This window comes from Paenibacillus sp. GD4, assembly GCF_030846225.1.
GTDB classification, from domain to species: domain Bacteria; phylum Bacillota; class Bacilli; order Paenibacillales; family NBRC-103111; genus Paenibacillus_G; species Paenibacillus_G silviterrae.
The window spans coordinates 1032561-1147903 of record NZ_JAVCYK010000001.1 but is presented as its reverse complement, the minus strand read 5'-3'; the positions used below and the strand labels follow the sequence as shown (position 1 = coordinate 1147903).

Here is a 115343-nt window from a genome sequence, read left to right as displayed (position 1 = left end):
TCTTTGGATAAGACGTTGCTTCTTTGGAACCCGTCCTCCGGCTGCTCCATGCTATAATGAAAATCCTTATGCTGTAGAGGAAAGGGGCTCGATTCGGTATGTCCACCTATTGGCGGCGGCTCTTATTCTTTGGGTTTTTACTCGGTGCGATCCCCGTTTTCTTGATCGGACTTCTTTCTTACTATATTGCCGCCGGCGACATTGAAGCAAAAGTGGAAGAGGGCAATCGTCAGATTCTCCATCAGACTCAGATGCGGGTCGAACAGGTTCTGAAGACACTGGAGCTCTCGGCTATTCAATATGTGAATTCCGCCGTTGTCACGGCTTCGGTTCATCAAGAGCTTACTCCGAAGCAATTCGATACCGTCCGTGATTTGTCAAAAGGATTGTATCACTTGCAGACGTTGACGGGCATTTCGGAAGCCTACCTCATTAACCTGGAAAAGGATTGGCTGCTTAGCTATCGGCTTTTTACGAAGCTTAGCACGCACTCGGAAAAGGAGAAGCTGCTGTCTTATGCCGATGCCCCGACGAGCTTGTTCTGGGAGACGCTCCAAGACGACTCGACTGAACCGGACCGGCGAACCATCCGTATGGTGCTGAAAATACCGACCGTGCCGCTAACAGGGAGCCCGCGGGAGATGCTGATCGTCGATTTGCTGAACAGCGAAGTGAAGCAATTGATAGCTAACAGGGAGAAGCTGGGCGTTCATTATATTTTAGATAAAAACGGGGACAACATTTTATCCGAGTCCGGCAGCGACCAGCTCGAAGCGATTCAAAGCGCCATCATCGAGAGGGCCGGACAGGAGCAGGAAGGGTCATTCCGTACTACAGCCGGCGGCAAAGACATGAGTGTCACGTATCTTGTATCCCCTTACAATGACTGGACCTACGTATCGGTCGTTTCACGGGACGACATTACCTTCGAGTCGCGCAAAATCGCCGTGATTACATGGATCGTTTGCCTCCTGATTTTTGTACTCATTTGGGTTGTCGCTTTTTTCGGCAGCCGGCGAATGTATTCCCCGGTACGGAGACTTTTGGAATATTCCAAGCGGATGGAAGGAAGCGGCTTAGGTACGGTTCTTAAGGATGAATTTACCTTTATTGAGGAGCGGCTGCGCCGACTATCGGTAAGAGGCAAGGAGCTGCAGGACCAGGTAAAGGGGCAGTATGCCCAATTGAAGGAATTTTTCCTTATGAAGCTGCTGTCCGGCCAGGTGAGCGAACAGGATTTTGTTGAACGCTCTCAGGTATACGGTTTCCCTGTTCACTGGCACCGTCTGGCTGTACTTACACTCCAGATCGATACACTGCAGGACACACGCTACCGGGAGCACGACAGGGAACTGCTGCTGTTTGCGGTTAACAATATGGTCGGCGAGCTGCTCCCTCCGGCATCGCGGTTCAATCCTATCGTACTGGAGCAATCCCAAGTGACCATCATGGTAAGTAACACTACAGATGAGATTAGGCTGAAGGAAGAGCTGCACCGTGCTGCGGAGGAGATCAAGTCGAAGGTTAGTGAGTTTCTTCAATTGAAAGTGAGCATCGGCATCAGCCATCCCTATGAGAAAATAACCGGCTCAATGAAGGCGTACAGGGAGTCCCTTCAAGCGTTAAAATGCAGGCTAAGCCTAGGCGACGACATCATTATTCACTTTCAAGACATTATTGCCCAGCAGGACGTCAATGCAGCGACCTTTAACCAAATGAAGCTCCATGAGGATCAGCTTGTCGAGTCGCTAAAGACAGGAGAACCCGTTCGCGTGAAGATGGGCTTTGAGCAGTATATCGCTCTAATCGTATCCAAGGAAATCAGCTTTGCCGACTATTCTCCCCTGATGGTGCAGCTCATCGCAAAGGTATACCAGCTTGTTCAGGAGCAGGGAGGGTCCATTCCAAAGGTGCTGGGTCCCAAGGCGTCATTGGAATCTTTCATGAAGCTGACGACGCTGCACGAGATTACCGTTTGGTTTGAGCAGGACCTGCTGGGACCGGTCGCTCGTTACTTAAACGAGCAGTCCGAAACGCAATATCATGATATTGCCAATCGAATGGTGAAGCTCATCCACGAGAAATATGCCGAGGATTTCTCGTTGGAAGCCTGCGCGGCTCAACTGAATTTTCACCCGGTGTATCTTAGCCGAGTGTTTAAGAAAGAAACCGGGGTAAACTTCAGCGATTACTTGGCCGAGCATCGGATGAGCATAGCAAAGCAGTGGCTTGAAAAAACGAACGATAAAATCGCCGATATTGCCGATAGGCTGCGATATACGAATACAAGCGCCTTTATCCGGACGTTTCGCCGGATTGTCGGAATGACCCCGGGCCAGTACCGGGAGCAGTTCCGACGTGGTTAACTGCGGCATATCAACAGGTTATCTCAGGACTATTCGGTGCATAAAGGCGTATAGATCAGGGGATTGGCGCGCTGCTGGCAATTGGTTAAGAAAGATGTATAGCCTGCTACGGACATGCCGCTCTATAATCAGGAGGAAGTTGGTATGAGGATAAATTTATTGGGCAATCAACGGAGATGGTGCTCATCTCCTTCCTCCGGTTGACGGCTTCAGCGTGATTCGACAGGCACCGGTCCTCAACGGACAACGGCAGTTTTACGCTGTACTCAACCAAGAGGGAGGTCAACCCAACGTATGAATAGCAAAAGTTGGCTTGCAGCCATCTGCGCAGTGCTCGTCACCCTTACTGTTGGCTGCGGTGCAGATCGGGAATCGGATGCCGGTACCGAACCGTTCAAAATCACCTTGACCACCGCCCAGGTAGGCGATGTGCCTGCCGCGGACAATGAAGTCGAGACCGCCATCGAGAAGTATACCAACACGCAGCTCGAGATCCAATGGATTCCGAACGCCGCGTACGACGATAAGATCAATGTCATGCTGGCGGCCAATGAAATGCCGATGATGCTGCGTGTGAAGTATGTGCCGATGACCATCAGTGCGATCCAGTCGGATTTGTTCTGGGAAGTCGGGCCTCTTCTCAAGGATTATAAGAACTTGTCGGCACAAAGCCGGAAGTATTACGACAATATTGCTGTGGACGGAAAAATTTACGGCATTCCACTGTTTCGGGATATGGCAAGATCAGCAATCATTTATCGGAAGGATTGGCTTGATTCGCTTGGTTTGCAGCCCCCGACTACGCTGGAAGAGTGGTATATCGTCTTGAAGGCCATGGCCTTGAACGACCCGGATGGGAACGGCAAGAAGGATACGTATGGCATGGTGCTGGATAAAAAGTACAATGACGGCTCCGCGGCGTCGACTACCCGGCTGGCGGTCAGCATGGGTGCTCCCAACAAATGGGGCGTTGACGCTAACGGTAGATTTACGCCCGAATTCGTATCTCCGCAATACGTCGATGTGTTGAAGCTTCTTCGCAGACTTTACGAGGAGAAGCTCATCAATGACGACTTTGCGGTGCTGGACGAATCCGAAGCGGAGAAGCTGTATGACTCCGGACGTGTCGGGATGCGGATCGCGGTGGCGCAGAATGCCAAGAGCATGCAGGACCGACTGATCAAATCAGTCCCGACGGGCCGGTTCGATGTCATGCCCCCGACCGGGCCGCAGGGTCCCAGAGCTGCAGGAGAGCTCGGCAACAACGGCTTCTTCGTCTTCTCCAAATCGGCTGTGCGGAGCGAAGCGGAACTGAGAAGGATTCTTGCGTTCATCGACAGCATGCTGGATGAGCCGATGTCGACTTTACAGATGCGCGGTTTGGAGGGAAAGCATTACGCTAGTCTGGGCGACGGAACATTGGAGATCCAAAACTTTAATTTGTTCCAGCGCGAGGTGAAACCGTATCGGGACAGTCTGTTCAACATCGAAGGCTACCACGTGGCGCCGCTGAAGGATACGCCCCTTGGGGAGAAGGGCAGGCAAATTCCGAAGGATAATTTGACGAACATGGTGTCGAACCCGGCACTGACGCTCACCTCGCAAACCAACACAGAACGGGGCAAAGAGCTGGAGCAGATGATTGCGGATGCACAGACCCGTTACATCATGGGCATTATTGATGACGCAGGCTGGGAAGCCGAGGTGGACAAGTGGCGCATGGCCGGAGGCGATCGGATGAGTAAGGAATACGAAGAAGCTTATAAGAGCATGACCAAGCGGGGAGAGTGAAGCGATGCAGCAATAGAAATGGAAAACAGCAAGCGATCGCGAAGTAGGGAAAACACAACATGAATAAGGGAGAAGAAGCCGAATGAAGAAAAAATATGCGATTTGCGGAGTAAGTAACCGAGCAATCTCGATGTTTATCGGGCCTATGCTGAAAACATTCTCGTCCACTGCCGAGGTGGTTGGTTTGCTTGACGTTGACCCAAGAAGACATGAGGTATGCAAAAGCAAGTTCCCGGAGCTGTCCCATGTGGGAGAATACGGACCGGAAGATTTCAGCCGCATGGTATCGGAGACGAAGCCGGATGTCATCATTGTCACCGGCCGGGACGACACGCACGCAGGTTACATTGTTCAAGCGCTGGAGCACGATCTCGACGTATTGACCGAGAAGCCGATGGCAACGACAGGGAAGGATTGCCGCCGCATCATGGACGCGGAAGCGAAGAGCAAGGGCAAGGTGACGGTAACCTTTAACTACCGTTATTCTCCGATCCATACCCGAATTAAGGAAATGATCCTGGAGGGCAAGATCGGTCGCGTCACCTCAATCGATCTGAACTGGTATATCGATACGTACCACGGGGCGAGCTACTTTAAGCGTTGGAATCGTATTCGGGAAATTTCCGGCGGCCTGTCCATCCATAAGAGCTCTCACCACTTCGATCTGGTGAATTGGTGGATCGACCAAACTCCTGTTGAAGTATTCGCGTTCGGTGCTCTGAATTATTACGGACCGGAGGGCGAGCTCAATCCGAAGAAAGAAGACGGCCGATTCTGCAGCACCTGCGAGGTCAAGCGGGATTGCGACTATTACAGCCGTTGGAATACCCGCAGCCAAAGCATGAATGTTAAGGATGATCACCTCGGTACGGTGCAAACCGATAAACCGGCCTATAGCCAGTATCGCCCGGATGCCTGTATTTATGACTCGGAAATTAATATCGAGGATACTTACACAGCTACCGTCAAGTACGACCGCGGTGCCTTGTTGAGCTATTCGGTCAACTTCTCCACCCCATATGAAGGCTACCGGCTTGCCATCAACGGCACCAAGGGACGAATTGAAACCGTGGAATATCATATGCTGGATCGGGTACCGTTTCCAACGGAGGTGCAGACGATCGACTACTTCCCGCTGTTCGGCTCCAAGGAAACGATTCACGTCGTTCACCGCGAAGGCGGACACGGAGGCGGAGACCCCGTGCTGCTTGAGGACTTGTTCCTTGGCCCGGACCCTAAGCGCGGCTACAGCATCTTGTCCGGCAGCCGCGACGGCGCTTATTCCGTCGGCACAGGGGAAGCGGTTTGGCGCTCGGTGAAAGAAAATCGTCCGATTCGACTGGAAGATGTGTTACAATAACATACGACGCTTTCGCGGGGTTCATGCTAAGGCATGAACCCCGTGTCTATCGGAATCGAGAAGGCAAGTAAGCTAAACGGCGGGAGACGAGAGAGCATGCTGCAAACTATCAATAAAACTATGGAAAAGTGGATGCCTTTAGTCACACCTACAAGCGTGGTTTTGGGAATCCTGTTCTCCACATGGTTTTCCCCTTACACCGCTTGGGTGCCATGGATTTTCGGATTTATGACGTTTTCGGGCAGCTTAAGCATGAACTTCGGAGACTTGAAGCGCGTACTGACGCATCCGTTTCCGATCTTAGTCTTTCTAACCGTCATTCATATTCTTATGCCGTTACTGGCTTGGGGCATCGGCCACGTCGTATACCCGGGAGACCCGTTGACCATTACAGGTCTCATACTGCTGCTTTGTATCCCTACGGGGATCGTCAGCTTCATGTGGGTTTCCATTTACAAGGGGCATATTGCACTGACCTTATCGATGATTCTAATCGATACGATGCTGGCTCCGTTCCTTGTCCCGTCTACATTGTCTCTGCTGGTCGGTGCAAAGGTCGAGATGGATGTGTGGGGAATGATGGAGGGGCTCACCTGGATGATCGTCGTGCCGTCATTACTCGGCATGGCGCTGAACCAGTGGACCCGCGGCGAAGTGAAGAAGACGTGGGGGCCAAGGCTGTCGCCCTTCTCCAAGGTGGGCTTAGCCGTAGTCGTAATGATCAACAGCTCGGTCATCGCCGGTTATTTTACAGAGCTTACGGGGAAAGTCATCTTCCTGGCTTTCATCTGTGTCCTGATCGTAGCGATGGGTTATCTGATCGGCTGGGGAGTTGCCAAGCTGCTCGGCTGGGATCGCGGTGTAGCTGTCAGCATGATGTTTAACTGCGGCATGCGTAACATTAGCGCAGGGGCTGTCATGGCGATATCGTATTTTCCGCCTCCGGTAGCTCTTCCGGTCATCATCGGTATGGTATTCCAGCAGATGATGGCTTCGTCCTTCGCCTACCTGTTCTTCCGCCGTAATTCGCCGGAGAGCGGTGTTCCCACTTCGGGAGGAGTGCCGGGACGTTCCCAATCGGCATAACGCATCTGAATAAGCCCCCTAACCGTTAGAATCCAGCGGTCAGGGGGCTTTTTCGTAGGCTACTTGTCGGTGAAGGCAAAGGGGCAAAGGGCTAAGCTCGTCCTGCCCCTCCTATTTTTCCTCTCCCGTACCGTATTTGGTCCGGTATTGTCCTGGTGTCATATCCTCTTGCTTCCGGAAGGAGCGAATGAAGTTTTGCGGATTGTTGTATCCGAGCTTCTGTGCGATATCCTTAACGGTCATGTCCGTTTCCTTCAGCCATTTCTTCGCCATATTAAACCGGTACATCGTCAGGTATTCACTGAACGACATGTTGGTTTCCTTTTTAAATACACTGCTCAGGTAGAAGGTGTTATAGTGCAGCTTGGACGCACATTCCTCCAAGGTCAGGTCCGTATCGTAGTACCGATGAATCAAGTCGATCAGCTCTTCCGATAAATTTCGGTACTGCGATTCGCTTCGGTCACGGAAGACGCCGATCAGCGGCAGGATCAGTCGGGTGCGGAACCATTTTTCAATCTCATCCCCAACATAAATCTGCAGCAGCTCCTCATACAGCGAATCTTCGTTCTGCTGGATCTGGGCTAAGGAAATGCCCGCCTCCTGCATCACGATAAGCAGATCATTCAGCAGCCTCATTAAGGATACCTGATACTGCTGAGGGGAGCGCTCCTTCTGGAAAACCTCCTTCATCCACTGCTTTAGAAGCGATAGAGCCTTCTCTTCCTCCGCCAGCTTCACCGCGTCAATCAGGTCGTTCTCCAGCTGCTGAGGGAACGTTTGAATGATCGTGTGCTTGCCTTCATTAATGTAAGCATATCGAATGATTATGCCGGTACCAAGGGTTAATCGCTGCTTAAGCGCCTCCAGACCTTCACGGTAGCCGCGGGCTGCTTTCGAAATGTCCTGGAAAGGGAGACTAATCCCTATGCTGACATCAAGATCCAAGTAGGTGCGGATATTATGCCGGACAGCCTCGGTCCAATCGTCGACAAGCTCGCGGAACTGCCCGCTCGTAATGTCGCCGGCGCCGATTAGGGTGACCTGTGTCTGATCCAGCAGTACAGGCGAGAAGCGGTGATCGGCAGGAATCGTTTCCTCCAATATGTTATTCACGGCGAATAGCAGCAAATCCAGGTCTTTGGAGGTAAACCGGGTCGATTCCAGCATATCGATCTGAAGGGTAAGCACCTCCATTTGTTTCCAGCCGGCAATCTGCTCGTCAAAACCGTACAAGCTCAGACGCTCTTCGAGCTCAGACAGCTTGATATTGCCTGTAAAGATCTTCTGCAGGAAGCTCGTTCGAACGACCTGGGTGTTCTGCTGCAGCTCGGTCTTCAGACTGGTATTCGATTCGAACAGCTGCTCGATATGCTCGCTGATTATCTGAAACTCATCCTTGGGCTTCCCGGTCTGGGAAGGCAATCGGTCCTCAATCGCATTGATCAGGGATCCAATTGGACGGTACATGCGCCTTGTTCCGAACCAGACGGTCACCACCGAGGCGCCGATGATCAGGATACATACGAAAAAGGTAAACCACCCGATATCGCGGGCTTCCTTGGTAATCAGATCATTCTCCGTAAAGGAGATGTAGGTCCAGCCGTTAAATTGCGAACGAACGTAAGTTGCCGTAAATAGGCCCTTGGCAGTTTTCGTTTCGAATTGACCGATCTCATGATCGAGCAGGTCCTTCTGGTTTTCGCTCAGGAAGCCCGTTTCCCAGAGGGCATGTCCCACTTGATTCTCATCCGGATGGGCCACGATGTTCATATTCTGATCCAGGATCATCACGTGCTGCGAAGCATTGGAGGTCAGCATGGAGGCCAAGGTGCAGCTAGGGATATGGGCAAGAATCAGACCCTTTTTATCAAACGATTGCAGCGGCAGCTTCTTCACCAGTGTTATCGTGTTCTTGCAGCCATACGACAGCGTATCCTTTGACCCAAGCTGCCCCTTCTCATGCACAACCCACTGCGAATGGTGCGGCAGGCTCATCAGATTGGTGATTTCATCCTTTTGCTCCCATGTGTCCAAAGGATAGAGCCCGGAATTGTTCATCAGCCAATTATGCGATGTGTTGACTAGAACTACATCCGTTACTTTGCGGTCAGGAGACTGTAAAAGACTCATTTCTCTTCGAAGGGTGTTGTACAGCTGAAAATCGTAAAACGTCAGCCGGCGGTCCATCGCCTCTTGAAACGTACTGGAGCTGATGACACTGTTCAGTGTGTGGTCCAGTGTAATTAATACTCGTTCAATGTTGCCGTTGGTTTGCCTCATGATGTGAATGCTGCTGTCATTCACTTCCCGCTGGATGGCATCCGATGATTTTAAATAGGAAAAGAAGCCTATGATAATGACCGGAATAATGGACAGCAAGCATCCGAAGAGCACCATGCGCTCGAATACGGACAGTTTCTTGCTCACGGCTCGAACCTCCTTTGCTTTACATGGTAACGCCTTGGCAAATAAGGTATACGCCGAAGTGCGCTTACGTGTATGATGTCGGTGTGGATGCGGTTATCACGATAATCATTAGATTATATCGGATACTACCGGGCTGCCGTAGCGCTTACACCGTTCGACAGATGATGCTTGGATTATATACGTAACCGAGATTTCATTATAATCTGAGATCAGCAACAAGAAAAGCACCCACAGCCAAATAACTCAACATTCCTAAACTTAGGGAGGTCTACAGAAATGAACAGAAAGCAAGTAAGCATTGCTCTTGCATCAACACTCGCAGTCTCCATGCTGGCCGGCTGTGCAGGCGGAAAACAAGATTCTAAGAATGCAGCAGGTGGCGAGGCGGCGAAAGGCCCTACGAAGATCAGCATTATGGCGAATCTTCATACTCCGGAGGTTCCCGCACCAGAAATTGAGAAGCTTCTAGAAGAAAAAACAAATACAGAACTGGATATCCAGTGGGTACCGGACGGCAGCTATGATGAGAAGCTTAACGCTTCCTTCGCAACAGGCACTTTGCCTCAAGCTGTATATATGAAAAACCAAACGTCCCTTATTATGTTCCGCGACGCGATCCGGAATAATCAATTTTGGGAAATCGGTCCGCTGCTGAAGGATTACCCGAATCTGAAGAATCTCGACCCTGCGGTACTGAACAATACTTCGGTTGACGGTAAAATTTATGCCCTATACCAAGAGCGTCCGTTGTCCCGTCAAGGCGTTATTTACCGAAAAGACTGGGCTGATGCGCTCGGCATCGGAACGCCTAAGACCACTGAGGATCTGTACAACATGGCAAAAGCCTTTAAAGAAAAAGATCCTGACAAGAACGGCAAGAACGATACCATCGGTTTCACAGACCGGAACGATCTTGTATACGGTGCGTTTAAAACTGTGGCTTCCTGGTTCGGCACTCCGAACGGCTGGGGTGTGAAGGACGGAACGCTTTACCCTGAGTTTGAAGATCCGGCTTACATCGAGACGATGAAATATATCCAGCGTCTTCATAAGGAAGGTTTGATCAACCAGGACTTCCCGGTAACGAGCAAGAACGATCAGCAAAACCTGTTTACGACAGGTAAAGCAGGGATTTATGTAGGCTCCATGGCCGATGTCGTTTCCCTCCACCAGAAGATGGTGACGGTGAATCCTAACATCAATCTGGATGTTGCTAACGATATTAAAGGTCCGAACGGCAAGTTTGCCGTATGGTCGATCCCAGGCTACGGCTCCGCGGTCATCTTCCCTAAATCGTCAGTCAAAACGGAAGCTGAACTGAAGCAAGTTCTTACTTTCTACGACAAGCTGATGTCTCCGGAGCTTTCCAACCTGATCTACTACGGTTTGGAGAACAAGCATTACACCTTGAAGAACGGCAAAGCGGAAGTAACAAGCGACACCAAGCTTCAGGAACGTGAAGTAAAAGCATACCAAGCGCTGCAAATCGGTGGTATCAGCACCGTTAAAATGCTGGAGCCGCTGTTCACACTGCCGGCGAAAGAGAAGGCGGAGCAGCTGATTCTTGAGAACAACAAATCGCTGATTCACGACCCTACCGCACCGCTTGATTCCAAAGCCTTCACTGAGAAGGGCGCACGTCTTCAGGATATCATCAAGGACGCAACCTATAAGTTTATCCTGGGCAACATCGACGAAGCCGGCTTCAAGAAGGAAGTAGAGAAGTGGAAAAAAGAAGGCGGAGACCAAATCATCAAGGAATTTAACGAATCCTACAAAAAAGCAAAAAAATAAAGAGAAGAAATGGTCACGGGCTGTTGAGCTCTTCAACAGCCTTCCCATTTCTACATAGAGAAGGGAGAGCTAAGGATGAGCGATACTGCGGTTTCACGCCCTACGACTGCAAAAAAATCACAAGAATCCGGCCTACTGAAGAGAATTATTAAAAACCGAGCGATCTACCTTATGATTTTGCCCGGAATTTTGTACTTTATTATTTTTAAGTACATCCCAATGTACGGTTTGGTCATTGCTTTCCAGGATTACAAGCCTTATCTGGGAATGACAGGCAGCCCTTGGGTTGGCTTTAAGCACTTCGAGCGTCTGTTTACAGAGCCGATGTTCTGGACGATTTTCTACAACACCCTCATGCTATTCGTCATGAACCTGGTATTTTACTTCCCGGTGCCAATCATTTTGGCCGTCATGCTGAACGAGGTGCGCCGCGATTATTTCAAGCGTATCATTCAGACGTTGATCTATGTGCCTCACTTTATGTCTTGGGTTATTATCGTTTCGATTACGTTCGTTATGCTTTCCATGGACCGCGGTATAATTAACGAGCTGCTTGTGATGATGGGATTTGAGAAAATCAATTTCCTCCTGAGCAACGACTGGTTCCGCCCGATGTACATTCTTCAAACCATCTGGAGAGAAGCCGGATGGGGAACGATCATCTACCTGGCCGCAATGGCTGCGATTGACCCTGGCTTATACGAAGCTGCCCGTATGGACGGCGCAGGACGCTTCCGTCAAATTTGGCACATCACGCTGCCTTCGATCCGCAGTGTAATCATGGTACTCTTGATCCTGAAGATCGGACACGTGCTTGACCTTGGATTCGAACATATTTATCTCTTGCTGAACTCCATGAACCGTGAAGTGGCGGAGATATTCGATACGTATGTATACACGGCCGGTTTGAAGCAAGGGCAATACAGCTTCTCGACAGCTGTCGGCTTCTTCAAATCGATTGTTGGATTGATTCTCGTAATGTTCGCTAACTGGCTCTCCAAAAAGGTCGGCGAAGAAGGTATCTACTAAGAAGGAGGTTGAACACTCATGCACGATAAATCTTTCAACAGCCGCCTCTTTGATGGAGTCAACTATTTTCTCCTGACTTTGGTCGGTTTGGTTACGATTCTTCCCTTTATTCACGTCGTTGCCGGCTCCTTTACTACGGTTCAGGAGCTCGCTGAGAAGCAATTCGTTTTGATACCAACCGTGTGGACCTTGGATGCTTACCGTTATGTATTTTCAACCAACACACTTGTCATGGGCCTTGCGGTCTCCATAGGGATTACCTTGTTCGGTACCATGTTCAGTATGGCTTTGACGTCCTTCATGGCTTATGGCTTGGCGCGCCGCGACTTGGACGGCCGTAACACCATCATGTTCCTCGTCGTGTTCACTATGCTGTTCAGCGGCGGTATGATCCCTACGTTCCTGGTTGTTAAGGAAATGGGCTTGATCGATACGTATGCGTCTCAGGTCATTCCGGTTGCGATCAACGCATTCAACCTGATCATTATGCGTAACTTCTTCCAAAACCTGCCTGACGGGATTGAGGAATCGGCGAAAATCGACGGCTGCGGCGACTGGGGTATTCTTTTCAAAATCGTCATCCCGTTGTCCATGCCGGCCATTGCAACCATCTCTCTGTTCTATGCCGTAACTTACTGGAACACTTACATGTCTGCGATCCTGTACCTGAATGACACGGCGAAATGGCCTGTACAGGTCATCCTGAGACAGATCGTTATCCTGGCGAGCGGTCTTAGCGCCGATACCTCCGGTATGGACGACAGCTTCGTAACACCACCGGAGCAAACGGTGAAGATGGCGGTTATCGTAGTAGCGACGATTCCGATCCTGCTCGTATATCCGTTCCTGCAAAAGCATTTCGCGAAAGGTGCTTTGATGGGTTCGATCAAAGGCTAATTGTACTGTGTGCTTGAGAGGATCCCTCTCAAGCATTCCGTTTCTTAGGATGCCGATTACCCGATGAAATAGCATATACAAAACATGATTCCTGCGAAACTGCAGGAATTTTCTTTCGAATATGACTTATTTAGAGGAGGGACACCAACATGAACAGCAAGGGAATGTACGTTAATCCGGTTGTAGCAGGGAATTATGCAGACCCGTCGGTAATCCGGGTTGGCGAGGATTATTACATGACACATACGTCTTACAAAGCGATCCCGGGGCTAATCATTTGGCATTCCCGGGATTTGGTTCACTGGGCGCCGATCTCGGCTGCGCTCTATGAGTATGTAGGGGACGTATGGGCTCCGGAGTTCGTTCATCATGATGGAACGTATTACATCTACTTCCCCGCGAACCGGACGAATTGGGTGGTCACGGCGCCAAACCCGACGGGTCCTTGGAGCCGGCCGGTGGATCTCAAGATCAAGGGCATTGACCCCGGTCACGTGGTCGGGCCTGACGGAAAGCGTTACCTGCATATGTCGGACGGCCATATCGTAGAGCTGTCGGAGGACGGGCTTGCGATTGTCGGGGAACCGAGACATGTGTACGAAGGCTGGCGTTATCCGGATGAGTGGGTGGTCGAAGGCTACAGCATGGAAGGGCCGAAGCTGCGATACAAGGACGGCTACTACTACTTGAACGTCGCGGTTGGCGGAACGGCCGGACCGCCGACCAGCCATATGGTCGTATGTTCACGTTCACATACTCCTTGGGGACCTTGGGAGCACTCTCCGTACAACCCGGTGGTCAAGACGCAGTCCCGCAGCGAGCGATGGTGGTCCAAGGGGCACGGAACGCTGATCGATACTCCGGACGGCAAATGGTATATCGTCTATCACGGTTATCTAAACGGGTATCATTCGTTAGGACGACAAACGCTTCTGGAGCCGGTGGAGTGGACGGAGGACGGGTGGTATCGGGCGATCAAGGGCATAACGCCGGACAATCCGATCCCACTGCCTTCCGGAGAAGCGGTGAAGCAGAGCCGTACGATGGACGACCGGTTTAACGGCGAGCGCTTGGGCATTCATTGGCAGTGCAACGGCGAGCTGCCGGAGGTGCATTACCGTCAACAGAACGGGGCGCTGACGGTCCGGGGGCGCGATGAACAAAGCCAGCGCTCACCGTTGGTGTTCATGACTACAGCGCCCAGCTACGAAGCAGAGGTAGAGCTGTCCTTCACGGGAGCCGCCGAGGGAAGGCTCCTGCTTTATTACGATGATAATGCCTGGATGGGCATCGGCGTCTCCGCTAAAGGAGCAAGGCACCTGCGTTCCTTTAAGCAGTATGCCGTGAAGCCATGCTCCGGGGAACGAGTATTCTTAAGGATTCGACATGAGGAGCATCTGGTCTTTTATTATTACAGCACGGATGGAATCCATTGGAGCCGATACGATAAAGTGACCGAGGCGTCGGGCTTTAACCATAACACCTTGGGCGGCTTCCTAAGCCTGCGAATCGGTTTGGACGCCGTAGGAGAGGGGACCGTCACGTTCCACCGGTTTCAATACCGAGAACTGCACAACTAGAGCCACGAAGGGGAGAACAACGCATGTCAAACGCAAATCAGCGGCTGCAAACCATTTTTAACGACTTGGATAACCTGTTTGAAGGATATTTTGAATGGCTGGAGGGTCAATACGACCCGAAGAGCGGCGGCTTTTTCTACGCGCAGAGCTCCAAGAGCTCAGGAAAGTTCATTCCCGATATCGAGTCCACTTCGCAAGCGATCAACATTCTGGAGCGCTGCGAGTTTCTGCCGAAATGGGATCCGGCGTTTAAAACAAAAGCAACCCAGTTCTACCAGGGGAAGCAGGATCCGGCTACCGGGTACTTCTACGATGAAGATCCGAACATGAGACTCGACGAGGTGATGGTGGGCAGGGCGATCGCTTATTCGGTGAACTCCCTGCGAAAGCTGGAAGCTCAGCCGCTCTATCCGCTTCCAAGCCAGCAGCATGCGGCTCCCGCTTACATGAAGTCACCCCAGGCTTATGCGGAATGGCTTCGCAGCATTAGTCTCGCCAACAGCTGGAGAGGCTGTGACCGGCTCTGCAATTCGGCTCCTTACATCGGTCAGCTGGAGGGGGCCGAGCAGGAGGCATTCTTGAAGGAGGCCTTTTCCTACTTCGACAGCATCCAAGACAAGGAATCCGGACTATGGGGCGAAGGCTCGCGGTACGTGCAGATTTCCGGCTCGTTCAAGCTCCATACGTTCTACAACCGGTTTCAGGTAAAGCTGCCGCGTGCCGCCGAGCTGTATCAGAGCCTTCTCTATACGCTGCGCAACGATGAAGCGAAGGATATGTGTTATATTCGGAACCCGATCGACCTGCTCTCGGAAATGACGGTAACGATTACAGACGACGAGATGGCGGAAATCGCCGAAACTACGGTGCGCAATATGAAGCGGCTGAAAAGAGCGGACGGCGGCTTCTCCCGCGAGCTTGACCATTCCCCGGTTGCGCCTAACGTGGCACAGGTGAAGAAAGGGGAATATTACCCGGAAATGCCGATTGCCGTGCCGCTTGGACTGGGCCTTGTCGAAGGAGATATGAACGCGGGAACGCAGGCGATCTGGATCCGGGTGCTGCTCCATGAGCTGGCCGGCTTCAAGCAGCCGCAGCTGAAGGTGCCGGCGAAGCTGATCGACTGTTACCGGGCAGAGCTGTAGGCTATGAATCGGAAGAACTACGATCGGCGCTTCCTCAACGAGGCGCTGATTACCCAGCTGAACCACGGTATTTTTCAATTCGGGAATGCCTTGTCGTCCGTTTTTCTTACGGTGTATTTATGGCGGCTCACCAATGACCTATGGATCAATGGCGCCTTCAACCTGATCATGCTGCTCAGCGGCCCGATTGCAACGATTTACATAGGCAAGGTTGCAAAGCTGAGGGACCGGCTGCTGGCTTACCGGCTGGGCATTTTTCTGACCGCAGTATTATATCTCGGAATTCTTATCGTTCAAGAACGCATGGTGGACTATTTCGTCGTGTTCGCGCTGCTTCGCGGCGTATCGAATGCATTTTATTGGCTCGGGCATTTTACCCTAATCAGCGAAGTGACCAACAATGAGAACCGGCACCAATATTTGGGCTGGAATCAGATCATTACGAATGTGGCGACATTGGCCGGTCCGGCTGTGGCAGGGCTGCTGATCGGAAGCTTCGAGGGATTGCAAGGGTATATGTACATCTACCTGCTTGCGTTCCTGATGTTTTTCCTTGCTTCGCTCGTCAGCCTGAAGCTGAAGAAGTCCCCATCTCACCATAAAGCGTATTATTTAAAATACACAGGCCAAATGATGAGGAAGTATTCGATCTTCGGCCGTTCGCTTGCCGGCTGGTTCGTCATGGGACTGCCGCAGGGGATCATGAGCTATATGCCTACGATTATCCTGTATCAAGCCGTGCCGAAGGAGAGCTTCGTCGGCTGGATGAACATGGCGTTTACGGGCATTATGATTTTATCGGGCTATTTCTTGGCCAAAAAAGCGAAAGCGGAGCAAACCCGTCTCTTCCTGTGGCTTTCCGCCTGGGGCTTTCTCGTCTCATCGGTGCCCCTGCTGTGGGGAATTTCCTTAGTTACGGTGATTTTGTTTATGAGCGTGTATTCCTTTGTGAAGCCGCTGCAAACCAATGTCTTCACGGCGCATTATTACCGGATGAGCGGTGAGCTGCCTCTGGGGCCGCACTATCGCATCGAAGCGGTGGTCGTTCGTGAAACATCGATCAATATGGGACGGGCGATGGGCGTTGTACTGTTCATGCTCGCTTCAACCTATCTCGGTACAGCCTGGATGCCATGGATACTTGTTTTAGTAATGGCTACCCAGCTGGCGGTAAATCAACTGATTGATCTTAGGGAGGCTAATAACTAAATGGCGATTTACGATATAACGCAATATGGGGCGGTACCCGGCGGTACCTTCGATAACACGGCAGCTATTGGGGCGGCTATTGACGCGTGCGATCAGAACGGGGGAGGAACGGTGTTCATTCCCGCCGGTACATTTCTTACAGGTCCAATTGAGCTGAAGAGCCGCATGACATTGTATCTGGAATCAGGCTCCGTACTGAAATTCAAGGACGACTTCGACAGCTATCCGGCCGTTCGTACTCGCTGGTCGGGCTATGAGTGCTTCGGCTATAAGCCGTTGATTTATGGAGTGGGCCTGAAGCAGGTCGCGATTAAGGGCGAAGGCATAATCGACGGTCAAGGGCAAGCCTGGTGGCAAGCATACCGCGAACTGAGATATCAGAAGGTACTGCCTGTGTCCTCCGTACGTGAGCAGCTTCTGGAGCTGAACCATACCCTTCGAACTACCGTCAAAAGCAATATTGTGGAATGGGATTCTCAATTTTTCCGTCCGGCGCTGCTGCAGCTGCTGGATTGCGAGCAGGTCGTTCTGGAAGGCATCACCCTGCAAAACTCTCCATTCTGGAATACGCATCTAGTCTATTGCGATCAGGTCAACATGCGCGGGGTTTCGATCAAAAATCCAGCCGATACGCCGAACGGCGACGGTTTGGATGTGGACTCCTGCTCTAATGTGCGCATCTCGGATTGCCACTTTGACGTAGGAGACGATTGTCTGTGCTTGAAATCCGGTATCGATGAGGACGGGCGCCGCGTGGGCCGGCCGACCGAGAACGTCGCCGTTACGAACTGTACGATGCTGCGCGGGCATGGCGGGGTCGTATTCGGCAGCGAGACGGCCGGCGGCATTCGCCGGATCGTCATCTCCAATTGCATCTTTATCGGCACGGACCGGGGCATTCGGTTCAAAACGAACCGTCAACGCGGCGGCGGCGTAGAGGACGTTCGGATCAGCAACATCTTCATGCAGGATGTGCTGTGTCCTCTGGCAATCAATGGCTTCTACAAGCACGGTGTGGACGAATCGAACCCGTTGATGACAAGCCCTAATGCCGTTCCGATTACGGAGGCGACTCCGGTGATCAAAAATATTTATATCAGCGAAATTTTGGCGAAAAACTGCTTGGCTTCGGCCGGATTTATTTACGGCTTGCCGGAGCAGCCGATTGAGAATGTCGTGCTTCGCCACGTGACGCTAGAGACCACAACGGATCCGCAGGAGAAGGGCGGCGAACCGGATATGGTCCGGGAGGAGCGCGTGATGGCGGGGGACGGTATTCTCGTGAAGCACGTAAAAGGTCTGGAGCTGCACCAGGTACAGGTGGAAACACGTCAGGGACCGGCGTTGATGCTGGAGAACGTAAGCGATGTTGATATCGACGGGCTGCGAATGAAGAAGCGTCATGCTTCTACGCCTGTCGTACGTGTACAGGAGGTAGAAGATCTTCGCATTAGCGGGGATCGTGCAGGTGATGCCGCTTATTTGGAAACCGTGAAGCTGGGGTAGGTGATGGATCGCATGTGGCATCCTGATGAGTTTTTGAAAAAGCTGTATGCAGAGCAGGAGCTGGAGCGCAGACGTTGGCTGGACGAGCCTTGGGAAAAACGACGGATACGGCTGCGGGCGAAGCTGGGCGAACTGCTCGGAGAATTTAAAGTAAGCGGCGAGCTGGCTCCGAAGCTGCTGGAGCGGGTAGAGCTGCCGGAGCACGGATTGGTGCGCGAGCGCGTCGAGTACACGACCGCGGAAGGGCTTCGCGTCCCTGCTTATGTAGTGCTTCCGCAATCGACGGAAGGCAAGCGATTGCCAGCCGTTCTTGCTTGGCACGGGCACGGGTATGGCAGCCGCGAATCGGTAGGTTTGCTGGCGGACGGTTCAGTCCGGGAAGGAGCCCCTGGCATTCACAACGATTTTGCTCTGGAGCTGGCGAAGCGCGGCGTGGTTGTGCTTCTTCCGGAGATCGTCGGCTTCGGAGACCGGAAGCTGCAGCAGGACTTGGCGCAGGATCCCGGTGTAGGCAACTCCTGCTTCTCCATTGGGGCCGCTTTGCTCCTTGCGGGCAAGACCATTGCCGGGCTGCGGGTATACGAAGCAAGACGTGCTGTCGATTACTTGGCTGCCCGTCCGGAGGTGGATGCCGACCGTATCGGCGGCATGGGCTTCTCCGGCGGCGGTATGGTGGCTTCTTTGCATGGGGCGGTTGATGACCGGGTGAAAGCGACGGTACTATGCGGGTATCCAAATACGTATGAAAGCAGTATCCTGGCGCGGCGGCATTGTCTGGACAACTATATTCCCGGTGTGCTTCCTTTTGCCGAAATGCCGGACCTGCTGGCTTTACTGGCTCCCAGACCACTATTCATCGAGTCAGGGGATGAGGACCATTTGTTTCCTGCAGAGACGGTCAAGGATGTCATTAGCAAGCTGAGATCCTTGTATACTCAGCTTGAGTCAGGGGAGAGGTTTGCTTTTGACATTTTTGAAGGCAAGCATGAGATTAAGGGAAGGTATTCATACGACTGGCTGACTACAGTATTACGTTCGACGGATGGCAGTATACATTAGGCGGCGCGAGGTCTATGCCGAAAGTTTTTCATAGTATAAGCCGGAACGTTTTACTGAATCCTAAGGGTGTTGTTCTAAATCCTTAGGAGGTGTTCGTCCATGTCTACGACAACCAAGGAATCTCCTCAAGCCGGGCAACAAACGTGCGGGTCGAAGCAGGAGTCCGCTATGAAGCAGACGCCGACAATGACGTCCGCTGCCGCTGCAGCCCCAACCGCTAAGTCGGCCCCGGCAGCTGCTGCGCAAACAAACACGTCGGCAGCTCCGTCTGCTTCAACAACAGCAGCATTACCTGCCCCGTCTGCGACGCAAACGAAGTCGACAGCTTCCGCTTTGCCTGCCCAGCTTCAGATGGCTGAAGCCAAACAAGCGGCAACCCAGGCTGCGTCGGCGCAGCAGCTGGCTCGGCAGGCGCAGCAGCAGGCACAGCAAGCGCAGCAGCAGGCATTAGTGGCTTCGCAGGTCTCGCAGCAAGCATCCATGGCAAGCGCAGCGGCGAGTGCATCGGTTGCTAAGCAGCCCGCGGCTGTAACGAACATCAACACCGAACAGCTGGCTCAGCAAGTGCAGCAGGAAGCGGATCAAGTGCTTCAGCACGCACAGCAAATGATGCATCAAGCGCAGCAGGCGTCCCAGCTTGTACAGCAAATGCAGCAATGCGCTCAAGAAGCGAAGCAGCAGCAATATATTGCTGCACAGCAGCTTGCCCAAGCGGAGCAGGAATTGTACGGGGCGCAGCAGAAGGTGGAGGCGGCCGTGCAGGCTACCCAGCAGGCGAATCAGCTGGAGAAGTCAAGCAATGAACAGCTTTTACAGGCACAGCAGCAGCTGCAGCAGGTAGAGCAGCAATGTCATTTTTCGTAGATTATCCGAAGAAAAACCGTCGGGGCTTAGGCACCGGCGGTTTTTTTAAACAAAAGGATGGCAATCGTAAGGATGATAATCATAAGCGATGTCCCAAGATTTCTCCCGCGGCTGTTGCGCTTCCTCCCAGCGCCTGAGAACCTTTGAGTTCCATGCTCCTGTTTCTACCCTTTCCAAAAGCTCATAAACGGTGACATGCTCATCTTGGCGGATCAGCTTTTGATCCTTTAAAGGCAAGGTGGACACCAGCGTTGCAAAATATTCCAACGACATCGACCAGCATTTCATTTCCTCTACCGATCTGTCGATTCTTCCTAAGTATCCGATTTCCGATTTATGACTGGTACATAGACCGTTTTTATGAAATTCACAAGTACGACAACCCAAGTTCAGTTCCATTTACATCAAACTCCAGACCTATATTTTATATGAATCATTATACCTAGGGGACTGGAAAAAGACTGTGGAGTATTTCACAAAAACATGGATTCTGTAAAACTTTTTTTCATGCGATATCGGGAGGCGCGATACTTTGTTACGAATTGGTGACCAATGGAGCAGGATGAAAAATTCATGCTACAATAAGGATTACTAGGGAAAACCCGTAAAGAGAGGTGTCTGCTTCGTGATTCAACTGCTGTTGATTATCGTAGTGCTTGGTATTTTGTTTAGTATGGCGTTTCTTCGATTTTTCCAAGGGTACAAGGGGCAGGGGGCGCTTTGGTCCGTACTGTTTGCTGCCGGCATGGTGGCCTTTTATTGGTCCATTGCTGCGGGGATTCTAGTGATAGAGGAATAGGCGGAAATTCGACAAAAAACAAAAGGACGTGCCCGGGTGCATCGGGATCACGTCCTTTTTGCTATATTAACACTTCACTTCAGCGCCTTTTCTTGAATACCAATACCAGCATACTGCAATACTTACGGCATAATACACGATGAAAATATAGAGCGCTGTGTTCGCCGAGCCGGTCGTATCAAGGGACCAACCGAAGATTTTCGGAATAAAGTATGCCCCGTAAGCAGCCAATGCCGCGATCAAGCCCATGACGGAGCTGGCTTGCTTCCCTTCAAAGATGAAAGGCACCATGCGGAACGTAGATCCGTTGGCAATCCCCGTACCGGCGAATAAAATCAGGAACATCAGCAGGAATCCTGTAAATTGATGCGTGTTTAAGAATAGGACGACGCCGGCCGTTGCTGCAACCATTACGATGGTTGTCCAGAAGGTGACCTTCGCTCCGCTGTTGAGCTTATCGGAGATATAACCGCCTACCGGGCGAAGCGCTGCCCCGACCAGTGGCCCAAGGAAAGCGAGCTGTGCCGCATTGATCTCAGGAAATTCGGAGCGGATGAGCAGCGGAAAGGCGGCCCCGTAACCGATGAAGGACCCGAAGCACATCACATACAGCCATGTCATCACCCAGGTATGCTTGTGCTTCAGAACAGCCAGCTGTTCCTTCACGCTTTGGCCCGAGTTCGGTAAACTATCCATGCCGAAGATTGCCAAAAGGGTTGCCAAGATAATGGGAATAACCCATACGAAAGCTGCATTTTGCAGGAAAATCTCCGATCCGTTCTTCATGATCTGCGGACCGCCTGTCATCGCTCCGATGAAGCCGACGCCTATGATGAGCGGTGTTACGAATTGTACGACACTAACTCCTAGATTTCCGATGCCCACGTTGATTCCATTCGCCGTCCCTTTCTTGGCTTTAGGGAAGAACGGGTTAATGTTTGCGGTGGAGGAGGACAAGCAGCCGCCGCCCAGTCCGCATAATGCGGCAAGCAAAGCAAGCACAGAGAACGGAGTGTCAGGGTTCTGAACGGCCCAACCGATTCCGACCGCCGGTATCAGCAGCAGGGATGTACTGATAATGGTCCATTTTTTGCCGCCGAGCAATCCGGGCATAAAGGTATAGAAGAGACGGAAGGTAGCTCCCGTCAAGCCGGGAAGAGCAGCAAGGGTAAACAGCTCGTTCTTGCTGAGCTGAAAGCCTACATCATTAAGCCTTGTAGCGACAACAGACCAGATTTGCCATACGATAAACGCCAGGATCAAACAAAATACGGAGATTAGCAGGTTTCGATTAGCAACCTTCCTGCCTGTTTTCTCCCAAAATACAATGTTTTCCGGATTCCAATCAGCAATACGTGCCATACGTAATGACCTCCTCGATTTGTATGGACACATTGTATCAACGCTTACAAAACCACGATGTTAAATAAATCACAGGTCCAATGTAAAAAAAAGGATGCCCGGACTTTGTGATAAAAAGCACAGCTAACGATGGCCGGCAGAGCTACAATGAAATCAGAAACAAACGCAAAGCCAGCAAGCATAGGAGGTCGTTTGTCCATGAAAACCGCTGTCCCATGGAAGGAACCGTTGTCTGAGCCCGCTCATCCTACGGAGCTGTATCATGCCATTAAGCAGCTAATAGAAGAGCATGAGCAATTAAAGCTGTTAATTCAAGCCTTGGAAGAGAAGGCTCGTCAAGCTGCATTATCCCGCGATACGGAGGAACAGCTTAAAGCCTTGCGCGATCTAAAGGCCGATACGGTGCAATTTATGTCCCAAATGAACCGGCATTCCTCTTGGGAGGAGCAGGTATTATACCCGTTCCTTCATGAATATTTCGATCTAAGCATGGGCCCGTCTATGGTTCCTTCCTTCTGGGTATTGGAGAAAGACCACGACTTGGCGGAGGCCTATATGGATTCCTTCATCGACGCTGTGGAAGACCTGGCTTCCCCTGGAGACCGGCGGCAGCTGCAAAGTGTAGCGGAGCATCTGCTTCAGGCCTGCCGGATCTTGAGCGGACACCTCGCTATGGAGGAACAGCTGGTTTATCCTTTGTCTGACCAAGTATTGACGGACGTAGACTATTTCTTCTCTTAAGGAGCTGATTGCCATGAGTATGATCATTCACGGGAAACAATTGGAGGTAACCCCTGCCCTAAAGGAATACATCGAACGTAAGATGGGAGCGCTGCAGGAGTGGTTCGAGGAGCCAGTTGAGATTCATGTGACCCTATCGATCCTAGGTCATAGGCATCAGCAAGTTGTTGAGGTGACCATACCGTATCATGGCATGGTGTATCGAGCCGAAGAAAAGCAGCAGGACATGTACGCTTCGATCGACCTCGTGGCCGACAAGCTGGAGCGCCGTCTGCGTAAATATAAAGAAAAGGTCCAGCGAAAGCTTCGCGGTAGGGGCAGCCTCCGGACGCAGCCGGTCCAGTCCGAAACGGTACGTGCCGTTGCATTAGAGGAGGAAGAGGATTTCGAGCTGCTTCGCGTTAAAAAAATTAACCTCAAGCCTGTGGATGTGCAGGAGGCGATTCTGGAGATGAATCTGCTGGACCATAGCTTCCATCTGTTCCACAACAAAGATACGAATCGTATGGAGGTTGTTTATCGACGCAACGACGGTTCGTACGGATTGATTACAACCTAGTAAACGGCTTCACAAAGGGGGCTGTCCCAAAAGTAGCGAAAAATCTACTTAAAGGGACAGCCCCTTTTATACAACCCCGAATTTCGTGAAAAAATGGCCGGACAGGGTTCATTCTTGCCCGGCTATATGTCTTTTTTGCTCCGTGGTTACCACCTTAAGCAAATTGTGGGCAAGTGAAAGCCACCCGACCTCCAGGCTTACTTTTGGTAAGCCGCGAAGCAGGAACCTCCGGAATCCCCGGTTATTTTTCATTTGCCCAAACACACTTTCCACTTCGATCATTCGTTGAACCGAGAGCTTGCGTCCATCTTCGCTTCTTAATTTTTCTCTAGCCACTTTTTTGTAGCGAAGATACTCCATGCTGACCCTTATTTCGCGGCTGCGTTCAGACTTGGTGCATTTCTCTTTGAACGGACACCCCCCACAGTTTTCACTTCGGTAGATCCGCAATTTGACCCCGTACCCACTATCAGTCTTGTTCTTGCTCTCCTTAATAAAATGTAGTGTTCTTCCGTTTGGGCATACCCAGATGTCTTTGTCCTCGTTGTACGTCCAGTTTTCTAAGCGGGATACGTCGTTTCGCCATGCCCTTGATACTTCCTTATGAAAGGAATTGTATTTCACAAGCGCTTCCATGTTTTCTTTCTCTAGATACGCATAGTTTTCCTCACCACCGTAACCGGCATCGGCGATGACGGTTTTAGGAAGACGACCAAGCGTCTCTTTTACCTTGTTAAGATGCGGGATAAGGCAACGCGTATCTGTCGGGCGCTGGTGGAGGGAGTAACCTACGATGAATTGGTTCTCTGTGCCGACTTGTACGTTGTAGCCGGGCTTGAGTTGACCGTTGCCCATGTGGTCTTCCTTCATTCTCATAAACGTGGCATCTGGATCCGTTTTACTGAAACTGTTTCGTTCGCCAAGGATCTCAAGCTGAGTTTCGTACTTCTGCTGGCGGGGAACAAAATCCTTACGCAGTTGCCGTACCGCTTTCTTTACCGTTTTGTTCTTTGGTTCACTCTTCAGTTTGGCTTCTAGCTTCGTTAAAGCCGCCTCCATGCTCTCGCTTGTTAGGTCGGTGTCTCCGCCCAGCTCGAGCAGGTCCTTGCCGTTGTGCTCTTTATCTTCCTGAATCTCCTGCTGTTCAATCTCAATAAAAAGCTGCTTCACTTTCTCTTCCAGCCTGGCTTTCTGCTTCTTTACTGTCTTTCCCCAGACAAACGTATACCGGTTTGCATTTGCTTCGATCTTGGTACCGTCAACAAAGTAGTTCTCCAGCTTGATATATCCCTCGGCCATTAGCAGCTCCAGCATTCCTGCAAAAATCTTCTCGAGCTGCTCCTTCATCCGCTCGGAGCGAAACCGATTGATGGTCCGGAAGTCCGGCTGTTGGCGACCTGCCAGCCACATGAAAGGGATATTCTCACGCACGGCCTTGGCAATCTGTCTAGAGGAGTAGATACGTTGAGAATAAGCATACACAATGATTTTAGTAAGCATTTTAGGGTGATAGCTATCCCGACCGCCTCCGGGATACGCAGCTGTAAACAAGCTGTCGTCCAAACGATTGATGAAGCTATTAATAACTCGCGCTACGTGACGTGGTGGGATGTCCATTTCCAAATCCATTGGCAGACACAGTTGATCCATGGTATATTGAATAAACAAAGAAACCTCTCCTTTCAATGGTTGCTCGACACTTCCATTTTACCAAGGATTGGTTTCTTTTTGTTTTACAAAATTGAGAAAAAGGGGCAGTCCCTCAGTCACCTATGGTGACTTTTGGGACAGCCCCTTCTTTTTTTGTCTCCATTTGTAGGAAAATCCCGTATTCCCAAATTTGCAGTGATCTTAATCATAGTTGCTCCCTTATGGAATGTGGTCTAATAACAGCAGACAAAGGAACAAAGGAGAATGAACAATGGACCGAGCGTTCGCATCGAAATATGCAAGGATGATGTTCATGACGGTTTGCGGGCTGATTCTGCTCATGTATATTGGCTCCCGCATGTTTACTCATATTGACTTGGCCTTATACGGGTATATGGTCGGTACGGTGGTTTTTATCGGAGGGTTCTTCTACCGGTTCATCGCTTGGGCGGAGCGGCCGCCGACGAAGCTGATCCTAAAGAAAGGGATGAAGCTGCTGTTCCGCAAAAGCACACCGCAAACCTCGGTGGAGCACCTGGTGACCTACCGGTTTATTTGGAACCGGAGCTGGTATCGATGGACTCAGCACGTGCTGCTCGGCTGGGGCTGTATCCTGTCCTGCTTCGTAACGTTCCCATTGGTATTCGGCTGGATGTATTTTACCATGTCGGATAACGGCCTCTATACCGTCGTATTCTTCGGAATCGACCTGATGAAGGTAAAGGCCGACGGCATCATCGCCTTTCTCTTTTACAACGCGCTTAATATTACAGCCATGATGGTGATAGCCGGTGTAGCCATGGCGCTGTACCGCAGATTGAAACATATGCAGGCGCGTGCGGAGCAGTCGTTTGTTTATGACTTCCTGCCGCTGTATCTCCTATTATTCATTAGCATCACAGGGCTTATGCTGACCTTCAGCAACGTATTCCTGCACGGCTTCGGCCATCCGGTCATGTCTCTCATTCATCAATGGTCTGTCATTATTACATTGATCTATCTACCCTTTGGCAAGCTGGCGCACATTCCGTTCCGTCCGATGAGTGTGCTTGCGCGGAACTATCGCGAGCACTACGGCGCGCAGCAGATGAAATCCTGTAAGGTGTGCGGCAGCGGCTTCGTCTCGGGAGAGCAATCGGAGGACGTGATTTCCGTGCTGAAGCAGAATGATATCGAGTTCCAAACGCCGGAGGGACACCATCTCGCAGAGCTGTGTCTGCCTTGCCGTCGCAAGTATCGAATCGCCCGCTTCAGCGGGATTCCAACCCACGAAATCCGTCATAAGGAGGCGAATCAGAATGCCAAAGGATAAATTTTTTAAAGACATCGAGAACAAGACGCATCCAGGTGAAAAATTAATCCCGACGCATTGCTCCTATTGCGGTATGCAGTGCGGGATGAACCTGAGAGTCAATACGCATACGAATCAAATCATCGGGGTGGAGCCGAGATACGAATGGCCGGTTACCCTAGGTAAAATGTGCCCTAAGGGAGTCACCGCTTATCAGCAAACCAACCACAAGGACAGGCTGCTCAGGCCGTTAATCCGGGATAACGCGGCGTTAAAAGGGACGAAGGACGGCTTCCGTGAAGCAAGCTGGGAGGAAGCTTACGATCTGATCGCCCGACGCTTTCTGGAGCTTCAAGGAAGCTACGGCAAGGATTCGTTATCCGTATTCAGCGGCGTCTCCATGACGAATGAAAAATGCTACCTAACCGGTAAATTCGCCCGGGTCGCTCTGCAGACCCGTTATATCGATTACAACGGACGCTATTGCATGTCCAGTGCGGCGGCGGGATTCATGCGTTCTTTCGGCGTGGATCGGGGGTCGACTCTGCCATGGACCGACCTGCACGAAACGGACTGCTTATTCATCGCCGGCAGCAACACGGCGGAATGCCATCCCACCTCCATGTTCCGCATATGGGAGGTTCAAAACCGGGGCGGTTACCTGATTGTAGCGGATCCGCGGGAAACCCCCATCGCACGGCGCGCTGATGTTCATCTTGACCTTCGCCCCGGCACGGATTTGGCCCTGGCCAACTGTATGGTCCATCTCCTCATTCAGAACGGCCATATCGATGAAAGCTTCGTGAAGGAGCATACGAACGGCTTCGAGGACATGGCGGAGGTGGTTAAGGAATTCACGGCTGAATATACGAGCGAGATTACGGGTGTAGCCCCGGAGAAGCTTATAAGAGCTGCCGAAATCTACGGCAAGGCTCCAAACGCCGTTGTCATGTTTGCCCGCGGCATCGAGCAGCAGCATAAGGGCTCGGATAACGTGTCCGCTTATACGAATATGGCGCTCGTTACCGGCAAAATCGGCAGGCCGAAGTCCGGCGTAGCAACCTTCACGGGCCAAGGCAACGGCCAAGGGGGCCGTGAGCACGGACAGAAGGCGGATGCGCTCCCGGGCTACCGCAAAATTGTCAACCCGAAGCATGTGGAGGAGGTATGCAAGGTCTGGGGCATCACTCCGGAGGAAATGCCGCAGCCGGGCGTCTCTGCGCAGGAAATGTTCGGGCTGATGCTGGACAAAACGATTCGCGGCTTGTACCTGCTCTGCTCGAACCCGGCCGTATCCGCACCGAATCAGAACTTTGTCCGTTCCGCGCTGCGTCAGCTGGATTTTATGGTATGCTGCGACTTCTTCTTGTCGGAATCGGCGGAATTCGCCGATGTCGTCCTGCCGGCTACCACTTGGTCCGAGGATGAAGGGACCGTTACTAACCTGGAAGGACGCTGCATTAAAATCAATAAGGCACAAGAGCCTATCGGCGAATCGAAGCCGGATTGGCTGATCCAGGTGGAGCTCGCCGAGCGTCTTGGCCGCGGGCAGTATTTCCGCCATCTGCAAAGCGCCCGAAAGGTGAATGATGAATTCCGCCTTGCCTCCAAGGGAGGTTACGCGGATTATAGCGGGATTACATGGGAAAAGATTGAGAAGCAGAACGGCGTATTCTGGCCCTGCCGAAGCGAGGCCGAGGAAGACACGGGTACTCCGTACATGTTCCTGGACAAAAAGTTTTACCACCCCGACGGCAGAGCGAAGCTATGTGCCCTGCCTTACCGGCCGCCTGCAGAGGAGCCGTGCACGCTCTATCCGCTGCGCTTGACGACGGGCAGAGTCGTTTATCACTATTTATCGGGGAATCAAACCCGCCGCATTCCTTTCCTGAAGGATATGTGCCCCGAGCCTTTTGTTGAGGTTCATCCCGAGATGGCGGCCCGCTACAATATCGTGCATGACGAGCGTGTCCGCCTGTATACCCGCAGAGGAGAAGCCGTATATAAAGTGAAAATAACGGAAGCGATCCGTCAAGATACCGTCTTTGTTCCTTATCACTACGGCCACGAGGAGTCGGTCAATCTGTTGACCATCGATGCTCTGGATCCGATGTCGAAAATGCCGGAATTCAAAGCGTGTGCCGCCCAGATCGAGAAGCTTCACAAAGAGGAAGTGAACGGACAATGAAGCAATATTTATATATCGAAATGGACAATTGCATCGGGTGCCGAAGCTGTCTGGCCGCGTGCACGCAGTGCGGTGGTCACGACGAGCGTAACCGGAACTACGTATACGATGTCAATCCCTATGTGAACCGCCAAACGATACCTCTGATGTGCCTGCATTGTGTAAACCCGGCATGTGCCCGCAGCTGCCCTGCGCAGGCCATTCAGGTCACTCCGGAGGGAGCGGTGCTGTCCGCTCTGGTAGAGAAATGTATCGGCTGCCAGAACTGTACGATCGCCTGTCCTTACGGCATTCCAAAGTTCGATGCCGAACAGAATCTGATGTATAAATGCGACCTTTGCTATGACCGGACCAAGGAAGGGATTCCGCCGATGTGCGCTTCGGTATGCCCGACGAATACGCTGCAGTGGGTTACCGAGGAGGAGCTTCGCCGCAAGAAGGAGCAGCATCAGCTGGGCAAGTGGACGGCCAGCCGGGAGTATGATCCGCTTGAAGGGGAAACGAATGTAAAAATCAGTCTCCCGGGCATTCTACAAGGGAAGCAGAAGCTGTTCTAAGTACAAATATCCAGGAGGTGTTCTCCGGTGGAACAAGAAAAGCAGCCAAAAAATCATAAGATTCCTTTCGAGGAAGACAACTATACACACAACATCCGTAAGGAAGGCGAGCGTAAGCTGGACCGGCGCGGATTTATGAAAACGATGGTCGGAGCGGCGGGAGTCTTTGCCGTATCGACCTTGCCGTGGGGAGCCATTGCCGCCAAAGAACTAGCGGGACTTGGGAAGAAGGCCCAGCCGAAGCTCAAGCTGGCGGAGGTGAAAGCGCTGGGTATCGGAGATGCCCTGGAATTCGCTTACCCTACGGAGCACGAGAGCGCTCTATTGATCCGGCTCGGCGAATCGGAGTATAAGGCGTATCAGAACGCCTGTACCCACTTGAAGTGTCCCGTCTTTTGGAGCAAGGAGAAAACGGAGCTTGTATGCCCGTGCCATCATGGCTTCTTCGATGTCAAAACCGGTGCTCCAACGGCAGGGCCGCCGAAGCGCCCTCTGCCGGAGATTGAGCTGACTATCGAGCAGGGCGCGATTTATGCAACAGGGGTGAAGCGATATGAAACGTAGCTACCGGGGCGTGATCCTCCTGAGCATCGTGCTGCTGCTGAATATCGTTTTTACTCAGCAGGCGGTCAATGCTTATTTTTACGAAAAGTATGTGACCGTTCTCGTCTTTGCCGCGCTTAATGTGCTGACCTTTCCCTTGGCGTTATGGATTTACCGGCGGGAGCGTGATGCTGTATGAGTGCCCCGAGTGAGTTTTTCGTCGATTTATGCTTTATCCGCTCGCACGAAAGCCGGAAAGAGCCGATGAAGCGTGCTGTTGATGAGGCCATGTCGAGAATGTTTACGGAGGGACACATTTGGTCAACCTCATATCGCATGGAGGAAGGGCTCGACATCGTGACGGCGGAAGCGAACGGCTTATCCCCTTGGGGCACCGAGGAAGAAGTACTGGTTCGCCTTGAAGAGAGACTAGGCGCCGATTGCCTGGAGTGGCTTCAAGGCTACCGGGTCCATGTAATCACCAAGGAGGACGTAGGGCCATGTCAGCTGAAATGCAAGCCAAGAAAATAAGCTCTATCGCCGTGCAGCTCCGAGAATTCATCGGTCATGAGGCTGAGATTCGGATAACGGACGTGGCCGGGAAGGATCCGGTCGCGCCGGGCAAGCGGTTTACCTTGCACGATGTGAAGCTGTCTCCGGAGCACACGCACCTGATCTGCTGCTTGAACGAAGCGCAGCATATTTCCATACCGATATATGATCAGACTTCGCTGCTTTCAATAGAACAAGGACTTAGGCTGGTCTCCGAGGACCGTCTCGCGGAGCTCATTTACACTTTACAAATTACGTATGCTTAAAGGCGCTGCTCTCTCAACGAGGCGGCGTCTCTTTTTTTGCTGTGCCGTCTTCTCGTATGATATTTCGGAAGAATGACCAGAATATGACACAGGAGGTGGGACGATGGATTGCGATCAACATCAACAGAGCTGCGGGATTGACTGGGAGACGCTGCGCTCGCTGCTGCAGCAGACGATGGAGACGGAAACCGAGCTGCTTCGTACATATACCCTTGCGTCCGAACGGATTCACGACAATCGCGAGCTGAGAGAGCGTCTGCAGAATTTTGCGGAAGGCAACGCCAAGAGGTCCAAACAGCTGCAAGACGAACTTACTTTACTTGAAGGGAAGATCACAACATGACGACGCAAACTTTATTTCACAAGCTGGGCGGTCAGGACACAATCCAGAAGGTTGTAGATTCCTTCTATGAGAAGGTGCTGGCGGACGAAACCGTAAACGGCTTCTTCCGTGAAACGGACATGGAGAAGCAGCGGCGTCATCAAGCGTTGTTTATCGGCTACGCTTTAGGCAGCGGGCACGAATTCACGGGCAGGTCGATGGCTAAAGCGCATGAAGGCATGAACCTTCAGCCGCAGCATTTCGATGCGATTGTCGGCCATTTGACGGCGACCTTAAAGGAATTTGGGGTGGAAGAGGCGGACATCGGCCAAATTGTGGCCAAGCTGGGCACACTTCAAGACGATATTTTGTACAAGTAAGGGGATACTACGTCTCGTATCATATTCCTGTACATTCGGAGGCGAGACGAGATGGCGAAGACCAAAGGCAAGTCGATGAAGCAAAAAAATCAAGCGATGGCTGCGGAATCCAGCAATGCTACTGAGAATATTACAGGCAGCACCCAGCCGACGTACCATGCCGGGGCTCACGAGCAAAACAATCGATCCGTATAAGAATGCACGCAGTCCGGGAGGACGGCCCAATGGCCGTTCTCTTTTTTTTGTCGAAATGATTGTGCTTGAAATCACAAGCACATCCTCCCGTGCCGGTTATAGTGTTAATAGATAAACCAAATTCAATTTAACCGGAGGGTGTTCAATATGAAATTTCAAGCGACTGAAACGGTAGGAAGCATTGTGACGGCATTTCCGGGAGCAAGCAACGTGTTCAGGGCACACCGGATCGATTTCTGCTGCGGGGGACAGAGACCTTTGGCTGAGGTTCTTGAGCAATCCGGCTTGAGTGAGCAGACCGTTCTTCAAGAGCTGGAGGATGCCTACGAACGGGCCGCGCTGAGGGAACGGCAGCAGGACTTTCGGCGCTATACGCGTTCCGAGCTGATCTCGCATATTGTGACAGTCCATCATGACTTCCTGCGTTCCGAGCTTCCTTTATTGGGTGAATTCGTAGAGAAAATCGCCAGAGTGCACGGACCCTCGCATAAGGAGCTGATTGAGCTAAGGGCGTTGTATCAGCAGCTTCGGGAGGAGCTTGAGGAGCATTTGCTTGCGGAGGAGGAGCGGGTGTTCCCCATGGTCCGGGCGTACGAAGCAACAGGTGATGCGGGTACGAAAGAAGAAGCTCTGCGTGCTATTGACGAGCTGGAGTCAGAGCACGACAAGGCGGGCGCTTTGCTGCGGGAGATGCGAGCCGTGACCGTCGATTATACGCTGCCGGAAGGGGCATGCCGAACTTATACCGTAGCCTTTCAGAAGCTGGAGCAGCTCGAAGCCGATATGTTCCAGCATATCCACCTGGAGAACAATATTTTATTCCAAAGCTTGTAACGCTCGTGCCTTCTTTGCGGGTTCGCTGATATACCGTTTCGTCCCTCTCGTCCTTCATAGTGACGCATATCACTGCCCGGGCGTGCCAAATGTGGTGTAATAGGAATATAACCACCAGCCGGAGAGGATCAGGCAACCAAGCAGAAGAGGAGTGAACGAATATGATGTCCGGACTCATATTGGCAGGCGGCCGGAATCGGGGGACGAACGGGGAGCATAAAGCGTTTTTGGTGCTGGATAATATGACCTTCGTAGAACGGCAAATTCGTGAGATGAAGAAGATTTGCAAGGAAATCATTATTGTGACGAATGATCCTATTCCGTTCCTGCGGAAGGTGGATCGCGGCGTTCGGATTATAACCGATTATTTCCCGGGTAAAGGACCGCTAAGCGGCATGCATGCCGGCTTAACCTTAGCGCAGCATCCGAATGTATGGGTCGTCGGCTGTGATATGCCTTATATTTCAGCAAAGGCTGCGGAGCTGCTTATTGAACGCAAGCAGGACGGCTTCGAGGCCGTCATCCCTTGGGTCAACCATAGCGCTTATCCGCTCCATGGAGTGTATGACCGCTCCTGTGCGGCTGCTATCGGGCAGCTGCTCGAGAAGGACGAGGTTGCCGTATCCGCTCTGCTGAAGCAGCTGTTCTGGTGCGAGCTGCAGCAGTCGGCTTTCGAGGAGAAGGGCATTGACACCCGTTTTGTAGCCGCGATCAAGACGACGGAGGAGTATGAGAAGCTCCTTGCGTGGCATGATTCGTTGAAAATGAACTATTTGTACGGAGGGTAGAAATCATAAAGCGGCTGTGAGAAAAATCATAGAGAGAACTACGTGAAAAAGATAACATAGATCTTGTAGAGAACATTATTCGGAGGTGTGTCCCAATGGTTATGAAGGAAGCGGACGTAAAAAGAGCAGCCACGGCAGCCGATGCTTGGCGGGGGTTTGCACCGGGAGCTTGGAAAAAACGTATTGATGTCAACCAGTTTATCGAGCGGAACCTAACTCCTTACGAGGGGGATGAAGCTTTCCTGGCCGGTCCGACAGAGGCGACGACCGCCTTGTGGCTTCAAATTCGGGAGCTGCTGAAGCAGGAGCGGGAGAAGGGCGGCGTGCTGGATATCGATGTAAACACGGTATCCACGATTACCTCGCACGGTCCCGGATATATCGATCAGTCGAAGGAAAGGATCGTAGGCCTGCAAACGGATGCGCCGCTGAAGCGTTCCGTTCAGCCCTTCGGGGGTATCCGCATGGCTGCGGATGCCTGTGAAGCGTACGGCTACAAGCTTCCGGACGAAATGGAGCGGCTCTTTACCGAAATCCGCAAGACGCATAACCAGGGCGTATTCGATGCCTATACGACAGAGATGCGAGCCGCGCGGAAAGCCGGGATCATCACAGGATTGCCTGACGCTTATGGGCGCGGACGTATTATCGGCGACTATCGCAGAGTGGCGCTGTATGGGGTGAACCGGCTGATCGCGGACAAGAAGCAGGATCTCCTCCAGCTGGAAGTGGATGCCATGACAGAGGAAGTGATCCGTGCCCGCGAGGAGCTGTCCGAGCAAATCCGAAGCCTGGAAGAGCTGAAGCGCATGGCGCTCTCCTATGGCTATGATATTTCCGTTCCGGCGACGAATGCGAAGGAAGCGGTGCAGTGGCTCTATTTCGCTTATCTCGCGGCGATTAAAGAACAGAACGGGGCAGCGATGAGCCTCGGGCGTGTATCCAGCTTCCTCGATATTTATATTGAACGCGATATGCAGGAGGGCACGCTCACGGAATTGGAAGCGCAGGAAATTATCGACCATTTCGTAATGAAGCTGCGGATCGTGAAATTCCTGCGGACGCCTGATTATAACGAACTATTCAGCGGAGACCCGACTTGGGTAACCGAAGCCGTAGGCGGCATGGGGCTGAACGGCAAGACGCGGGTTACACGCAACTCGTTCCGCTTCCTGCATACCTTGTATAACCTCGGCCCGGCTCCCGAGCCGAACCTGACCATCCTGTGGTCGACGTCGCTGCCGGAAAGCTTCAAGAAATATTGCGCGAAGGTATCCATTGAAACAAGCTCTATCCAGTATGAGAATGACGATATCATGCGCCCGCACTTTGGCGATGACTACGGCATCGCCTGCTGCGTATCCGCTATGCGAATCGGAAAGCAAATGCAGTTCTTCGGAGCTCGCGCGAACATGGCGAAGGCGCTGCTCTATGCCATTAACGGCGGTATAGACGAGAAGCTGGGCATTCAAGTTGGACCGACAGTTGCTCCTATCACCTCGGATATACTTGACTATGAGGAAGTGAAAGCCCGGTTCAATGTCATGCAGGATTGGCTGGCCCGACTCTACATGAACACGCTGAATGTGATTCACTATATGCATGACAAGTATTGCTACGAGCGTGTAGAGATGGCGCTGCACGACAGAGAGATTCTGCGCACGATGGCTTGCGGTATTGCCGGTTTATCCGTAGTGGCGGACAGCTTGAGCGCGATTAAATATGCGAAAGTGTGTCCGGTCCGCAATGAAAAGGGACTCGCCGTCGACTTCGAAATCGAAGGCGACTTCCCGCAATACGGTAACAATGACGAGCGAGTGGATAACCTCGCTATTGAGCTGGTGGAAGGCTTCATGAATAAGCTTCGCAAGCACAAGCCTTATCGAAATGCTCTGCCGACAATGTCCGTACTTACCATAACCTCGAACGTCGTTTACGGCAAAAAGACCGGCAGCACGCCGGACGGGCGTCAGGCGGGGGAACCGTTCGCGCCGGGAGCGAACCCTATGCATGGACGCGACCGGAAGGGGGCGCTAGCTTCACTGGCCTCCGTGGCGAAGCTGCCGTACGAGCACAGCTTAGACGGCATATCGAATACTTTCTCTATTGTGCCGAAGGCGCTCGGGAAGGAGCCGCAGGCGAGAATCAGCAATATGGTAGCACTGCTTGACGGCTATGCAGCTTCTAGCGGTCATCACTTAAACGTGAATGTGTTTGACCGGGAGCAGCTGCTGGATGCGATGGAGCATCCGGAGAACTATCCGCAGCTCACGATTCGGGTATCCGGCTATGCCGTCAACTTTATTAAGCTGACGCGCGAGCAGCAGCTCGACGTCATTAACCGCACGTTCCACGGCTCCATCTAAGAGGACATATTTACAGCAAGGGAAAGGGGCGTGGCCCTCATGAAAGGCCGAATTCATTCCATAGAAACCTTCGGGACGGTGGACGGACCGGGCATTCGCTTCGTTCTGTTCATGCAGGGCTGCGCACTGCAATGTCAGTTTTGCCATAACCCCGACACCTGGGATACCGGCGGCGGCCGCCAGGTGACGGTTGAGGAGGTCATCCGGGAGCTGGAGCCCTACCTCGAATATTACCGCCGATCCGGCGGAGGAATTACCGTAACGGGAGGAGAGCCGACGCTGCAAGCACCGTTCGTCACCCAGCTGTTCCGTGAATGTAAACGGCGCTTCGGGCTTCATACGACCCTGGATTCTTCCGGCTTCTGCGAAACGGATCATGTGGCCGAACTCATGGAGGTTACGGATCTGGTGCTGCTCGACCTGAAGCAGATGAACAACAAGAAGCACGAGGTGCTCACCAGTCAGCCGAACGACCGGATTCTGCGTTATGCCAAGTGGCTGTCCGACCACCGGAAGCCTATCATCATTCGTCATGTGCTCATTCCGGGAGTAACGGACAGCTACGAGGACTTGTCCGCCCTGGGGCGCTTCGTAGGCACCCTGAGCAATGTCCAAAAGGTAGAGCTGCTGCCGTATCATCGGATGGGAGTCTACAAATGGCAGCAGCTGAATAAAACGTATCCTCTCGAAGGCGTTCAAACGCCGAGCGAGCGCGAAGTGGAGCGTGCACGGGGAGTCATCGAATCGGGGATCGCGGCTTCCGCAGGGGAAACTACATCATCAGACCATGTGCGCGTTACCTGATTAAAGGAGCTGAGTATCGATGAACCGAGAGCAATTTCACCCAACGCATCTTACGTATGCCTTTGAACGTCTTCGGAATGAGCATATCTTCCTGTTTGATGCCATTCAGCAGCTTGAGACGGCAGCCAAGCGACTCGGGAAGCTGGAGAATGAAGAAGAGTACTTTGCCAAACTTGTCGTACTCAAGGAGCAGACGCTAAATTTAATGGCCGAGCTGGACGGACATTCCGTTTGGGAGGACAACGAGCTCTTTCCGCTGCTAACGGAATATTTTCAGCTGCCGAATCGGCCGGACACTTCCACCTCCTTGTGGATGCTCGAGCATGAGCACGAGCTGGCCAACACCTTCTTCCGATACTTCCTGGAGGAGGCGGATAAGTGCCTGGCAGGACGCAAGCGCCCCATGCTCCCGCGGCTTACGGATCACCTCATGCAGGCGTGCCGTCTCGTGAAGGAGCATCTGCTGACAGAAGAGGAGACCGTGCTTCCGCTCGAGGAAGAGCTTGTTGCCGGCACGGATGAGGAACTGGTGGTTTGAAGTGACAAGCAGAGCTTAAAGGAGATTCTTTCCTTTAGCTCTGTTTTTTTGTGCTGAACAAAACCGCCATTCAAGCTGCCCGCCAAGGTATCGGAACAGAAACCGAATAACATACAAAGCGGAGGGAAACCTTACACAAAGGAAAAACAAACACTTGAAGGCAGGCTAAGGGGGATGAGGGCAGCGTATGTATCGGCTGTTTACACATAACGACTTGGACGGAGTAGGCTGCGGCATCGTGGCCAAATATGCCTTCGGCGAGCAGGTGGAGGTACGCTACAATTCGGTCTCCGGCTTAGACTCCCAGGTCGAACGATATTTGGAGCAGGCGAAACGAAAGGGACGCAAGGGCGATTTCCTGCTGATTACGGACCTGTCGGTCGGCGAGAAAGTCGAGGGAGCCTTAAACGAGTTCGCCGATTCCGGCGGTAAGCTTCGCATGCTGGATCATCATAAATCGGCGCTTCATTTCAACCGTCATCGCTGGGCATCCGTCGTGGTGGAATACGAGGACGGAAGACTGGCCTGCGCCACGTCCCTTTTATACGAGTATTTGCAGCAAAACGGTTTGATCAAACCGTCCCCCGGCTTGGATGAATTTGTGGAGCTTGTCCGATTGTACGATACCTGGGAATGGGACAGGACGGGGAATACCAAGGCCAAAAGGCTGAACGACTTGTTTTTCATGATGTCTCTTGATGAGTTTGAAGAGACCATGGTTCAGCGGCTGCAAGGTAACAAAGACGCGTTCTCCTTCGATGAATTCGAGGTGAAAATCCTGGACATGGAGGAGGAGAGGATCGAGCGTTATGTTCGCCGCAAGAAGCGGGAGCTTGTGCAGGTGTTCATCGACGAGCAGTGTGTGGGCATCGTTCACGCGGAATCTTATCACTCGGAGCTGGGGAACGATCTCGGCAAGGACTACCCTCACCTGGACTATATCGCCATCATGAATATGGGCAGCAAAAAAGTCAGTCTCCGAACCGTACACGACGAGGTCGACGTATCGGAGATCGCCGGTCACTACGGGGGCGGAGGCCATGCCAAGGCGGCAGGCTGCCAGCTGACGGAAGAGGTGTACCGGAGGTACGTAGCGGAAGCGTTCGATACAGAGCCGCTAAGAGAGGATGCCTTCAAGAATCGGTTTAACGTGAAAGGCCATAACGGGGGCACGCTGTATGAGAATCGGAAGGAGGAGCTGTTCTTCTTATTTCCCTCCAAGAGCAGAGGAGGCAAGTGGCAGGTGGAGAAGGACGGAGAGGCGCTGGAAAGCAGCTTCGATTCGTTTCAAGAGGCGGAACGCTTCGTGAAGCGAAACCATGCCGCCTGGCTCGTAAGGGACGAAGCGTATGTTTGCTATTTGAAAGAAAAGGTCATCGAGAATAAATAAGCAGACATCAAGCCGGTACGGTATATAGGCAGCGTACCGGTTATTTGTTATTTTCGCGATTGCTGCTTCGCATTGCAAAGGTGCTTAAGTAGTCAATTTCATAATTTGGAAGCCCATGTGGAATAAGGTTTTTCGGCAAACAAAAAAGGTGTACCTCCCCACATTAAGTTTGACTAATTGTTTAAGCAGTGAACGGCTATTGAACGTGGCACTACACGAAGGCTCAAAAAACGGGCGTTTGTCGATCGCGAATTTTATATTAGTGTCTATATATAAGCTGAATCATTTGAACATGAACATCCGTTTGACCAAACAAGCCGCGTAACTTTTTTGAAAATGTACACCTCGAAATTGGTTACCTGAGGCATATAGATCGCGTTACAGGGCTTCTGGCGCTTATCACGGCCCTATAATGCTCCTTGTAGCGTTATGAAATCACCTTACTGTACCAAATATGTGTTCATCTGCCATTGTAAGATGAAAAAATCGCGTTACTGGGTGTCTGGCGCTTATCATGGCCCGATAATGCTCCTTGTAACGTTATGAAATCACCTTAATGTACCAAATATGTGTTGATCTGCCAATATAAGATGAAAAAATCGCGTTACAATGCGTCTGGTGCTTACCACGGCCCGGTAACGATCCTTAAAACGTTATGAAGGGACCTCTGTCAAGAAAGTAGACACTCCGTTGATTGGACGCTTAAGCAGCCTTCTTAAAACGCGCAGCAAACTTAACCGGCGATAAATATCCGATTGCACTGTGGATTCGCTTACGGTTGAAGAAGAATTCAATATATTGAAAAATGGCTTCGTAAGCCTGCTTCGTTTTAAACTTGGTGCTGAAATGACTCGATACAAGCGTTGTCATAGCAGTTCCCTTTTCGGCTCATGCTGGCTTTCATTGAGTAAGCCTTCAACTTCTTACGGTAAGTTTCCGATCGGGATTTGTGAGAATACGTATCTTTAAAATAAGAGCACAATGGCAAATTATCGACGCAAAAAAGTTGTATGTTCGATTGGTACAGCAGCTTGAAAAAAAGCAGCCCGGCTATCCAAGATAGTCCGGGCTGCAGGAACAAGTGCTATTGAAGCCAGCTGAATTCTTCCTTTTTCTTCTTGGTCGATTTCGCCTTCTTGACGATCTTCGGCAAATGCTTGAAGCTTCTCAGCATTTCCCCCCTGCAGAGAGGGCATTCCCGCGTAGGGGAAGCCAGCTCCTCTCGCACCCATGCCTTGCAATCCGGGTTCCTGCATTTGAGAATGGGCGTGGGGAACAGCTCCGGCTTGATTTCGTCTTGTTCCAAGGTCGAACACCTCCCGACCTTTAACCTTTCCCTACCGCTTCAAGTTCATACGCCTCCGGGGAATCGGCGGTCAGGAGGGTATACGTTTTCCGGGCGATCATCAGCTCCTCATTGGTCGGGATGACCATGACCTTGACACGGGAGCAATCCTCGGAGATGATGCGTTCTTCGGAGGAGCGGACCGCATTCAGCGCTTGATCGAGCTTCACACCCAGATAAGATAAGCGGGAGCAGACACGCTCGCGGATATAGGCGGCGTTCTCCCCTACGCCCCCTGTGAAAATCAGAACGTCCATGCCATCCATGGCCGCGGTATACGCACCGATATATTTGCGGATGCGGTACTCGTACATATCGAGCGCAAGCTGAGCGTTCCCATCCCCGTCCATAGCGGCGGTAAGCACCTCGCGTACATCCCCGCTGATTCCGGAGACGGCCAGCAGCCCGCTGTGTTTGTTCAGCATAGAGTTCACCTCATGCACGCTCAGCTCCTCCTTTACCATCAGGAAGGGGAGGATGGCCGGGTCCAGATCGCCCGAGCGCGTTCCCATCATTAATCCCTCAAGCGGGGTCATCCCCATGCTCGTATCCACCGAGCGGCCGCCGTCAATGGCGGTACAGCTGGCTCCATTGCCAATGTGGCAGCTGATCATCTTCAAGTCTTCGATAGGCAAGCCAAGCAGCTCCGCCGCCTTCCCGCTAACGTACTCATGGGAAGTGCCGTGGAAGCCGTAACGCCGAACCCCGTGCTTCCGGTAAAGCACTTTAGGAATAGGATACAGGTACGCGTGAGCAGGCATTGTCTGATGGAATGCGGTATCGAAGACCGCCGCCTGTGGTATTCCCTGGAGATGCTGCTCTACAGCAGTAATGCCTACCATGTGTGCCGGATTATGAAGCGGAGCGAGATCATAGAGCTTTCGGATTTGCCGCTTAACCTCTTCGTCAATGAGCGCCTCCGCCGTAAAGGCCTCTCCGCCGTGCACGACCCGGTGCCCTACCCCATGAATGTCGCGAATACTCTTGATCACGCCCAGGATCGGGTCGACCAATAACCGAATCATTTGCTCGATGGCTGCGGAGTGGTTCAGCACCTCCCGGACCTCGTTCCATTCTTCCCGTCCCGGTGCCTGCTGCACCAGCTGGGCGGACTCCGATCCGATCCGCTCGATCCGGCCCTTGACCTTCAATGTTTCCGTGCTCATATCATAGAGCTGGTATTTTACGGAAGAGCTCCCCGAATTGATCACCAGAATGTTCATAAGCGTTCTCCTCTCTCGTTATAGCGGAAGAAGCCTTCCCCTGTTTTCGTTCCCAGATGTCCGGCGCGGACCATCTTCTTCAACATGCTGCTGGGACGGTACTTGAGGTCCCCGTATTCGCGGAATAGCGACTCCATAGAAGCCAGAACACTGTCCAGTCCGAAGCGGTCGGCCATTTCCAAGGGGCCGTAATGAAAGTCATAGCCCATCCGCATCGCCGTATCGATGTCTTCCGCGGTAGCGACACCCTCGGACAGCGTATGAAGGGCCTCATTAATGAACACACAGATGAGCCGTGTTGTTACATAGCCGGGGGACTCATAGACCTGCACGCTGGTTTTGTCCAGCGTTTCCTGAACGAAACGGCGGACCCTGACGAAAGCATCATCCGATGTGCGCAGGCCGCGTACGATTTCGACCAGATTGATTTTACCCGCCGGATATAGAAAATGAAGCCCGATCGTTCGTTCCGGATGACGCAAGCCGTTTCCCAGCTCCGTTAAGCTGAGTGATGCCGTATTGCTTGCGATTATGGCATCCGGACGAAGAATCGTATCCAGCTGCCGGAATACCTCCCGTTTCGCCTCCAATTGTTCGATCACGCATTCGATCACCAGATCGCAATCGGCTAAGGACGTATAATCGAGAGTTTTATGAAGCTTGGATAAAATTAATTTTTTTTCCTGCACCGTCAGCGCCCAGCGGGATAGCTGATGATCCAAATTTTGCTCGATGGAGGCAAAGGACTCGTTCAGCTTTTCTTCCGAAAGATCGGCTACAAAGACATCCAATCCTTTGGAGGCCAGCATTTCGGCAATCCCTTGACCCATCGTGCCTGCACCGATGACAGCTATATTTTTTATCGCCATATCTATCCACTCCTTCTTTCTCTATTAAAAACGGATGGAGTCCTGCCAAGCTGTGACCGATATCACGATCCGACAACAATGGGCGGCATCTGTGAACAATTGTTGAAGCGCCGGCAAGCCGTGATTTATGTCACACCGCTACAGTTGCGGAAAAGGCTATACTTGCTTTATCGAAAAGGAATTGAGGAGGCGGTTAATGATGCAAAGCAAGCAGCGTTTAGTACTGATCGGCAACGGGATGGCTGGGATGAGCGTAGTCGAGCAAATCGTCCAGCTGAATCCGAACTTATATGAAATAACAGTGATCGGCGAGGAGCCGTATCCGAACTATAATCGAATTCAATTGTCCTATGTACTGGAAGGCAGCAAAACCATAGATGATATTATCCTGAACGACAAGGCTTGGTATCAGGAGCATAACATTACCTTGCTTACCGGCACTGCCGTGGAGCGGATAGATACGGATCGTAAGGAACTTCATACCGATGCGGGGCAGCGGATTCCTTATGATCAAGCGATCGTGGCAACTGGCTCCAAGCCCATTCGGCTGCCGATTCCGGGTGCCGATAAGCAAGGCGTCATGGGCTTTCGCGATATTCGCGATTGCGAGACGATGCTGGAGGCAGCTAAGACGTACCGCAGCGCAGTTGTCATCGGAGGCGGGCTGCTGGGTCTGGAGGCGGCCAGCGGCTTGAAGAAGCTAGGCATGGACGTTACGGTCGTGCATTTGGCCGACTGGCTGATGGAACGGCAGCTCGACGGCCCTGCAGCCGCGATGCTGAAGGCAGAGCTGGAGAAGCAAGGGCTTCGCTTCCTCTTGTCCACGAAGACGGCCGAAATCCTCGGCGCCGAACGTGTAACCGGCCTTCGCTTCGCGGACGGCACCGAGCTTGAAGCCGATCTGGTGATCATGGCTGCCGGGATTGCGCCGAATACAAGCGTCGCCAAGAGCAGCGGACTTGAGGTTCGCCGCGGCATCGTGGTGAACGATTATATGCAAACATCGGCGCCCGATGTGTACGCAGTAGGCGAGTGCAATGAGCATAACGGCGTGTGTTATGGCCTGGTTGCACCGCTGTATGAGCAGGGAGCCGTGTTGGCTAAGAGGCTTTGCGGACAGCCGGTAGAGCCTTATCAAGGTTCAGATGTATATACCAAGCTGAAAATATCCGGTGTCGATGTGTTTTCCGCCGGAGAGCATATGGAGCAGCAGGGGGACGAAGTGATCCGCGTCCAAGACCATTGGAAGAACAAATACAAAAAGCTGATTCTTCGTGACCGGAAGGTCGTCGGCTCGGTTCTGTTCGGGGACGTTCAGGAATCGTCGCGTGTCACCAAGTGGGTCAAGGCGAAGGAAACGATGACCGAGTCGCTTTACGATGCTTTCGTAGGGCATGCGGACCCTGTCACAAATGATCCGCTGGCGTTCGCCGCGGCACTGCCGGACGATGAAATCGTCTGCGGCTGTAACGGGGTGACGAAGCACATGATCATGCAGGCCGTTACCGAGAAAGGCCTCACAACGGTTGACGAAGTGAAGGCCTGCACGGGAGCCACACGCTCCTGCGGCGGCTGCAAGCCGATGGTGGAGAATATTTTGAAGCTTACACTGGGAGAGAAGTTCCAGGCCTCCGCCAAAACGCAGGAAGCTATCTGCGGCTGTACGGATAAGACGCGGGACGAAGTCGTTGCTGCGATTCGCAGCCTGAGGCTGATGCACGTGAAGGAGGTTATGAACGTGCTGGGCTGGACGCAGCCGGAGGGCTGCACCAAGTGCCGCCCTGCGCTCAATTATTACATTGGGATGGTTTGGCCGGACCAGCACGAGGATGAAAAGGCGTCGCGTTTCGTCAATGAGCGCCTGCACGCCAACATTCAGAAGGACGGCACCTTCTCCGTCATCCCAAGGATGTACGGAGGGGTCACGACACCGGAGCAATTAAGGAAAATCGCCGATGTGGCGGACAAATATCAAGTTAAGCTGGTGAAGGTAACAGGCGGTCAGCGTCTCGATCTGGTCGGCGTTCGCAAGGAGGATCTGCCAAGCGTATGGGAGGAGCTCGGCATGCCTTCGGGCTATGGTTATGCCAAGGCGCTTCGTACGGTAAAAACGTGTGTCGGCTCCACCTACTGCCGCTTCGGAACGCAGGACTCACTCGGAATGGGGGTTTACCTGGAGAAGAAGCTCGAGCGGCTATGGATGCCGGCCAAGTTCAAAATGGCGGTCAACGGCTGCCCGCGCAACTGTGCCGAGGCGGATGTGAAAGACCTTGGCATCATCGGCAACGACGGTGGATGGGAAATCCACGTTGGCGGCAACGGCGGTATTAAGCTGAGAGGAGCCGATCTCCTCTGCAAGGTGAAAACCGACGAGGAGCTGGAAGAGATAACATGTGCCTTCATACAGTATTACCGTGAGAACGGCAAGTACGGCGAACGAACCTCGGATTGGATCGAGCGCATCGGCATTCAACAAGCGATTCAGGCGGTTGTGGAGGATCAGCAGAATCGGCAAGCGCTCAAGGAGCGACTCGAGCAGGCTTTGGCCGGCTTGCAAGACCCATGGCAGGAGGCCGCCCAGTCGGAGCAGCTGCGTCACGATTTATATGAAGAAGTTCAAGTGAAATAGAAGGAGGATGGTATCTATGCAAGTGCCAATGCAAGTGAAGATGGTCGCTCAAACCTGCTACTACGACGTGGGTCCGCTGGAGGATTTTCCGGTACAGCTCGGCAAAACCGTTCATCTCCCCGGTAGGGACATTGCGGTATTCCGGATGACGGATGGTACCGTGCATGCTTTGGAAAATCGGACGGCCCATATCAAGGGAGGTCCTTTGGCCGAAGGGATGGTCAGCGGGGAGTTCGTGTACTGTCCCCTCCGCGATCTGAAGATCAGCTTGCTTACCGGAGAAGTTCAAGCACCTGATACCGGTACAATAGCCATATTTCCCATCATTCTGGAGCAGGGTCGCGTATGGGTAGGGCTCCCGTCCGTTGGATAAAAAAGAAGGCAACGACGGAAGTCGTTGCCCGGGAACAGCTATTTGGATTTCGGGATCGTAATAGAAACCTTGGTGCCTTGTCCGGGCTCGGATTGTACGGTGAAGCTTCCGCCGACACTCCGGGCCCTTTCTTCCATACTGAAGAGACCGACGCCCTGGGCTGAGGTGTCGCGAACGAAGCCTTTGCCCTTGTCTTCGATATAAGCTTCTACGTAATCCTCGTGTTCCAGAAGCACTACCTTGGCTTCCGACACATCAGCGTACTTCGCTATGTTCGTCAATGCTTCCTGAACGACACGATAAATCGTCGTTTCCCGGTTCGCGTCCATTCGTTTGCGCACGTTGGTTTCGAATTCCACCTGAATGCCGTAATGCTCTGAATAGTTCTCCATATACGTCCGCAGTGCCGGAACGACACCTAGATCATCCAACACGGAGGGCCGAAGCTCCCAGGCCAACACACGAACGTCCTGCATAATACCCGCAACGCCCTCCCGGAGCTTCTCCAGCTCAGGGAGCTTGCTATCTCCAATTAAGCGGTCCATCTGGATCAGAAGCGAGAACAAGCTTTGTCCGATCCCGTCGTGCAGCTCACGAGAGAATCTGCGCCGCTCCTCCTCCTGCACATTCATAACATGCGTCATCATATGCTGGAGCTCTTCTTCAACCCGTTTCAGCTGAGTGATTTCACTGCGGATGGCCAAGTATTGGAAAGGACGTCCCGACTCATTAACGAACGGAACGATGGTCGTGTGGACCCAGTAGTAGGAGCCATCCTTCGCCCGGTTCTTGATCTCTCCGCGCCATACTTGGCCGGAAGAAATCGTTTTCCACAGCTGGTTCATGAAAGCTTTGTCATGATAACCCGAATTAATGATTCGATGGTCTTGGCCGAGCAGCTCGTCCTTGCCGTATTGAGAGATTTCGCAAAATTTATCGTTCACATATTGAATGACTCCGCGGTGATCGGTAATTGCTACGATGGAGGATTCGTCCAGCGCAAACTTTACGTCGAGCAGCTGCTTCAAGGAATGCTTGAGCGAATCGCGGTACGACGGATCTACGATATGCTCATCCAAATCGCGCAGCAGCCGGTCTACGTTCTGTCCTATGGCCTTCATCTCTAATTGGTACCTCCCACTATTGTTATTCGAAGCTTAGCAATCCTTTTTTTAATGCATATTTCACAAGCTCCGGTCTTGTTTTCAGTCCCAGCTTTTCCATGACATTGCTCTTGTGGCTTTCCACTGTTTTCACGCTGATAATTAGCTGTTCGGCAATTTCCTTGTTGCTGTAGCCCTTGGCGATCAAGCCGAGAATCTCCTTCTCACGCTCCGACAGCGCCTCATACGTATCGGTATTATCGCCGCGCTTCAGCTTCTCCAAGTATTCTCCCATGAGTCGCTTTGTAGCGGTCGGATACAGATAGGCGTTACCCGCGGCAACGGAACGGATCGCGGAGAGCAGCTCTTCATGCGGCGCGCTTTTCAGAATATAGCCTGATGCACCGGCATGGATGCCGCGGAACAAGTACTCATCATCATCATGCATGGTGAGAATGAGTACCGCTACGTCCGGAAACAGCTGCTTCAGTTCGGCCGTGGCCGTTAAACCGTCCTTCCCTTGAGGCATATGGAGATCCATCAGCACAACATCGGGGCGCAGTACGCTGACCGCCTGAATCGCTTCATCGCCGTCAGCGGCTTCCCCAAGGACCTGCATATCCTCTTTTCCATCCAGCAGCATTTTCAGTCCCGACCGGACCACCGCGTGGTCGTCCACCAGCAGTATTTTTACCATTCTGCCCATTCCTCCGTCCTGCCCGTTATTTCACCGTAGCTTCTATCTTACCTAAATAAAAGAACCCCTGCAATCCTTTCATTGCAGGGATTCTTATGGGGTTCCTACCAAAATCGACTGTATTCTGTCCATATACCTACTCATAACGGTAAGTTCGCTCTCTCCGTACTTCCCGGAGGAACGTCTCGCGATAAGCAGCACTCCGTAAATTTGGTCTCCCCGAACAAGCGGTATCGCAGTAGCCGCATGCAGCTGCTCAGCTGTCATTAATGGACAGTCTGTCGGCAGAGGAACCGACCAACTTGCCGGTTTGCCGGTTCGAAGCGCCACTCCTCCAGGTCCAACGCCCGGTTTCAGGGTCATATGCTTATAACGATCATTGCGGTTACCGTATGCATACCTCCAGCGTATGCGCGTTTCATGCTCCTGAACAAGAGATATTGCGGAGAAATCGCTGCAAGTATCCCGGCACAGGCTTTCCAGCTCTTCGGTGACTTGATGCTTTAGTTGAGGCATGTCTCCGCCTCCTTCCGCTAATAACAAGGATATTCTTATTGTAGTCCTAAAGCGGGTTTTTGTAATTCAGGGAAAACCCCGAAAACTTGCTAAGGGAATTCCCCCTGTACGGGGTAGGGGAAATAAGGTCTTTTCCTGTGATTTTTCTCACATCAGAATAGGGAGAATCCCCCCTGCAAAATCAGGTGATGCCCCGATGTGAAAAACATCACTGCCGTTATATGATTACCTTAACGAATTCACCTGAGGGGGAAACGACAATGGCAGCAGCACAAAACTTGAACGGAATCCTGGATGTCATCTCGGCAGAAAGCTTCGATAAGCTGAGAGGCATTATGTATACAAAGCAAATGGAGAAGGGCTCTTACCTGTTCTGGGAGGGCGATTCGGCGGATAAGCTTTACTACATTATTAGCGGACGAGTGCGGACAACGAAAACAACGGACAGCGGCAGAAGCCTTACGATGTATCTGCACCAAACCGGAGATTTATTCGGTCAGATGGACCCTTTCAAGGATTCCATGCATACCTTCAGTGCCGAAGCAACCGAGGATTGCAAAATCGGCATTATTCAGCGCAAGGATCTTGAGGTGCTGCTTTGGCAGCACGGGGATCTGGCGGTAGAGTTTATGAAGTGGATGGGCCTGATGCACCGTCTGACGCAAACCAAATTCCGCGACTTGATGATGTTCGGTAAAACAGGCGCCTTGTGCTCGCTGCTCATCCGTCTTAGCAATTCCTATGGCGTGGCGCGTAAGGATGAGATTTTTATCGATATCAAAATGAACAACAGCGAAATGGCGGATATGATCGGGGCAACCCGCGAGAGCGTGAACCGGATGCTGAGCGACCTGAAGAAGGACGACGTGATAGAATATGAGGACGGCCATGTCGTAATAAAGGATCTTGCTTATCTTCGGGATGTATGCCGCTGTGAGAATTGCCCTAAGGAAATTTGCCGGATGTAACCGCGATGCTGCAAAGACATGATTAGCTTGCTGGAGCCTTGAGCCCAGGGGCGGATCATGTCTTTTTTGTTGTTGCGTTGGATAGAAAGTCGTGCTAAGATAAAACCACAGAACCAAAATGTTATTTTAGTCACGGAGGTGTGGAAAATGATCCAAAAGGATCCTCGAAAGGCAAAGATTATCGAAGCCGCGCAAAAGACCTTTGCACTTTTTGGATATAAGGGCACGACTGTGGATCAGATCGCTAAGATGGCCGGGGTCGGAAAGGGAACGATTTACAATTTTTTTGAGAATAAAGAAGAGCTTCTGGGCGCCATCATAGAAAACTTAATTGTTGAAATGAGGAAGGTCGCGGATGCGGCTCTCGCCGAGGAAGTCCATCTATTCGACAGGCTTCATCGGGCAATATACGGAATCCTCATGTTCCGTAAGGAGCACGAAGTGATCATCCGGCTTTCGCTCGAAGTCAATGAACTAGGATCAGCTGTTGCTCAGAATGCGCTTAGAACGATCGAGTACGAGGTTGTCGGCTACATTCGCAATCAGCTGGAGAAGGCGGTGGCCGGCGGCAGGATTCGTCCGTGCGATCCGGAGATTACAGCATTTGTTCTGCTCAAACTGTACGTATCTCTCGTATTCGATTGGGAGAAGCGCCATGAGCCGCTTTCGAATGAAAGGATATCCGAATTGATTCGTTTGTATGTTATGGAGGGTTTGGCCCGACCTGAATAGGGCTATTTCTTTTTGCTTTAATCCTAGGAGGGGATTTCTTTGAAAATTATTCGACCAATGGTCTATTCATTATTTGCCGCCATGATCGGCACGGGGTTTTTCTTTTTGCACACGGGACAGGTAGATAGCAGTACAGGTGCCCAGCGTAACGGAGCGACAGCTTATATTGAGGCTACACAGGTAAGTGCGAGCTTTAAGGTGGGAGGACGCGTTACCGAGCTGCTGGTGAAGGAAGGCGATACGGTTAAGCAGGGGCAGCCGATCGCCCGGCTTCAGAGCAACGAGATCGAGGCCAAGGTCGCCCAGGCGAAAGCGGCGGTAGGCTTGGCTCAGGGTAAGATTGCTGAAGCTACGGGAGCTGAGGCGGGGGCCTTGGCCAAGAAGCAGCAGGGTGCCGCAGCGGTTCAGCTCACCGCGGAAACCGCCGAGCAGCAGGTCGCTCAGGCGCAGGCAGCGGTGCAAGCCGCTGAAGCGAAGGTGCAGGCGCTGAAGAACGGTGCGCGGCCTGAGGAGAAGAAGCAGGCCGAGGCTCAACTGAATGCGGCCAAGGAAGTGTACGATGTCGCCGAGCAGTCCTTGAAGCGAATGAATACGCTGCTCGCCGAGGGACTGATCGCCAAAGCTGATGCCGATAAAGCCAAGGTAAGCTTCGAAGAGGCTAAAGCCAAATACGAGCTGGCTCAGCAGCAAGCGGCACTTGTCAACCAGGGGCCGCGTCCAGAGGAAATTCAAGGTGCGGAAGCGATGCTGAAGCAGGCTCGCGCGTCTCTCCGGTTGGCGGAGGCAGGCAGGGAGCAGGTGCGGATTCGCCAAGGGGACGTCGCTGCGGCAGAAGCAGCCGCCCGGCAAGCGCGCGGCGCCATACAGTCGGCCGAATCCGGTAAGCTGCAGGCCGAGGCATCACAATTGGAGGCGGAAACGTATCTCAGCTACACCGAGCTGCTGGCCCCGGCCGACGGCATCATTGTTGCCCAGAATGCACAGCTTGGTGAGCTTGTAGGCTCCGGGTTCCCGATATACACCGTGGAGGCTTCCGGCAGCCGCTGGGCCAAGTTTTATTTGCCCGAAACCGAGCTGACGGGCTTGAAATCGGGGGACAACGTCTCGCTCAAGCTGGCGGCGACAGGTGCCGCGGTTCAAGGGAAGGTTCAATTGATTGCCCCGGCGGCGGATTTTGCCGTGAAGAAGGCAACGCACGCCGCGGGAGATACCGATATCCGTTCCTTTGGGGTGAAGATTGAGCTGACGGAGGTTCCCGAAAATACAGCTACAGGCATGACCGTGCAATGGGCAGGGCGTGCGGAAGAGGGTGTCCGGCCATGAAGGTTGGGTCTGTCATTGTTGAGGAATGGAAGAACATTGTAAAAGACCGCAGGTTGTTCGCGATTCTTTTCCTGATTCCGATCGCATATACGGTGATGTTCGGATATATCTACGTCAACCATAAAGTGACGGAGATGAATACGGTGATTTTCGACGCCGATCAAAGCCAACTGAGCCGGCAGATCATTCAGGCGTTTGATCAGCATGAGACCTTCAAGGTAGTCGGGGAGAAGGACACGGAGGAATCGGTAAAGCAGGCATTGAGCGAAGGCAGCGCCAAGGTAGGCATCATTATCCCCGCCGGACTGGAATCCAAGCTCAAGCACGGAGATACGCCGCCGGTCCTTGCCCTTGTGGACGGAAGCAATATGCTGATCTCCAATGGTGCCACCCGCGGCGCCAATGAGGTGATCAGTACCTTCAGCGCCGGAGTCACCATGAAGAAGCTGCAGCAGCAAGGACTTCAGGATGAGCAGATCAGCTCGACGCTGGCGGCGATCCCTTTTCGGTACCGCGTTATGTACAATCCGACCTTTAACTACAGCGATTTTATGATATATGGTTTGATCGGAGCTATCCTGCAGCAGGTGCTGCTGCTTGGTATTGCTTTGGCGGTAACGCGTGATAAGGAGCAGGGAACCTGGGACCGGTTTCGGGAATGGATGCACAACCCATGGCGGATTGCTTACGCGAAGTCGGCTCCGTACTTGCTGATCGGGCTGCTGAACGCCACTATCGCTCTGCTCATCGCGCTGTATTGGTTTCATTTGCCTTTTCACGGTGCTGCCGTGGCAATGCTTCTGCTTGTTGCCGGCTTCACGTTTGCTGTGCTTGGGATCGGCTACTTGGTCAGCCTGATTTCAGGCAGCCAGCTGGCGTCGACCCAAACGGCCATGCTGATTGCGGTCCCTTCGTTCCTGCTGTCGGGGTTTACATGGCCCTTCGAGGCAATGCCCTCCGGCTTGGCGACGGCAGGCAAGCTGCTGCCGTTGACGTATTTTCTCGATGGGGTAAGGAATGTCATGGTGAAGGGAAATGACCTTACTTCCGTCTATCGTGACTGTGTGGTGCTTGGATTGATGGGGTTGGTTACGTATTTTGTTTCGTTTCTGCTCACCCGCTTTGTCGTCTTCCGCAAGAAATCTTCTGCGGAGCCGGCGGCAGCCGTGGATTCAACTCTTGCAGTTTAGCTTGAAATTAGGAGGAATATGATGATGTATCAAAAATGGATTGCTGCCTTGTTAAGCACTGCTGTAATCGCAGCCGGGGTCCAGGTTCCTTATGCCGTGAAAGCGGAGCCGGCTGTTTCCGTAGTTTCAACTACCGGGCTGGATCAATTCAGCAGCTTGGATCTCGATACCGTTCTGCAGCGCGGGTTGGATAAGTCGTACAATCTTCCTCTTCTGACGTTAAAATATATGGCTCAAGGACATAAAAAGGACGATCTCAATGCCCAGCGCGACGAACTGGGGGGCGCTTCATCCGCAACCGTGCATTTGCCTGAGAATGCAGCTGAATTTAGTGCGGTTATGCCCGGGATGAAGCCGCAGGAAGAGCTTTGGCTTGGTCCGCTAAGCGGAACCAATAAGGTCATCAACCAAATGGTGCAAGGTCAAGCGGTTATGGTAGGCGAGGTGAATGCTTTCATCTCGCAGCAAAGGGAGCAGATGAGATCGGCTGCCCATCAGCTCGAAGCGGATCAGCAGAACACTCTCCTTCAGACGGATGAGGCGAAGGAAGGCATTCGTCTGCAGCTGACATCTCAATACGTACAGCTCTTAGCAATGCGAAAGCAGCAGGAACTGATGAACGGATACGAGTCGGTATTGCAGAAGGATCTGGTGCGTGCTCAGCGGCTTCATGCGGAAGGTCTTGCTTCTGATGAAGAGGAAAGAACGGTTGCGAAGCAGCTCCGCAAGCATCAGGATGATATGAAGATGCTGCAGCATCAGCTTCAGCTCGGGCTGGTGCAGCTGTCCTTTGATTTGGGCATTGCCTACAACCCTAATCTCGTTCTTCGAGACGTTCCAGCCGACGGCTACGGACCGGTATCGAAATTGAATACTTCCGAGCTGGTGGAAGCTTCCTACCCCATGAAGACAGCCATGAATCAAGTAACGGAAGCTGCGTGGCAGGCCTCGAATACGGTGACTCAGAATACGTACGGTCAAGCTTACTTAGGCGATCAGACGGCGATCAGTTCCTTGAAGCTGCAACAAACCCGACTTGAGCTCAGCCGCAAGGTAGAAGCCACTTATACGGAAGCGGAGCAGGCCTTTGAGGCTTGTTTGACCGAAGAGCGCAATGTACAAGACGCGAAGCTGGATTATGCGAGGATGAAATCCCGTTATGAAGCGGGTCTGATTTCGGCCCATGATCTACAAAAGCTTCAGTTTAAAATCACGCAAAGTGAAACTGCCTTAACCTTGGCGAAGCTCAAATATTTTGCCGTAAGCAAGAAAGCATCCGCTATGGAAAAGGGTCTCATTATATAATAAGTTAGTTCCGGCAACAGCATAGGAAGCTCCTTCTTGGGGAACGATGAAAATAAATCATTTCCGAGTCAAGGAAAGGAGCTTTTCCTAATGACCATGAAGCTGCTTGTTAAAATGATGTTAAACGGTCTGGTGCTGATTCCATTTTTGTATTTGACGACGAACGCTACGATTTTCCAAATTGTGATGTCATCCTTAGGCTTAAGCCTGCTTGCTTTCTTTGTCGGCGATCAATGGATCCTGCAGGAGACCAATAACACGATGGCGACCGTTGCCGATGCAGGGCTGGTCGGGCTTTACTTATGGGCTCTGTCCGTGATGCTGAATTGGGGGCTTTCCGCCGGCGAGCTGATTGTTGGGGTACTGCTTCTAGGTGTAGTGGAGTATTTTTATCACCGAATGCTGCATCGTTGGGATGAAAAAGGACCGGTCTATTAATAGGACGCCATATGGCCGCTTTTCTGAGTTGATTTCAGCTTGGAGGCGGTCATTTTGTTTCTTTCAGCTGCATTTCCTTTCGAAGAAAAGAGTGACTGTCCTGCAGGATAGAGTCGAAACGATCGGCGGCAGCTGTACATTCCACAGATACCATGCCTTGATAGTTCATTTGCTGCAGCATATCAGATAAGCTTCGGAAATCAAAGCTGCCCTCACCGGGTGGCTTTCTTTCTGTATCCGCAACATGGATGTGCGCGATCCATTCCGCATGCCGCCGGATTTCCTCTAACGGCTCATTTTCCTCCATCATATGATAGACATCGGCAAGGGCCTGGATAACAGGCGAATTGATAAGCTGAGCCATGCGGACAGCTTCGGAGATACTGTTGATCAAGTTGGATTCCTTACGATTTAAGGGCTCGATAACAAGGGTTGCCCCGCATCCTTTGAACTCCTCATCGATTACGGAAAGCGTTTCCAAGAATTGCGTTTCTGCGCGCTCTCTCTCCCAGCACTCAGGAATATGACGTGACGCACCGCTTCCTAGAACAACAATGCGTGCTTTGGCTAGGCTAACGGCTTGGGCAGCCCGGGCAACATAATCCTTAATTCGATTCGGCTCCGCTTCCGGACCTACGATTTTTATGGTTCTAGGGAAAAAGATATTAAAAGCGGCCGTTGGAAGCGAGAGTGATAAAATTTCTTGAACCTGGGCATGATAGGCATCAGGATCCTCAAGTTGAAAAGCTGCTAAGGGGAGCTCGATAAAATCGTAGCCTGCCTGCCTAACTTTGTGAGCGTTTGTACTTCCACTGCACCAGCCTAACTTCATAGGTAGCACCAGCCTTTGCATTTTTGTTGTAGTGTAACAGCATGGAGTAGAGGCACGCCATGGAAGAATCGATTTTTCATTTGGTAAAATCGCTCCTATCGTGGATAATCTTGAACATTGCATAGCACGGGTGAACCATGTTATATTGTTACTCCTGCCGCAAGATGCGGTTCGGACAATCGATAGTGGCTCACAAGCAATTTGTGAAAGATTGGTTGTTGCAATATGTCGAATAAACATGATATATTGTAAATCCGGCCGCGAGAGCGGTTGATGCTATGAAGATCCACTTGCCAGAAATTGGCGGTTGATTCGACAAAGCTAACATGATATATTATAAGTCCTGCCGCTTAGCGGTTTGGAAATCAACATGAAATTGCCCTTTGAAAACTGAACAACGAGAGAGTGAAAATATAACGAATCGAAAGATTCGTGCTAGCTTTGAACATGAGCAAGTCGAACTTTACTTTATTGGAGAGTTTGATCCTGGCTCAGGACGAACGCTGGCGGCGTGCCTAATACATGCAAGTCGAGCGAGGGTCTTCGGACCCTAGCGGCGGACGGGTGAGTAACACGTAGGCAACCTGCCTGTAAGACCGGGATAACTACCGGAAACGGTAGCTAAGACCGGATAGATGGCTTCTTCGCATGGAGGAGCTTGGAAACACGGCGCAAGCTGTGGCTTACAGATGGGCCTGCGGCGCATTAGCTAGTTGGTGAGGTAACGGCTCACCAAGGCGACGATGCGTAGCCGACCTGAGAGGGTGATCGGCCACACTGGGACTGAGACACGGCCCAGACTCCTACGGGAGGCAGCAGTAGGGAATCTTCCGCAATGGACGAAAGTCTGACGGAGCAACGCCGCGTGAGTGATGAAGGTTTTCGGATCGTAAAGCTCTGTTGCCAGGGAAGAACGTTCCGGGGAGTAACTGCCCTGGAAATGACGGTACCTGAGAAGAAAGCCCCGGCTAACTACGTGCCAGCAGCCGCGGTAATACGTAGGGGGCAAGCGTTGTCCGGAATTATTGGGCGTAAAGCGCGCGCAGGCGGTCTTTTAAGTTTGGTGTTTAAGCCCAGGGCTCAACCCTGGTTCGCACTGAAAACTGGGAGACTTGAGTGCAGGAGAGGAAAGTGGAATTCCACGTGTAGCGGTGAAATGCGTAGAGATGTGGAGGAACACCAGTGGCGAAGGCGACTTTCTGGACTGTAACTGACGCTGAGGCGCGAAAGCGTGGGGAGCAAACAGGATTAGATACCCTGGTAGTCCACGCCGTAAACGATGAGTGCTAGGTGTTAGGGGTTTCGATACCCTTGGTGCCGAAGTAAACACAGTAAGCACTCCGCCTGGGGAGTACGCTCGCAAGAGTGAAACTCAAAGGAATTGACGGGGACCCGCACAAGCAGTGGAGTATGTGGTTTAATTCGAAGCAACGCGAAGAACCTTACCAGGTCTTGACATCCCTCTGAATGTCCTAGAGATAGGGCAGGCCTTCGGGACAGAGGAGACAGGTGGTGCATGGTTGTCGTCAGCTCGTGTCGTGAGATGTTGGGTTAAGTCCCGCAACGAGCGCAACCCTTGATTTCAGTTGCCAGCATTGAGTTGGGCACTCTGAAGTGACTGCCGGTGACAAACCGGAGGAAGGTGGGGATGACGTCAAATCATCATGCCCCTTATGACCTGGGCTACACACGTACTACAATGGCCGGTACAACGGGCAGCGAAGGAGCGATCCGGAGCGAATCCTTAGAAGCCGGTCTCAGTTCGGATTGCAGGCTGCAACTCGCCTGCATGAAGTCGGAATTGCTAGTAATCGCGGATCAGCATGCCGCGGTGAATACGTTCCCGGGTCTTGTACACACCGCCCGTCACACCACGAGAGTTTACAACACCCGAAGTCGGTGGGGTAACCGCAAGGAGCCAGCCGCCGAAGGTGGGGTAGATGATTGGGGTGAAGTCGTAACAAGGTAGCCGTATCGGAAGGTGCGGCTGGATCACCTCCTTTCTATGGAGTCCATGATGGCTGCAGGCCATCGGACATAATAGCTGACAACTGACATCGTTCCACGATGTAACAGTTGCAGCGAACTCACTCTCCTCGTTGTTCAGTTTTGAAAGGTGCAATGCCTTTCTGTACATAGGATGTTTTGCTTCGCTGAAGGCTGAAGGAATAACGGACTTTTAGGGCGTTATTTTGATGAAACAACAGCGAGAAGCTGGAATAACGGTTTTTCAGACCGCTATTTCGGCGAAAATAAGGCAAAACCGCTCCAAAATCGCGTTACAGCAGAAAATAACGGTTCGAAAGTCCGTTATCTGCCTCTGACCGATTCCAAAAGCGCAAATAGCGGTCTCAAAGTCCGTTATTGTGCGAGCACCTCTGGTAAATCTTGATGTTTGCATCGAAGATTGCGAGTGTGTTAAGATAACCTTCCTGCCGCGGTAATGCGAGCAGCGAAGAACAATCCTTGTTCCTTGAAAACTGGATATCGAAACAAAGCAAAATGTCGAAACATCTATACGATGTGATGATTGAGCGCATGCGAGATCATCAATCTTTTAGCTGCTAGTGAGAATGTCTTGAGTTTGGAGTGACTTTGTGCGTAGCACAACGGAACGGAGAACCAAGATCATTCGAACGATTGGTTAAGCTAATAAGAGCACACGGAGGATGCCTAGGCACCAGGAGCCGAAGAAGGACGTGGCGAACGACGAAATGCCTCGGGGAGCCGTAAGCAGGCTTTGATCCGGGGATGTCCGAATGGGGGAACCCGCGTGAGGTAATACTCACGTACCACACAGTGAATACATAGCTGTGTAGGAGGCAGACGAGGGGAACTGAAACATCTAAGTACCCTCAGGAAAAGAAAACAAAAGTGATTCCGTCAGTAGCGGCGAGCGAAAGCGGAACAGCCCAAACCAAGGGGCTTGCCCCTTGGGGTTGTAGGACGTCAATGTGAGTGCAGGTTGGTAGGCGAACAGGTCTGGAAAGGCCGGCCAAAGTGGGTAACAGCCCCGTAACCGAAAGCAACCGAGACTCTAGACGGATCCTGAGTACGGCGGGACACGTGAAACCCCGTCGGAATCCGGCAGGACCATCTGCCAAGGCTAAATACTCCCTGGTGACCGATAGTGAAGCAGTACCGTGAGGGAAAGGTGAAAAGAACCGCGGGAGCGGAGTGAAAAAGAACCTGAAACCGTGTGCTTACAAGAAGTCAGAGCTCGTTAATGAGTGATGGCGTGCCTTTTGTAGAATGAACCGGCGAGTTACGTTTACGCGCAAGGTTAAGGTGAGAAGCCGGAGCCGCAGCGAAAGCGAGTCTGAATAGGGCGAATAAGTACGTAGACGTAGACCCGAAACCGTGTGATCTACCCCTGTCCAGGGTGAAGGTGCGGTAACACGCACTGGAGGCCCGAACCCACGAATGTTGAAAAATTCGGGGATGAGGTGGGGGTAGCGGAGAAATTCCAATCGAACTCGGAGATAGCTGGTTCTCCCCGAAATAGCTTTAGGGCTAGCCTCGGGTGATGAGTCGCGGAGGTAAAGCACTGATTGGGTGCGGGGCCCGCCAAGGGTTACCAAGTCCAGTCAAACTCTGAATGCCGCAGACTTTAACCCGGGAGTCAGACAGTGAGTGCTAAGATCCATTGTCAAGAGGGAAACAGCCCAGATCATCAGCTAAGGTCCCCAAGTGTGTGTTAAGTGGGAAAGGATGTGGAGTTGCAAAGACAACCAGGATGTTGGCTTAGAAGCAGCCACCATTGAAAGAGTGCGTAATAGCTCACTGGTCGAGTGACTCTGCGCCGAAAATGTAACGGGGCTAAACACACCACCGAAGCTATGAGTCCAAATTTTGGGCAGTAGGGGAGCGTTGTAACAGCGGTGAAGGTTGATCGTGAGGACAGCTGGAGCGGTTACAAGTGAGAATGCCGGTATGAGTAACGAAAAGACAAGTGAGAATCTTGTCCGCCGTAAGCCTAAGGGTTCCTGAGGAAGGTTCGTCCGCTCAGGGTAAGTCGGGACCTAAGGCGAGGCCGAAAGGCGTAGTCGAAGGACAACAGGTTGAAATTCCTGTACCACCGTGAACCGTTATGAGCAATGGGGTGACGCAGAAGGATAGTGACGCGGACTGATGGATGTCCGTCCAAGCAGCGAGGCTGGTTAGTAGGCAAATCCGCTAACCGTAAGGCTGGGCTGTGATGGGGAGCGAAATTTTTAGTAGCGAAGGTCATGAGTTCAAGCTGCCAAGAAAAGCCTCTAGCCAGGGAGAAGGTGCCCGTACCGCAAACCGACACAGGTAGGCGAGCAGAGCATGCTAAGGCGCTCGGAAGAACTCTCGTTAAGGAACTCGGCAAAATGACCCCGTAACTTCGGGAGAAGGGGTGCCTCGGTAGGGTGAATAGCCCGAGGGGGCCGCAGTGAAAAGGCCCAAGCGACTGTTTAGCAAAAACACAGGTCTGTGCGAAGCCGCAAGGCGAAGTATACGGGCTGACGCCTGCCCGGTGCTGGAAGGTTAAGGGGAGCGGTTAGGAGCAATCCGAAGCTGTGAACCGAAGCCCCAGTAAACGGCGGCCGTAACTATAACGGTCCTAAGGTAGCGAAATTCCTTGTCAGGTAAATTCTGACCCGCACGAATGGCGTAACGACTTGGGCGCTGTCTCGACGAGAGATCCGGTGAAATTTTAATACCTGTGAAGATGCAGGTTACCCGCGACAAGACGGAAAGACCCCATGGAGCTTTACTGCAGCTTGATATTGGACTTTGGTACGATCTGTACAGGATAGGTGGGAGCCTAGGAAGCCGGAGCGCCAGCTTCGGTGGAGGCGCCGTTGGGATACCACCCTGATCGTATCGGAGTTCTAACCTGGCACCCTGATCGGGTGCGGGGACAGTGTCAGGTAGGCAGTTTGACTGGGGCGGTCGCCTCCTAAAGAGTAACGGAGGCGCCCCAAGGTTCCCTCAGAATGGTTGGAAATCATTCGAAGAGTGCAAAGGCATAAGGGAGCTTGACTGCGAGACAAACAGGTCGAGCAGGGACGAAAGTCGGGCTTAGTGATCCGGTGGTACCGAATGGAAGGGCCATCGCTCAACGGATAAAAGCTACCCTGGGGATAACAGGCTTATCTCCCCCAAGAGTCCACATCGACGGGGAGGTTTGGCACCTCGATGTCGGCTCATCGCATCCTGGGGCTGAAGTAGGTCCCAAGGGTTGGGCTGTTCGCCCATTAAAGCGGTACGCGAGCTGGGTTCAGAACGTCGTGAGACAGTTCGGTCCCTATCTGTCGCGGGCGTAGGAAATTTGAGAGGAGCTGTCCTTAGTACGAGAGGACCGGGATGGACGTACCGCTGGTGTACCAGTTGTCTCGCCAGAGGCACGGCTGGATAGCCAAGTACGGAAGGGATAAGCGCTGAAAGCATCTAAGCGTGAAGCCCCCCTCAAGATGAGATTTCCCAGTATGTAAGACCCCTTGTAGACGACGAGGTAGATAGGTTCGGGGTGGAAGCGCGGCAACGTGTGGAGCTGACGAATACTAATCGGTCGAGGGCTTATCCTATAAAGCATATGACATTTGCTGAAGTTTCGAATCCAGTTTTCAAGGCGCAAGTCGCTTTGGACAACAACCTAGATGTTTCTTGGCAGAAGCATCACGTTTGGTGATGATGGCGGAAGGGAACCACGCGTACCCATACCGAACACGACCGTTAAGCCTTCCAGCGTCGATGGTACTTGGACCGAAGGGTCCTGGGAGAGTAGAACGTCGCCAAGCAAAGAGTCCTTTGGGACACCGGAGGACTCTTTATTATGCCTTACCCGAATGACTCCGGATGGAAGAATTCGGACTTGCAAAGAGAATGACAACATGATATATTATGACTCCGCCGCTTGAGAGAGCGCAGCGGAACGCAACAAACATCGTGGATCTGACCTCGCAGGAATACCTCTTGGATGGAAAAACAAAAAGTTGCAAAACATAATGAAATATGCTACATTCCTTAAGCAGTGAAATTGCCCTTTGAAAACTGAACAACGAGAGAGTGAAAATAAAACGAATCTTCGGATTCGTGCTAGCTTTGAATGAGCAAGTCGAACTTTACTTTATTGGAGAGTTTGATCCTGGCTCAGGACGAACGCTGGCGGCGTGCCTAATACATGCAAGTCGAGCGAGGGTCTTCGGACCCTAGCGGCGGACGGGTGAGTAACACGTAGGCAACCTGCCTGTAAGACCGGGATAACTACCGGAAACGGTAGCTAAGACCGGATAGATGGCTTCTTCGCATGGAGGAGCTTGGAAACACGGCGCAAGCTGTGGCTTACAGATGGGCCTGCGGCGCATTAGCTAGTTGGTGAGGTAACGGCTCACCAAGGCGACGATGCGTAGCCGACCTGAGAGGGTGATCGGCCACACTGGGACTGAGACACGGCCCAGACTCCTACGGGAGGCAGCAGTAGGGAATCTTCCGCAATGGACGAAAGTCTGACGGAGCAACGCCGCGTGAGTGATGAAGGTTTTCGGATCGTAAAGCTCTGTTGCCAGGGAAGAACGTTCCGGGGAGTAACTGCCCTGGAAATGACGGTACCTGAGAAGAAAGCCCCGGCTAACTACGTGCCAGCAGCCGCGGTAATACGTAGGGGGCAAGCGTTGTCCGGAATTATTGGGCGTAAAGCGCGCGCAGGCGGTCTTTTAAGTTTGGTGTTTAAGCCCAGGGCTCAACCCTGGTTCGCACTGAAAACTGGGAGACTTGAGTGCAGGAGAGGAAAGTGGAATTCCACGTGTAGCGGTGAAATGCGTAGAGATGTGGAGGAACACCAGTGGCGAAGGCGACTTTCTGGACTGTAACTGACGCTGAGGCGCGAAAGCGTGGGGAGCAAACAGGATTAGATACCCTGGTAGTCCACGCCGTAAACGATGAGTGCTAGGTGTTAGGGGTTTCGATACCCTTGGTGCCGAAGTAAACACAGTAAGCACTCCGCCTGGGGAGTACGCTCGCAAGAGTGAAACTCAAAGGAATTGACGGGGACCCGCACAAGCAGTGGAGTATGTGGTTTAATTCGAAGCAACGCGAAGAACCTTACCAGGTCTTGACATCCCTCTGAATGTCCTAGAGATAGGGCAGGCCTTCGGGACAGAGGAGACAGGTGGTGCATGGTTGTCGTCAGCTCGTGTCGTGAGATGTTGGGTTAAGTCCCGCAACGAGCGCAACCCTTGATTTCAGTTGCCAGCATTAAGTTGGGCACTCTGAAGTGACTGCCGGTGACAAACCGGAGGAAGGTGGGGATGACGTCAAATCATCATGCCCCTTATGACCTGGGCTACACACGTACTACAATGGCCGGTACAACGGGCAGCGAAGGAGCGATCCGGAGCGAATCCTTAGAAGCCGGTCTCAGTTCGGATTGCAGGCTGCAACTCGCCTGCATGAAGTCGGAATTGCTAGTAATCGCGGATCAGCATGCCGCGGTGAATACGTTCCCGGGTCTTGTACACACCGCCCGTCACACCACGAGAGTTTACAACACCCGAAGTCGGTGGGGTAACCGCAAGGAGCCAGCCGCCGAAGGTGGGGTAGATGATTGGGGTGAAGTCGTAACAAGGTAGCCGTATCGGAAGGTGCGGCTGGATCACCTCCTTTCTATGGAGTCCATAATGGCTGCAGGTCATCGGACATAAACTCACTCTCCTCGTTGTTCAGTTTTGAAAGGTGCAATGCCTTTCAGAACTCTTGTTCCTTGAAAACTGGATATCGAAACAAAGCAAAATGTCGAAACATCTATACGATGGTTTATCGAGCGAATGCGAGATGAACAATCTTTTAGCTGCTAGTGAGAATGTCTTGAGTTTGGAGTGACTTTGTGCGTAGCACAACGGAACGGAGAACCAAGATCATTCGAACGATTGGTTAAGCTAATAAGAGCACACGGAGGATGCCTAGGCACCAGGAGCCGAAGAAGGACGTGGCGAACGACGAAATGCCTCGGGGAGCCGTAAGCAGGCTTTGATCCGGGGATGTCCGAATGGGGGAACCCGCGTGAGGTAATACTCACGTACCACACAGTGAATACATAGCTGTGTAGGAGGCAGACGAGGGGAACTGAAACATCTAAGTACCCTCAGGAAAAGAAAACAAAAGTGATTCCGTCAGTAGCGGCGAGCGAAAGCGGAACAGCCCAAACCAAGGGGCTTGCCCCTTGGGGTTGTAGGACGTCAATGTGAGTGCAGGTTGGTAGGCGAACAGGTCTGGAAAGGCCGGCCAAAGTGGGTAACAGCCCCGTAACCGAAAGCAACCGAGACTCTAGACGGATCCTGAGTACGGCGGGACACGTGAAACCCCGTCGGAATCCGGCAGGACCATCTGCCAAGGCTAAATACTCCCTGGTGACCGATAGTGAAGCAGTACCGTGAGGGAAAGGTGAAAAGAACCGCGGGAGCGGAGTGAAAAAGAACCTGAAACCGTGTGCTTACAAGAAGTCAGAGCTCGTTAATGAGTGATGGCGTGCCTTTTGTAGAATGAACCGGCGAGTTACGTTTACGCGCAAGGTTAAGGTGAGAAGCCGGAGCCGCAGCGAAAGCGAGTCTGAATAGGGCGAATAAGTACGTAGACGTAGACCCGAAACCGTGTGATCTACCCCTGTCCAGGGTGAAGGTGCGGTAACACGCACTGGAGGCCCGAACCCACGAATGTTGAAAAATTCGGGGATGAGGTGGGGGTAGCGGAGAAATTCCAATCGAACTCGGAGATAGCTGGTTCTCCCCGAAATAGCTTTAGGGCTAGCCTCGGGTGATGAGTCGCGGAGGTAAAGCACTGATTGGGTGCGGGGCCCGCCAAGGGTTACCAAGTCCAGTCAAACTCTGAATGCCGCAGACTTTAACCCGGGAGTCAGACAGTGAGTGCTAAGATCCATTGTCAAGAGGGAAACAGCCCAGATCATCAGCTAAGGTCCCCAAGTGTGTGTTAAGTGGGAAAGGATGTGGAGTTGCAAAGACAACCAGGATGTTGGCTTAGAAGCAGCCACCATTGAAAGAGTGCGTAATAGCTCACTGGTCGAGTGACTCTGCGCCGAAAATGTAACGGGGCTAAACACACCACCGAAGCTATGAGTCCAATTATGGGCAGTAGGGGAGCGTTGTAACAGCGGTGAAGGTTGATCGTGAGGACAGCTGGAGCGGTTACAAGTGAGAATGCCGGTATGAGTAACGAAAAGACAAGTGAGAATCTTGTCCGCCGTAAGCCTAAGGGTTCCTGAGGAAGGTTCGTCCGCTCAGGGTAAGTCGGGACCTAAGGCGAGGCCGAAAGGCGTAGTCGAAGGACAACAGGTTGAAATTCCTGTACCACCGTGAACCGTTATGAGCAATGGGGTGACGCAGAAGGATAGTGACGCGGACTGATGGATGTCCGTCCAAGCAGCGAGGCTGGTTAGTAGGCAAATCCGCTAACCGAAAGGCTGGGCTGTGATGGGGAGCGAAATTCAAGTAGCGAAGGTCATGAGTTCAAGCTGCCAAGAAAAGCCTCTAGCCAGGGAGAAGGTGCCCGTACCGCAAACCGACACAGGTAGGCGAGCAGAGCATGCTAAGGCGCTCGGAAGAACTCTCGTTAAGGAACTCGGCAAAATGACCCCGTAACTTCGGGAGAAGGGGTGCCTCGGTAGGGTGAATAGCCCGAGGGGGCCGCAGTGAAAAGGCCCAAGCGACTGTTTAGCAAAAACACAGGTCTGTGCGAAGCCGCAAGGCGAAGTATACGGGCTGACGCCTGCCCGGTGCTGGAAGGTTAAGGGGAGCGGTTAGGGGTTAAACCCGAAGCTGTGAACCGAAGCCCCAGTAAACGGCGGCCGTAACTATAACGGTCCTAAGGTAGCGAAATTCCTTGTCAGGTAAATTCTGACCCGCACGAATGGCGTAACGACTTGGGCGCTGTCTCGACGAGAGATCCGGTGAAATTTTAATACCTGTGAAGATGCAGGTTACCCGCGACAAGACGGAAAGACCCCATGGAGCTTTACTGCAGCTTGATATTGGACTTTGGTACGATCTGTACAGGATAGGTGGGAGCCTAGGAAGCCGGAGCGCCAGCTTCGGTGGAGGCGCCGTTGGGATACCACCCTGATCGTATCGGAGTTCTAACCTAGCACCCTGATCGGGTGCGGGGACAGTGTCAGGTAGGCAGTTTGACTGGGGCGGTCGCCTCCTAAAGAGTAACGGAGGCGCCCCAAGGTTCCCTCAGAATGGTTGGAAATCATTCGAAGAGTGCAAAGGCATAAGGGAGCTTGACTGCGAGACAAACAGGTCGAGCAGGGACGAAAGTCGGGCTTAGTGATCCGGTGGTACCGAATGGAAGGGCCATCGCTCAACGGATAAAAGCTACCCTGGGGATAACAGGCTTATCTCCCCCAAGAGTCCACATCGACGGGGAGGTTTGGCACCTCGATGTCGGCTCATCGCATCCTGGGGCTGAAGTAGGTCCCAAGGGTTGGGCTGTTCGCCCATTAAAGCGGTACGCGAGCTGGGTTCAGAACGTCGTGAGACAGTTCGGTCCCTATCTGTCGCGGGCGTAGGAAATTTGAGAGGAGCTGTCCTTAGTACGAGAGGACCGGGATGGACGTACCGCTGGTGTACCAGTTGTCTCGCCAGAGGCACGGCTGGATAGCCAAGTACGGAAGGGATAAGCGCTGAAAGCATCTAAGCGTGAAGCCCCCCTCAAGATGAGATTTCCCAGTATGTAAGACCCCTTGTAGACGACGAGGTAGATAGGTTCGGGGTGGAAGCGCGGCAACGTGTGGAGCTGACGAATACTAATCGGTCGAGGGCTTATCCAAATAAAGCTATATGACATTTGCTGAAGTTTCGAATCCAGTTTTCAAGGTGCAAGCCTTGTAATATGGGGCCATAGCTCAGCTGGGAGAGCGCCTGCCTTGCAAGCAGGAGGTCAGCGGTTCGATCCCGCTTGGCTCCACCATTATTCCCTGATAGCTCAGTTGGTAGAGCACTCGACTGTTAATCGAGTTGTCACAGGTTCGAGTCCTGTTCGGGGAGCTAATGTGCCCCACAAAGTGAAGAGAAGCTCTGTAGAGTATTCCGATTACTTTGTGGGGACCCCAAAACCATGGAGAGGTGTCCGAGAGGCCGAAGGAGCACGATTGGAAATCGTGTAGGCGTCACAAGCGTCTCGAGGGTTCGAATCCCTCTCTCTCCGTAGCAGTACCCTATGATGGGATAAGAACCCTTGGGTTCGTCGAAGCATAAGCTTCGATAGCGATACGTCGCAGTCTCATCACGGAGTGATGAGTATCCCTCTCTCTCCGTAGCAGTACCTTAACATGGCGGCGTAGCTCAGCTGGCTAGAGCGTACGGTTCATACCCGTAAGGTCGGGGGTTCGATCCCCTCTGCCGCTATTCATACCAAGCCGCTGTAGCTCAATTGGTAGAGCAACTGACTTGTAATCAGTAGGTTGGGGGTTCAAGTCCTCTCGGCGGCACCATTGTTTCACTCGGAGGCTTAGCGAAGTGGCCAAACGCAGCAGACTGTAAATCTGTTCTCGTACGAGTTCGGTGGTTCGAATCCATCAGCCTCCACCACTTATTATTTCATGCGCGCGTATGGCGGAATTGGCAGACGCACCAGACTTAGGATCTGGCGGGAGACCGTGGGGGTTCAAGTCCCTCTACGCGCATTCATGTGCCCTTAGCTCAGCCGGATAGAGCGTTTGACTACGAATCAAAAGGTCGGGAGTTCGAATCTCTCAGGGCACGTCCTTTAACAGCAAAGAGTCCATCGGGTAGACCGGAGGGCTCTTTTTTGCGTTGCGTTTATTTGCTAATCATAAATCCACCATTCCGGTAGGATACTACATCACATGAGTACAGCGGCATGGGAGGGTATATCCTATGAAAAAAATAACGGTTACCTGCTTGTGCTTCATCCTATTCCTGCTGTGTATCCAAGCAAATACCATAGCGGCAGTATCAAGTAATACAACAACAAGTGAACAGCCCCACCCTCCCGCGGAAAGCACGGATGCTGCTACCCTGAGAGAGAATGCTTATCGGTCCGGCAGGGGCACCGTTTCCGGCGGAGCCAGAGGCGGAATTACGCGCTCTCCGGCCGCTACACCGGGCACCGGCTATACCACCGGTCCTAGGAACCCAAGCAACCGTGTAACCAATCCTTCAACAAACCCATCATACGGGAACCGAGGGGGAGGCTTCGGGCTTGGTGGATTATTTGGGGGCTTTGCCGCCGGAACCCTGCTTGGCAGCTTGTTGAATCCTTTCGGCTTTGGAGGCTATGGCTATGGGGGCGGCTTTTCGATAGTAGGCCTTCTGTTCTGGGGTGTAATGCTTTACTTCCTATTCCGGCTATTCCGTCGGATAAAAGGTCAGAGAAGATGAAGATAAGTTTTAACGAGCAGGATTTAATTGATGCGGTAGGCCGTTGGGGAGCGGATCGCGATCGAAGAGATCCGATGGATGCTCAGGTGGAGCTTCGCTTTCAGGGAAGTACAGGAATTACGGCTGAAGTTACATGGAAGGACCGAACAAAAGGTCCCCTCCATCTTACGGAGGAAGACATTATCGATAGCACGGCGGACTACTTGTCCCGGCAGCACTTGTTCCCACCAGACCGACTGACAATAGAAGTGATGTATGATCCAGAAGAAGGCTTTGCCGCCGAAATCATAGTACTGTAAACAAGGGTCTCTCTTCCTTCAGAGGGACCTTTTTTCTTACTTAAAAAGAAAAGCTCAACTGTACAGGCTGCTCTTCTTGATGCTGCACGGGGGCAGCCTTACGTTCGAAAGGCTCGTTAACCGGAATCCGATACTTCGAGAATAAACGTTGAATCCGTGCTTTGGTTTCCGTACGATAGGAGTCCTTAGCATATACGGAGCCTTGATAGAGCTGCGCGTAGCCGGGTACATATTGGGGATAATGGGTTCTGAGCGTCTGAAAGAACCAGCTTTTTACTTCCGAAGTGTTTAGCCGAAGAATGGAGCTCATGACAAATTTTACATTGGCTTCGGAGGCGGATCGAATTAAGCTTTCCATGGAATCCTCGTCATCCGTTAAGAAGGGAAGAATGGGTGCCATAAAAATCCCCGCATGAAACCCCTCTTCGACCAGCCGGCTTACGGTTTCCAATCGCAATGCAGGGGAAGGCGTAAAGGGCTCAAGGTTTCGCCACACAGACGGATCTAAAGTATTTATGCTTATATTAATGGAGGTGATGTTCATTTGCTTTAAAACATCAAGATCCCTCAGAATCAAGGGGGACCGGGTTGTGATACTGACGGGAACTTGGTACTCAGACAGTAGCTCTAAGCATTGCCTGGTGAGCTTCATTTTGGCTTCAATAGGCTGATAAGGATCCGTTGCGGTTCCGATCGCGACTTCGCGCTGAACTCCGCTTCTAGACCGCCTCCACTTATCGAGCTGCAGCCGTAATGCTTCCGCCGCGTTTTCTTTATATACAATATGATGTTGAAAGGTATCGTCCGCTTCCATCCCTAAGAAGGAATGCGTTGAACGTGCATAGCAAAAGCTGCAGCCGTGCTGGCAGCCTCGATATGGATTCAATGACCAATCAAAAGGCATAGCCGGAGATTTGACGGCAGTAAGCATTGTTTTAGCTTGTATAGGCTCAAAAACGGTTTTTTTCCCCATAAGATTCTCCAATCCAACCAAATACGAATATATGTTCTTATCATAACCAAACAGTCATTCATAAGCAATGGAAATAAAAACAAAAACCACCCTTAGAGAGTGGTTCTTCGGGTCATGGCGACAGGTCGGATGGCGCAGGGACATTATCTTCGTAGGCAAAGTTGCCTACATCTTGTTCCGGTAAGGAATTCAGGTGCGCATGATCCAGCTTTCCATTGAAATCAAGCAGATCACTGGTCATGTGAGTAATAACGTCCTTTAACTGCTTTAGAGTTTGAAATGCCTGCTTCGCTTCATAGGCTTTTGGTTGAGCCTGAGCTTGCACTTCGGGTTCCAACGTTTCAAATGCGTCCTTATCTCCAATAACTGCCGACCGGTAAAATTCCGCAGCTTGCTCCATCAACATATCGGTATCCTTGGAGCATTGTACGCACCAGGCTCTGAGCTCGGTCACTTGCTTCCTGCGTTGCTCCAGAGTCTGGTCTGATATTTGTTCAATGAAAGGAAAGCCGTTCAATTGCGCAGCAATTTCACGAAGCATTATCGACAGCTCGTTTAACTGGGTTGCAGCTACAGCATCAATTCCGTCCAAGGAATCCGCCAGTTCCACAGCATACGTGCTGCGTTCCGCCAAAGAAGCTATTTTATTATTGTTCATGATCCGTCCACCTTCCCGAGCAAGAATGGTTCTCACAGCTAACGGTCATATGATTTTCTAATTCAAATTGAATTATTCTAGGGACAGGCAGGGAAAGCTGATAACAGGAGGCGGATGTAATGGCTAGAAGAAGCGGAAGACGACCGGTAGTGCCGGGAGCAGGGCATGGACTCGATCAATTCAAAGCCGAGGTTATGCGCCGTCAAGGCTACATGACCAATCCGGCCAGACCGGATCTTGTAAAATACGAGGTTGCACGTAACCTGGGAATACCGCTCAGCCCGGAAGGAAATCAAAACCTAACCACCGAACAAGCCGGCAAGGTAGGGGGGCAAATCGGGGGTACCATGGTTCGCGAGATGATCCGAATGGCGCAGGAGCAGCTGGCAAGACGCAAGTAGAAAAAAGCTCCGGAGGTAATCCTAATAAAAGGACAACTTCCAGGAGCTTTTTCCATTATTGCTGATCCTTGTGCTGAGCTTCGTAATCCTCGGCATACTCGTGCAGCGATTTTATTTTCCCATGGGGGTGCTGAGCTTGCTTACGGCTTTTCCAAGCGGCCTCTTGACGTCGTTTCTGATGGCTCATCGGAAAGCACTCCTTTATGAGATAAGATAACTGCATTACCTAGGATGGCAGGATACGTTCAGCTTTATGCTGCGGCTGGGCATCAAGATCATGGGTTTCGTAAAGACAAAATTACGTAATCTCTTTGTCTTCACGGTTTTCATTCAGATGCAAATCCTGTAAGCTATATCGATGCTCCCACAAAAATTCCATATCATAGTTTGTAGAATCTTTAAGAATAAACTCCAGCAGTAAGGTGGAAAAACAGATCAGAATGGAGGCGAACAGCACCAGCCACATGAAAAACTCGATCATAAGCTCCATCGGCGAAGGGCTCCTTTCGCAACAGGATACTAGCATTCTATGAACGAGTCTTAAGATTCATGATAAATAGACAAAAAACCCACGGATGCCTATCCATGGGCGCTTGAAGCTTTTACCAATAGCTTGCTACTTCTTCCCGCAGCCAGGCTTTGGCCCGATGCAGCTTGGAACGGATCGTATTTTCGGGGATGCGAACATGCTCGGCGATCTCCTTGTAGGTTAAATTTCTTTTCCAGCGAAGCTCGAAAATGGCGCGGGTATCGGGCTTCAGATCACAAAGCTTCTCCATCACCGCTTGGGAAAGCAGCTTCAGTTCAACCTCTTTGGCAACATCCTGCCCGCTGGTCACTGTGAATTCAAGCTCTTGCTCCGCGGGAAGCCCTCGTCTATTTTTACGTAAATAGGAAATGCTGCAGTTACGAGCCGTAGTCCTGATCCAGGCGCGGACTCGTGCTTCTTCTGGAAAATCCGGCATCCTATCGATGGTACGAAGCAGCGCCTCATGGATAACATCCTCTGTAGCCGCATGGTCACGTAACGATTGATAGATATAAGGGTAGACGAATTGATAATATTCGTGATAGAGGAGGGACTGCTGGCTTTCCGGTAAATTGTAATATTTAGACGACAAGGACAATAACGAACAACACAATTTAAGAAAGCCTCCTTTAATAACGATCAGCACTATCGTAACATACCAGCATATGGAAATGAATGATAGAATACTAACATTTTACCAATATATAAAGTAGGACTTTCGCAGGATGAGGTAAGAGAAGAGGCTTACTGACGGAAGGATCCAACGGGGCTAGAATCAAAAATGGAACCGTCACTCGTGTCAAGAGTTCGGTTCCATTTCTTTTTGTGTTTATTCTCTTGTCTGCGTAGTCTTTCATCCCGGGTAGGTGTGACCCGTTCCACTGGAACAATTCCATTCCAATGCAATCGATTGCCCTCCGGACTGCGTTTACCTTCTCTAGATTGCTTTAATCTTGTTTTCTTCGCTTTGCTCAGTGCCATGTAGGGCACCTCCAATTGATCTTTATGGTGATTCCATTATACGCGCAGCCAAAGGCATTGTACACTGTGTCATTTTTGCGAATTTGGCAGAATGTCGGTTGAATGCATAGTTCTTTCATGGTACTCTTGGTGGGGTAGCAGGGGACAAGCATGGAATGGGGAGGAGACCCGCGTTGACATACGATACAATCTATTGGCTTATTATGGGTGCAAGCTTTGTGCTCACAGGAGTAGCAGGGATCTGGGCGATGTACAAAACAGGGAAACTGGGGCTGTCGTTTCTCATTGGATCCTTCTTTAATATTGTCATTCTGGTCGGTGCTTGTATTTGGTGGGCCCGTGTATTTGCAGCACCGGAGCAGCAATTTTCATTGATGTTCGGCATTTTCGGCTTTGGGATTGCCTTGGTGAATAATGAAGTGCTGCTGTTTTTTGCCCAGTGGATGATGAAACGGCGTAATGAAGCTCCGCAAACGTCATAGGATGGTTTGTAACATAAATGTAATCTGTTTTTCATCCTGTATTCATGTTGCCGGGTTATACTAATTATCGACCCCCTTTTTGTATATATAAATCCTTGATGGCCCGTAATCCTTGTGATTGCGGGTCTTTTTCTAATGAAAAAAGCTTCGCGGCCTCTCGTAAGAAAGGTGCGAAGCTTTGTGGGAATTAGAACTTTGCTGCAAGTGCTGCCGCTTTGGTCACGCCTTCTTGAATAATTTCGCCTGCGCGGTCAGGGAATTGGCCATGTCCTTCGACTACAACGGTCTCCACATTCTTAATGCCAACGAAGGAAAGAATCGTTTGTACGTAGTTCAGAGACATTTCCAGGCTAGCCATTGGGCCTTCGGAATAAACACCGCCGCGTGCATTGAGCAGAGCCACTTTTTTGTCGGAAAGCAGTCCAACAGGCCCTTGAGGAGTGTAAGAGAACGTAATGCCCGCTTGGCACAGGTAGTGAAGATAGGTAACCAGCTGTGCAGGAATCGTAAAGTTCCAGAGCGGGAAGGCGATAACGATTTTATCCGCTGCCAAGAACTGATCCAGATAACGCTTCACAACATCTGTTCCTTGCTTTTCTTCGGCCGTCAGGTCAAAGCCTTTGCCCAGCTTGAACATGCCGTTGATCATATTCACGTCGTAATAAGGAAGCTCTACCTGGAACAGGTCAAGCTCAGTGATTTGATCTTGCGGGTTCTGCTCACGATAAGATTGAACGAAAGCGTTATAAAGCTGGACGCTTACGGCCTGCTCTGCGGGACGGCCGTTGGCTTTGATGAATAATACGTTAGACATGAATACAACCTCCTAAGTATGAAAAAAGAATAAAACTTACATTTCGTAAGTAAATATACTAAAATATAAATCGGATGTCAAATCTTAATTTTAAGATATTGCGGGGGAAGAGCTGTCCGCATATTTTCCACCGGGGGCGGAACACTAACATAGCTTATTAACGGTAAAGAGGTGACCCAAATGGACAAAAAGCTGACCGTCGTAGATGCGGTTTGTAAGCGGGTGCTGGAACGGAGCGATACGTTATGTGCTGATGTTGAAGTGAAGATTGCCGGCGAGGAGAATCCGTATATCGCCATACTAACGGAAGCGAATGAGAAGGACTATGAGCTTTCTATGCTGCTCAAGAATGATGCGAACCGCGAACTGGATTGGTATGACAACGATCTTCATGCAGCCTATGAGGATGTAACGGAGAAGCTGCTCCGCGATCCGGCAACCAAAGCCGACTTTACGGAGCAAGTATTGACGCACGGAACCGTTCGTGCGGATGTTCGCCGGATGCTTAGCGAGGCGAAGGTCCAAAAAGAAGCGGAAATGATACGGGCATGACACCGATAGACCCTCGGCAACTACCTTTCGCGGGTTCGCGACAGGTATTGCTTTGGGTCTTTTTTAGTTATTTCCAAGTTGCATTCGTTACGGCGACCATCGTTTGCACCTTTCTGGCACGGTAGAGTCCGTTTCCATGCCATGAAACGATGGAACCGTCATGTGCCATAGCTCGAAAGGCTGAAGAGCGGCCTCCGTCCAGCAGCAGCGAAACGTCGCTGCAGCAGCCGAGCCGCTGCATAATTAAGCGTGTCTGCCAGGGCGTCGCTTGCTCCACTACAACAAGCAGCAGGGTATGGTCATCCTTGAGTCCGATAGCCGTACGCGGGCGGAGCGCCGGTTCGATATGATCCTGTTCACCGACTGTATCGTTGATATAAGCAGCACCTTCCTGCCCTCGTATGGCTGCGTAATATTCCGCCTGATCATAGGCTCTGTCGCAATGGAGACTGATGCCCCCAATAGCCCATCGGATTTGCCTGATTTCGCCAAGCTCCGCGATATGGGAGAGCGTATGCTTCTCTAGCTGTCCCTCTTGCCACTTAACAATGGTCCCTCGGCAACGGTTTCCTTGCATGCCGTTCGAAGCGGAATAAGGCTTCACCGCTTTACCGTCCTGGATGGCAATGCCTAGAACGTCATACGTAGACATGTTAAAGAAGGTGCCGTTAATTCCAAAAAAGCCGGAATTCGGCACCGTACGTTTATCCAGGGCTTCAATGGTAACGTCGGATACCGCACACTCAATATAAGCTATACGGAAGGAAAAATCCGTACCTGGGAGATCCGAAATCCTTACCGTTTGGAATTTGGCTACTCCCATGAGCGGTCCCCCGTCCGGGGAGTGCTTAATGCTGCTTCTTTGCAGGCTTGGGCTGGCTGCTGATCCATTGTTTTTCCTTGCGCTCCCAACCGAAGTTTGCTATAAAAAATCCCAAGACGCTGAATACCAGAAGACGGATGGTCAGCCACGAGCCCGTAAAGGATTGCTGAGTCATCCATTCGACGGCGGTTGTAAGAATGGTAAACGAAACTCCCCAAAGCAACACTCCGTAATACATTACATATTTGGCTTTTCCCATACGGCGGGTCTGGCCCCACTTATTCATCTTTTCTTTACTCATTGCTGCCTGCTTCCCCCTGACCAAAGTGCATTCCACAGTTCATTCGCTGATGGGTACGGGTTTTCCTGCACGTTCACGGAGGTTTCACAAAGAAAAACACTTTCCCAATAGACCGGGAAAGTGTTCTCCTGTGCAACTGACTGGGAAACTAGGATTCGAACCTAGGAATGACGGAGTCAAAGTCCGTTGCCTTACCACTTGGCGATTCCCCATCGACAATAATTAGAATGTCCGGTTAAACAATCATCTATACGCGGCGTCGCTAACTTTTACATGGAAATTTGTGGTATGATACAGTGAGTTAGCTTACAGGAAAGGATCAGATGACTTTGAGTAAAATATTTATTTTTTCTATTCTTTGGTGGGTGACAGGGAATCCGTTTGTTGCACTGATTGTTCTTTTGATCATATTGTATATGCTGGAACGGCGCTTCATTGGGCTGACACCCAGCATTCTGAGGCCTTTAAGCCGCAGGAGAAGAATGGCGCGGCTTAGGGAAGAGCTGCGGATGAATCCGCACGGCAACACCACCAAGCTGGATATAGCCAGGATCTATATAGAACAAAAAAAATATGGGCCGGCCAAAGAGCTGCTTGAGCAGGTACTGCCGGTGATGGAGGACTCCGCCGAGGTGCTATGCGAGCTGGGAATCTGTGAGCTGAAGCTGGAGAACCTGAAGCAGGGGGAGCAGCTGATTCAGCGTGCGCTTGAGCGAAATCCGAGGGTGAAATACGGAGAGCCGTTCTTGCGCTTGGGCGAGGCGTATGCCGAGGAGAATCCGGAGAAGGCCGTAAGGTACTTGGAACAGTTCCGCGAGGTACACTCCTCCTCTTGCGAGGCGTATTACCGTCAGGGTCTCATCTACAGCCGGCTCGGACGCAAGGAGGAAGCCCTGCGGGCGTTCCGGGAAACATTGGAACTATACCGTGGACTTCCTCGTTATAAGCGCAGACATGAGCGCAAATGGGCGCTGCTGGCCCGGTTTAAGTAGCTCGCGCCTTAGCGGCTTCGGCTGCCCGTTCGGGGGAGAAGGGCGCCAGATTAAGTGAAGTGCTGCCGCCGGTCAAAAGCTCCCGAATTAACACTGCCGTGACAGGGGCGAGCAAAATCCCGTTGCGGTAGTGTCCCGTAGCGAACACGAGCCCAGGTAGCTGGTCCCAGGTGCCGAGGAACGGCAGACCGTCGCGGGAGCCGGGACGCAGTCCCGTCCAGGTGCGCAGGAACTCCGCTTCCTTAAGCTTCGGAACCAGCTGGACGGCTTTATCCTGCAGCCGGGCGACAGCCTCTGCCGTAGAGCGCTTATCGAAGCCCGCTTCTACCTGTGTTGCTCCAACAATGCAGCTTCCGTCCTGCTTGGGAACGATATAACATCCCTTTGTAAAGGCAGTAGAGGTCAGCATTGGCGCTTCGGTCCGGATGGAGAGGCATTGTCCTTGTACCGGGAACATCGGAAGCTGCATACCGAAGGCTTCCGTGAGCGCAGGACTCCAAGCACCGGCTGCCAGTACGACATGATCCGCATAGAGCGGACCTTCGGAGGTTTGTACGCCTGTAATGCGCCCTTGACTCTGGAGCAGCCGGAATACCGGCGTCCATTCCCGAATCGTTACGCCTCGCTTCACGAGAGAGGCCCGAAGGGCCAGCATGAGATGAATCGGGTGCACCTGATGATCACGATCGAACCACAGGCCGCCACGAACCGCTTCCGTCAGCTGCGGCTCCCTGCGGCGAATCTCCTCCGGGCTGACCCACTGTGCATGCCGGATCCAAGGCAGACGCCCACGCAGCTCCGCTTCATCCTCTTCCGTCAATGCGACTCGCAGAATACCCTCATCTATATATTGCGGCGAGATACCGGTATAGGCAAAGAGCTCCTCGGACCATGGGCGGTACAGCTCCTGGCTCTTCGTGCACAGCTCGTAAAAGGCGCCGGGATGGTGGGTTTCCACCTGTGCGCCGAGCATGCCGGCTGCAGCCGTCGAGGCTTCCTGACCGACCGCCCCTTTGTCCAGCAAGGTGACTTTCATCCCCGATTTCGCTAATTCATAGGCTATCGAGGAGCCGATAATGCCTCCTCCTATAACGATTGCTGATGCATTTACGTTCATGATGAGAACCAACCTTTCTTGGGTTTATGGCTGGAGGAGTCCAGTCGTTCCCGATAAGCTGCGACCTGGCCAGCCGGCTGCGAATGAAGCAGCACGGAGGAAAGGACGGCGATCCCGGCGCAGCCGGTCGACAGCACCTCGTCGACCTCGGAGAGGCCGATACCGCCGATGGCGATGACCGGGACGGGCGAGGCCGCCACGACCTCCGCCAGCGCGCCGATGCCGCGCGGCGCGAAGCCGGGCTTCGAGCCCGTCGCATACACATGGCCGAAGATCACGTAGTCGGCGCCCTGACGGGCCGCCTCCGCCGCCTCCTCGGCCTCGTGGACCGAGCAGCCGACCCGCATACCGCGCGGCACAAGCTGCCGCACCGCTGCAGCCGGGAGGCTGCTGTAGCCCAGCTGCACGCCATCCGCCGGAGCCGCCAGGGCCGCATCGACGCGGTCGTTCAAGACGACCGCGGTGTGCGGCAGCAGCGGCTTGAGCCGGGCGTGCCAGTGCAAGAGCTCGCGTGCGCCGCGTTGCTTCTCGCGCACGTGAAAGGCATCGATAAGCGACGTATCGATGCCGGATAAAATTGACGACACCTCGGCGAGCTCCTGCCGACCTGTCGTCAACACATGCAGCGCGTGCTTGCGCATAAACCAACACTTCCTGCCGTAGTTTTCGTAGTTTCATCATACCCCCGAGCCTTTATGGCGTCAAAGGCTTCTTGAGGTTTGTCATAAAATGATCACTAAAAAAGCGGAATCCTGTGAGGAAAGCTACAGGCTGCGCTGAATGGGTCTTTTTCTTGACGCTGTTCGGCGGGAACTATAAACTTAGAGCTAGTGTATGGAAGCTTGCTTCGGGGAATGGATAGAGGCATAGGGGAGGAGAACATGGAATGAGTGTTACCTATAAAGCATTGACGATCGCCGGATCCGACAGCGGCGGCGGGGCAGGCATTCAGGCGGATCTGAAGACGTTCCAGATGCTTGGTGTGTTCGGCACCTCGGCGATCACGGCGGTGACGGCGCAAAATACGCTTGGAGTGCACGGGATTTACGATATTCCTCTGGAGGGGATCGAAAAGCAGATCGATGCGGTGTTCACGGATATTGGCGTGGATGCTGCCAAGACGGGGATGCTCTCCCAGCCGGAGGTCATTGAGCTGGTAGCGAGTAAGGTGAAGGGGTACAAGCTGTCGAAGCTGGTTGTAGATCCGGTGATGATCGCCAAGGGCGGCGCCAGTTTGCTGGCATCGACCGCACAGGATGCGCTTAGGACGAAGCTGCTTCCGTTAGCTGCGGTAGTCACTCCGAATATTCCGGAAGCGGAGGTCATAACCGGGCTCAGCATTCACTCGGTTGACGAAATGAAGGCGGCGGCGGTCAGGCTTGTCCGAGAGCTGGGAGCGAAAGCTGCGGTGGTCAAGGGCGGACACAGCGACGGGGCGCCTACCGATGTGTTGTACGACGGGGAACGCTTCGAGCTCCTGACGGCGGAGCGATACGAAACCCGCCACACTCACGGCACAGGCTGTACTTTCTCAGCGGCCATCACCTCCGAGCTGGCGAAGGGCAAGCCCCTGCTGGAGGCCGTTCATACGGCCAAGCGGTTTATTACGCTGGCTATCCGTTATGAGCTTGGCATTGGGGCCGGACACGGGCCGACCAACCATTGGGCCTACCACCGTGCACAATCGCAAGAGCAGACAAGCTGAGCAAAGGAGCCTTTAACCGAACATGAGCTACGAGTATTTAATGCAGGCGGTCCTGTTAATATTTTTATTGATGCTCTCCTTCCCGGCCATCATCTTATGGTCTAAGTGGAGAAGGAAGAAACGGAGATAAGCGATGTACTATGTGAATCATGAACAGATTGATATTCGTTTGCAGTTTATTCCTGTCATTACGGCGGCCTGCGAGCAGCTGGCCAATCAGTGGAATCTTGGGCAGAAAGGACTGCTGATCCAGCTCGCACAGGAGCGTACGCTGCACCTTGCCATTGAGACGGTAACGGATATCGGCAGCTTGCTGATCGATGCTTTTATGATGCGTGATGCAAGCAGCTATGAAGATATTGTGGAGATTCTAGAGGGCGAGAAAGTATTCGGTGCGAACACTGCCGCTGTTCTCAAGGAGCTGGTCGGACTACGCCGGCCGCTGGTACAGGATTACGCGACCTATGCCAGGGAAGGACTGCATCCGCTTGTATTGCAGCTGCCGTCCGTTCTGGAGGAGCTGGCTCAAGCCGTGCCTGCTTTCATCAGCCGGGAGATGGTGTAAATTGCCTTTCTATACTTTTTAGTATCATAATTTACTTATTGCCGGATTTCGTTTAAAATAACGGTATCAGCAGTTTCGCAGCTGCCGCAGCTTAGAGGAAAAGTCCCTGTAAAGGCGGTGAATACCGGCATGAATCAAGAGCCCGATGCGTCCACGCGCAAAGTGATACTAACCATGCTTAAGACGAGAGGCGCTTTACCAGTCAGTGAGATGGCGAGACAGCTGGGTATTACCGAAATGGCAGTTCGCAGACACTTGAGTACGCTGGAAAGGGATAACTTAATCGAAACGAAGCTGGTCCGGCAAGCCATGGGGCGGCCGACACATCTGTATTCGCTGACAGCGAACGCGGACGATCTGTTTCCGAAGAAGTATCATTCCCTTACGCTGGATTTGCTGGACGAGCTGGTGGCCGAGGCAGGCGAAGAGCAGGTGGACCGGTTATTCGATCGCCGTAAGGATAAGCTTATCGGCCGATATAACGAACGCATGGCGGGCAAAGCGTTGGCAGATCGGGTCAAGGAGCTGGCCGACCTGCAGAACGCCAACGGCTATATGGTGAATTGGGAACAAACCGGGGAAGAGCAGTACGTGCTGCATGAGCACAACTGTCCGATATCCCAAGTGGCCAACCAATTCAATCATGCATGCCAATGTGAGCTGGATATGTTCCAGAGCTTGCTGAGCGCCGAGGTGGAACGAACGGAATGCCTCGCGAAGGGCGGCTCGAAGTGTACTTACGTCATTCAAGCGAAGCTGAAATAAACCAATAGGCGAACCATCGCTGTATCTTGTCTGAAGAGACAGGGTCGTGATGGTTTTTTAACATATTTCGACGAACTTTTCATTGTACCGAAACTATGTTAATCTGTAATTTAGGCAAATTTACCTTCTAGAGCAGGAGAATCAAAATGATATTTCTTAAAAAAGGAACGAGAGCACTCGTATTTATACTGGCAGCTGTACTGCTGGTATCAGGATGTACTACAGGCGGCGCGAAAAATCAAGAGTTTCTGATTGGCGTCATTCCCGCTCAGAATGAGGGAAACTCAAGGGTGGGCATGGAGAAGCTGAGCCAGGTCATGACCGAGAAAATGGGCCGCAAGGTACGCGCCGAGGTTTATCCCGACTATAACGGCGTAGTGGAGGCTATGGGTGCGGGCAAAATCCATATGGCTTACCTGGGGCCTTTAACCTATGTACAAGCCCATGAGAAATATGGTGCCAAGGCTATTGCCACGATTGAGGTAGGCGGGGTGCCTTATTACTATTCGTACCTGATCGCTCCCGTTGACTCGCCCTACAATTCCTTTGAGGATGTGATTAAGAATGCGGACAAGATCAGCTTCGCCTTCGGAGACCAGAACTCTACCTCGGGCAGCTTGGTACCGGGAATGGCGTTGAAGAAGGCCGGCGTGTTCGAAACGGCTCAGAAATATAAATTCAAGAAGGTTACCTATACCGGAAATCATGATGCCACTGCGTTGGCCATTCAGAATAAAACGCTGGACGTCGGTGCCATTGACAGCGCCATCTACGCCAATCTGGTGAAGCAAAATAAAGTGGACGGATCCAAAATCAAGAAGATTTGGCAATCCGAGCAGCTGTTTCAGTACCCTTGGGCGGTCGAGAAAAATGTCGGCGAACAGGACATCAAGAAGCTTCAAGAGGCGCTGTACAGCATTAAGGATAAGGATATCCTAAATGTATTTAACGGTGCGGATGCGTTCATACCGGCCAAGAACGAGGATTACGCCGCCGTTCGCCAAGCAGCCCTTGAGGACGGACGCTTGAAGTAAGCGGAACGCATATACCCGAGAGCGGGCGGCAAGGAGAGGAAGTATGAAACAACGAATTATTTACTTGGCCGTGTTTCTCGGGCTGCTGATCTGGTCGGGAATCGGCGTCGGCTTCGATTTGAGCTTGCTTACGGATATAGGCCGAACGGTAGATTTTGTCCGGAATCAATGGTTTCCCCTCGATTGGAGCGATGCGGATTACGCATTGGGGCAAACCGTGGTCACGCTGCAGATTGCGCTCTTCAGCACGCTGATTGCGGTGGCGATTTCGCTTCCGCTCAGTTTTTTTGCGGCCCGCAACACGACACCGTTCCCATCGGTGTACCACTCCTTCCGTGTCGCGTTCAATTTTCTGCGCTCCGTTCCGGAAATCGTGCTGGCCCTCATCTTCGTACCGACGCTCGGGCTCAACCCCATGCCTGCCGTGGTAGCGTTGATTATTCACAATGTGGGGGTATTTGGCAAAATGATCTCGGAAATGATAGAAGCTATGGATCCCGGACCGCAAGAAGCTGTGAAATCAGTGGGAGGAACACGGATATTAGTAGCGTTGTATGGAATTATGCCTCAGATGATTCCGCTGGTGATCTCCCAGTATTTCTACCGGCTCGAGGTAGCCATTCGTACCTGTCTAATTCTTGGCGTGGTCGGGGCAGGGGGAATCGGACAGCTGCTCTATAACGACTTCAAAATGTTCCAATACGAGAAGGTGGCCGTCGAGGTAGTTTTCATAATGGTGCTCGTTACCTCGGTAGACTACCTTGGGGCTTATGTCCGAAAGCGGGTGATTTAACATGCTGGCTATTCAAGGGCTCCGCAAACAATACCCGGGCGAATCGGACCCTGCTTTGAACGGCATTAACCTGACGATTAAGCAGGGCGAGCTTGTAGCTGTCCTTGGACGCAGCGGAGCGGGAAAGTCGACCTTAATCCGCTGCATCAACCGCTTAGTCACACCCGATCAGGGGAGCATTCAATGGAACGACCGAAGCGTTACCGGCACTACGGAGAAGGAGCTGAGAAAGCTTCGCGGCGAGATCGGGATGATTTTCCAGCACTTTCATCTGCTTCCGCGCTTAAGTGTACTGACCAATGTATTGGTCGGACAGTTTGCATCGATGCCCTTATGGCGAAGCGTCACCTGGAGCTTTACCTCCAAACAGAAAGAAGAGGCCATGGAGGCGCTTCGGCAAGTAGGGCTGGAATCGCTGGCCAGACGGCGAGTCGAGGAGCTTAGCGGCGGACAGCAGCAGCGCGTGGCCATTGCCCGGGTAATGATGCAGCGGCCTAAGCTGCTTCTAGGGGATGAGCCCGTATCCAGCCTGGATCCGGTTACTGCAGTCAAGGTGCTGGACCTGGTAAAAGTGCTGCATCGCGAGCAGGGGATGACCGTCTTGCTGAACCTGCATGATGTCTCTCTAGCGAAGCGGTATGCCGGGCGTTTGATTGGTCTTGCCAAGGGAGGGATCGTCTTTGACGGACCGCCCGAGGAGTTGACGGAGGAAGCACTAACCCGGATCTACCCGCAAGATGAACCGCAATTAACCGAACAGGAGATGAAGATAGATGAGCATGCAAACAGGTGAACCCATTAAATTAACGTCCCTATCCTCGAAAGGCGGCTGCGGGTGCAAAATCGGACCGGCGGATCTTCAGCAGGTGATTCGTACGCTCCCTCCGGCGGAGCCGGACCCGAATCTGCTTGTTGGCTTGGACACCAGTGATGATGCGGGGGTATACAAGCTGACGGAGGAGCTTGCCCTGGTGCAGACAGTAGACTTTTTTACACCGATTGTTGACGATCCATACTCCTTCGGGCAGGTAGCGGCAGCGAACGCTCTTAGCGATATTTACGCGATGGGCGGAAAGCCGCTCACGGTGCTTAACATCGTTGCTTTTCCTATCAAAAAGCTTGATAAGAGCGTCTTAGCTGACATTCTGCGAGGCGCGGGAGATAAGGTAAGGGAAGCGGGAGCCACCCTTGTTGGGGGGCATTCTATCGATGATAACGAGCCGAAATTCGGCCTGGCCGTTACCGGGCTGGTCCATCCGTCCAAAGCCAAAACGAATGCCGGCGCGAAACCGGGCGACCGCTTGATTTTGACGAAGCCGATTGGGGTAGGCATCCTGACGACCTCAATCAAGAAAGATGCGCTCAGCACCGATGAGGTAGCCAGAGTCACTAGTGTTATGACTACGCTCAATAAGAAGGCTGCGGAGATTATGGAGCCTTATGAGGTGCATGGATGTACGGACGTTACCGGCTTCGGATTGCTTGGTCATGCCGCTGAGATGGCGAAGGGCAGCGGCGTGGGCCTGCGCATCGGAAGGGCTCAGGTTCCTGTGCTGCCGCGTGTGCGCGAGCTGGCGGAAGCGGGCTTCGTTCCGGGCGGGACAAAGAACAACTTTGCCCACTTGGAAGGAACGATCAGCTTCGAGGATGGGATCGATCAGATCGACCAATATATTCTCTGTGATGCGGTCACCTCCGGCGGGCTGCTGATTGCCGTAGCGGAAGAGAAGGCCGAAGCGCTTCTTGCCGACCTCGTCCAGGCAGGTGTCGAAGCCAGTCTGGTCGGCGAGGCCGTTGCTGAGCACCCAGGTCAAATACGTATAGTCAAATCATTGTAATTTTGGCTAAAGGGGAGACAAGCCTTGTTTCAGGACGTCACGATACAGGAACTTCTAGAGCTGCAGCAGAAAAGGGAGCTGGCCCTTGTGGATGTCCGTTCTCCTGGGGAATATCATGATTTTACGATTCCCGGCAGTCTTAATATTCCGCTCTTTACGGATGAAGAGAGGGCGGAGATCGGGACCATTTATAAGAAAAATAGCATTCAAGCGGCGAAGGATCGCGGTTTGGAAATCGTTTCTGCGAAGCTGCCCCGATTTATTAAAGAGTTTGAATCGATCGAACCGAGGAAGGCGGTATATTGCTGGCGTGGGGGCATGCGGAGCAAAACCTCCGCCACGTTGCTGTCGCTTATGGGGATACGGGTCTATCGGCTACAGGGAGGCATTCGGGCGTATCGACAATGGGTTGTCGATACCCTTGCCCATTTTGAGCTGAAGCCCCGCATGATCGTCATCAACGGATATACCGGAACCGGCAAATCGCTTATTCTACGCAAGCTGGCGGACAAAGGGTTTCCCGTACTGGATGTAGAAGCTTTGGCCGGCCACCGGGGCTCGATCTTCGGGCAAATCGGCATGAAGCCGAACAATCAGAAGACGTTTGAATCGTTACTGGTGCAAGAGCTGCTTAGGCTAAACGACTCCCCCTACATTCTTATGGAAGCGGAGAGCAAGCGAATCGGCAAAGCGGTGATGCCGGAATTCCTAGTGGAAGCCAAGGAGAAGGGACGTCAAGTATTTGTCGAGATGCCGCAGGAGCAAAGAATTCAGCACATTCTGGATGATTATACTCCGGGTGAGCATAAAGAGGAATGCCTTGCTGCTTTTGAGCATATCCGCAGACGGATTCATACCCCAATAGCAGCAGAAATTGAGCGTCATATGCTGATGAACCAGTTTGACGAGGCGGTGAGGCTGCTGCTGGAATACTATTATGATCCAAGGTATGAGCATGCTACCGATCAATATGCCGCTGAATCCGATTCGATCCAAGCGGTGACTCCCGATGATGCCGTCGATCAAATCATAGCCTATTTGCATCGTGTTACATCCGACCCGAATTAAGGGGTCGGATTTTTTTGTTGCATCTTGTGTCAAAACAAGCTGCGCCTACTTATACTGTAGTATCCCATAGGCATTCGCCCTGAAACAGTAACCCGATATCCCAGCGGAGGTGATGGTCATGTTATGGCAAATCTGCATCGGTGTCAGTGCGGCAGCGTTCCTGGTCGTATCGTTCTACCTGGTGCGCTTGCTGCGAACGGCTCAAAGCAAGCTGGAGCGAGCGGATCAAGCGCTGCACGAGATGGAGCGGCATTTGGCCCAGACAACGACCGAATCGATGCAGCTGATCCGGCTGTCTACAACATTGCTCGAGGATCTGCAAGGGAAGCTTCAAGCAACCGACAGATTCTTCGATGCGGTAGAGGAAACGGGAGAGACGGTGAATCGCGTCTCCCAATCCGTTCAGCTTCTATCGCAGACGGTGACGGATACGGTATTGGAGGCAAGAAGGTCGGTACATAACGGGCAAAGGACCGTAAACGACCTGATGGAGTTGACGACAACCGGAATGCAGCTGTGGAACAGGTTACAGTCTTATCGACAGGCAAAAGCAGCGGATAAGATGCGATCAGAGGCGGATCAACAAAAAAGGAGCGAGGAAGCATGACAGACAAAAGAAACAAGGATTTGGTCATTGGGGCAGTTGTAGGCAGTGTACTTGGAGCAGTAACCGCATTATTGTTCGCACCGAAATCCGGACGTGAGCTGAGAACGGACATCAAGGAAGGCTATCAGCAGCTCAGTGAGAAAACACAACAGGTGGCGGGCGATGTGGTCGATAAATCCAAGCAGATCGCTACTGCGATCAGCGAAAAGACGCAAACGGCAGCCCAATCCGTCAGCCGTCAAACATCGGAAATCGTAGATAAAGCCAAGGATGTAGCAGGACAGCTGGGTCAAGAGGTGAAATCGTGGCGTCGCACCAAGGATGATGCTGTTGAAACGGCTGAAGCCTCTATTGCAGCAACTCTGGCAGAGAAAGAGGAGAAAGAGGAGAAAGAGGAGAAAGAGGAGAAATAAATACTTCAATAAGCAAGCCGTGGATCCTTCGAGTGAAGCTCGAAGGATCCACGGCTTTTCCTTTTACCACTTGGATGGGTCAATCTTACTGGGATCCAACCCTTCCCATATATTCTTGATCTGAGCGGCCTTCATCGGATCATCGAATACAAGCCAAGCCGTAGGAAGGTAACGTTCGCCGTATTCGCTGGACGGCTTGTTGACGATCTTATTATCATGCACCAATACCGTAGAGGAGCCACCGTCCAGGTTGGCGGCCGTAACGGCGCCATGCTCGAGGAAAATATTCTGCACATCAAACAAGGTAGCACCGATACTGTGCGGCTGACGGCCGTCGATGATCGCAAACATAATGGTACCGTCGGCCTTCTGAGCCATTGAGGTTCTCGGTGCGATGCCCCAACCGTCCGCCTGATTTTTAATTTGCCCGACGCCGTTGACAATGAATTTGGGAGCGAAAGTGACCGCTTCCTGAACGCCCATCTGCAGCAGCTCGGAAACCTTGTATTTACCGGCCACCATAAGACCGTCCTTATCTACACCCACGATGTGAATCGGGGTATTCATTCCGGAATCGTTATAGAAGACCTTCCCTCCGGACATAACAAGACCCGTCGGCTGAAAGCCGTTGCCCTTCCACTCGGGGTCTACGAAGCCTCCGGCATTGACTCCGGCTACGGCTCCAAGACGGCTCACCATAGATGTAACCTTTTCCCCTTTTCCTGCCTTGCCAGGGACGGCAATTCGAAGTGCTTTCGGATCATTCACGATAAGCAGATGTCCCTTAAAGTTTTTTCCCGAGATTTCTTCAATCTCAACTAAAGGCTTCTTCTGTTCCTGAACCTTCGTTTCGGTAGCGTGTACTTGAACGATAGGCTTATCCTTTATTTCCGAGTAGCGGTCAAATTGATCCCAGTATCGGTTTACGCGCTTATCCAGCTCTTCCTGCCCGATTAAGTATTTCGCCCAGTGGCGATGCTGCGTAGTGATCAAGGTGTCAGCAGCCATGAAACGTAAATTGGAGCCGGACTCCGTCAGGAAAAACCAGAGGCTGCCTACGGCACCAAAGACGAAGAGCACAAACAGCGTATATAGTGACAAGGTAAGCCATACGCTCGACCCGCGCTTCTTGGCAATCGCTTTTGTTTTCAAGGGAGCTGAAGCTTGAGCCCGGGTTTGACCGGGTAGAGGTGCTGACACGCATTCCAATCCCTTCCAAGTAAAATAGGCCTACTTAGTATATAACGAAAAAAAGAGAGAAAAGTTGCAGTTCTCACTGCACCCATTCTCTCATTCTAGTTTAAATACAGCTGTTTCTTCTCTCTGATCATCAGCTCGAATTCTTGGGCGGGCATTGGCTTGCTGAACACATAGCCCTGAATCTCATCGCAGCCTTGATCTTGAAGAAACTTCAGCTGTTCCTGCGTCTCGACCCCTTCAGCCAAAGATTTGATCTTCAGCCGATGCGACATCGCAATGAGCGCGGTCACGATTGCAGCATTGTCTTCATCCGAGGTAACGTCTCGAATAAAGGATTGATCGATCTTGAGGGTATGCACACGGAATCTCTTCAGGTAACTCAACGAGGAGTAGCCGGTACCGAAATCGTCGATGGAGATCCGTACGCCAAGCAGCTTCAATTTTTGCATGGTATCTACGATATAAGGCACATTGTTCATAGCCACATTTTCTGTAATTTCAAGACAAAGCTGATCCGGCTTCAGACCGGACTCCTCAAGCGCCTCAACGACCAACTGGACAAAGTTGAGCTGATGGAATTGAATAGCCGAGATATTGACAGAAACGACCAGAGGGGGGTATCCGAGCTTTTGCCACTCCCGGTTTTGTCTGCAAGCTTCCTTCAGCACCCAATTGCCGATCGGTACAATAAGTCCTGTTTCCTCTGCGAGCGGAATAAATTCTCCAGGAGAAATCATACCCCATTCGGGATGCTGCCAACGCACAAGCGATTCCATCCCAAATACGCTGCCGTTACGGAGGTCCACGAGCGGCTGGTAAAAAATCTTAAATTCATTGCGTTCAAGCGCTTTCCGCAGATGAATCTCCAGATTCAACCGATGCAGGGAGCGTTTGTTCATGTCAGGGTGATAATAGTGATATGAATTCCCACCTTTTTCTTTGGATCGATACATGGCGATATCTGCGTTTTTTAGAAGTGTCTCTGTATCGGCGCCATCATTGGGATAAATACTGATACCGATACTTGCTGTGACGAACAGCTCCTGGTTCTCTATGACAAAGGGCTCCTTCAACAGCTCAGGAATGCCCTTGGCAAACTGGGCGGGTTCATCAACATGGGTTACATTGGAAAGCAATATCATAAACTCGTCACCGCCGAACCGGGCGACAAGATCCTTTTCTTTCGCATATACTTTCAGCTTTCGTGCGAGATATTCCAGCAGCTTATCACCGACGTGGTGACCTAACGTATCATTAATGACTTTGAAGCGATCGAGATCGAGGAAGATAACCGCCATCATACTGCCTGACTTCTGTGCTTGCTCGAAGCAGGATTTCAGCTTCTCATCGAACATTAATCGATTCGGTAAGTCCGTCAACGCATCGTGATAAGCCATGTGAACGATCTGTTCCTCTGCACGTTTCCGTTGATTTACGGCACGAATTGTAGCATAAGATCTAAGCAGCTGATAATCATTCGTCTCGCTTATAATCTTGGCAAAAAGTTCTTCTTCTTTTTCTATGCTGTTTTCTGCCGAGGAGTCAGCTACTTTAAGAAGCTGCATGACGTTCTCGATATGATCTTTATGAATTCTGGCGGCCGAGGCGTTCTTCGAATGCCGTCGATCGTCAGATCCGAGATAAACCAAACCTTTACGCGAATCATAATCTACAACATGATTCATATTGACGATATTGGTGCTATCCAGCTGGCGGAACCCGTCCTCGAACAACCATTCCTCTAAGTTGTCAAATGAAGTATCTAGGTAGTATTGTTCGTCTTTGGTGTGTATGATGACTTCCCGGTCACGGATTCGATCGATCTTAACTACATCGTTCGAGTCGATGACAAGGACTTCTGAACCTCTTTTGCCATCACGAGTAACGGGAATCTTCTGCATTAGTTTCAGCTCCAAGGAGAAGGATGAAGGCTGTCAGACGGAATCTGGCAGCCTTGGAATGTATGTATTACTTTTTCAAAAGTTCAGCTGGTGTTTCTGGGCGATGCATAATAAAGCTATTGGAGAATACAAACAGCGAACCTAAGGCAGCTAAAACAATGCTTGCATATTTTGCAAATTGATGTTTCAAGCATTTGTCCTCCCTTCTATGTAGTCTGAGAACTTATATGCGATCTTTGTGGTTAACAAAGCTTGCGCCAACGCTGCAGATGCTAAAAAGGAAGAGTGAAAATAAAGATTGCTAAGAACAATGAGAACAGAGATTACCTTAAGATGAGGATAATATTTAGGGTTCACACTGCTTGAATTTTCCATGTTATTAGGTGCAGTTTTCAAAAGAATGAGCGCACTTACAATGGTTAGAAGAAGTCCAAAAGGTTGAAAATTGTAATCAATGTGCGTAACAATAATGAAAGTCAATATAGAAGCGATGGAGCAGGCTAACGATGTTGGCATATGCATTCCACCACTAAAAAATCTTAATATAGTATAAAAGGCAATCACGCATATAGCTTCAAGAAGATGATTTGTAAAGAAGCTGAAAATTATAACAAAGGAAACTGACGTTACTGTATTAATCAGCAGAGTTAGACTATATCTTAATACTGTTTCTGAAGCGCCTTCAGGGTAGTGTGAATATATTACTTTTGCGAGGCTGTTAGCAGATCGATCGATAAAGTTCATCTGTTTTTTAACCTCTCGTATTTCTCCTTAATTAATCTTCTGTTATGTTTGTAAGCAAAAATGAGTGTAAATAAGAGAAAGCACGTGCTTACAATGATGATAATAAAATGAAGACTTAGTTTATAAAAGGAAAGAGTCATCAATTGTAAAGCTAATACACAAATCAATAGAGATGCGGAAAGTACGAAATTATAACCTTTAAGTGCTTTTCTCATGGATAACCAGTTGGCCATAAACACAAATCCATACTTCCGACTTTGTAATATTGCCATAAATGTTGCAAAAATTAATGATATTATTAGGAAGATGATTCCACTATGTATCAAGCTAGAGGATATTTGTTGGATACTTGTTAACCCAAGCTCAGTACCAATAGTAATTACTCCGTATTCGACGATTCCACATAGAAAGAAGCCAATGACAGATAAAACAATCGAATAGAAAAATGGTAAATTAAAAAAAATCATTATAAGTATGCTTTCAATGGATAAAAGTGTTAATACCGCGAAATCCGGTACCTGAGCAATTTCTCGAAAATAGATTGAAGTAATAGACATGGCAAGCGCAATAATTGCCACTTTATGCAGATTATATCTCAATGGGAAGCGAAACATGGTAAGAGATAATAGGACTCCCATACCTAATTCTATTGTCGAATAAAGTACTCTTATTAATAGAGCCCCAAGACTCATTACAATTCTCTCCTTATTTTTACATTCCATAGGGTAAATGTCATGAATATAAAGTCTTATTTTTAATTATACTTTAGAAAAAAATTAGGAAACTTTAGAAAGCACTCAGGTTAAGTTTAATATACTTAGCAATGCATTACAAGTAGAAAAATGTCGAATGATATCGTTGGGTATATTGTAAATTTAGCTAATTCGTAGTGTCGATGAAATGATCGCAATAAAATTTAGTATCATGTGTGCAAGAATGGTAGGGTAAATTGAGTTCGAATCTTTATAAATTTTACAAAATAAGATTCCCACACCAAAATACGCTAAAAAACGATCCCAACTAAAATGTCCAAGCGCAAAGATTGATGAAGATATTGCTGATGCAATTACAAAGTTATATCTCGAACAAAGAAAACGAAAAATGATTTTTCTATAAACAATCTCTTCAAAAATAGGAGCAAAGATTACAATATTAATTGCCATAATTGGGTAGGAACTTAATAGTTGATCTGTAAGATTTGGTGTTGGACGAATCAGTAGGGTGGTTGCAGCATGAAAATAAATACTCCACTGGACCCCTTTCCATACAAATGCGTAATTATTTCGAGCGTATATCATTTTTTGCACATTTAAATTCATTAATTCCACTCTATACACATAAACCATGAATGTCATGCAAATGAGAGGAAATAGTGATATAGAGTACTTATTTATAAATAATAAAGTAGGTCCAGGACCAGCAAGTAGGAAAAACGAAATTAACGCGATGATTTCTTTCTTTTTCAATTTCAGCAGCCTCATTAAAAGGTAAGATTAAGATTCTAAATCTTTTTTATACGCTAAAGATAATAATAAAAGTAATGCGAACATGGTTATGAACTGTAGAAGCAGCAGATATCCTTCGAAATGAAATAATATAATGCTTCCAAGGTTTAGTAAAATTACGATGATATAGACGAATGTTATAATACTGTTTTTATTATCATTCAGAAATGGATCATTTTTTTTATTCCGGGGTATGAAGGAGAATCCCAATCGCAATTTTTTTAACAAAAATACAAGGACAAATGTGAGTACAATTACTATCCAAGCTGAAGTTAGGTTGTCACCTTGAAGTTCGATAACGCTTGTATCGTATTTAAATAGATTTTTAATTAGCACAACAAATAATTCAAGTAGTATTGTGATGGTATAGGGAATTATAGTCATAATAATGGTGTAAAGGAAGCGAAGACGAAAAATTATAAATAAGCATCCCATCATAGCAATAGGTTGAATTATGGTTATCAAATACACGACTTTAAAATGCTGAATGGGAACCGAGATACAAGTTAATAGAATGATGGAGTACATTAACTGAAGTTTATTAGCTTTAAGTGGAAATCGGAATAAAGATAAGCTTAATGCAAGCATTGAATACCAAATGAAAATATATAAGATAATGTGGTTTATCGTGGTTAGCATCATGATGCGAGATCCCCTTCAACTCTACTCAGTCACATCCTTTTGATAGGCCACTCGCAGCACCATCAGCCAAACTCCAATAAGCAGGACGTTCTTTAATAACACAAATTCTTCAAAGAAAAAAATAATGAACCCTGATCCAAGAACTAGGATCACACAAATAATTGATAGAGAAAGGATTTGTTTATTGAGCCCTTTGTACTCAAATGTCTTTCTTTGACGGGCGGCTATAAAGGTGAAGCCAATTCGAAATTTATGGAGAATGAAACAGCTAATGACGTTGAAAAAAGTAATACAGATTCCTATCGTTAAGATATCATTTCTTTGCATATAAGAAATTGCCGTGCTCAAATGAAAATACGAGATAGCCCACGTAATCGCGAATTCAGCAAAAATATTAATTCCGTAGCTCAGTCCTATGATAATTATCGAATGAGCCCAATGAATGCGAAAAATCAGCCTAAGGCACAAAATGGCACAAATAGGCTGAACGATGGCGGTTAGAAAACCTTTATCAAAATATTGGATATTAGCGGAAACATAGCTTAGCAATAATGCCGAAACGATGATCTGATAGTAGTAATGTTTTAGATTGAAACGGAATATACTTAAACCAAGAGATAAAAGCAGTGTCCAATTGAAAGCATAAAGTAAGTAATATTCAAAAAATTGCATTACCGCTAGCCCCTATTAGTTGAAATGATGATTACATATTCTCTGAAGTTGGTGAGAGGCTCGCGCTTCTACTGATACGCCCGTAATGGAACTCAAGGCTTGAATTGGTATTGTACGCCACGGTTCGAAGCAGCAGATCATGATACTTCTTCTGGCGGATCGCGGTCATCATGACGCTTTTCCCGGACCCGGATTCATGGAAGTAGAGCTTGCCGCTGCGCTGATCATATTTCTTAATGAAGGTAAAGTTCACGTAAAGATCCGCGTCGACTTTCTTGAAATCATGCTCCTCCAAACGATCCAGAAAACTGCTGAAGTCGATCAAAGAATCGATGCTGTGCGTTTCCACCGAATCTGCCATATGGTAAGTAATGTCCTTGGTGCCGATCTCGATGTACTGCACCTTCTTCAGGTCGACATCGAAGCGGGCCGGAGCCGAAGTTCCGGCAACATCCTCACTCATGAGGTGTCCTGCTTTAATCATTAATTCGGTATATGGGTAGCCGTAAGCGACAGACAGCTTCTTCAGCGTGTCGGGCGACGGAGTAATCTTCTCATTCGTAGAGCGGTTTCTCTCGAGCTCCAGGTCACGAATGTACGCATGGGACAGTCCGCTTTTCTTAGCTGCCTCCCTTAAGGACATCGAACCGCGAAGCGACTCAAGGAATCTCCCGAAATCAGGAATTGGTTGTGCCACTTTGCATTTCCCCCTTTCTAAACATATTGTAATGGACAAGCCGCAGAAATGAAATAGGCAATCTAAAATTCCTTTTAGAATTTAATTATGCCTTGACTGTATGTAATATTAATAATACGATTTAAGTAACTACATCGTTTGAACAGCAGGAGGGGGGAAGTCATTGTGAGAGATAAGATCATGAACCGCTGGAGCACTTATGAGCCCTTCTATGTCCATTTTAACGGATACAAGGTTGCAGATATCGTTATTACTAGCCATGCTCTCAGCAGGTGGAGCGAAAGGGTAGAGGACGAACAAGGCGGTATTGAACATATATGCCATTTTTTGTGGGACAGATTGAAGAATGAATGCGTGCAGCCTTACTATGCGAACGAGAAGGACGTCTATCTGATTGATGACGATCTGGTCATGGTAGCGGAATTCATGCAAATGAAAGATGAGACCGACATTGCCGGAAATCCGTTACATAAAATGATCGTCGTTACATTCCTTGGCAGGGTGTCCCAAGACATTCAGCTTCGGGATCTTAAGGCTTACTATTCATGGCTTCGTCACTCTCGCAGAATGACTTTGGTGAAGCACGGAAGAAAACGAAAATAAATTCATATTAAAACAGTTGGGGACTAGCAGAGGCTAGTCCTTTTTTATTTCATTGTACCAAAAAATACCATTCGTGACTAGGGGGCTGTTTCATGAATAAATTCCTTCCAGTCTCGGGAAATTAGGGATAGTAAGGAAGGGAGTGGCTTATTCATGGCACGTGACTTGCCGATCGGCAATGGCAATGTTTTGATTAACTTTGACGGCAGCTACAATCTCCGTGATATCTATTACCCCTATGTCGGACAAGAGAATCAGGCGATTGATCATTTATCCCATTTTGGGGTATGGACCGCCGAGGACTTCTTCTGGATCGACCACCCGGAGGTGAAACGGCAAAGCGGCTATTTAAACGATTCGATGGTAACGAATGTTAGCTGCGCTCATGAACGTCTGGGCCTCGAGATGCTGCTTCGCGACGGGGTGGATGCTCAGGAGAACGTTTTTGTACGAAAGGTTACGATGAATAACAAATGGGATCGCGAACGGACGGTGAAGCTGTATTTTCACCTTGATCTTCATTTGTATGGCGTGGGCGTTGGAGATACAGTGTATTATGATCCGGATTTGCGGTCATTGGTATTTTATAAAGGGCATCGCTATCTGTCGCTTTCGTGTGCTGTGGACGGGCAGCAGGAGGGTCGGCCATCCGCCTATGCAATCGGACAGAAGGAAATTCACGGTCTTCAGGGGACTTGGCGCGATGCGGAGGACGGCCGGTTGGGTGGAAATCCGATTGCACAAGGATCTGTTGACGGGACGATTGAGCTGGAGTTTACCGTGCCGGCCGGCGGCAGTACGGTAGCGTGGTTCTGGATATGCTTCGGACGGGATTACAAGGAGATCGCGAAGCTTGAACGGTCCGTCCGGGCTGCCCATCCGCATGCGCTGCTGCAGCGCACCTATAACTATTGGCTGGAGTGGCTGGAGCGGGATCGACATGAGCTTCGTTTGCTGGATAAGGATATCGCGTCCTTTTACCGGAGAAGCCTGCTGATCATCCGTACCAATACGGACAATCGGGGGGCGATCCTGGCGGCGAATGATTCGGATATTTTGAAATTTGCCAAGGATACGTATTCTTATATGTGGCCAAGGGACGGGGCTTTGATCTCCCATGCGCTCGATCGTTCCGGTTATCATGCCTTGACGAAGCGGTTCTTTGGATTCTGTAAACGGGCTTTGACGGAGGAAGGCTATCTGCTGCACAAATATAATCCCGACGGATCGGTTGGCTCCAGCTGGCATCCGTGGATCAATGCGCAGGGGGAGAAGCAGTTCGCGATCCAAGAGGACGAGACGGCTCTCGTTCTTTATTCGTTGTGGCATCATCATCGCTTGGCCCGAACCTTGGACGAAGCCAAAGAGGATTATGAGCAGTTCGTTGTCCCTGCCGCCAATTTCCTGGTGAGGTACAAGGATGCATCGGGGCTTCCGCTCCCTTCCTATGATTTGTGGGAGGAGCGGTATGGAGTCCATTTGTTCACGGTAGCGAGCGTATATGCCGGACTTTTGGCGGCGGCACAATTCGCCGATTACTACGAGGACAAGGCGAGGGCCCAACATTACCGGGACTCGGCGGAGCAAATAAAACAAGCCGTCGAGCGGTCCTTCTTCTCGCAGCGGGAGAACCGTTTTATTCGTTCTCTCTATTGGAATCATGAGCAGAACACGTACGAGCCGGATTGGACTTTGGATGCGAGTATCTATGCTGTATTCGATTTCGGCTTGTTCCCGGCGGACGATCCCCGCGTAGTCAGCACGATGAAGGCGATTCGGGAAAAGCTGTGGGTGAAGACGGAGGTCGGAGGACTGGCACGGTATACGAACGACTACTATCATCAGGTGACAAAGGATGTGGCGCGCGTTCCCGGCAATCCTTGGTTTATCTGCACGCTGTGGTACGCAGAATGGGTTATCGCCGTCGCCAAAAGCGAGGATGAGCTGAAGGAGGCGGAGGAGCTGCTGCGATGGACGATGCGCCATTCGCTTCCTTCCGGCGTGCTTGCGGAGCAGCTTCATCCTTTCACCGGCGATCCGTTGTCGGTTTCGCCACTGACCTGGTCTCATGCTTCGTTCGTAAAGGTCGTCCAGGAATACCTCTCGAAGCTGAAGCTGTTCAAGCATAAGCGGCGCGGCAGGGAAGACGAGAGCGACACAAGGCTGCTGCAAAAGGCGGGTGCGCCGCAATGAAGGCGATTCGAGTGACAGGGATCGGCGAGGCTGCGGAGACAGGTGCCTCTGCGAAGCTGGAGCTGGCCGAGGTGAGTCAGCCGACTCTGCGCGGGCCGCACGATGTGCTGGTGCGTGTGCTGTGTGTGGGACTTGACGGAACGGATCGCGAGATCATGAGCGAGCACTACGGCGTGCCGGCGACCGGGGAGACGGCGCTGACCATCGGCCACGAGTCGCTGGGCGTCGTGGCCGAGGCAGGGCCGGAGTCGGGCTTTCTGCCCGGCGAGCTGGTTTGTGCGCTCGTGCGGCGGCCTTGCCGCGAGCCGGATTGTGTCAGCTGCCGGAACGGGCAGCAGGATTACTGCGAGACAGGACAGTATGTCGAGCGAGGCATTAAGGGCGCGGACGGGTACCTGTCCGAGTATTATGTCGAGGATGCGCGTTATCTGGTCAGGGTCCCCGATGCCGCTCTCGCTTATGGCGTGCTTGCCGAGCCGCAAAGCATCGTGGAAAAGGTGTGGGAGGAGGTCCAGCACATCCAGCAGCGGCTCGTCTGGCAGCCGAAGACAGCCGTGGTGCTTGGCTCCGGGCCGCTAGGGCTGCTAGCAGCCCTCACCTGCCGCTGTCTCGGCCTCGACACCGTGGTGTGGTCGAAGACGCCGGCAGACGCTCCGGCAGCGGAGCTGGTTCGCGCCTGCGGAGGCCTCTTCCGCGAGGCGGAAGAAGGGACGGGAGCGCTTGGCGCCTTCCTTCAGAGAGCGGGCAAGAGGGCCGATCTGATCTTCGAGTGCACGGGCTTCAGCCCGCTGGCCTTCGAGGCGATGACAGCGCTTGGGCCGAACGGCGTCCTTGCTCTGCTGGGGGTAACGCCGGGGAACCGAAGCCTGTGTATTTCCAGCGACCTGATCAACCAGGAGCTGGTGCTTGAGAACAAGTGCATTGTAGGCTCGGTGAACGCTTCGCGGAAGGATTTCGAAACGGGCCTATACCGCCTGCAGCAAATGGAGGCTAAGTTCCCGGGGTTACTGGGCCGGATGATGACGGATCGGCTTACACTGGAGCAGGTGACCGCGCTGGAATGGGGGAACATCGGGATTAAAGCGGTAGTCGATGTGGTTCCCCGTGAGCAATGGTCCGTACATGTGCAGTCGGAAGCGAGCGAGGTCAGCTACAGCTTCTCGGTGTAAGACGGGAGACTTACAAGACTAGACCGACTGCAGCTTGCGCAGGAGCCGTTTGGCAAGCTTCTCTCCGGAAGCGGCCAAGGAGATGCTGCGTTCGAAGCCGAAGTCAACGATCGGGCGAGCACAAAGTCCGAGTCCCGAAGCGGCGGCGGCCGCGGATTCAGGGAGGATGGCACAGCCTGCTCCCGCCGCGACGTAGCTGAGGAGCGATTCGCCGAAAGAAAGCTCCGCTGTAATGACAGGAGTCATCCGCTGCAGCTGATAGGCAGCGGCGATCGTTTGCCTGACGTCACAGTCGGCAGGATGTACTACCAGCGGCTCGCTGCGGAGGTTTCCCAGCTTCAATGGCGATGCGGTGCCGCTCAAGGAATGCCCTTGAGGTAATACGACCAAATAAGGCTCAGTTAACAGAGGCGCAGCCCAGATAGGGGGCTGCGTATATTTGCTTTCCAGCAGGGCGCAGTCCAAGGAGCCTTGCTGCAAAGCTTTGAGCAGCGCACTAGAGGTTGGGTAAACCCGGATGTCTAGCTGCATCTGCTTATGCCGTAGACCGAGCACTTTAGGAGGCAGGTAATGTAAGGCGAGACTCGGAAGCGCTCCGACTGTGTATTGCTCGCATTCCCGGTACACCTGCAGCTCCGCTTCGAGCTCGCGAAGCTCGGCAAGGATCCGGTGCGCCTTCAGCAGCAGCTTCTCCCCAGCTTCCGTCGCCTCAATCCCCGCCGGCGTCCGGTGCAGCAGCTTCACGCCGAGGTACTCTTCCAATCGGGCCATTTGCTTGCTGAGCGCAGGCTGCGACAAATGCAGCTTCTCGGCTGCCTTGGATAGGCTTCGTGCTTGAACGGCTTGAACGAAGCTTTCCAGCCAATCGATTTGCATCCTGCTTCACCTCTCAATCTAGCATGATGATATAACTGTTGGTTATACCCTTAATCCGAAGCGGAAGTTCCCGGCACATCCCACGCATGATACGCTGGCTCTATTCCAACCGAAAGGGGCAGCATTCTATGAACATCAGTATCATCGGAACCGGCCGAATGGGTCGGGCGCTAGCCGCAGCCTTAAGTGCGGCCGGCAAGGAAATTCAATGGGCCTCCCGGTCGTATGACCGGGTTCGTGAGTTAACGCAGGAGCTTGGCATTCACGCCGAGCCGGTTCGCATGGAGCAAGCGCTTCGAGCTTCCCTCATTATCCCGGCCCTATGGCATCAGGACCTGCTGACCTGGCTGCCGCTCCATGCTTCCAAGCTGAAGGGGAAAATTCTCGTCGATATCACGAATCCTTTTAACGCAACCTTTGATGATTTTACAACGGATTATCACACATCCTCGGCGGAGGAGCTCCAGAAGCTTGTCCCCGAAGCCAGGCTAGTAGGGGCATTCAAAAACACCTTTTGGGAGGTGTTCCAAAGGCCGGAGCATAACGGACTTTACAGCGATGTGTATGTGACCGGAGACGACGAGGAGGCGAAGCGCTTGGTCATCTCCGTACTCGAGGGCATTCCGTTCCGTCTCCTTGATGGCGGTGCGCTCCGAAACAACCGGGTTATCGAACGGATGACGCTCTACTCAAGAGAGCTGTCCAAGCGGTATGAGCATTATCCCCATGTGTCTTGGCGGCTTTGGGGCGGACAATAGCCAATGGTTCCATTATTGCGAGCAATCGTAAGGATTGCTGAGGTCCTGGCGGTACTCGGAAGGCGAGCGGCCATACCACTTTTTGAATTGCTTGGAAAAATAGAGCGGGTCGCTGAAGCCGACGGAGGAGGCGACCTGCTCGATGGTGAGCTTCTCGTGCAGCAGCAGCTTGGCGCGCTCCATTCGGATTTTTAGCAAAAAGCTCATGGGCGACATGCCGGTATGCTGCTTGAACATCTTGGACAGATGCGTCCTGTGATAGCCCAGCGTCTGTGCCATCTGCTCAATCGAGATTTCCTGATAGTACTGCAGCGTCAGCCACCGGATCGCCTGCTCCACCTGCTGCTGAATGACGGAACCCTCCTCCTTCGGGATGCTGGCCTCCGTCTGATTCTGCATGTATTCGCCAAGGATCAGCCGCAAATAACCGCCCGCCTGCATATCGGCGGAAGGCGTACCGGACTGCAGGGTCCGCATGACCCGGTGATACAGAGCGGCTATCCGTCGCTCCGCAGCGGCAGTCGCCACCGGCTGCCCGCGCGTAATGCCGCTTAGGCTGAGCAGCTCCTCCGCGCTGGAGCCCTTGAAGCCGATCCAGCGGTAACGCCAGGGCTCCTGCTCATCGGAGGTATAGCTGACCAGCTCCCCCGGATAAATGAAAAAGCTGTCCCCCGCCTTCAACTGGTAATCCTTCCCCAGCGTGCGGAAGGTTCCTCTCCCCGAAAGGACGTAATGAACGAGATAATAATCGAGCACCTGGGGGCCGACGGCATGCAGAGGGTGAGTCTGCGAAACGCCGCCGAACAGCACCGTGAGCTCTCCTTTGCCGGGACGCGGATTAAAGGAGGTAGACGTATTCATTTCGCTCATATGGTACACCTCTTTCGGATTTGATATGATAGGACTATTGTGAAAGGGGAGACGTGTTATATGAAGTGGAAATCAATCGTTCGCGAGAACGGACTACATCTGTCCTGGCTTGTGGCGACGGTGGCGACGGTGGGAAGCTTGTATTTCTCCGAGGTTCTCGGCTACCTTCCGTGCAAGCTGTGCTGGTACCAGCGCATTCTGATGTATCCACTCGTGATTATACTGGGCATCGCTGCGGTGCGCAAGGATCACAAGGTGTTTCTGTACGTGCTGCCGCTTTCGGTTTGGGGAGCGGGCATTTCGCTGTATCATTACCTGATGCAGAAGACCCCTTGGTTCAAAACGGGAGCTGCCGCCTGCGGTCTTGTCCCTTGCGACGTGGACTATATCGACTGGTTCGGCTTCGTTACGATTCCGTTCCTGGCTCTTGTGGCCTTCATCCTCATTACGATTCTTCAGCTTCTCGTTTGGCGCGCGACGCGAGATTAAGTTCATCGCAGATACTACATTTCTCCATGAAAAAGTGGTTTGTCTCCATATGCATTCCTTGCGGGTCGGAGTATAGTCGAGATAAGCAAAACAAATCACTTTCCGATCCCAAGGAGGCACTTATCATGTCCAAAATTACTTTCTTAGGCGCAGGCAGCACGGTTTTCGCCAAAAATGTATTGGGTGACTGCATGCTGACCCCGTCTCTTCAAGGCTTTGAGCTGGCTTTGTTCGATATCGATCTGGAGCGGCTCAAGGACTCGGAGAACATGCTGAACAATCTGAAGCATTCCACCGGAAGCGGCTGTACCGTGAAAGCGTATACCGATCGGAAGGAAGCGCTGCGCGGAGCCAAATATGTGGTGAATGCTATTCAGGTCGGCGGCTACGACCCTTGTACGATTACCGATTTCGAAATACCGAAGAAATACGGTCTGCGCCAGACGATCGCCGACACGCTGGGGATCGGGGGCATTTTCCGTAACCTGCGGACAATTCCGGTTATGCTTGATTTTGCCAAGGATATTCAAGAGGTGTGCCCGGATGCCTGGTTCCTGAATTACACGAATCCGATGGCGGTTTTGACCAATGCGATGATTACCTACGGCGGCGTGAAAACCGTTGGCTTGTGCCATAGTGTGCAGGTATGTATGCCGCGTCTGTTCAAAGATTTGGGTCTCGAAACGGAAGGGGTAAAGACGAAAATTGCGGGCATCAACCATATGGCTTGGCTGCTGGAGGCGACAAAGGATGGCATTGACCTGTATCCGGAGATCAAGCGCCGTGCCGCCGAGAAGCAGAAGGAAACGCACCATGATATGGTTCGCTACGAGCTGATGCTGCGCTTCGGCTATTATGTGACGGAGTCGTCCGAGCATAATGCGGAATACCACCCGTACTTCATTAAGCGAAATTATCCGGAGCTGATCGAGCGCTTCAACATTCCTCTGGACGAATATCCTCGCCGCTGTATCAGACAAATCGAACGCTGGAAAACGATGCGCGAGGAGCTTGTTAACGATAAGAACCTGGAGCATAATCGTTCCAACGAATACGCATCTTACATTTTCAACGCGATGGAAACGAATACTCCGTTCAAAATCGGCGGCAACGTGATGAATACCGGTCTCATTACCAACCTGCCGAAGGAAGCGTGTGTTGAGGTGCCGTGCCTTGTGGACCGCAGCGGAGTAACGCCAACCTATGTAGGCGACCTTCCTCCGCAGCTGGCCGCGCTGAACCGCACCAATATCAATACACAGCTGCTGACGCTGGAGGCGGCTATTACCGGGAAGAAGGAGCATATTTATCATGCGGCTCTGCTCGACCCTCACACGGCTGCCGAGCTTTCCATCGACGATATTGTGGCGATGTGCGACGATTTGATCGAAGCCCACGGCGACTGGCTGCCGAAATTCAACTAGGCTTATCAGGAAAGAATCATCCTTTGGATGGTTCTTTTCTTTTCGCTTTTTTGGTAAAATGGGAGGCGAACATCATTTCGCGTGAGGCAGCTTGCCGATAAAGGTGGATAATCGATGAAGCGACAGACGACGAAGTTGACGAAACATGTACTAATAAGCACCCTCCTGGCCTTTGCTCTGTCAGCATGCTCCAGTGAGCCTATCGCAGAGCCTGCGCCCACTGAGTCTCCCAAGACTCCTGAGCCGGCAGCTCAAGTTGTGCCTGCCCCTCCGGTACCGGCTCCGCAAGCCGCTATGGAAACGCCGCAGCCCGCTCCGGCTAAGGAAGAGCCCGCACCCTCGCAGGAGACCGTCCCTTCAAGCGTTTACAACGGAGGCGTAAAGAACCCGGCTTCTGCTGCGATCGGCACGCCCAAGCCCGCTGCCAAGCCCTCCGGGACTGCATCGGACAAGACCCCGTTATCGTGGTACTACATGAAAAAGCCAAAGGGACAGGTGCCGAACTTCCCGGCAGACACCAAGAAATACACGGAGGACATGAAGGCGCTCTACGTAGGGACTGGGAAAAAGGTATATTTGACCATCGATACGGGCGGCGCCCTTGGAGATATCGATACGCTGATCCAATCGCTGAAGGATAATGACGCCAAGGCCAACTTTTTTATTGCGGGATATAATGTGAAGAAAAATCCAGATTATGTGCGACGGCTGGTAGCGGACGGACATCTGGTAGCGAACCATACGATGACCCATACGGACATGACCACGCAATCGGACGAGCAGGTTCGCAAGGAGATACAGGATTTCGAGAAGCTGATCAAGGACGTGACGGGGCAGGACGTGCAGCCCTACTTCCGGTTTCCCTACGGAAGGTACAACCTGCACCTGCTGAAGATGGTTTCGGATATGGGATACACCTCCGTTTTCTGGTCCACTGCGATGAGGGACTGGGAGCCGCGCAAGAACGGGGCGGAGGATCCATACAACGACATCATGAACAACCTGCACGACGGCAATATCATCCTCATGCACCAAGGCTCGCCGGAAAACATTGAAGCGCTGGACCGCATTGTGAAAGAAGTAAAAAAAGCAGGCTATGAATTTGCACTCTTATCGGATATTACTCCTCCTAAAGACCGCTGACCGGCGGTTTTTTCTTTTGCGGAAATCGGAATCGGCTGCGTGTTCATCGGTACCAAACCTTGTCACGCTACATACGCTGTAGGAGAAAGTGAATGTGAAGTGAAGCAACCCATCCTACGGATAAAGGAAGCGAGAGGACGTGCAGCAACCGATAGCCATATTGGATTCGGGAGTCGGCGGTTTGACGGTTGCCAAGGAGATCATGAGGCAGCTGCCGAAGGAGTCGATCATTTATTTCGGCGATACCGCAAGAGCACCCTACGGTCCGCGGCCGGCGGAGGAAGTGGCCCGTTTCACGCATCAGGTCATCGATTATTTATGCGAGCTGTCGCCCAAGATGGTTGTCATCGCCTGTAACACGGCTACGGCCGTAGCACTGGACGAAGCGCGCAGCAGGCTGGCTGTTCCCGTGGTAGGGGTAATTCATCCGGGAGCCCGTGCGGCGATCAAGATGACCCGCAACCAGGTGGTTGGCGTGATTGGAACGGAAGGTACGATCCGAAGCGACGCGTATACGACGGCTCTCCGACAAATCTGTCCTGGTATTCAGGTGATCAGCCTGGCTTGTCCCGATTTGGTGCCTTTAGTGGAAAAAGGAATATTCGATCCCAATGAGGTCGCTCCGATTGTGGAGCGTTCATTGATGCCGCTGAGGCAGCATCCGATCGATTGTCTCATTCTGGGGTGCACGCACTATCCGTATTTATCGGATTCGATCTCCGAATTCATGGGCCCGCATGTCAATTTAATCAGTTCCGCGGAGGAGACCGCTAGAGAAATCAGCACATTGCTATATCATCGCGGATTACTGGCAGGGGACATGAATCAGGCTGAGCATCGTTATTTTTGCAGCGGGGATCCCAAGATGTTCCGCGACATTGCTGAGAGCTGGCTGCAGCAGAAGGTCGATGTGACTCCCGTTCGATGGGAGGTTCTGAATAATATTTCATAATACGTCATATGCATTAACGAATCCTTGATTGAGGACGAAGGAGGAGCTAAGGCATGACGTTTCCTTACGTAGTGCAGCAGGGCGATACCTTGTATCGCATCGCAAGAAGATATCGTATGAACGTAACGGCACTCCTAAGTGCAAATCCGCAGCTTCAGGAGAGCGGGTACATCTATCCCGGGCAAGTGATTCAAATCCCGGTGATGCCCACCAGCATGTATGTGATTCAGGCCGGCGACAGCTTCTTCGAGATCGCCCGGCGCTTCAATATCGATCTAGGGGATCTGCAGGCTGCGAATCCGGGCGTGGATCCCCGGCGTCTGCGTATCGGACAAACCATTGTTCTCCCGATAAGCCGTGGCATGAAAATCGTAGACACCTCCAACGAATACGGATTTGCCGAGCTGCAGGAGGACCTTCAGCTGCTTCAGCAGCGCTATCCGTTTCTCGAGCTGGGCTCCATCGGAACCACCGTCCTCGGACGCCCGATTCCGGTCGTCAGAATTGGCACGGGTCCCAAGGAGGTTCACTACAACGGCTCGTTCCATGCGAACGAATGGATAACAACGTCTCTGCTCATGAATTTTCTCGAGGAATATGCCTATTCCTACGCTAACGGAATCCCGCTTCGGGGCCGGGACGTGCGTGCTTTGTTCGAGCAGACGTCTCTGTGGATCGTTCCCATGGTAAACCCTGATGGCGTCGAGCTGGTGCTCCAGGGAGCAAGTCCGGATAACCCATATTATGCACAGCTTATTGAGTGGAACTTCGGATCCCGCAATTTCTCGCGGTGGAAGGCCAATATCCGCGGTGTCGATCTGAATGACCAATTTCCGGCGAACTGGGAAATTGAACGTGACCGCAGGGAAGTGACCGGTCCGGGTCCCCGGGATTACACCGGGACGGCTCCGCTCACGGAGCCTGAAGCGGCCGCCATGGCAAGCTTTACGGAGGATCATGAGTTCCGGCTGGTCGTTGCTTTCCATACCCAAGGACAAGAAATTTATTGGAATTATCGGGATATGGAACCGGAGGAATCGGAGGCGATTGCAGATCGATTCGCGCAGGTGAGCGGTTACCGGGCAGTAAAGCTTAACGGAAGCGATGCCGGATACAAGGACTGGTTCATACAGGAATTTCGGCGGCCCGGGTTTACGATCGAGGCGGGCATTGGCGTAAATCCGCTGCCGGTCTCCCAGTTCCGGCAAATCTATGATGATGTCATCGGAATTATGCTTGAAGGCTTAATCGTATAGGGCGACAAGCTCCAGGGCTGCATTACCTGCTTAAGTAGGCAGGAAGCTGCTGTGGGGCTTTTTCGTGCGGGACCGCTTATCCCGGATGCAACCATGACAAGCCCCCTGCTTTCATCGTACAATAGAGATGAGCAGTCCGCTGAGTCGCGGGCGCTCGAACGGTCAATCCTGCGATGCAATACAGAGCCGGCAGGTTGTCCATACAAGCTAAGGGGGTGCCGACATGTGGAAACGATTGTTGTCCTTGCGTTCCTGGGGTCATGTGTTTCGCCGCATTGTGCCGCTGCTGCGTTCGCCGCGTGTGCCGCTGTACGAGAAGCTGCTGTTTGCCGTGCCGGTATTGGTATACTGGATCATGCCTGATGTGATGCCGTACCTTCCCATCGATGATATTGCGGTGGGACTGCTGCTTATGAATTGGTTTACGAATCGGGCGGAACGTAAATATGGCGCTTGAATCCATAAGCTTCACAAAATATCCTTAGTTACCTGTGTGTAACTAAGGATATTTCTTTTTAGTGCTTACCTGAACGGCGGCTATCCCTTATAGTGTAGTATGTAGGGCAATCAGAAGGAGATGACATCCTGTGCAGGTCAGCAATCATATCAAGCGGCTGCTACTCATGAATTTATCGGCAACGATCATCTTTAACTACATTGGGATCTTTGTCAATCTGTATGTTTGGGAGAAAAGCAAGAGCATCTTCGATGTTACCTGGCTTAACTTGATTCTCTTTATTTCGTGGAGCATCGCTTTTGCAACCGGTTCCAGGCTGCTTTCACGGTTCTCAACACGATTCTTGATTCGGGGGACGGCCATCGCGGGAGCCTTGACTTTCCTTCTGCTCATGTTCCTGGAGCTGGATAACAAGGTGCTGTGGCTGACGCTCCTCGGTCTGCCTATAGGCGTCATGTGGGGGTTTTACGCTTCGGCTCAAAATATAACGCTGACCATTTACGGGAGAGGAAAGGATTTCGAAGGCTATTTCTCTGTGGCCAGCATCATCGGACAGGTCGTTTCCATCCTGAATCCGATTGCCTTTGCCCTGGTCATTAAATGGCTCGGGTATTCGGGCTCCTTCCTGCTCATGTTCTTATTCGTAACGGCACTGCTTACGGTCTCCTTCTTCATTCCGGAGATTTCGCTGTCTCGGGAGCCCGAGCCTTTGTTTCACCACATGAGATTTCGCCAGGTCTTTACCAGTAAGGCGCTAAGGTACATGGTACCGTCCTGCCTGGCGGCAGGTATTTTCCTGCAATTCCAGGGACTTTTTGCCCTGATCTTTACCTTCTCTGTATCGAGCGACAAGCTGGTGATTTCGCTGCTGAACGTGATGTACGCTTGCTCCTCCATTACCGCTATGATCATCTATCGGCGGGTGCAAGCGAAGGAGGGCTTATGGCTTACGATCGGGATGGCTGCGATCTGCATCGGCTTCCTGATTCCGTTGTTTCCGAAGGCGCCATTGCTGGTGGTTTCCAATATATTGACGACCGTGGGGATGTTTTATTTCGGTACGGTCTGGAATACGAGGCAATTTCGGATCATCTGCCGGCATACCGTGATGGAGCAGGCTCGAATTTTACTTTGGCGCGAATGGTTTCTTAACCTGTCCAGGATTACGATGCTGGTACTGATCCTGTTCGTTAAGGAGCTTCGGGGACCTACCTTCATCGCGTTAATCGGTCTTGCCATTGTTTCGGCCATGCTGATTCCGTATTTCTCGGCCAAGAGCACGGAGGCGATGGAGGAAGCGATGGCGCAGGAAAACGGATGAAATATACGACAAAGCCGTCGGCACCTACATAGATGCGTCGACGGCTTTTGCTATGCTATTCGGTTAATCAACCCCGGGCTTATCTGCTTCATACTCCTCGGCAGGCATCCGGATCCAGCGCTTCAGATAGCCTTGCTCGTAAAGTGCCTTGATCAGAATAATAAGGATAGGGGACAGGATCAAGCCCGCCACTCCGAATAGGGAGAGGGAGATGATCATAAACGACAGCATCGTGAAGGCGGATACCCCCAGCGAATCTCCGGTAATCTTCGGCTCCATAATCTGGCGCACGCCTGTCACAATCACTAGCAGAACCGTCAGCCAGATGGCGAGCGTCGTTTGGCCTACAACGAGCAAATAAATGATCCAAGGGATGAACAGCGTAGCTACGCCTAACAAGGGAAGTACGTCGAATATCCCGGCGAGCAGCGCGATGGAGAAGGCGTTATGGACTCGAAGCGCGATTAGCGCGATAAAAATGATGAAAAATGTCAAGCTGATCAGCTTGGCTTGCGCTTTGACATAAGTGACAATACCGACGAGCACATTCTCTTTCAGAAACAGGAACGCCTTCTTGAAGGTCTTTGGTGTCTTCTGATCGGCCACCCGGCGCCACGTTTCGATCTCGATACTTAGGAAGTAAGCAAGGATGATCGCAATGACGAAGTTGACGACAAAGGTGGAGAAGGAGGTCAGCATCGTGAAGAGCGCCATCAGGAAGGAACGGGCAATTCCGGTGAGCTTCTGTGTAATCTGTGTCGTATATTGACTCACCTGTTCAATCAGATCAGGGGGCAGCATTCCTTCAATCTGCTGCTGCAGCTCACCGCTTCGCAGAATGATCTGCTTCTGAAGCACATCGGCGTATTCAGGCAGCTTATCCGTGAGATGTAAGATTTGCGTAGTAAAAATGACGCCGATCCCCGCAATAGCTCCTAAAATGACCAAAACGAAGATTACGGTCGATATCGCCGAGGCAATGGCCTTCTGAATACCGCGCCGGTGCAGGAAGCGGGCGAACGGCTCAATGATCAGGTAAACGACGAACGCCAGAAAAATCGGCGTTGCAATCCGGTAGAGGTAGCTGAACAACAGCATGAACAGGTACACGGTTAACACAAGCAGCGCGATGTCGAACGCGGTTTTATAATATTTCCGGTAAAAGGAGAGCATGGTTCACCTCGATCATTAAGGCTTGGAAGCGCCGGTGTCACACCATTTGGCGGCCCACAGCTTCATTTCTTTCAAAATTTGATGCAAATCCTCGCCCTTCGGAGTCAGCTTGTACTCCACCGTAACGGGGACGGTCGGATAAGCCGTGCGTTCGAGCACGCCGTTTTCCTCCAGGTGCCGCAGCGTATCGGTAAGCGATTTGGGACTGATGGAAACGATCTTCCTCTGAAGCTCGCCGAAGCGCATGGTTCCTCCGAACAGCTCCCGGAGCACCAGAAAGGACCACTTGCCCCCAATGACATCAAGCGCCCTTTCAATCGAGCATTCGATGTGCACCGGCTGCTTGGGAATATAATTGCTGGCTGCTTGCTGACGGACTGTCGACTCTTTTTCAGGTAATGTCATGTACGTTCAATCCTTTCCCAAAGTTCGTTGTTGTGGTTTGAATAGAAGGTAACTTTTAGGTAAGTATATATAATTTATGTAATAATATCAAAAAAACTTCACTACTTTCCAGAAACTTCTGCCCGGGCTACAATGGCTATGAACCTAAATCCATAGTTACTGTAGGAGGTACGAAATGGAATATCGTCGTTTAGGCAGAAGCGGGTTGAAGGTAAGCGAAATTAGTCTCGGCAGCTGGCTCACTTATGGCGGATCCGTCGACAGCAAGGCTTCGGAGGCTGTGGTGGACCGCGCGTATGAGCTGGGTATCAATTTCTTTGACACGGCGAATGTGTACCACCGGGGTGCGGCAGAGGAGATCGTAGGCGCCGCCCTGAAAAAATATCCTCGCGAATCGTATGTTCTGGCCACGAAGGTGTTCTTTCCTATGGGGGACGGTCCGAATGACCGAGGCTTGTCCCGCAAGCACATCATGGAGCAGTGTGAGGCGAGTCTCAAGCGGATGAAGGTGGATTACATCGATCTGTACCAGTGCCACCGCTATGATCCGAATACGCCGCTCGAAGAGACATTACGGGCGCTGGATGATTTGGTTACACAGGGGAAGGTGCTGTATGTCGGTGTCAGCGAATGGAGCGCGGTCCAGATCAATGATGCGATTCATATGGCGAAGGAGCTGAACCTGGATCGCATTGTGTCTAACCAGCCGGTGTACAACATGATTAACCGGTATATCGAAAAGGATGTAGTCCCTGTCTCCGAACGTGAAGGGGTTGGCCAGGTGGTCTTCTCGCCGCTTGCGCAGGGTGTGCTGACAGGAAAGTACAAGCCGGGCGCGCCGCTGCCCGAAGGCTCCCGTGCCACCGATCCGAAGTCGAATGCCTTCATCGGCCGTTACTTGGAGGATGAGCTCCTGCAGAAGGTAGAGAGGCTCGGAGGCATCGCTGAGCGGAACGGCATCTCCTTGGCGCAGCTGGCTTTGGCCTGGAATCTGCGCCTGCCGAACATCTCCAGCTGCATCATCGGAGCTTCCCGGCCTGAGCAGGTGGATGAGAATGTCAAGGCGTCCGGTGTGAAGCTGTCGGAGGCGGATCTGCAGGAAATCGAAGACATTCTGGCTTAATATGGAAAGCCCGCTTGCGCAGCATGGCTGTTCGCAAGGGGCTTTCTTTTTGCCTTGTCAAGGCTGGGCCAGGATATACTCGACAAACAAGCTGGAAGCCGGCGATAATAGCCTGTCGCTCCGTGTGCATAACGCAATCGAGTTGGACATGCTGCAGTCCTTGACCAGTACGCGGCAAACCTCTCCCCGCCGGATCGGTTCGCTGACCTCCAGCGCGGAGACGAAGGCCGCACCGAAGCCGGCCGCTACGGAGCGAATCGATTCGGACAGACCGGTAAGCTGCAGTGCGGCGCGAGGCGGCTCCGCTCCATGCAGCCTGCAGAGAGAGAACAGCGCTTCGCGGGCAAAGCTGCCGGGCTCCCGAAGCACGAACGGGACCTTCATCATCTCCGCAAACGTCACCTGCTTCCCGGCAAGCTCGTGGCTTGCCGATACAATAAATATGAGCTCGTCCTGCAGAAGCTCCTTCACGGTAATCCCGGGGTGCTCCGCGGGACTGCCTCCGATAATCGCGAGGTCGGCTTGGTAGTGCAAGAGTCGTTCCATCGCGGAGGAGCTGTTCACCGTGATCAGCTCCATCTCAACGGCAGGCTGCTGCTTTAGAAATGTTGCCATCCATACAGGGAGCAGCTGATGTGCCGGCAGCGAAGTGGCCGCTACGCGTACGCGGCCCGTTCGTCCGCTTCGGTAATCGTCCAGCGCAGCTTCCATGCTCGCCTCCAGCGCGAATAGTCTGGAGGCATAAGGATACAGCATAGTGCCTGCTTCGGTAAGCCGGATTCCGCGGCCCTTCGGCTCAAGAAGCGCCAGCGACAGCTCCTGCTCCAGCTTGCGGATTTGAGCGGTGACGGCAGGCTGGCTGATGCGGAGCGCCTCCGCCGCTTTGGTTACACTTCCTAAGGCAGCCGTTTTGTAAAATAGCTTAAGTGCGTGCAGATTCATGGACATACCCCTTTAAATCATAAGTATAATTTATGAAATAACAACAAAGATATATTAGTTTTATGATTTGCTACCGTCTATTCTAAGGGTAATCCCAGCTTAAGAAAAGGGTGGTGCATCAAAACATGAAGTATCAATGTATGAATTGTGACAGGACGTATGGCGCGGAGGCGGTACTCAATCCTTACTTATGCGGCTGCGGAGGGGTGTTGGATATTGTTCATGATTTTCGGTCGGTGGATACGGAGAAGCTGAAGAGCTTGTTCGACCTCCGACTATCGGACCGGGTATCCCCTTTTGCAAGCGGAGTGTGGCGGTATAAGGAGCTGATCCATCCCGAGCTGCCTGATACATGGATTACTACTCGCTTGGAAGGGAATACGGGGCTCTACGAAGCGGGTCCGCGGATAAGCGATTATGCCGGCTTGCGGAGCGTATGGTTCAAAGCGCAGAGCGAGAACCCGAGCGGCTCCTTCAAGGATCTCGGCATGACAGTGGCGGTATCCCATGGCCGCTGGAAGGGCTACCGTACGTTTACCTGCACTTCCACGGGCAATACGGCCTCTTCCCTTGCCATGTATGCCGCGCGGGGAGGCTGCAGGTCCTATGTCCTGCTGCCTAACCGCCATGTTGCCGCCGAGAAGGCGCTGCAAACACTGGCCTATGGAGCGGAAATCATTACGTTTGACGGAACCTATGACGACGGGATCCGGTTCAGTGAAAGGCATAGCGAGGAGCTGGGGCTCTATGTGTGCAATTCCATTAATCCGTACCGGATCGAAGGGCAGAAGGGGATGCTCATCGAGCTGGCCCATTCGCTAGAGTGGCAGCTGCCGGATTGGATCGTCGTCCCCGGAGGAGCGCTCAGTAACGCAACGGCCATAGGCAAAGCCATTCATGAGCTGTATGAGCTGGGCTTCATTCACCGGAAGCCGCGTGTCGCGATCGTCCAGGCGGAGGGGGCAAGTCCTTTTACCCGGATGCTGACGGCACAGCGAAAGGAGCTCATTCCGGAGCCGAAGCCCTTCACCAAGGCGTCGGCCTTAAATATCGGCAATCCTCCCAGCTGGAGAAAGGCGCTTCGCTATGCCATAGACGGCTGCGACGGCGTTACGCTGTCTGTTTCCGATGAAGCTATTCTGCAGGCTAAACGGCTCATCGACCGCAGCGGACTTGGCTGTGAGCCGGCTTCCGCGGCAACACTGGCCGGTTTAAGGCAGCTGGTTCGGCAAGGGACGATTCACCGGGAAGAGACGGCGGTATGCATTCTTACAGGACATCTGCTGAAGGATACCGAATCCATTCGGGAGCTGCACCTCGGGGCGACGGATCTCGCCGCAAGCACCCCTTTGAGCGTCGAAGAGCTGACTCTGAGGATACAGCCCGGATTCGACACCGATTGCTAAGCTTGGTTGCTTTCCCGTCTTCATTTCTATACAATAGGGAAAAACGCACATGGGAGCTGTTACTAGGATGAACGTTAAAATTTCCCGCAACGCGGCGAAGGTCCTTCTGGCCGAGATTGAGAAGGAAGAAGACAAAAATTTGAAGCTTCGCGTCTATGTTACCCACAGCCACGGCGACCACGCGCATTATGGTCTTGCTATGGATACGCCTACGGAGAAGGACGTTGTCGTTTCTACCGATAAAGGCATCGATGTGATTCTGCAAAAGAACGAAGCGCTGCTGGACGGCGTTCGGATTGATTACTTCTATACTCCGCAGGAGGGCTTCGCCGTAACGAATCCGAGCAAAGGCAATCACGGCGACCATTAATTCGGCTTGTCCCTGCGTATAGAAAGGAAAGGTCCGTATGGCCAACGACATTCGGGTTTGCGACAAATGCAAGCACATGAGAATGAAAACCGCTGTTCCCAAGCTTCAGAAGCTTGCGCCGGATGCGGAGATTAAGATAGGCTGCAAATCCTACTGCGGTCCCTGCTCGCGGTTTGCTTTTATTTACGTAAACGGTCGCTACGTTACCGGAGCTACGGAAGACGAAGCGATTGAGAAGGCGAAGAAATACATCAAATGAAAAAGAGCCTGTGCAGGGCTCTTTTTTTGTTGTATAATGATCTCCAATTTACCAACCGTTGGTCAATAAAAGGAGAACGCACAAATTGCTTCCTAAAATAGACTCTGCACAAAAAACGGGTTTTGCCCGTTTCCTGCTCTTTCTGCACGCCTATCATCCGATTGTTCATACCTTGCTCGTCGGTACCATTCTGGCCCGCGCCGCCTCGTCCATGAGCATGCCCTTCCTGGCCATCTATTTGTCCCGAGATGGAATGAATCCGCTGCTCATCGGGGCGATCATCGGCGCGGGCTCTCTGGCGGGGACGGCGGCGGGGTTTATCGGAGGAGCTCTCTCTGACCGTCTCGGACGGAAGCTGATCATGATGATCGCCCTGATCGGCTGGGTCGTCATCTTCATGGGCTTCGCTGTAGCGAAATCGCCTGCAGCCTTTCTGCTGCTCAATATGCTCAACGGCGTTTGCCGTGCCTTCTACGAGCCGGTTTCCCAGGCGTTGATGGTGGATGTGACGACGAAGGAGAAGCGATTGAAGGTATTCTCGCTCCGATACCTTGCCATCAATGTCGGTGTTGCCGTAGGGCCGCTTCTCGGAGCGTATTTCGGTACGATGGAGGCGTGGCTGCCTTTCCTTATTACCGCCGGCATTTATTTGGCATATGCTATAGGTCTTTACTTGCTGCTGCAGCGATTCGGTATTCAAAAAATCGAAGGAGAACACAAAAGCCAAGTAACGGTTGCTTCAGCATGGCGCGTCATCACCGGAGACCGGGTATTCCGATTGTATATTATGGGCGGAATCATCGGAGCGATCAGCTATTCCCAGATGACAGTGACCTTATCACAATATGTGGAGCGAAGCGTAGCCGACGGAGCGACACTGTTCGCTTTGCTGATGAGTATTAACGCCATTACCGTAGTCGTGCTGCAGGTACCGGTATCAAGGTTCGGGGAGCGCTTCGGCCCGCTTGCAGCGATCGTGGCTGGAAATCTCATGTTTGCCCTAGGCAATATCGGGTACGCCTTTGCGGATTCGTGGCTGCTGTTCATGGTATCGATGTTCTTTTTTACGCTGGGGGAAATATGTAACTTTCCTGCATCGAATGCCCTAATCGACCGGCTGGCGCCGGAGGGAATGCGAGGGACTTACTTCGGGGCGCAGTCGTTCACAAGTCTGGGACACTTTATCGGGCCGATCATTGGGGGAGCTGTACTATCTCACTGGGGCGGATCTCCGTTATTCCTAGGATTGGCGATAGTAACAGTAGGCGGTTCTTACTTTTATTCCAGAGGGAATCAATTGTTTAATTCAGGACTAAAGACCTACGTGAATTCCAGAAATTGAGCACTATGGTTGATATATTCCGTGAGACCTATCTTTTATGCTAAGAAAGGATAACAAAAGACAAAATTCGATCGTTCTCGATATGGGCAAAGCAGACGAAAGTCTGTGACGCAAAGCTACAGGGGCTACTACGGAGAAGATGCGTTAAGCCAGCCAGCCGCCGAAGGAAAGATGATTCGCGTATAGATGCGGGCCTCCAGTCCTTGGGACGGAGGTTCTTTGTATGTGTGACAACCTATTCTAAAAGCAAAGAGGGACATAATGATGAAGCAGGAGTTTTGTACGAAGGTGGGCAGTGACGTCGTAGGCTTGTATTTGACGGGCGACGGACCGAGAATGGTGATCAACCGGGAGGAATACGAGCTGACGCGGCCCTGCTGGGACTTGGAGATGGTGATGGGACAGCGTCATCATGTCATTACCTTTTATTGGCGCGGTGAGGTTAAGCTTTCCGTGCGTTTTGATGCCAGTAATGATGTGCTGCTCAAACTGTTTGATTACTTAAGCTACCGGACGGAAAAGGTTCGGTACGCGTAGAAGTAAAAGTTTGTTCAAATGGATAAGCCTCCTGCATACATATTAGGTGATAAACTAGGGCTGTGAAGATTTCAGCCGGCCTAATAGGAGGAATTCCTGTGCAACCGACCGATTACGCGGCATCGGCTTCATTCGAGCATCGCTTTTGGCTGCAGATTGCGGGCGATCATGCCCGGTTCATTAAGGACGCGTTATCTCCGGATGAAGTACAGGAGATTCAGCGTGCCCGGTTTTACATTGCGAAGCTGGATGAGCTGCTGGAAAAATCCAGGACGGAGCTGGATGAAGCGCAGCTGCAGGAGCTTAGCCGGGAGAGCTATACTCGCGCTCAGGATCTAAGGAACTTCAAGCTCCATCTGCTGCGCAGACACCTTACGGGTAAGATTGGCCTTAAGCTGCCGCCGAGCTTTCTGAACCATATGGTCAATGAAGTGGAGGAGTATTTGCGTGTCCTCCGGTTCCTCGTTTCGGGTCAACCGGCTCCCATGTATAATGAAATCCACCACCATCTGGTATGGCTTCAGGATGCATTCGGGCATGCCGCTTCGATTGCCGGCGACCTTGATATGGCGGAGAAGCCGTTGATTGAAACCGCCCAGAGCTTCGAATCGCATTTCCGCGATTTTTACATGAAAGCGGTTGAGCTGGCAGGCTACATGCGCGCGAACATTTCGCAGTTTCCGGCACTGGCTCGCTTCAACAAGGAGATTGAGCTGGAGATGGTGCTCTTCAAGGGCTTCCTCCGGGAGCTGGAAGAGATGAGGCTGACCGGCGAGGTGCTGGGTGTATTGACACCGCTGATGGCGGATCATATGGCGCGCGAGGAATGCTATTATTTGACGAAGCTTTCGCTTACGGCCGGCACCAAAGCGCCGGAGTGCGACCCGGGCAAGCCGAGAACGGAAGGATAACAGATAAGGAAGACCGGATTTGAGCAGCGCAAATGCGAGCTCAAGGCGCCGGTCTTTTTTCCGTTGCCGATTCAACCCTTTTCCGAGCTGCGGTAGGTGCGGGGAGAGACACCGGTCTGCTTCTTGAATACTTTGCCGAAATGGGAGAAATTATCGAAGCCGACCTGCTCCGAGATATCGGTAATGCTGAGCTCGGATTGCTGAAGCAGACGCTGCGCCTCCTTGATTCGCTTGAGGTTCAAATAGTCCGTGAAGCTGAAGCCGGTAATTTCTTTAAATTTGCGGCTGATATGACTGATACTGACATAAAATTTCTCGGAAAGCAGAGGCAGGCTGATCGGTTCGGCGTAATTCGCATTAATATATTGAACGATTTCCGATATTTTTTCATGCATCGGCGAGACATGCTCCATTGGCGCCGTCTTGTTTTTTTGATGATAACGTGCGGCATGCAGCAAAAGCTCGGTAGAGGCAAGCTGAACTGCGAGCTCGTAGCCGGGAGCGGCAGCGTGGATTTCTTCGAGCACGGCCAGCAGCATCCCTTCCAGCTTTAAGCGCTCATGCAGGGGGAGACGAAGCAGCGGTGCATCAGCCATAAAGGGAGAGCGCAGCAGCTCGGCAAGCTCCGGAGGATGCTGCTCGAAGAAGGACTCCCAGTAATAAATTAAGATTCGATCATGCTCGGGTATGCCGACATCCGAGGTTTTATGAACTTCTCCGGAGCGAATGAAGATAAGGTCTCCCGCTTCGACCGAGTAAGACCGGTCTTTAATAAAGTAGCTCCTCCGCCCGGAAAATAAGTAATAGAGCTCATACTGCGAATGGATGTGGTTAATGGCCATGGTGTAGTGTCCCTTGCGGCGATCGAATTCGACCCCGATCCTCTTGTCCGGCGTTGTGCAACGGAGTTGGTTTGGAAATTGCATCGGCTCATAACGCTCCTTTCCTAGGAACAGTATAACAAAATTTGCGGCATTTGACGCGAAAAGGTTTCATTTGCGGCGAATGTTTTATTTATTTGCGCTATGATTTGATTCAGAGATGGGTTAATCACGAAAGGAGAGAATGAATATGGCAGCAAAAAAGAAATATGTTCAAGTAGGTGTCGGAGGGCGAGCCGAGTTCTTCTACAAGGCGATTGCAACCGATTACAAGGAAACGTCGGAGCTTCTCGCCGTTTGCGATATTAACCAGACCCGCATGAATTACGCCAACAAGCTCCTTACTGAAAAATACGGATACAACCCTGTAAGAACCTACAAAGCCGATCAATTCGATCAAATGATCGAGATTGAAAAACCGGATGCCGTAATTGTTACCAGTGTGGACCGGACTCATCACACTTACATTATTCGTGCTTTGGAGCTCGGCTGCGATGTCATTACAGAGAAGCCGATGACCGTTGACGAGAAGAAATGCCAGGAAATTCTTGATGCGGTGGAACGCACGGGCCGTCAGGTTCGCGTAACGTTTAACTACCGCTATGCGCCTCATCATACGAAGGCTCGTGAGCTGATCATGAACGGCGAGATCGGCAAGGTCACCTCGATCCATTTCGAATGGCTCCTGAATACGAAGCATGGCGCCGACTATTTCCGTCGTTGGCACCGTGATAAGCGCAACAGCGGCGGCCTGCTGGTGCACAAGTCGACCCATCACTTCGATCTGGTCAACTTCTGGATCGGCTCCCAGCCGGAGGAAGTGTTTGCCTATGGCGACCTGCTGTTCTACGGCAAGGAGAACGCGGAGCAGCGCGGAGAGACGAAATTTTACCAACGCGCTACCGGCAATCCGAATGCGGAAGGCGACCATTTCGCTTTGCACTTGGATAAGAACGAACACTTGAAGGCGCTATACCTTGACGCAGAGCACGAGGACGGCTACCAGAGAGACCAGAGCGTATTCGGTGACGGCATCAACATCGAGGATACTATGGGTGTGCTGGTACGTTACAAAAATAATGCGATCCTGACCTATTCCTTGAACGCCTACATGCCTTGGGAAGGCTATCGGATTGCTTTCAACGGTACCCGCGGCCGGATCGAAATGACCATCGTGGAGCAGTCTTATGTTAACTCCGGTGGCGATAAGGCGCTGGAAGGTGCGTTGAAAGGTAAAAAAATCGT

General features: G+C 51.7%; 109 protein-coding genes, 9 tRNA genes, 5 rRNA genes, 1 pseudogene and 1 riboswitch (1 of these 125 only partly in view). Of the genes and pseudogenes, 88 read left to right on the top strand and 36 right to left on the bottom strand.

What is annotated here, in order from left to right; all coding sequences use genetic code 11:
* The first annotated feature begins 98 nt into the window (after positions 1-98).
* From RAC89_RS05485 to RAC89_RS05470, 4 genes are all read left to right on the top strand, one after another.
* Positions 99-2366: a helix-turn-helix domain-containing protein gene (locus tag RAC89_RS05485; RefSeq protein WP_306612289.1), complete on the top strand. Its 2268-nt coding sequence runs from the start codon at positions 99-101 to the stop codon at positions 2364-2366.
* Positions 2367-2660: 294 nt separating this feature from the next.
* A complete protein-coding gene (locus RAC89_RS05480; protein ID WP_306612288.1) occupies positions 2661-4157 on the top strand; it encodes an extracellular solute-binding protein in 1497 nt (498 codons plus the stop codon).
* 82 nt (positions 4158-4239) lie between these two features.
* Entirely contained in the window at positions 4240-5517 is a 1278-nt protein-coding gene (locus tag RAC89_RS05475; RefSeq protein ID WP_306612286.1) for a Gfo/Idh/MocA family protein, read from the top strand.
* Positions 5518-5613: 96 nt separating this feature from the next.
* Positions 5614-6603 (top strand): bile acid:sodium symporter family protein, encoded by a 990-nt coding sequence (locus RAC89_RS05470; RefSeq protein ID WP_306612284.1) that lies wholly within the window; start codon positions 5614-5616, stop codon positions 6601-6603.
* Between the two features lie 111 nt (positions 6604-6714).
* Here the strand turns inward: RAC89_RS05470 and RAC89_RS05465 are convergent, their stop codons facing one another.
* Entirely contained in the window at positions 6715-9033 is a 2319-nt protein-coding gene (locus tag RAC89_RS05465; RefSeq protein ID WP_306612282.1) for an AraC family transcriptional regulator, read from the bottom strand.
* 276 nt (positions 9034-9309) lie between these two features.
* Between RAC89_RS05465 and RAC89_RS05460 the strand changes: the two genes are divergently transcribed.
* The 9 genes from RAC89_RS05460 (at position 9310) to RAC89_RS05420 (ending at position 20116) form a co-directional block, all read left to right on the top strand.
* Positions 9310-10827 (top strand): extracellular solute-binding protein, encoded by a 1518-nt coding sequence (locus RAC89_RS05460; protein ID WP_306612281.1) that lies wholly within the window; start codon positions 9310-9312, stop codon positions 10825-10827.
* Between the two features lie 75 nt (positions 10828-10902).
* Complete coding sequence (locus RAC89_RS05455) at positions 10903-11856, top strand: ABC transporter permease (RefSeq protein ID WP_306612280.1); 954 nt, start codon at positions 10903-10905, stop codon at positions 11854-11856.
* Between the two features lie 18 nt (positions 11857-11874).
* Positions 11875-12753 (top strand): carbohydrate ABC transporter permease, encoded by an 879-nt coding sequence (locus RAC89_RS05450; RefSeq protein ID WP_306612278.1) that lies wholly within the window; start codon positions 11875-11877, stop codon positions 12751-12753.
* A gap of 149 nt (positions 12754-12902) precedes the next feature.
* A complete protein-coding gene (locus tag RAC89_RS05445; RefSeq protein ID WP_306612277.1) occupies positions 12903-14333 on the top strand; it encodes a family 43 glycosylhydrolase in 1431 nt (476 codons plus the stop codon).
* Positions 14334-14356: 23 nt separating this feature from the next.
* On the top strand, positions 14357-15478 hold the full coding sequence (locus tag RAC89_RS05440) for a hypothetical protein (protein ID WP_306612275.1): 1122 nt from the start codon (positions 14357-14359) through the stop codon (positions 15476-15478).
* Between the two features lie 3 nt (positions 15479-15481).
* Positions 15482-16687, top strand: coding sequence for an MFS transporter (locus RAC89_RS05435; protein ID WP_306612273.1), 1206 nt, complete (start codon positions 15482-15484; stop codon positions 16685-16687).
* Positions 16688-18193, top strand: coding sequence for a glycoside hydrolase family 28 protein (locus RAC89_RS05430; RefSeq protein WP_306612272.1), 1506 nt, complete (start codon positions 16688-16690; stop codon positions 18191-18193).
* A gap of 3 nt (positions 18194-18196) precedes the next feature.
* Positions 18197-19252: a dienelactone hydrolase family protein gene (locus tag RAC89_RS05425; protein ID WP_306612270.1), complete on the top strand. Its 1056-nt coding sequence runs from the start codon at positions 18197-18199 to the stop codon at positions 19250-19252.
* Between the two features lie 99 nt (positions 19253-19351).
* Positions 19352-20116 (top strand): hypothetical protein, encoded by a 765-nt coding sequence (locus tag RAC89_RS05420; protein ID WP_306612268.1) that lies wholly within the window; start codon positions 19352-19354, stop codon positions 20114-20116.
* Between the two features lie 45 nt (positions 20117-20161).
* On the opposite strand, the gene RAC89_RS05415 is transcribed toward RAC89_RS05420, so the two are convergent.
* Complete coding sequence (locus RAC89_RS05415; protein ID WP_306612266.1) at positions 20162-20515, bottom strand: hypothetical protein; 354 nt, start codon at positions 20513-20515, stop codon at positions 20162-20164.
* Positions 20516-20741: 226 nt separating this feature from the next.
* Here RAC89_RS05415 and RAC89_RS05410 point away from each other — a divergent pair, with 226 nt between their 5' ends.
* On the top strand, positions 20742-20915 hold the full coding sequence (locus tag RAC89_RS05410; RefSeq protein WP_284641060.1) for a hypothetical protein: 174 nt from the start codon (positions 20742-20744) through the stop codon (positions 20913-20915).
* A gap of 66 nt (positions 20916-20981) precedes the next feature.
* On the opposite strand, the gene RAC89_RS05405 is transcribed toward RAC89_RS05410, so the two are convergent.
* Entirely contained in the window at positions 20982-22277 is a 1296-nt protein-coding gene (locus RAC89_RS05405) for an MFS transporter (RefSeq protein WP_284641059.1), read from the bottom strand.
* Between the two features lie 198 nt (positions 22278-22475).
* On the opposite strand from RAC89_RS05405, the gene RAC89_RS05400 reads away from it, so the two are divergent.
* Positions 22476-23018 carry a hemerythrin domain-containing protein gene (locus tag RAC89_RS05400; RefSeq protein ID WP_306612264.1) on the top strand — a complete coding sequence of 181 codons (543 nt, stop codon included), beginning with the start codon at positions 22476-22478 and terminating at the stop codon, positions 23016-23018.
* 13 nt (positions 23019-23031) lie between these two features.
* On the top strand, positions 23032-23577 hold the full coding sequence (gene hpf / locus RAC89_RS05395; RefSeq protein WP_306612261.1) for a ribosome hibernation-promoting factor, HPF/YfiA family: 546 nt from the start codon (positions 23032-23034) through the stop codon (positions 23575-23577).
* Positions 23578-23685: 108 nt separating this feature from the next.
* Here the strand turns inward: hpf and RAC89_RS05390 are convergent, their stop codons facing one another.
* On the bottom strand, positions 23686-25245 hold the full coding sequence (locus tag RAC89_RS05390; RefSeq protein WP_306612259.1) for an IS1182 family transposase: 1560 nt from the start codon (positions 25243-25245) through the stop codon (positions 23686-23688).
* A 253-nt stretch (positions 25246-25498) separates the two neighbouring features.
* Between RAC89_RS05390 and RAC89_RS05385 the strand changes: the two genes are divergently transcribed.
* From RAC89_RS05385 to RAC89_RS05310, 16 genes are all read left to right on the top strand, one after another.
* A complete protein-coding gene (locus RAC89_RS05385; protein WP_306612257.1) occupies positions 25499-26539 on the top strand; it encodes a hypothetical protein in 1041 nt (346 codons plus the stop codon).
* Positions 26526-28706: a molybdopterin oxidoreductase family protein gene (locus RAC89_RS05380; RefSeq protein WP_306612255.1), complete on the top strand. Its 2181-nt coding sequence runs from the start codon at positions 26526-26528 to the stop codon at positions 28704-28706. Before RAC89_RS05385 ends, RAC89_RS05380 begins: the two co-directional genes overlap by 14 nt.
* Positions 28703-29263, top strand: a complete 561-nt coding sequence (locus RAC89_RS05375; protein WP_284641054.1) for a 4Fe-4S dicluster domain-containing protein — start codon at positions 28703-28705, stop codon at positions 29261-29263. Before RAC89_RS05380 ends, RAC89_RS05375 begins: the two co-directional genes overlap by 4 nt.
* A 27-nt stretch (positions 29264-29290) precedes the next feature.
* Positions 29291-29827, top strand: a complete 537-nt coding sequence (locus RAC89_RS05370; protein WP_306612253.1) for a Rieske (2Fe-2S) protein — start codon at positions 29291-29293, stop codon at positions 29825-29827.
* A complete protein-coding gene (locus RAC89_RS05365) occupies positions 29817-30005 on the top strand; it encodes a hypothetical protein (protein ID WP_306612251.1) in 189 nt (62 codons plus the stop codon). The genes RAC89_RS05370 and RAC89_RS05365 overlap by 11 nt, the downstream gene beginning before the upstream one ends.
* Positions 30002-30337 carry a hypothetical protein gene (locus RAC89_RS05360; RefSeq protein WP_306612249.1) on the top strand — a complete coding sequence of 112 codons (336 nt, stop codon included), beginning with the start codon at positions 30002-30004 and terminating at the stop codon, positions 30335-30337. Before RAC89_RS05365 ends, RAC89_RS05360 begins: the two co-directional genes overlap by 4 nt.
* Entirely contained in the window at positions 30307-30624 is a 318-nt protein-coding gene (locus RAC89_RS05355; RefSeq protein WP_306612247.1) for a hypothetical protein, read from the top strand. The genes RAC89_RS05360 and RAC89_RS05355 overlap by 31 nt, the downstream gene beginning before the upstream one ends.
* Positions 30625-30727: 103 nt before the next feature.
* The gene (locus RAC89_RS05350) at positions 30728-30967 is read left to right on the top strand and encodes a hypothetical protein (protein WP_306612245.1); all 240 of its coding nucleotides are present in this window, start codon (positions 30728-30730) and stop codon (positions 30965-30967) included.
* Positions 30964-31326, top strand: a complete 363-nt coding sequence (locus RAC89_RS05345; RefSeq protein WP_284641048.1) for a group I truncated hemoglobin — start codon at positions 30964-30966, stop codon at positions 31324-31326. Before RAC89_RS05350 ends, RAC89_RS05345 begins: the two co-directional genes overlap by 4 nt.
* 51 nt (positions 31327-31377) lie before the next feature.
* A complete protein-coding gene (locus RAC89_RS05340; protein WP_284641047.1) occupies positions 31378-31521 on the top strand; it encodes a hypothetical protein in 144 nt (47 codons plus the stop codon).
* 147 nt (positions 31522-31668) lie between these two features.
* Entirely contained in the window at positions 31669-32355 is a 687-nt protein-coding gene (ric, locus tag RAC89_RS05335) for an iron-sulfur cluster repair di-iron protein (protein ID WP_306612243.1), read from the top strand.
* Positions 32356-32516: 161 nt separating this feature from the next.
* On the top strand, positions 32517-33143 hold the full coding sequence (gene mobA, locus RAC89_RS05330) for a molybdenum cofactor guanylyltransferase (RefSeq protein ID WP_306612241.1): 627 nt from the start codon (positions 32517-32519) through the stop codon (positions 33141-33143).
* A gap of 95 nt (positions 33144-33238) precedes the next feature.
* Positions 33239-35509 (top strand): formate C-acetyltransferase, encoded by a 2271-nt coding sequence (gene pflB / locus RAC89_RS05325; protein ID WP_306612240.1) that lies wholly within the window; start codon positions 33239-33241, stop codon positions 35507-35509.
* A gap of 39 nt (positions 35510-35548) precedes the next feature.
* Positions 35549-36313 (top strand): pyruvate formate-lyase-activating protein, encoded by a 765-nt coding sequence (pflA, locus tag RAC89_RS05320; protein WP_306612238.1) that lies wholly within the window; start codon positions 35549-35551, stop codon positions 36311-36313.
* 19 nt (positions 36314-36332) lie between these two features.
* Positions 36333-36851, top strand: coding sequence for a hemerythrin domain-containing protein (locus tag RAC89_RS05315; protein ID WP_306612236.1), 519 nt, complete (start codon positions 36333-36335; stop codon positions 36849-36851).
* 187 nt (positions 36852-37038) lie between these two features.
* Positions 37039-38241 (top strand): DHH family phosphoesterase, encoded by a 1203-nt coding sequence (locus tag RAC89_RS05310; RefSeq protein ID WP_306612234.1) that lies wholly within the window; start codon positions 37039-37041, stop codon positions 38239-38241.
* Positions 38242-38943: 702 nt separating this feature from the next.
* On the opposite strand, the pseudogene RAC89_RS05305 reads toward RAC89_RS05310, so the two are convergent.
* From RAC89_RS05305 to RAC89_RS05290, 4 genes and pseudogenes are all read right to left on the bottom strand, one after another.
* A pseudogene (locus RAC89_RS05305) lies at positions 38944-39181 on the bottom strand (IS3 family transposase); the annotation flags it as partial.
* A gap of 144 nt (positions 39182-39325) precedes the next feature.
* Entirely contained in the window at positions 39326-39547 is a 222-nt protein-coding gene (locus tag RAC89_RS05300; RefSeq protein ID WP_284641040.1) for a cold-inducible protein YdjO-related protein, read from the bottom strand.
* Positions 39548-39567: 20 nt separating this feature from the next.
* Entirely contained in the window at positions 39568-40809 is a 1242-nt protein-coding gene (locus RAC89_RS05295) for an acetate/propionate family kinase (protein ID WP_306612232.1), read from the bottom strand.
* Positions 40806-41678, bottom strand: coding sequence for a 3-hydroxyacyl-CoA dehydrogenase family protein (locus RAC89_RS05290; protein WP_306612230.1), 873 nt, complete (start codon positions 41676-41678; stop codon positions 40806-40808). Before RAC89_RS05290 ends, RAC89_RS05295 begins: the two co-directional genes overlap by 4 nt.
* Before the next feature lie 196 nt (positions 41679-41874).
* Here RAC89_RS05290 and nirB point away from each other — a divergent pair, with 196 nt between their 5' ends.
* Together nirB and RAC89_RS05280 are read left to right on the top strand one after the other, a co-directional pair.
* Positions 41875-44307 (top strand): nitrite reductase large subunit NirB, encoded by a 2433-nt coding sequence (nirB, locus tag RAC89_RS05285; protein ID WP_306612229.1) that lies wholly within the window; start codon positions 41875-41877, stop codon positions 44305-44307.
* A gap of 40 nt (positions 44308-44347) precedes the next feature.
* Positions 44348-44680, top strand: coding sequence for a nitrite reductase (NAD(P)H) small subunit (locus RAC89_RS05280; protein WP_306616049.1), 333 nt, complete (start codon positions 44348-44350; stop codon positions 44678-44680).
* Between the two features lie 38 nt (positions 44681-44718).
* Here the strand turns inward: RAC89_RS05280 and RAC89_RS05275 are convergent, their stop codons facing one another.
* The 3 genes from RAC89_RS05275 to RAC89_RS05265 all read right to left on the bottom strand — a co-directional run bounded on the left by RAC89_RS05275 (position 44719) and on the right by RAC89_RS05265 (position 46996).
* On the bottom strand, positions 44719-45801 hold the full coding sequence (locus RAC89_RS05275; RefSeq protein WP_306612227.1) for a PAS domain-containing sensor histidine kinase: 1083 nt from the start codon (positions 45799-45801) through the stop codon (positions 44719-44721).
* Positions 45802-45826: 25 nt separating this feature from the next.
* Positions 45827-46480 (bottom strand): response regulator, encoded by a 654-nt coding sequence (locus tag RAC89_RS05270; protein WP_284641035.1) that lies wholly within the window; start codon positions 46478-46480, stop codon positions 45827-45829.
* A 93-nt stretch (positions 46481-46573) separates the two neighbouring features.
* Positions 46574-46996 (bottom strand): GAF domain-containing protein, encoded by a 423-nt coding sequence (locus RAC89_RS05265; RefSeq protein WP_306612225.1) that lies wholly within the window; start codon positions 46994-46996, stop codon positions 46574-46576.
* Positions 46997-47256: 260 nt separating this feature from the next.
* Between RAC89_RS05265 and RAC89_RS05260 the strand changes: the two genes are divergently transcribed.
* The 6 genes from RAC89_RS05260 (at position 47257) to RAC89_RS05235 (ending at position 52952) form a co-directional block, all read left to right on the top strand.
* The gene (locus tag RAC89_RS05260) at positions 47257-47964 is read left to right on the top strand and encodes a Crp/Fnr family transcriptional regulator (protein ID WP_284641033.1); all 708 of its coding nucleotides are present in this window, start codon (positions 47257-47259) and stop codon (positions 47962-47964) included.
* 147 nt (positions 47965-48111) lie between these two features.
* On the top strand, positions 48112-48696 hold the full coding sequence (locus RAC89_RS05255; RefSeq protein ID WP_306612223.1) for a TetR/AcrR family transcriptional regulator: 585 nt from the start codon (positions 48112-48114) through the stop codon (positions 48694-48696).
* 39 nt (positions 48697-48735) lie between these two features.
* On the top strand, positions 48736-50019 hold the full coding sequence (locus RAC89_RS05250) for an HlyD family secretion protein (protein ID WP_306612221.1): 1284 nt from the start codon (positions 48736-48738) through the stop codon (positions 50017-50019).
* Entirely contained in the window at positions 50016-51209 is a 1194-nt protein-coding gene (locus RAC89_RS05245; protein WP_306612220.1) for an ABC transporter permease, read from the top strand. The genes RAC89_RS05250 and RAC89_RS05245 overlap by 4 nt, the downstream gene beginning before the upstream one ends.
* 21 nt (positions 51210-51230) lie before the next feature.
* Entirely contained in the window at positions 51231-52514 is a 1284-nt protein-coding gene (locus tag RAC89_RS05240; protein ID WP_306612219.1) for a TolC family protein, read from the top strand.
* Positions 52515-52604: 90 nt separating this feature from the next.
* Complete coding sequence (locus RAC89_RS05235) at positions 52605-52952, top strand: DUF2512 family protein (RefSeq protein WP_306612217.1); 348 nt, start codon at positions 52605-52607, stop codon at positions 52950-52952.
* A 49-nt stretch (positions 52953-53001) separates the two neighbouring features.
* Here the strand turns inward: RAC89_RS05235 and RAC89_RS05230 are convergent, their stop codons facing one another.
* Positions 53002-54024, bottom strand: a complete 1023-nt coding sequence (locus RAC89_RS05230) for a sugar phosphate isomerase/epimerase family protein (RefSeq protein ID WP_306612216.1) — start codon at positions 54022-54024, stop codon at positions 53002-53004.
* A gap of 228 nt (positions 54025-54252) precedes the next feature.
* Between RAC89_RS05230 and RAC89_RS05225 the strand changes: the two genes are divergently transcribed.
* From RAC89_RS05225 to RAC89_RS05155, 15 genes are all read left to right on the top strand, one after another.
* A 16S ribosomal RNA gene (locus RAC89_RS05225) occupies positions 54253-55787 on the top strand.
* Positions 55788-56426: 639 nt separating this feature from the next.
* Positions 56427-59339 (top strand): 23S ribosomal RNA (locus tag RAC89_RS05220).
* Positions 59340-59435: 96 nt separating this feature from the next.
* Positions 59436-59552, top strand: a 5S ribosomal RNA gene (gene rrf, locus RAC89_RS05215).
* 329 nt (positions 59553-59881) lie between these two features.
* A 16S ribosomal RNA gene (locus RAC89_RS05210) occupies positions 59882-61416 on the top strand.
* Between the two features lie 265 nt (positions 61417-61681).
* Positions 61682-64594 (top strand): 23S ribosomal RNA (locus RAC89_RS05205).
* The 16S, 23S and 5S rRNA genes sit together here with 8 tRNA genes alongside, the layout of an rRNA operon.
* 64 nt (positions 64595-64658) lie before the next feature.
* Positions 64659-64734: transfer RNA gene (locus RAC89_RS05200), tRNA-Ala, on the top strand.
* 4 nt (positions 64735-64738) lie between these two features.
* A tRNA-Asn gene (locus tag RAC89_RS05195) sits at positions 64739-64811 on the top strand.
* A 72-nt stretch (positions 64812-64883) separates the two neighbouring features.
* Positions 64884-64971: transfer RNA gene (locus RAC89_RS05190), tRNA-Ser, on the top strand.
* 126 nt (positions 64972-65097) lie between these two features.
* A tRNA-Met gene (locus tag RAC89_RS05185) sits at positions 65098-65171 on the top strand.
* A 10-nt stretch (positions 65172-65181) separates the two neighbouring features.
* Positions 65182-65257: transfer RNA gene (locus RAC89_RS05180), tRNA-Thr, on the top strand.
* 11 nt (positions 65258-65268) lie between these two features.
* A tRNA-Tyr gene (locus tag RAC89_RS05175) sits at positions 65269-65354 on the top strand.
* A 15-nt stretch (positions 65355-65369) separates the two neighbouring features.
* Positions 65370-65449 (top strand) — tRNA-Leu (locus RAC89_RS05170).
* A gap of 5 nt (positions 65450-65454) precedes the next feature.
* A tRNA-Arg gene (locus RAC89_RS05165) sits at positions 65455-65528 on the top strand.
* Between the two features lie 135 nt (positions 65529-65663).
* Positions 65664-66167 carry a hypothetical protein gene (locus tag RAC89_RS05160; RefSeq protein WP_306612214.1) on the top strand — a complete coding sequence of 168 codons (504 nt, stop codon included), beginning with the start codon at positions 65664-65666 and terminating at the stop codon, positions 66165-66167.
* Positions 66164-66466: a DUF2653 family protein gene (locus RAC89_RS05155; RefSeq protein WP_306612212.1), complete on the top strand. Its 303-nt coding sequence runs from the start codon at positions 66164-66166 to the stop codon at positions 66464-66466. Before RAC89_RS05160 ends, RAC89_RS05155 begins: the two co-directional genes overlap by 4 nt.
* A gap of 40 nt (positions 66467-66506) precedes the next feature.
* Here the strand turns inward: RAC89_RS05155 and RAC89_RS05150 are convergent, their stop codons facing one another.
* Both RAC89_RS05150 and RAC89_RS05145 read right to left on the bottom strand, forming a co-directional pair.
* Positions 66507-67370 carry an SPL family radical SAM protein gene (locus RAC89_RS05150; protein WP_306612211.1) on the bottom strand — a complete coding sequence of 288 codons (864 nt, stop codon included), beginning with the start codon at positions 67368-67370 and terminating at the stop codon, positions 66507-66509.
* 181 nt (positions 67371-67551) lie between these two features.
* Entirely contained in the window at positions 67552-68097 is a 546-nt protein-coding gene (locus tag RAC89_RS05145) for a hypothetical protein (protein ID WP_306612210.1), read from the bottom strand.
* A gap of 119 nt (positions 68098-68216) precedes the next feature.
* Here RAC89_RS05145 and RAC89_RS05140 point away from each other — a divergent pair, with 119 nt between their 5' ends.
* Positions 68217-68498 (top strand): alpha/beta-type small acid-soluble spore protein, encoded by a 282-nt coding sequence (locus tag RAC89_RS05140; protein ID WP_284641022.1) that lies wholly within the window; start codon positions 68217-68219, stop codon positions 68496-68498.
* Positions 68499-68553: 55 nt separating this feature from the next.
* Here the strand turns inward: RAC89_RS05140 and RAC89_RS05135 are convergent, their stop codons facing one another.
* From RAC89_RS05135 to RAC89_RS05125, 3 genes are all read right to left on the bottom strand, one after another.
* Positions 68554-68685 carry a DUF6254 family protein gene (locus RAC89_RS05135; RefSeq protein ID WP_284641021.1) on the bottom strand — a complete coding sequence of 44 codons (132 nt, stop codon included), beginning with the start codon at positions 68683-68685 and terminating at the stop codon, positions 68554-68556.
* 111 nt (positions 68686-68796) lie between these two features.
* Positions 68797-68988: a hypothetical protein gene (locus RAC89_RS05130; RefSeq protein WP_306612207.1), complete on the bottom strand. Its 192-nt coding sequence runs from the start codon at positions 68986-68988 to the stop codon at positions 68797-68799.
* Positions 68989-69100: 112 nt separating this feature from the next.
* Positions 69101-69619, bottom strand: a complete 519-nt coding sequence (locus RAC89_RS05125) for an RNA polymerase sigma factor (protein ID WP_306612205.1) — start codon at positions 69617-69619, stop codon at positions 69101-69103.
* Positions 69620-70181: 562 nt separating this feature from the next.
* Between RAC89_RS05125 and RAC89_RS05120 the strand changes: the two genes are divergently transcribed.
* On the top strand, positions 70182-70490 hold the full coding sequence (locus RAC89_RS05120; RefSeq protein WP_306612204.1) for a hypothetical protein: 309 nt from the start codon (positions 70182-70184) through the stop codon (positions 70488-70490).
* Positions 70491-70677: 187 nt separating this feature from the next.
* Here the strand turns inward: RAC89_RS05120 and RAC89_RS05115 are convergent, their stop codons facing one another.
* Entirely contained in the window at positions 70678-71304 is a 627-nt protein-coding gene (locus tag RAC89_RS05115) for an FMN-dependent NADH-azoreductase (RefSeq protein ID WP_284641016.1), read from the bottom strand.
* A gap of 180 nt (positions 71305-71484) precedes the next feature.
* Here RAC89_RS05115 and RAC89_RS05110 point away from each other — a divergent pair, with 180 nt between their 5' ends.
* A complete protein-coding gene (locus RAC89_RS05110) occupies positions 71485-71856 on the top strand; it encodes a hypothetical protein (protein WP_306612202.1) in 372 nt (123 codons plus the stop codon).
* A gap of 67 nt (positions 71857-71923) precedes the next feature.
* On the opposite strand, the gene RAC89_RS05105 is transcribed toward RAC89_RS05110, so the two are convergent.
* The 3 genes from RAC89_RS05105 to RAC89_RS05095 all read right to left on the bottom strand — a co-directional run bounded on the left by RAC89_RS05105 (position 71924) and on the right by RAC89_RS05095 (position 73192).
* Positions 71924-72679, bottom strand: coding sequence for a phosphodiester glycosidase family protein (locus tag RAC89_RS05105; protein WP_306612200.1), 756 nt, complete (start codon positions 72677-72679; stop codon positions 71924-71926).
* A gap of 25 nt (positions 72680-72704) precedes the next feature.
* Positions 72705-72980 carry a hypothetical protein gene (locus RAC89_RS05100; RefSeq protein WP_306612198.1) on the bottom strand — a complete coding sequence of 92 codons (276 nt, stop codon included), beginning with the start codon at positions 72978-72980 and terminating at the stop codon, positions 72705-72707.
* Positions 72981-73120: 140 nt separating this feature from the next.
* Positions 73121-73192, bottom strand: a tRNA-Gln gene (locus RAC89_RS05095).
* 111 nt (positions 73193-73303) lie between these two features.
* On the opposite strand from RAC89_RS05095, the gene RAC89_RS05090 reads away from it, so the two are divergent.
* The gene (locus RAC89_RS05090; protein ID WP_373429894.1) at positions 73304-73972 is read left to right on the top strand and encodes a tetratricopeptide repeat protein; all 669 of its coding nucleotides are present in this window, start codon (positions 73304-73306) and stop codon (positions 73970-73972) included.
* On the opposite strand, the gene thiO is transcribed toward RAC89_RS05090, so the two are convergent.
* Positions 73965-75089 carry a glycine oxidase ThiO gene (gene thiO, locus RAC89_RS05085; protein ID WP_306612196.1) on the bottom strand — a complete coding sequence of 375 codons (1125 nt, stop codon included), beginning with the start codon at positions 75087-75089 and terminating at the stop codon, positions 73965-73967. The genes RAC89_RS05090 and thiO overlap by 8 nt on opposite strands.
* Positions 75086-75730, bottom strand: coding sequence for a thiamine phosphate synthase (locus RAC89_RS05080; RefSeq protein ID WP_306612194.1), 645 nt, complete (start codon positions 75728-75730; stop codon positions 75086-75088). The genes thiO and RAC89_RS05080 overlap by 4 nt, the downstream gene beginning before the upstream one ends.
* A 245-nt stretch (positions 75731-75975) precedes the next feature.
* Here RAC89_RS05080 and thiD point away from each other — a divergent pair, with 245 nt between their 5' ends.
* The 10 genes from thiD (at position 75976) to RAC89_RS05030 (ending at position 83877) form a co-directional block, all read left to right on the top strand.
* Positions 75976-76794: a bifunctional hydroxymethylpyrimidine kinase/phosphomethylpyrimidine kinase gene (gene thiD, locus RAC89_RS05075; protein WP_306612192.1), complete on the top strand. Its 819-nt coding sequence runs from the start codon at positions 75976-75978 to the stop codon at positions 76792-76794.
* Between the two features lie 133 nt (positions 76795-76927).
* Positions 76928-77359 (top strand): DUF86 domain-containing protein, encoded by a 432-nt coding sequence (locus RAC89_RS05070; protein WP_284641008.1) that lies wholly within the window; start codon positions 76928-76930, stop codon positions 77357-77359.
* 129 nt (positions 77360-77488) lie between these two features.
* Positions 77489-78124: a helix-turn-helix transcriptional regulator gene (locus RAC89_RS05065; protein ID WP_306612191.1), complete on the top strand. Its 636-nt coding sequence runs from the start codon at positions 77489-77491 to the stop codon at positions 78122-78124.
* 146 nt (positions 78125-78270) lie between these two features.
* On the top strand, positions 78271-79158 hold the full coding sequence (gene phnD, locus RAC89_RS05060) for a phosphate/phosphite/phosphonate ABC transporter substrate-binding protein (protein WP_306612190.1): 888 nt from the start codon (positions 78271-78273) through the stop codon (positions 79156-79158).
* Between the two features lie 43 nt (positions 79159-79201).
* Positions 79202-79951: a phosphonate ABC transporter, permease protein PhnE gene (gene phnE / locus RAC89_RS05055; protein WP_306612189.1), complete on the top strand. Its 750-nt coding sequence runs from the start codon at positions 79202-79204 to the stop codon at positions 79949-79951.
* Between the two features lies 1 nt (position 79952).
* The gene (phnC, locus tag RAC89_RS05050; protein ID WP_306612187.1) at positions 79953-80744 is read left to right on the top strand and encodes a phosphonate ABC transporter ATP-binding protein; all 792 of its coding nucleotides are present in this window, start codon (positions 79953-79955) and stop codon (positions 80742-80744) included.
* Complete coding sequence (gene selD, locus RAC89_RS05045) at positions 80731-81789, top strand: selenide, water dikinase SelD (RefSeq protein ID WP_306616048.1); 1059 nt, start codon at positions 80731-80733, stop codon at positions 81787-81789. Before phnC ends, selD begins: the two co-directional genes overlap by 14 nt.
* Before the next feature lie 24 nt (positions 81790-81813).
* A complete protein-coding gene (mnmH, locus tag RAC89_RS05040) occupies positions 81814-82857 on the top strand; it encodes a tRNA 2-selenouridine(34) synthase MnmH (protein WP_306612185.1) in 1044 nt (347 codons plus the stop codon).
* 118 nt (positions 82858-82975) lie between these two features.
* Positions 82976-83464 (top strand): DUF948 domain-containing protein, encoded by a 489-nt coding sequence (locus tag RAC89_RS05035; protein WP_306612183.1) that lies wholly within the window; start codon positions 82976-82978, stop codon positions 83462-83464.
* On the top strand, positions 83461-83877 hold the full coding sequence (locus RAC89_RS05030) for a YtxH domain-containing protein (RefSeq protein WP_306612182.1): 417 nt from the start codon (positions 83461-83463) through the stop codon (positions 83875-83877). The genes RAC89_RS05035 and RAC89_RS05030 overlap by 4 nt, the downstream gene beginning before the upstream one ends.
* A 63-nt stretch (positions 83878-83940) precedes the next feature.
* Here RAC89_RS05030 and RAC89_RS05025 read toward each other — a convergent pair whose 3' ends face one another.
* The 7 genes from RAC89_RS05025 to RAC89_RS04995 form a co-directional block, all read right to left on the bottom strand.
* Entirely contained in the window at positions 83941-85077 is a 1137-nt protein-coding gene (locus RAC89_RS05025) for a phosphodiester glycosidase family protein (protein WP_373429893.1), read from the bottom strand.
* 95 nt (positions 85078-85172) lie between these two features.
* The gene (locus tag RAC89_RS05020; RefSeq protein WP_306612180.1) at positions 85173-86978 is read right to left on the bottom strand and encodes a putative bifunctional diguanylate cyclase/phosphodiesterase; all 1806 of its coding nucleotides are present in this window, start codon (positions 86976-86978) and stop codon (positions 85173-85175) included.
* Between the two features lie 67 nt (positions 86979-87045).
* Positions 87046-87168 (bottom strand): cyclic lactone autoinducer peptide, encoded by a 123-nt coding sequence (locus RAC89_RS05015; RefSeq protein WP_306612178.1) that lies wholly within the window; start codon positions 87166-87168, stop codon positions 87046-87048.
* Entirely contained in the window at positions 87165-87722 is a 558-nt protein-coding gene (locus RAC89_RS05010) for an accessory gene regulator B family protein (protein ID WP_306612177.1), read from the bottom strand. Before RAC89_RS05010 ends, RAC89_RS05015 begins: the two co-directional genes overlap by 4 nt.
* Positions 87723-88597: 875 nt before the next feature.
* On the bottom strand, positions 88598-89188 hold the full coding sequence (locus RAC89_RS05005; protein WP_306612176.1) for a CPBP family intramembrane glutamic endopeptidase: 591 nt from the start codon (positions 89186-89188) through the stop codon (positions 88598-88600).
* Positions 89189-89890: 702 nt separating this feature from the next.
* Positions 89891-90541 carry a hypothetical protein gene (locus RAC89_RS05000; RefSeq protein ID WP_306612174.1) on the bottom strand — a complete coding sequence of 217 codons (651 nt, stop codon included), beginning with the start codon at positions 90539-90541 and terminating at the stop codon, positions 89891-89893.
* Between the two features lie 31 nt (positions 90542-90572).
* A complete protein-coding gene (locus RAC89_RS04995) occupies positions 90573-91238 on the bottom strand; it encodes a helix-turn-helix domain-containing protein (RefSeq protein ID WP_284640994.1) in 666 nt (221 codons plus the stop codon).
* 165 nt (positions 91239-91403) lie between these two features.
* Between RAC89_RS04995 and RAC89_RS04990 the strand changes: the two genes are divergently transcribed.
* The 3 genes from RAC89_RS04990 (at position 91404) to RAC89_RS04980 (ending at position 95203) form a co-directional block, all read left to right on the top strand.
* Positions 91404-91841, top strand: coding sequence for a hypothetical protein (locus tag RAC89_RS04990; protein WP_284640993.1), 438 nt, complete (start codon positions 91404-91406; stop codon positions 91839-91841).
* Between the two features lie 153 nt (positions 91842-91994).
* Complete coding sequence (locus RAC89_RS04985; protein ID WP_306612173.1) at positions 91995-94034, top strand: glycoside hydrolase family 15 protein; 2040 nt, start codon at positions 91995-91997, stop codon at positions 94032-94034.
* Positions 94031-95203 carry a glucose 1-dehydrogenase gene (locus RAC89_RS04980; protein WP_306612172.1) on the top strand — a complete coding sequence of 391 codons (1173 nt, stop codon included), beginning with the start codon at positions 94031-94033 and terminating at the stop codon, positions 95201-95203. The genes RAC89_RS04985 and RAC89_RS04980 overlap by 4 nt, the downstream gene beginning before the upstream one ends.
* 18 nt (positions 95204-95221) lie before the next feature.
* Here the strand turns inward: RAC89_RS04980 and RAC89_RS04975 are convergent, their stop codons facing one another.
* Entirely contained in the window at positions 95222-96079 is an 858-nt protein-coding gene (locus RAC89_RS04975; RefSeq protein WP_306612171.1) for a LysR family transcriptional regulator, read from the bottom strand.
* A gap of 128 nt (positions 96080-96207) precedes the next feature.
* On the opposite strand from RAC89_RS04975, the gene RAC89_RS04970 reads away from it, so the two are divergent.
* Positions 96208-96837 carry an NADPH-dependent F420 reductase gene (locus RAC89_RS04970; protein WP_306612170.1) on the top strand — a complete coding sequence of 210 codons (630 nt, stop codon included), beginning with the start codon at positions 96208-96210 and terminating at the stop codon, positions 96835-96837.
* A 12-nt stretch (positions 96838-96849) separates the two neighbouring features.
* On the opposite strand, the gene RAC89_RS04965 is transcribed toward RAC89_RS04970, so the two are convergent.
* Entirely contained in the window at positions 96850-97707 is an 858-nt protein-coding gene (locus RAC89_RS04965) for an AraC family transcriptional regulator (protein WP_306612169.1), read from the bottom strand.
* A gap of 60 nt (positions 97708-97767) precedes the next feature.
* Here RAC89_RS04965 and RAC89_RS04960 point away from each other — a divergent pair, with 60 nt between their 5' ends.
* The 7 genes from RAC89_RS04960 to RAC89_RS04930 all read left to right on the top strand — a co-directional run bounded on the left by RAC89_RS04960 (position 97768) and on the right by RAC89_RS04930 (position 104749).
* Entirely contained in the window at positions 97768-98196 is a 429-nt protein-coding gene (locus RAC89_RS04960) for a disulfide oxidoreductase (protein ID WP_306612168.1), read from the top strand.
* Positions 98197-98321: 125 nt separating this feature from the next.
* Positions 98322-99620 carry an alpha-glucosidase/alpha-galactosidase gene (gene melA, locus RAC89_RS04955; RefSeq protein WP_306612167.1) on the top strand — a complete coding sequence of 433 codons (1299 nt, stop codon included), beginning with the start codon at positions 98322-98324 and terminating at the stop codon, positions 99618-99620.
* 114 nt (positions 99621-99734) lie between these two features.
* Positions 99735-100763 (top strand): polysaccharide deacetylase family protein, encoded by a 1029-nt coding sequence (locus RAC89_RS04950; RefSeq protein ID WP_306612166.1) that lies wholly within the window; start codon positions 99735-99737, stop codon positions 100761-100763.
* Positions 100764-100902: 139 nt separating this feature from the next.
* Entirely contained in the window at positions 100903-101715 is an 813-nt protein-coding gene (gene racE, locus RAC89_RS04945) for a glutamate racemase (protein WP_306612165.1), read from the top strand.
* A 53-nt stretch (positions 101716-101768) separates the two neighbouring features.
* Positions 101769-102971 carry a M14 family metallopeptidase gene (locus RAC89_RS04940; protein WP_306612163.1) on the top strand — a complete coding sequence of 401 codons (1203 nt, stop codon included), beginning with the start codon at positions 101769-101771 and terminating at the stop codon, positions 102969-102971.
* A 223-nt stretch (positions 102972-103194) separates the two neighbouring features.
* Positions 103195-103428: a hypothetical protein gene (locus RAC89_RS04935; protein ID WP_284640981.1), complete on the top strand. Its 234-nt coding sequence runs from the start codon at positions 103195-103197 to the stop codon at positions 103426-103428.
* Between the two features lie 130 nt (positions 103429-103558).
* Positions 103559-104749, top strand: coding sequence for an MFS transporter (locus tag RAC89_RS04930; protein WP_306612161.1), 1191 nt, complete (start codon positions 103559-103561; stop codon positions 104747-104749).
* 63 nt (positions 104750-104812) lie between these two features.
* On the opposite strand, the gene RAC89_RS04925 is transcribed toward RAC89_RS04930, so the two are convergent.
* Positions 104813-105922, bottom strand: coding sequence for an AI-2E family transporter (locus RAC89_RS04925; protein WP_306612159.1), 1110 nt, complete (start codon positions 105920-105922; stop codon positions 104813-104815).
* 15 nt (positions 105923-105937) lie between these two features.
* Complete coding sequence (locus tag RAC89_RS04920) at positions 105938-106327, bottom strand: winged helix-turn-helix transcriptional regulator (RefSeq protein ID WP_306612157.1); 390 nt, start codon at positions 106325-106327, stop codon at positions 105938-105940.
* A 175-nt stretch (positions 106328-106502) separates the two neighbouring features.
* Between RAC89_RS04920 and RAC89_RS04915 the strand changes: the two genes are divergently transcribed.
* Complete coding sequence (locus tag RAC89_RS04915; protein WP_306612155.1) at positions 106503-107450, top strand: aldo/keto reductase family protein; 948 nt, start codon at positions 106503-106505, stop codon at positions 107448-107450.
* Positions 107451-107507: 57 nt separating this feature from the next.
* Here RAC89_RS04915 and RAC89_RS04910 read toward each other — a convergent pair whose 3' ends face one another.
* The gene (locus RAC89_RS04910) at positions 107508-108392 is read right to left on the bottom strand and encodes a LysR family transcriptional regulator (protein WP_306612153.1); all 885 of its coding nucleotides are present in this window, start codon (positions 108390-108392) and stop codon (positions 107508-107510) included.
* A gap of 140 nt (positions 108393-108532) precedes the next feature.
* Here RAC89_RS04910 and thrC point away from each other — a divergent pair, with 140 nt between their 5' ends.
* The 6 genes from thrC to RAC89_RS04880 all read left to right on the top strand — a co-directional run bounded on the left by thrC (position 108533) and on the right by RAC89_RS04880 (position 113217).
* A complete protein-coding gene (thrC, locus tag RAC89_RS04905) occupies positions 108533-109798 on the top strand; it encodes a threonine synthase (protein ID WP_306612152.1) in 1266 nt (421 codons plus the stop codon).
* A 67-nt stretch (positions 109799-109865) separates the two neighbouring features.
* Positions 109866-110168 carry an iron-sulfur cluster assembly accessory protein gene (locus RAC89_RS04900; protein ID WP_306612150.1) on the top strand — a complete coding sequence of 101 codons (303 nt, stop codon included), beginning with the start codon at positions 109866-109868 and terminating at the stop codon, positions 110166-110168.
* Positions 110169-110205: 37 nt separating this feature from the next.
* Positions 110206-110427: a YuzB family protein gene (locus tag RAC89_RS04895; RefSeq protein WP_284640973.1), complete on the top strand. Its 222-nt coding sequence runs from the start codon at positions 110206-110208 to the stop codon at positions 110425-110427.
* An 85-nt stretch (positions 110428-110512) separates the two neighbouring features.
* Entirely contained in the window at positions 110513-111769 is a 1257-nt protein-coding gene (locus RAC89_RS04890; protein WP_306612147.1) for an MDR family MFS transporter, read from the top strand.
* 75 nt (positions 111770-111844) lie between these two features.
* Positions 111845-111934, top strand: a riboswitch (cyclic di-GMP riboswitch).
* 96 nt (positions 111935-112030) lie between these two features.
* Complete coding sequence (locus RAC89_RS04885; protein ID WP_306612145.1) at positions 112031-112306, top strand: hypothetical protein; 276 nt, start codon at positions 112031-112033, stop codon at positions 112304-112306.
* A 98-nt stretch (positions 112307-112404) separates the two neighbouring features.
* A complete protein-coding gene (locus tag RAC89_RS04880) occupies positions 112405-113217 on the top strand; it encodes a DUF2935 domain-containing protein (protein WP_306612143.1) in 813 nt (270 codons plus the stop codon).
* 71 nt (positions 113218-113288) lie between these two features.
* On the opposite strand, the gene RAC89_RS04875 is transcribed toward RAC89_RS04880, so the two are convergent.
* On the bottom strand, positions 113289-114143 hold the full coding sequence (locus RAC89_RS04875) for a helix-turn-helix domain-containing protein (protein WP_284640969.1): 855 nt from the start codon (positions 114141-114143) through the stop codon (positions 113289-113291).
* 145 nt (positions 114144-114288) lie between these two features.
* Here RAC89_RS04875 and RAC89_RS04870 point away from each other — a divergent pair, with 145 nt between their 5' ends.
* Positions 114289-115343 carry the 5' portion of a Gfo/Idh/MocA family protein gene (locus RAC89_RS04870; protein WP_284640968.1) on the top strand. 238 nt of this gene lie beyond the right edge of the window, so 1055 of the gene's 1293 nt are visible here — the first part of the coding sequence; it begins with the start codon at positions 114289-114291; the stop codon falls past the right edge of the window.

Coding starts and splice junctions, on each gene's coding strand:
- RAC89_RS05455 (WP_306612280.1), top strand. CDS start 10,903: ATGAGCGATACTGCGGTTTCACGCCCTACGACTGCAAAAAAATCACAA.
- RAC89_RS05030 (WP_306612182.1), top strand. CDS start 83,461: ATGACAGACAAAAGAAACAAGGATTTGGTCATTGGGGCAGTTGTAGGC.
- RAC89_RS05450 (WP_306612278.1), top strand. CDS start 11,875: ATGCACGATAAATCTTTCAACAGCCGCCTCTTTGATGGAGTCAACTAT.
- thrC (WP_306612152.1), top strand. CDS start 108,533: ATGAATTGTGACAGGACGTATGGCGCGGAGGCGGTACTCAATCCTTAC.
- RAC89_RS05230 (WP_306612216.1), bottom strand. CDS start 54,024: ATGTTTATTCGACATATTGCAACAACCAATCTTTCACAAATTGCTTGT.
- RAC89_RS04965 (WP_306612169.1), bottom strand. CDS start 97,707: ATGAGCGAAATGAATACGTCTACCTCCTTTAATCCGCGTCCCGGCAAA.
- RAC89_RS04910 (WP_306612153.1), bottom strand. CDS start 108,392: ATGAATCTGCACGCACTTAAGCTATTTTACAAAACGGCTGCCTTAGGA.
- RAC89_RS04895 (WP_284640973.1), top strand. CDS start 110,206: ATGGCCAACGACATTCGGGTTTGCGACAAATGCAAGCACATGAGAATG.
- mobA (WP_306612241.1), top strand. CDS start 32,517: ATGATGTCCGGACTCATATTGGCAGGCGGCCGGAATCGGGGGACGAAC.
- RAC89_RS05415 (WP_306612266.1), bottom strand. CDS start 20,515: ATGGAACTGAACTTGGGTTGTCGTACTTGTGAATTTCATAAAAACGGT.
- RAC89_RS05480 (WP_306612288.1), top strand. CDS start 2,661: ATGAATAGCAAAAGTTGGCTTGCAGCCATCTGCGCAGTGCTCGTCACC.
- RAC89_RS05240 (WP_306612219.1), top strand. CDS start 51,231: ATGATGTATCAAAAATGGATTGCTGCCTTGTTAAGCACTGCTGTAATC.
- RAC89_RS05270 (WP_284641035.1), bottom strand. CDS start 46,480: ATGGTAAAAATACTGCTGGTGGACGACCACGCGGTGGTCCGGTCGGGA.
- nirB (WP_306612229.1), top strand. CDS start 41,875: ATGATGCAAAGCAAGCAGCGTTTAGTACTGATCGGCAACGGGATGGCT.
- melA (WP_306612167.1), top strand. CDS start 98,322: ATGTCCAAAATTACTTTCTTAGGCGCAGGCAGCACGGTTTTCGCCAAA.
- RAC89_RS05350 (WP_306612245.1), top strand. CDS start 30,728: ATGGATTGCGATCAACATCAACAGAGCTGCGGGATTGACTGGGAGACG.
- RAC89_RS04885 (WP_306612145.1), top strand. CDS start 112,031: ATGATGAAGCAGGAGTTTTGTACGAAGGTGGGCAGTGACGTCGTAGGC.
- RAC89_RS05485 (WP_306612289.1), top strand. CDS start 99: ATGTCCACCTATTGGCGGCGGCTCTTATTCTTTGGGTTTTTACTCGGT.
- RAC89_RS05295 (WP_306612232.1), bottom strand. CDS start 40,809: ATGAACATTCTGGTGATCAATTCGGGGAGCTCTTCCGTAAAATACCAG.
- phnE (WP_306612189.1), top strand. CDS start 79,202: ATGAAACAACGAATTATTTACTTGGCCGTGTTTCTCGGGCTGCTGATC.
- RAC89_RS05445 (WP_306612277.1), top strand. CDS start 12,903: ATGAACAGCAAGGGAATGTACGTTAATCCGGTTGTAGCAGGGAATTAT.
- hpf (WP_306612261.1), top strand. CDS start 23,032: ATGAGTATGATCATTCACGGGAAACAATTGGAGGTAACCCCTGCCCTA.
- RAC89_RS05035 (WP_306612183.1), top strand. CDS start 82,976: ATGTTATGGCAAATCTGCATCGGTGTCAGTGCGGCAGCGTTCCTGGTC.
- RAC89_RS05235 (WP_306612217.1), top strand. CDS start 52,605: ATGACCATGAAGCTGCTTGTTAAAATGATGTTAAACGGTCTGGTGCTG.
- RAC89_RS05475 (WP_306612286.1), top strand. CDS start 4,240: ATGAAGAAAAAATATGCGATTTGCGGAGTAAGTAACCGAGCAATCTCG.
- RAC89_RS05460 (WP_306612281.1), top strand. CDS start 9,310: ATGAACAGAAAGCAAGTAAGCATTGCTCTTGCATCAACACTCGCAGTC.
- RAC89_RS05380 (WP_306612255.1), top strand. CDS start 26,526: ATGCCAAAGGATAAATTTTTTAAAGACATCGAGAACAAGACGCATCCA.
- RAC89_RS04950 (WP_306612166.1), top strand. CDS start 99,735: ATGAAGCGACAGACGACGAAGTTGACGAAACATGTACTAATAAGCACC.
- RAC89_RS04925 (WP_306612159.1), bottom strand. CDS start 105,922: ATGCTCTCCTTTTACCGGAAATATTATAAAACCGCGTTCGACATCGCG.
- RAC89_RS04900 (WP_306612150.1), top strand. CDS start 109,866: ATGAACGTTAAAATTTCCCGCAACGCGGCGAAGGTCCTTCTGGCCGAG.
- RAC89_RS04935 (WP_284640981.1), top strand. CDS start 103,195: ATGTGGAAACGATTGTTGTCCTTGCGTTCCTGGGGTCATGTGTTTCGC.
- RAC89_RS05260 (WP_284641033.1), top strand. CDS start 47,257: ATGGCAGCAGCACAAAACTTGAACGGAATCCTGGATGTCATCTCGGCA.
- RAC89_RS05275 (WP_306612227.1), bottom strand. CDS start 45,801: ATGAAGGCCATAGGACAGAACGTAGACCGGCTGCTGCGCGATTTGGAT.
- RAC89_RS05110 (WP_306612202.1), top strand. CDS start 71,485: ATGGACAAAAAGCTGACCGTCGTAGATGCGGTTTGTAAGCGGGTGCTG.
- RAC89_RS05000 (WP_306612174.1), bottom strand. CDS start 90,541: ATGCAATTTTTTGAATATTACTTACTTTATGCTTTCAATTGGACACTG.
- RAC89_RS05355 (WP_306612247.1), top strand. CDS start 30,307: ATGTCAGCTGAAATGCAAGCCAAGAAAATAAGCTCTATCGCCGTGCAG.
- RAC89_RS05310 (WP_306612234.1), top strand. CDS start 37,039: ATGTATCGGCTGTTTACACATAACGACTTGGACGGAGTAGGCTGCGGC.
- RAC89_RS05160 (WP_306612214.1), top strand. CDS start 65,664: ATGAAAAAAATAACGGTTACCTGCTTGTGCTTCATCCTATTCCTGCTG.
- RAC89_RS05105 (WP_306612200.1), bottom strand. CDS start 72,679: ATGGGAGTAGCCAAATTCCAAACGGTAAGGATTTCGGATCTCCCAGGT.
- RAC89_RS05010 (WP_306612177.1), bottom strand. CDS start 87,722: ATGAACTTTATCGATCGATCTGCTAACAGCCTCGCAAAAGTAATATAT.
- RAC89_RS05245 (WP_306612220.1), top strand. CDS start 50,016: ATGAAGGTTGGGTCTGTCATTGTTGAGGAATGGAAGAACATTGTAAAA.
- thiD (WP_306612192.1), top strand. CDS start 75,976: ATGAGTGTTACCTATAAAGCATTGACGATCGCCGGATCCGACAGCGGC.
- RAC89_RS05100 (WP_306612198.1), bottom strand. CDS start 72,980: ATGAGTAAAGAAAAGATGAATAAGTGGGGCCAGACCCGCCGTATGGGA.
- RAC89_RS04985 (WP_306612173.1), top strand. CDS start 91,995: ATGGCACGTGACTTGCCGATCGGCAATGGCAATGTTTTGATTAACTTT.
- RAC89_RS05375 (WP_284641054.1), top strand. CDS start 28,703: ATGAAGCAATATTTATATATCGAAATGGACAATTGCATCGGGTGCCGA.
- pflB (WP_306612240.1), top strand. CDS start 33,239: ATGGTTATGAAGGAAGCGGACGTAAAAAGAGCAGCCACGGCAGCCGAT.
- RAC89_RS05255 (WP_306612223.1), top strand. CDS start 48,112: ATGATCCAAAAGGATCCTCGAAAGGCAAAGATTATCGAAGCCGCGCAA.
- RAC89_RS05265 (WP_306612225.1), bottom strand. CDS start 46,996: ATGCCTCAACTAAAGCATCAAGTCACCGAAGAGCTGGAAAGCCTGTGC.
- phnC (WP_306612187.1), top strand. CDS start 79,953: ATGCTGGCTATTCAAGGGCTCCGCAAACAATACCCGGGCGAATCGGAC.
- ric (WP_306612243.1), top strand. CDS start 31,669: ATGAAATTTCAAGCGACTGAAACGGTAGGAAGCATTGTGACGGCATTT.
- phnD (WP_306612190.1), top strand. CDS start 78,271: ATGATATTTCTTAAAAAAGGAACGAGAGCACTCGTATTTATACTGGCA.
- pflA (WP_306612238.1), top strand. CDS start 35,549: ATGAAAGGCCGAATTCATTCCATAGAAACCTTCGGGACGGTGGACGGA.
- RAC89_RS04940 (WP_306612163.1), top strand. CDS start 101,769: ATGACGTTTCCTTACGTAGTGCAGCAGGGCGATACCTTGTATCGCATC.
- RAC89_RS05365 (WP_306612251.1), top strand. CDS start 29,817: ATGAAACGTAGCTACCGGGGCGTGATCCTCCTGAGCATCGTGCTGCTG.
- RAC89_RS05020 (WP_306612180.1), bottom strand. CDS start 86,978: ATGCAGAAGATTCCCGTTACTCGTGATGGCAAAAGAGGTTCAGAAGTC.
- RAC89_RS05425 (WP_306612270.1), top strand. CDS start 18,197: ATGGATCGCATGTGGCATCCTGATGAGTTTTTGAAAAAGCTGTATGCA.
- RAC89_RS05080 (WP_306612194.1), bottom strand. CDS start 75,730: ATGCGCAAGCACGCGCTGCATGTGTTGACGACAGGTCGGCAGGAGCTC.
- RAC89_RS04975 (WP_306612171.1), bottom strand. CDS start 96,079: ATGCAAATCGATTGGCTGGAAAGCTTCGTTCAAGCCGTTCAAGCACGA.
- thiO (WP_306612196.1), bottom strand. CDS start 75,089: ATGAACGTAAATGCATCAGCAATCGTTATAGGAGGAGGCATTATCGGC.
- RAC89_RS05140 (WP_284641022.1), top strand. CDS start 68,217: ATGGCTAGAAGAAGCGGAAGACGACCGGTAGTGCCGGGAGCAGGGCAT.
- RAC89_RS05315 (WP_306612236.1), top strand. CDS start 36,333: ATGAACCGAGAGCAATTTCACCCAACGCATCTTACGTATGCCTTTGAA.
- RAC89_RS05405 (WP_284641059.1), bottom strand. CDS start 22,277: ATGGCACGTATTGCTGATTGGAATCCGGAAAACATTGTATTTTGGGAG.
- RAC89_RS05360 (WP_306612249.1), top strand. CDS start 30,002: ATGAGTGCCCCGAGTGAGTTTTTCGTCGATTTATGCTTTATCCGCTCG.
- RAC89_RS04970 (WP_306612170.1), top strand. CDS start 96,208: ATGAACATCAGTATCATCGGAACCGGCCGAATGGGTCGGGCGCTAGCC.
- RAC89_RS05150 (WP_306612211.1), bottom strand. CDS start 67,370: ATGCCTTTTGATTGGTCATTGAATCCATATCGAGGCTGCCAGCACGGC.
- RAC89_RS05440 (WP_306612275.1), top strand. CDS start 14,357: ATGTCAAACGCAAATCAGCGGCTGCAAACCATTTTTAACGACTTGGAT.
- RAC89_RS05135 (WP_284641021.1), bottom strand. CDS start 68,685: ATGAGCCATCAGAAACGACGTCAAGAGGCCGCTTGGAAAAGCCGTAAG.
- RAC89_RS04960 (WP_306612168.1), top strand. CDS start 97,768: ATGAAGTGGAAATCAATCGTTCGCGAGAACGGACTACATCTGTCCTGG.
- RAC89_RS05280 (WP_306616049.1), top strand. CDS start 44,348: ATGGTCGCTCAAACCTGCTACTACGACGTGGGTCCGCTGGAGGATTTT.
- RAC89_RS05290 (WP_306612230.1), bottom strand. CDS start 41,678: ATGGCGATAAAAAATATAGCTGTCATCGGTGCAGGCACGATGGGTCAA.
- selD (WP_306616048.1), top strand. CDS start 80,731: ATGCAAACAGGTGAACCCATTAAATTAACGTCCCTATCCTCGAAAGGC.
- RAC89_RS05130 (WP_306612207.1), bottom strand. CDS start 68,988: ATGGAGCTTATGATCGAGTTTTTCATGTGGCTGGTGCTGTTCGCCTCC.
- RAC89_RS05420 (WP_306612268.1), top strand. CDS start 19,352: ATGTCTACGACAACCAAGGAATCTCCTCAAGCCGGGCAACAAACGTGC.
- RAC89_RS05400 (WP_306612264.1), top strand. CDS start 22,476: ATGAAAACCGCTGTCCCATGGAAGGAACCGTTGTCTGAGCCCGCTCAT.
- RAC89_RS05115 (WP_284641016.1), bottom strand. CDS start 71,304: ATGTCTAACGTATTATTCATCAAAGCCAACGGCCGTCCCGCAGAGCAG.
- RAC89_RS05345 (WP_284641048.1), top strand. CDS start 30,964: ATGACGACGCAAACTTTATTTCACAAGCTGGGCGGTCAGGACACAATC.
- RAC89_RS05145 (WP_306612210.1), bottom strand. CDS start 68,097: ATGAACAATAATAAAATAGCTTCTTTGGCGGAACGCAGCACGTATGCT.
- RAC89_RS04915 (WP_306612155.1), top strand. CDS start 106,503: ATGGAATATCGTCGTTTAGGCAGAAGCGGGTTGAAGGTAAGCGAAATT.
- RAC89_RS05385 (WP_306612257.1), top strand. CDS start 25,499: ATGGACCGAGCGTTCGCATCGAAATATGCAAGGATGATGTTCATGACG.
- RAC89_RS04875 (WP_284640969.1), bottom strand. CDS start 114,143: ATGCAATTTCCAAACCAACTCCGTTGCACAACGCCGGACAAGAGGATC.
- RAC89_RS05435 (WP_306612273.1), top strand. CDS start 15,482: ATGAATCGGAAGAACTACGATCGGCGCTTCCTCAACGAGGCGCTGATT.
- RAC89_RS05155 (WP_306612212.1), top strand. CDS start 66,164: ATGAAGATAAGTTTTAACGAGCAGGATTTAATTGATGCGGTAGGCCGT.
- RAC89_RS04920 (WP_306612157.1), bottom strand. CDS start 106,327: ATGACATTACCTGAAAAAGAGTCGACAGTCCGTCAGCAAGCAGCCAGC.
- RAC89_RS05090 (WP_373429894.1), top strand. CDS start 73,304: ATGACTTTGAGTAAAATATTTATTTTTTCTATTCTTTGGTGGGTGACA.
- RAC89_RS04980 (WP_306612172.1), top strand. CDS start 94,031: ATGAAGGCGATTCGAGTGACAGGGATCGGCGAGGCTGCGGAGACAGGT.
- RAC89_RS05340 (WP_284641047.1), top strand. CDS start 31,378: ATGGCGAAGACCAAAGGCAAGTCGATGAAGCAAAAAAATCAAGCGATG.
- RAC89_RS05070 (WP_284641008.1), top strand. CDS start 76,928: ATGTACTATGTGAATCATGAACAGATTGATATTCGTTTGCAGTTTATT.
- RAC89_RS05430 (WP_306612272.1), top strand. CDS start 16,688: ATGGCGATTTACGATATAACGCAATATGGGGCGGTACCCGGCGGTACC.
- RAC89_RS05470 (WP_306612284.1), top strand. CDS start 5,614: ATGCTGCAAACTATCAATAAAACTATGGAAAAGTGGATGCCTTTAGTC.
- RAC89_RS05065 (WP_306612191.1), top strand. CDS start 77,489: ATGAATCAAGAGCCCGATGCGTCCACGCGCAAAGTGATACTAACCATG.